The organism is Streptosporangium saharense, from assembly GCF_014203715.1.
In the GTDB taxonomy this organism is placed as follows: Bacteria; Actinomycetota; Actinomycetes; order Streptosporangiales; family Streptosporangiaceae; genus Streptosporangium; species Streptosporangium saharense.
The window spans coordinates 1-115,343 of sequence record NZ_JACHJP010000003.1 but is presented as its reverse complement, the minus strand read 5'-3'; the positions used below and the strand labels follow the sequence as shown (position 1 = coordinate 115,343).

General features: G+C 70.3%; 101 protein-coding genes, 3 tRNA genes and 2 rRNA genes (1 of these 106 running past the window's edge). 28 read left to right on the top strand and 78 right to left on the bottom strand.

The genetic code is table 11. From position 1 onward, the window contains the following. The 3 genes in view from FHS44_RS16545 to FHS44_RS16535 are tightly spaced (at most 58 nt apart) and all read right to left on the bottom strand, a layout consistent with a single transcriptional unit that may run on beyond the window. Positions 1-88, bottom strand: partial view of a metallothionein gene (locus FHS44_RS16545; protein ID WP_184715567.1) — the 5' portion only. Its footprint begins 170 nt before the window's first position; the window shows 88 of its 258 coding nt (coding positions 1-88); its start codon is at positions 86-88; its stop codon lies beyond the left edge, outside the window. 58 nt (positions 89-146) lie between these two features. Further along, positions 147-1,562: a serine/threonine-protein kinase gene (locus tag FHS44_RS16540; RefSeq protein WP_184715565.1), complete on the bottom strand. Its 1,416-nt coding sequence runs from the start codon at positions 1,560-1,562 to the stop codon at positions 147-149. A 44-nt stretch (positions 1,563-1,606) separates the two neighbouring features. Next, on the bottom strand, positions 1,607-5,170 hold the full coding sequence (locus FHS44_RS16535) for a serine/threonine-protein kinase (RefSeq protein ID WP_184715563.1): 3,564 nt from the start codon (positions 5,168-5,170) through the stop codon (positions 1,607-1,609). 385 nt (positions 5,171-5,555) lie between these two features. Between FHS44_RS16535 and FHS44_RS16530 the strand changes: the two genes are divergently transcribed. Next, entirely contained in the window at positions 5,556-5,729 is a 174-nt protein-coding gene (locus FHS44_RS16530) for a hypothetical protein (protein ID WP_184715561.1), read from the top strand. Between the two features lie 105 nt (positions 5,730-5,834). Continuing rightward, positions 5,835-6,413, top strand: coding sequence for a TetR/AcrR family transcriptional regulator (locus FHS44_RS16525; protein ID WP_184715559.1), 579 nt, complete (start codon positions 5,835-5,837; stop codon positions 6,411-6,413). On the opposite strand, the gene FHS44_RS42360 is transcribed toward FHS44_RS16525, so the two are convergent. From FHS44_RS42360 to FHS44_RS16505, 4 genes are all read right to left on the bottom strand, one after another. After that, complete coding sequence (locus FHS44_RS42360) at positions 6,343-8,061, bottom strand: alpha/beta fold hydrolase (RefSeq protein ID WP_184715557.1); 1,719 nt, start codon at positions 8,059-8,061, stop codon at positions 6,343-6,345. The two genes, FHS44_RS16525 and FHS44_RS42360, sit on opposite strands and share 71 nt — an antisense overlap. 70 nt (positions 8,062-8,131) lie before the next feature. After that, positions 8,132-8,698: a TetR/AcrR family transcriptional regulator gene (locus FHS44_RS16515; protein ID WP_184715555.1), complete on the bottom strand. Its 567-nt coding sequence runs from the start codon at positions 8,696-8,698 to the stop codon at positions 8,132-8,134. Positions 8,699-8,723: 25 nt separating this feature from the next. After that, complete coding sequence (locus FHS44_RS16510; RefSeq protein ID WP_312863681.1) at positions 8,724-9,590, bottom strand: RNA polymerase sigma-70 factor; 867 nt, start codon at positions 9,588-9,590, stop codon at positions 8,724-8,726. 34 nt (positions 9,591-9,624) lie between these two features. Beyond that, positions 9,625-10,605, bottom strand: coding sequence for a helix-turn-helix domain-containing protein (locus tag FHS44_RS16505; protein ID WP_184715553.1), 981 nt, complete (start codon positions 10,603-10,605; stop codon positions 9,625-9,627). Positions 10,606-10,700: 95 nt separating this feature from the next. On the opposite strand from FHS44_RS16505, the gene FHS44_RS16500 reads away from it, so the two are divergent. Continuing rightward, a complete protein-coding gene (locus tag FHS44_RS16500) occupies positions 10,701-11,171 on the top strand; it encodes a rhodanese-like domain-containing protein (protein ID WP_184715551.1) in 471 nt (156 codons plus the stop codon). Positions 11,172-11,174: 3 nt separating this feature from the next. Here the strand turns inward: FHS44_RS16500 and FHS44_RS16495 are convergent, their stop codons facing one another. The 5 genes from FHS44_RS16495 to FHS44_RS16475 form a co-directional block, all read right to left on the bottom strand. Next, on the bottom strand, positions 11,175-11,567 hold the full coding sequence (locus FHS44_RS16495; RefSeq protein WP_184715549.1) for a VOC family protein: 393 nt from the start codon (positions 11,565-11,567) through the stop codon (positions 11,175-11,177). Between the two features lie 70 nt (positions 11,568-11,637). After that, on the bottom strand, positions 11,638-12,555 hold the full coding sequence (locus FHS44_RS16490; protein WP_184715547.1) for a helix-turn-helix domain-containing protein: 918 nt from the start codon (positions 12,553-12,555) through the stop codon (positions 11,638-11,640). 119 nt (positions 12,556-12,674) lie between these two features. Further along, positions 12,675-15,515: a vitamin B12-dependent ribonucleotide reductase gene (locus tag FHS44_RS16485; RefSeq protein ID WP_184715545.1), complete on the bottom strand. Its 2,841-nt coding sequence runs from the start codon at positions 15,513-15,515 to the stop codon at positions 12,675-12,677. A gap of 85 nt (positions 15,516-15,600) precedes the next feature. After that, on the bottom strand, positions 15,601-16,062 hold the full coding sequence (gene nrdR, locus FHS44_RS16480; RefSeq protein ID WP_184715543.1) for a transcriptional regulator NrdR: 462 nt from the start codon (positions 16,060-16,062) through the stop codon (positions 15,601-15,603). A 354-nt stretch (positions 16,063-16,416) separates the two neighbouring features. Next, on the bottom strand, positions 16,417-16,836 hold the full coding sequence (locus tag FHS44_RS16475; protein ID WP_221460911.1) for a hypothetical protein: 420 nt from the start codon (positions 16,834-16,836) through the stop codon (positions 16,417-16,419). Positions 16,837-16,984: 148 nt separating this feature from the next. Here FHS44_RS16475 and lexA point away from each other — a divergent pair, with 148 nt between their 5' ends. Continuing rightward, a complete protein-coding gene (gene lexA, locus FHS44_RS16470; protein WP_221460910.1) occupies positions 16,985-17,695 on the top strand; it encodes a transcriptional repressor LexA in 711 nt (236 codons plus the stop codon). Between the two features lie 72 nt (positions 17,696-17,767). Here the strand turns inward: lexA and leuS are convergent, their stop codons facing one another. After that, complete coding sequence (leuS, locus tag FHS44_RS16465) at positions 17,768-20,254, bottom strand: leucine--tRNA ligase (protein ID WP_184715539.1); 2,487 nt, start codon at positions 20,252-20,254, stop codon at positions 17,768-17,770. A 540-nt stretch (positions 20,255-20,794) separates the two neighbouring features. Here leuS and FHS44_RS16460 point away from each other — a divergent pair. Beyond that, entirely contained in the window at positions 20,795-23,062 is a 2,268-nt protein-coding gene (locus FHS44_RS16460; RefSeq protein ID WP_184715537.1) for a hypothetical protein, read from the top strand. A gap of 4 nt (positions 23,063-23,066) precedes the next feature. Here FHS44_RS16460 and FHS44_RS16455 read toward each other — a convergent pair whose 3' ends face one another. Together FHS44_RS16455 and FHS44_RS16450 are read right to left on the bottom strand one after the other, a co-directional pair. Continuing rightward, on the bottom strand, positions 23,067-24,242 hold the full coding sequence (locus FHS44_RS16455) for a cytochrome P450 (RefSeq protein WP_184716569.1): 1,176 nt from the start codon (positions 24,240-24,242) through the stop codon (positions 23,067-23,069). Positions 24,243-24,544: 302 nt separating this feature from the next. Further along, positions 24,545-26,119 (bottom strand): GMC family oxidoreductase, encoded by a 1,575-nt coding sequence (locus FHS44_RS16450; protein ID WP_184715535.1) that lies wholly within the window; start codon positions 26,117-26,119, stop codon positions 24,545-24,547. 175 nt (positions 26,120-26,294) lie between these two features. On the opposite strand from FHS44_RS16450, the gene FHS44_RS16445 reads away from it, so the two are divergent. Beyond that, on the top strand, positions 26,295-27,830 hold the full coding sequence (locus FHS44_RS16445) for a long-chain-fatty-acid--CoA ligase (RefSeq protein ID WP_184715533.1): 1,536 nt from the start codon (positions 26,295-26,297) through the stop codon (positions 27,828-27,830). Positions 27,831-27,944: 114 nt separating this feature from the next. Here FHS44_RS16445 and FHS44_RS16440 read toward each other — a convergent pair whose 3' ends face one another. From FHS44_RS16440 to FHS44_RS16430, 3 genes are all read right to left on the bottom strand, one after another. After that, positions 27,945-29,204: an SAM-dependent methyltransferase gene (locus FHS44_RS16440; protein ID WP_184715531.1), complete on the bottom strand. Its 1,260-nt coding sequence runs from the start codon at positions 29,202-29,204 to the stop codon at positions 27,945-27,947. A gap of 12 nt (positions 29,205-29,216) precedes the next feature. Next, positions 29,217-30,575 carry an FAD-binding oxidoreductase gene (locus FHS44_RS16435; protein WP_184716567.1) on the bottom strand — a complete coding sequence of 453 codons (1,359 nt, stop codon included), beginning with the start codon at positions 30,573-30,575 and terminating at the stop codon, positions 29,217-29,219. A 160-nt stretch (positions 30,576-30,735) separates the two neighbouring features. Beyond that, a complete protein-coding gene (locus FHS44_RS16430) occupies positions 30,736-32,340 on the bottom strand; it encodes a serine/threonine-protein kinase (RefSeq protein WP_184715529.1) in 1,605 nt (534 codons plus the stop codon). Positions 32,341-32,530: 190 nt separating this feature from the next. Here FHS44_RS16430 and FHS44_RS16425 point away from each other — a divergent pair, with 190 nt between their 5' ends. Further along, positions 32,531-33,655 carry a CaiB/BaiF CoA transferase family protein gene (locus tag FHS44_RS16425; protein WP_221460909.1) on the top strand — a complete coding sequence of 375 codons (1,125 nt, stop codon included), beginning with the start codon at positions 32,531-32,533 and terminating at the stop codon, positions 33,653-33,655. On the opposite strand, the gene FHS44_RS16420 is transcribed toward FHS44_RS16425, so the two are convergent. After that, on the bottom strand, positions 33,652-34,128 hold the full coding sequence (locus FHS44_RS16420; protein WP_184715527.1) for a GyrI-like domain-containing protein: 477 nt from the start codon (positions 34,126-34,128) through the stop codon (positions 33,652-33,654). The genes FHS44_RS16425 and FHS44_RS16420 overlap by 4 nt on opposite strands. 162 nt (positions 34,129-34,290) lie before the next feature. On the opposite strand from FHS44_RS16420, the gene FHS44_RS16415 reads away from it, so the two are divergent. Then, positions 34,291-35,730, top strand: a complete 1,440-nt coding sequence (locus FHS44_RS16415; protein ID WP_184715525.1) for a GuaB1 family IMP dehydrogenase-related protein — start codon at positions 34,291-34,293, stop codon at positions 35,728-35,730. 70 nt (positions 35,731-35,800) lie between these two features. On the opposite strand, the gene FHS44_RS16410 is transcribed toward FHS44_RS16415, so the two are convergent. Beyond that, entirely contained in the window at positions 35,801-35,944 is a 144-nt protein-coding gene (locus FHS44_RS16410) for a hypothetical protein (protein WP_184715523.1), read from the bottom strand. A 252-nt stretch (positions 35,945-36,196) separates the two neighbouring features. On the opposite strand from FHS44_RS16410, the gene FHS44_RS16405 reads away from it, so the two are divergent. Then, entirely contained in the window at positions 36,197-36,793 is a 597-nt protein-coding gene (locus tag FHS44_RS16405) for a YflT domain-containing protein (protein WP_184715521.1), read from the top strand. Here the strand turns inward: FHS44_RS16405 and FHS44_RS16400 are convergent, their stop codons facing one another. Next, positions 36,794-37,789 (bottom strand): LacI family DNA-binding transcriptional regulator, encoded by a 996-nt coding sequence (locus FHS44_RS16400; protein WP_184715519.1) that lies wholly within the window; start codon positions 37,787-37,789, stop codon positions 36,794-36,796. A gap of 345 nt (positions 37,790-38,134) precedes the next feature. Between FHS44_RS16400 and FHS44_RS16395 the strand changes: the two genes are divergently transcribed. The 3 genes from FHS44_RS16395 to FHS44_RS41780 all read left to right on the top strand — a co-directional run bounded on the left by FHS44_RS16395 (position 38,135) and on the right by FHS44_RS41780 (position 42,061). Further along, on the top strand, positions 38,135-38,509 hold the full coding sequence (locus tag FHS44_RS16395) for an FKBP-type peptidyl-prolyl cis-trans isomerase (protein WP_184715517.1): 375 nt from the start codon (positions 38,135-38,137) through the stop codon (positions 38,507-38,509). Positions 38,510-39,045: 536 nt separating this feature from the next. Continuing rightward, positions 39,046-40,572: an ATP-dependent DNA ligase gene (locus FHS44_RS16390; RefSeq protein ID WP_184715515.1), complete on the top strand. Its 1,527-nt coding sequence runs from the start codon at positions 39,046-39,048 to the stop codon at positions 40,570-40,572. Positions 40,573-41,278: 706 nt separating this feature from the next. Continuing rightward, positions 41,279-42,061 carry a septal ring lytic transglycosylase RlpA family protein gene (locus tag FHS44_RS41780; RefSeq protein WP_281401473.1) on the top strand — a complete coding sequence of 261 codons (783 nt, stop codon included), beginning with the start codon at positions 41,279-41,281 and terminating at the stop codon, positions 42,059-42,061. Positions 42,062-42,079: 18 nt separating this feature from the next. On the opposite strand, the gene FHS44_RS16380 is transcribed toward FHS44_RS41780, so the two are convergent. Beyond that, positions 42,080-42,709 (bottom strand): DUF1707 and DUF4870 domain-containing protein, encoded by a 630-nt coding sequence (locus FHS44_RS16380; RefSeq protein ID WP_184715513.1) that lies wholly within the window; start codon positions 42,707-42,709, stop codon positions 42,080-42,082. Positions 42,710-42,856: 147 nt separating this feature from the next. On the opposite strand from FHS44_RS16380, the gene FHS44_RS16375 reads away from it, so the two are divergent. Continuing rightward, positions 42,857-43,195 carry a hypothetical protein gene (locus FHS44_RS16375; protein ID WP_184715511.1) on the top strand — a complete coding sequence of 113 codons (339 nt, stop codon included), beginning with the start codon at positions 42,857-42,859 and terminating at the stop codon, positions 43,193-43,195. 5 nt (positions 43,196-43,200) lie between these two features. Here the strand turns inward: FHS44_RS16375 and FHS44_RS16370 are convergent, their stop codons facing one another. From FHS44_RS16370 to FHS44_RS16355, 4 genes are all read right to left on the bottom strand, one after another. Further along, positions 43,201-44,340, bottom strand: coding sequence for a DUF4192 domain-containing protein (locus FHS44_RS16370; protein ID WP_184715509.1), 1,140 nt, complete (start codon positions 44,338-44,340; stop codon positions 43,201-43,203). A 143-nt stretch (positions 44,341-44,483) separates the two neighbouring features. After that, positions 44,484-45,263 carry an EI24 domain-containing protein gene (locus FHS44_RS16365; protein ID WP_184715508.1) on the bottom strand — a complete coding sequence of 260 codons (780 nt, stop codon included), beginning with the start codon at positions 45,261-45,263 and terminating at the stop codon, positions 44,484-44,486. A gap of 56 nt (positions 45,264-45,319) precedes the next feature. After that, the gene (locus FHS44_RS16360; protein WP_312863680.1) at positions 45,320-45,910 is read right to left on the bottom strand and encodes a Maf family protein; all 591 of its coding nucleotides are present in this window, start codon (positions 45,908-45,910) and stop codon (positions 45,320-45,322) included. 45 nt (positions 45,911-45,955) lie between these two features. Beyond that, positions 45,956-46,885, bottom strand: coding sequence for a hypothetical protein (locus tag FHS44_RS16355; protein ID WP_184715506.1), 930 nt, complete (start codon positions 46,883-46,885; stop codon positions 45,956-45,958). A gap of 184 nt (positions 46,886-47,069) precedes the next feature. Here FHS44_RS16355 and FHS44_RS16350 point away from each other — a divergent pair, with 184 nt between their 5' ends. Next, positions 47,070-48,077, top strand: coding sequence for a DUF3616 domain-containing protein (locus FHS44_RS16350; RefSeq protein ID WP_184715504.1), 1,008 nt, complete (start codon positions 47,070-47,072; stop codon positions 48,075-48,077). Here FHS44_RS16350 and FHS44_RS16345 read toward each other — a convergent pair. Then, positions 48,064-48,777, bottom strand: a complete 714-nt coding sequence (locus FHS44_RS16345; RefSeq protein WP_312863679.1) for a peptidyl-tRNA hydrolase — start codon at positions 48,775-48,777, stop codon at positions 48,064-48,066. The two genes, FHS44_RS16350 and FHS44_RS16345, sit on opposite strands and share 14 nt — an antisense overlap. Positions 48,778-48,802: 25 nt before the next feature. Next, a complete protein-coding gene (locus tag FHS44_RS16340) occupies positions 48,803-50,092 on the bottom strand; it encodes an MFS transporter (RefSeq protein WP_246435604.1) in 1,290 nt (429 codons plus the stop codon). Positions 50,093-50,306: 214 nt separating this feature from the next. Between FHS44_RS16340 and FHS44_RS16335 the strand changes: the two genes are divergently transcribed. The 3 genes from FHS44_RS16335 (at position 50,307) to FHS44_RS16325 (ending at position 53,441) form a co-directional block, all read left to right on the top strand. Beyond that, positions 50,307-52,034 (top strand): ABC transporter family substrate-binding protein, encoded by a 1,728-nt coding sequence (locus FHS44_RS16335; RefSeq protein WP_184715499.1) that lies wholly within the window; start codon positions 50,307-50,309, stop codon positions 52,032-52,034. 102 nt (positions 52,035-52,136) lie between these two features. Beyond that, on the top strand, positions 52,137-52,529 hold the full coding sequence (locus FHS44_RS16330) for a DUF3224 domain-containing protein (RefSeq protein ID WP_184715497.1): 393 nt from the start codon (positions 52,137-52,139) through the stop codon (positions 52,527-52,529). Positions 52,530-52,610: 81 nt separating this feature from the next. Next, positions 52,611-53,441, top strand: coding sequence for an NAD(P)H-binding protein (locus FHS44_RS16325; protein ID WP_184715495.1), 831 nt, complete (start codon positions 52,611-52,613; stop codon positions 53,439-53,441). Positions 53,442-53,445: 4 nt separating this feature from the next. Here FHS44_RS16325 and FHS44_RS16320 read toward each other — a convergent pair whose 3' ends face one another. Then, positions 53,446-54,393: an AraC family transcriptional regulator gene (locus FHS44_RS16320; RefSeq protein WP_184715493.1), complete on the bottom strand. Its 948-nt coding sequence runs from the start codon at positions 54,391-54,393 to the stop codon at positions 53,446-53,448. A 266-nt stretch (positions 54,394-54,659) separates the two neighbouring features. Between FHS44_RS16320 and rpoB the strand changes: the two genes are divergently transcribed. Together rpoB and FHS44_RS16310 are read left to right on the top strand one after the other, a co-directional pair. Continuing rightward, positions 54,660-58,112, top strand: a complete 3,453-nt coding sequence (gene rpoB, locus FHS44_RS16315; protein WP_184715491.1) for a DNA-directed RNA polymerase subunit beta — start codon at positions 54,660-54,662, stop codon at positions 58,110-58,112. 73 nt (positions 58,113-58,185) lie between these two features. After that, the gene (locus tag FHS44_RS16310; protein WP_184715489.1) at positions 58,186-58,668 is read left to right on the top strand and encodes a hypothetical protein; all 483 of its coding nucleotides are present in this window, start codon (positions 58,186-58,188) and stop codon (positions 58,666-58,668) included. Here FHS44_RS16310 and FHS44_RS16305 read toward each other — a convergent pair whose 3' ends face one another. Next, positions 58,669-59,082, bottom strand: a complete 414-nt coding sequence (locus FHS44_RS16305) for a VOC family protein (RefSeq protein WP_184715487.1) — start codon at positions 59,080-59,082, stop codon at positions 58,669-58,671. It lies immediately after the preceding gene. Positions 59,083-59,173: 91 nt separating this feature from the next. Between FHS44_RS16305 and FHS44_RS16300 the strand changes: the two genes are divergently transcribed. Further along, the gene (locus tag FHS44_RS16300) at positions 59,174-59,752 is read left to right on the top strand and encodes a TetR/AcrR family transcriptional regulator (protein WP_184715486.1); all 579 of its coding nucleotides are present in this window, start codon (positions 59,174-59,176) and stop codon (positions 59,750-59,752) included. 12 nt (positions 59,753-59,764) lie between these two features. Here the strand turns inward: FHS44_RS16300 and FHS44_RS16295 are convergent, their stop codons facing one another. The 5 genes from FHS44_RS16295 to FHS44_RS16275 all read right to left on the bottom strand — a co-directional run bounded on the left by FHS44_RS16295 (position 59,765) and on the right by FHS44_RS16275 (position 63,198). Then, entirely contained in the window at positions 59,765-60,544 is a 780-nt protein-coding gene (locus FHS44_RS16295; RefSeq protein WP_184716558.1) for a nucleotidyltransferase domain-containing protein, read from the bottom strand. Positions 60,545-60,555: 11 nt separating this feature from the next. After that, positions 60,556-60,960 (bottom strand): phosphatase domain-containing protein, encoded by a 405-nt coding sequence (locus tag FHS44_RS16290; RefSeq protein WP_221460906.1) that lies wholly within the window; start codon positions 60,958-60,960, stop codon positions 60,556-60,558. Positions 60,961-61,036: 76 nt separating this feature from the next. Further along, positions 61,037-61,330, bottom strand: a complete 294-nt coding sequence (locus FHS44_RS16285; protein ID WP_184715482.1) for a hypothetical protein — start codon at positions 61,328-61,330, stop codon at positions 61,037-61,039. A gap of 195 nt (positions 61,331-61,525) precedes the next feature. Continuing rightward, positions 61,526-61,598 (bottom strand) — tRNA-Ala (locus FHS44_RS16280). Positions 61,599-61,725: 127 nt separating this feature from the next. After that, on the bottom strand, positions 61,726-63,198 hold the full coding sequence (locus FHS44_RS16275) for a vWA domain-containing protein (RefSeq protein WP_184715479.1): 1,473 nt from the start codon (positions 63,196-63,198) through the stop codon (positions 61,726-61,728). Between the two features lie 238 nt (positions 63,199-63,436). On the opposite strand from FHS44_RS16275, the gene FHS44_RS16270 reads away from it, so the two are divergent. The 4 genes from FHS44_RS16270 (at position 63,437) to FHS44_RS16255 (ending at position 68,213) form a co-directional block, all read left to right on the top strand. Then, complete coding sequence (locus FHS44_RS16270) at positions 63,437-65,206, top strand: asparagine synthase-related protein (RefSeq protein ID WP_184715477.1); 1,770 nt, start codon at positions 63,437-63,439, stop codon at positions 65,204-65,206. A 93-nt stretch (positions 65,207-65,299) separates the two neighbouring features. Beyond that, a complete protein-coding gene (locus FHS44_RS16265; protein WP_184715475.1) occupies positions 65,300-66,688 on the top strand; it encodes a selenium-binding protein SBP56-related protein in 1,389 nt (462 codons plus the stop codon). Positions 66,689-66,722: 34 nt separating this feature from the next. Further along, positions 66,723-67,343, top strand: a complete 621-nt coding sequence (locus FHS44_RS16260) for a hypothetical protein (protein ID WP_246435603.1) — start codon at positions 66,723-66,725, stop codon at positions 67,341-67,343. Positions 67,344-67,394: 51 nt separating this feature from the next. After that, positions 67,395-68,213: a MerR family transcriptional regulator gene (locus tag FHS44_RS16255; protein WP_184715473.1), complete on the top strand. Its 819-nt coding sequence runs from the start codon at positions 67,395-67,397 to the stop codon at positions 68,211-68,213. Positions 68,214-68,222: 9 nt separating this feature from the next. On the opposite strand, the gene FHS44_RS16250 is transcribed toward FHS44_RS16255, so the two are convergent. The 13 genes from FHS44_RS16250 to FHS44_RS16190 all read right to left on the bottom strand — a co-directional run bounded on the left by FHS44_RS16250 (position 68,223) and on the right by FHS44_RS16190 (position 79,746). Continuing rightward, complete coding sequence (locus tag FHS44_RS16250) at positions 68,223-69,116, bottom strand: diacylglycerol/lipid kinase family protein (protein ID WP_184715470.1); 894 nt, start codon at positions 69,114-69,116, stop codon at positions 68,223-68,225. A 72-nt stretch (positions 69,117-69,188) separates the two neighbouring features. Then, the gene (locus FHS44_RS16245) at positions 69,189-70,526 is read right to left on the bottom strand and encodes an MBL fold metallo-hydrolase (RefSeq protein ID WP_184715468.1); all 1,338 of its coding nucleotides are present in this window, start codon (positions 70,524-70,526) and stop codon (positions 69,189-69,191) included. Between the two features lie 75 nt (positions 70,527-70,601). Further along, positions 70,602-70,871: a metal-sensitive transcriptional regulator gene (locus tag FHS44_RS16240; RefSeq protein ID WP_184715466.1), complete on the bottom strand. Its 270-nt coding sequence runs from the start codon at positions 70,869-70,871 to the stop codon at positions 70,602-70,604. Positions 70,872-70,924: 53 nt separating this feature from the next. Then, positions 70,925-71,812, bottom strand: coding sequence for a hypothetical protein (locus FHS44_RS16235; RefSeq protein WP_184715464.1), 888 nt, complete (start codon positions 71,810-71,812; stop codon positions 70,925-70,927). 65 nt (positions 71,813-71,877) lie between these two features. After that, the gene (locus FHS44_RS42355) at positions 71,878-72,699 is read right to left on the bottom strand and encodes a nitroreductase/quinone reductase family protein (RefSeq protein WP_184715462.1); all 822 of its coding nucleotides are present in this window, start codon (positions 72,697-72,699) and stop codon (positions 71,878-71,880) included. A gap of 255 nt (positions 72,700-72,954) precedes the next feature. Continuing rightward, a complete protein-coding gene (locus tag FHS44_RS16225; protein WP_184715460.1) occupies positions 72,955-73,956 on the bottom strand; it encodes a hypothetical protein in 1,002 nt (333 codons plus the stop codon). A gap of 272 nt (positions 73,957-74,228) precedes the next feature. Next, positions 74,229-74,301: transfer RNA gene (locus tag FHS44_RS16220), tRNA-Ala, on the bottom strand. Between the two features lie 19 nt (positions 74,302-74,320). Beyond that, positions 74,321-75,751: an MFS transporter gene (locus FHS44_RS16215; protein ID WP_184715458.1), complete on the bottom strand. Its 1,431-nt coding sequence runs from the start codon at positions 75,749-75,751 to the stop codon at positions 74,321-74,323. Between the two features lie 157 nt (positions 75,752-75,908). Further along, complete coding sequence (locus FHS44_RS16210) at positions 75,909-76,751, bottom strand: alanyl-tRNA editing protein (protein ID WP_184715456.1); 843 nt, start codon at positions 76,749-76,751, stop codon at positions 75,909-75,911. 104 nt (positions 76,752-76,855) lie between these two features. Further along, positions 76,856-78,016, bottom strand: coding sequence for a CynX/NimT family MFS transporter (locus FHS44_RS16205; protein ID WP_312863678.1), 1,161 nt, complete (start codon positions 78,014-78,016; stop codon positions 76,856-76,858). Positions 78,017-78,274: 258 nt separating this feature from the next. Next, a complete protein-coding gene (locus FHS44_RS16200; RefSeq protein WP_184715452.1) occupies positions 78,275-78,946 on the bottom strand; it encodes an SRPBCC family protein in 672 nt (223 codons plus the stop codon). A gap of 60 nt (positions 78,947-79,006) precedes the next feature. Continuing rightward, positions 79,007-79,387, bottom strand: a complete 381-nt coding sequence (locus FHS44_RS16195) for a hypothetical protein (protein WP_184715450.1) — start codon at positions 79,385-79,387, stop codon at positions 79,007-79,009. After that, positions 79,384-79,746: a hypothetical protein gene (locus tag FHS44_RS16190; RefSeq protein ID WP_184715448.1), complete on the bottom strand. Its 363-nt coding sequence runs from the start codon at positions 79,744-79,746 to the stop codon at positions 79,384-79,386. Before FHS44_RS16190 ends, FHS44_RS16195 begins: the two co-directional genes overlap by 4 nt. Before the next feature lie 99 nt (positions 79,747-79,845). Between FHS44_RS16190 and FHS44_RS16185 the strand changes: the two genes are divergently transcribed. After that, complete coding sequence (locus FHS44_RS16185) at positions 79,846-80,343, top strand: 2-thiouracil desulfurase family protein (RefSeq protein WP_184715446.1); 498 nt, start codon at positions 79,846-79,848, stop codon at positions 80,341-80,343. Positions 80,344-80,351: 8 nt separating this feature from the next. Here FHS44_RS16185 and FHS44_RS16180 read toward each other — a convergent pair whose 3' ends face one another. Then, entirely contained in the window at positions 80,352-81,065 is a 714-nt protein-coding gene (locus FHS44_RS16180; RefSeq protein ID WP_184715444.1) for a hypothetical protein, read from the bottom strand. 50 nt (positions 81,066-81,115) lie between these two features. Here FHS44_RS16180 and FHS44_RS16175 point away from each other — a divergent pair, with 50 nt between their 5' ends. Both FHS44_RS16175 and FHS44_RS16170 read left to right on the top strand, forming a co-directional pair. Then, positions 81,116-81,793, top strand: a complete 678-nt coding sequence (locus tag FHS44_RS16175; protein ID WP_184715442.1) for a response regulator transcription factor — start codon at positions 81,116-81,118, stop codon at positions 81,791-81,793. Continuing rightward, positions 81,790-83,139 (top strand): ATP-binding protein, encoded by a 1,350-nt coding sequence (locus FHS44_RS16170; RefSeq protein WP_184715440.1) that lies wholly within the window; start codon positions 81,790-81,792, stop codon positions 83,137-83,139. Before FHS44_RS16175 ends, FHS44_RS16170 begins: the two co-directional genes overlap by 4 nt. Before the next feature lie 13 nt (positions 83,140-83,152). Here FHS44_RS16170 and FHS44_RS16165 read toward each other — a convergent pair whose 3' ends face one another. The 5 genes from FHS44_RS16165 to nadD form a co-directional block, all read right to left on the bottom strand. Beyond that, positions 83,153-86,305 carry an AfsR/SARP family transcriptional regulator gene (locus tag FHS44_RS16165; RefSeq protein ID WP_184715438.1) on the bottom strand — a complete coding sequence of 1,051 codons (3,153 nt, stop codon included), beginning with the start codon at positions 86,303-86,305 and terminating at the stop codon, positions 83,153-83,155. Between the two features lie 202 nt (positions 86,306-86,507). Further along, positions 86,508-86,580, bottom strand: a tRNA-Ala gene (locus FHS44_RS16160). Positions 86,581-86,703: 123 nt separating this feature from the next. Continuing rightward, a complete protein-coding gene (locus FHS44_RS16155) occupies positions 86,704-87,336 on the bottom strand; it encodes a histidine phosphatase family protein (RefSeq protein ID WP_184715436.1) in 633 nt (210 codons plus the stop codon). Continuing rightward, on the bottom strand, positions 87,333-87,740 hold the full coding sequence (gene rsfS / locus FHS44_RS16150; protein WP_184715435.1) for a ribosome silencing factor: 408 nt from the start codon (positions 87,738-87,740) through the stop codon (positions 87,333-87,335). Before rsfS ends, FHS44_RS16155 begins: the two co-directional genes overlap by 4 nt. Positions 87,741-87,830: 90 nt before the next feature. After that, the gene (gene nadD, locus FHS44_RS16145) at positions 87,831-88,499 is read right to left on the bottom strand and encodes a nicotinate-nucleotide adenylyltransferase (protein ID WP_221460904.1); all 669 of its coding nucleotides are present in this window, start codon (positions 88,497-88,499) and stop codon (positions 87,831-87,833) included. A 74-nt stretch (positions 88,500-88,573) separates the two neighbouring features. Between nadD and FHS44_RS16140 the strand changes: the two genes are divergently transcribed. Continuing rightward, positions 88,574-89,599, top strand: coding sequence for a M48 family metallopeptidase (locus tag FHS44_RS16140; RefSeq protein WP_184715434.1), 1,026 nt, complete (start codon positions 88,574-88,576; stop codon positions 89,597-89,599). Between the two features lie 60 nt (positions 89,600-89,659). Here FHS44_RS16140 and FHS44_RS16135 read toward each other — a convergent pair whose 3' ends face one another. The 24 genes from FHS44_RS16135 to FHS44_RS16020 form a co-directional block, all read right to left on the bottom strand. After that, positions 89,660-91,225, bottom strand: a complete 1,566-nt coding sequence (locus FHS44_RS16135; protein ID WP_184715433.1) for a serine/threonine-protein kinase — start codon at positions 91,223-91,225, stop codon at positions 89,660-89,662. A gap of 164 nt (positions 91,226-91,389) precedes the next feature. After that, positions 91,390-91,566: a hypothetical protein gene (locus FHS44_RS16130; protein ID WP_184715432.1), complete on the bottom strand. Its 177-nt coding sequence runs from the start codon at positions 91,564-91,566 to the stop codon at positions 91,390-91,392. A gap of 49 nt (positions 91,567-91,615) precedes the next feature. Beyond that, on the bottom strand, positions 91,616-92,899 hold the full coding sequence (locus FHS44_RS16125; RefSeq protein ID WP_184715431.1) for a glutamate-5-semialdehyde dehydrogenase: 1,284 nt from the start codon (positions 92,897-92,899) through the stop codon (positions 91,616-91,618). 17 nt (positions 92,900-92,916) lie between these two features. Next, positions 92,917-94,041, bottom strand: a complete 1,125-nt coding sequence (gene proB / locus FHS44_RS16120; RefSeq protein WP_312863677.1) for a glutamate 5-kinase — start codon at positions 94,039-94,041, stop codon at positions 92,917-92,919. A gap of 47 nt (positions 94,042-94,088) precedes the next feature. Further along, a complete protein-coding gene (obgE, locus tag FHS44_RS16115; protein WP_184715430.1) occupies positions 94,089-95,441 on the bottom strand; it encodes a GTPase ObgE in 1,353 nt (450 codons plus the stop codon). Between the two features lie 104 nt (positions 95,442-95,545). Further along, positions 95,546-95,803: a 50S ribosomal protein L27 gene (gene rpmA / locus FHS44_RS16110; RefSeq protein WP_184715428.1), complete on the bottom strand. Its 258-nt coding sequence runs from the start codon at positions 95,801-95,803 to the stop codon at positions 95,546-95,548. Between the two features lie 19 nt (positions 95,804-95,822). Beyond that, entirely contained in the window at positions 95,823-96,125 is a 303-nt protein-coding gene (rplU, locus tag FHS44_RS16105) for a 50S ribosomal protein L21 (protein WP_184544206.1), read from the bottom strand. Between the two features lie 379 nt (positions 96,126-96,504). Further along, the gene (locus tag FHS44_RS16100; protein WP_184715426.1) at positions 96,505-99,174 is read right to left on the bottom strand and encodes an Rne/Rng family ribonuclease; all 2,670 of its coding nucleotides are present in this window, start codon (positions 99,172-99,174) and stop codon (positions 96,505-96,507) included. A 95-nt stretch (positions 99,175-99,269) separates the two neighbouring features. Then, positions 99,270-100,154, bottom strand: coding sequence for a TIGR03936 family radical SAM-associated protein (locus tag FHS44_RS16095; RefSeq protein ID WP_376771598.1), 885 nt, complete (start codon positions 100,152-100,154; stop codon positions 99,270-99,272). Then, entirely contained in the window at positions 100,091-102,073 is a 1,983-nt protein-coding gene (locus FHS44_RS16090; RefSeq protein ID WP_246435602.1) for a TIGR03960 family B12-binding radical SAM protein, read from the bottom strand. Before FHS44_RS16090 ends, FHS44_RS16095 begins: the two co-directional genes overlap by 64 nt. An 18-nt stretch (positions 102,074-102,091) precedes the next feature. Next, positions 102,092-102,988 (bottom strand): phosphotransferase family protein, encoded by an 897-nt coding sequence (locus FHS44_RS16085; RefSeq protein ID WP_184715424.1) that lies wholly within the window; start codon positions 102,986-102,988, stop codon positions 102,092-102,094. Further along, positions 102,985-104,412 (bottom strand): NsdA family TPR-like regulatory protein, encoded by a 1,428-nt coding sequence (locus tag FHS44_RS16080; protein WP_184715422.1) that lies wholly within the window; start codon positions 104,410-104,412, stop codon positions 102,985-102,987. The genes FHS44_RS16085 and FHS44_RS16080 overlap by 4 nt, the downstream gene beginning before the upstream one ends. Before the next feature lie 104 nt (positions 104,413-104,516). Further along, positions 104,517-104,741: a hypothetical protein gene (locus FHS44_RS16075; RefSeq protein ID WP_184715420.1), complete on the bottom strand. Its 225-nt coding sequence runs from the start codon at positions 104,739-104,741 to the stop codon at positions 104,517-104,519. Between the two features lie 114 nt (positions 104,742-104,855). Next, positions 104,856-106,007: a rod shape-determining protein RodA gene (rodA, locus tag FHS44_RS16070; protein WP_184716548.1), complete on the bottom strand. Its 1,152-nt coding sequence runs from the start codon at positions 106,005-106,007 to the stop codon at positions 104,856-104,858. Positions 106,008-106,015: 8 nt separating this feature from the next. Further along, the gene (gene mrdA, locus FHS44_RS16065; RefSeq protein WP_184715417.1) at positions 106,016-108,094 is read right to left on the bottom strand and encodes a penicillin-binding protein 2; all 2,079 of its coding nucleotides are present in this window, start codon (positions 108,092-108,094) and stop codon (positions 106,016-106,018) included. A 52-nt stretch (positions 108,095-108,146) separates the two neighbouring features. After that, positions 108,147-108,674 carry a rod shape-determining protein MreD gene (mreD, locus tag FHS44_RS16060; protein WP_184715415.1) on the bottom strand — a complete coding sequence of 176 codons (528 nt, stop codon included), beginning with the start codon at positions 108,672-108,674 and terminating at the stop codon, positions 108,147-108,149. Continuing rightward, the gene (gene mreC, locus FHS44_RS16055) at positions 108,664-109,605 is read right to left on the bottom strand and encodes a rod shape-determining protein MreC (protein ID WP_184715413.1); all 942 of its coding nucleotides are present in this window, start codon (positions 109,603-109,605) and stop codon (positions 108,664-108,666) included. The genes mreD and mreC overlap by 11 nt, the downstream gene beginning before the upstream one ends. Beyond that, positions 109,605-110,636: a rod shape-determining protein gene (locus FHS44_RS16050; protein WP_184715411.1), complete on the bottom strand. Its 1,032-nt coding sequence runs from the start codon at positions 110,634-110,636 to the stop codon at positions 109,605-109,607. Before FHS44_RS16050 ends, mreC begins: the two co-directional genes overlap by 1 nt. Before the next feature lie 184 nt (positions 110,637-110,820). After that, positions 110,821-111,231: a nucleoside-diphosphate kinase gene (gene ndk, locus FHS44_RS16045; protein WP_184715409.1), complete on the bottom strand. Its 411-nt coding sequence runs from the start codon at positions 111,229-111,231 to the stop codon at positions 110,821-110,823. Positions 111,232-111,322: 91 nt separating this feature from the next. After that, complete coding sequence (locus FHS44_RS16040; protein WP_184715407.1) at positions 111,323-113,035, bottom strand: hypothetical protein; 1,713 nt, start codon at positions 113,033-113,035, stop codon at positions 111,323-111,325. An 11-nt stretch (positions 113,036-113,046) separates the two neighbouring features. Further along, complete coding sequence (locus FHS44_RS16035) at positions 113,047-113,415, bottom strand: DUF4233 domain-containing protein (protein ID WP_312863675.1); 369 nt, start codon at positions 113,413-113,415, stop codon at positions 113,047-113,049. Then, complete coding sequence (locus tag FHS44_RS16030) at positions 113,412-114,704, bottom strand: bifunctional folylpolyglutamate synthase/dihydrofolate synthase (RefSeq protein WP_184716544.1); 1,293 nt, start codon at positions 114,702-114,704, stop codon at positions 113,412-113,414. Before FHS44_RS16030 ends, FHS44_RS16035 begins: the two co-directional genes overlap by 4 nt. A gap of 342 nt (positions 114,705-115,046) precedes the next feature. After that, positions 115,047-115,163: ribosomal RNA gene (rrf, locus tag FHS44_RS16025) — 5S ribosomal RNA — on the bottom strand. Between the two features lie 91 nt (positions 115,164-115,254). Then, positions 115,255-115,343: ribosomal RNA gene (locus tag FHS44_RS16020) — 23S ribosomal RNA — on the bottom strand; the annotation flags it as partial.

Here is a 115,343-nt window from a genome sequence, read left to right as displayed (position 1 = left end):
CGAAACTGTCGAAGACGTGCACGACCCCCTGCGCGTGCACCTCGAAACACATGTCGTAGTCGTTGCCGCAGACCTCACATCGCGCCATGTCTTCCCCCCGAAACTCACGGCGTTCTCCCGGCTATGCCTACCCGGCGAGGCCGTGCTCAGACAGGTCCTCCCCGGGTCGCCAGGGCCACGACCAGGGCGAGGGTCAGCAGGGTCGTCAGGGCCAGCCAGAACAGGCGGTCGCGGGCCAGGCGGGCGCGCGCGTCACGGTCCGCCTCGATCCACCCGGCCAGCCTTGGCCAGGCGTACGGCAGCGCGGGATCGGCGAGCCGGGCCAGGTCCCCGGCACGGACGACCAGCGGCCCGAACGCCTCGGCGATCCGCTCCTCGGTCCCCCGGGTGCCGCGCGGGCCGCCCCGACCGTCGGCCAGCCTGAGGAACATCGCCGGGGCGAACGGGCGGTCGGCCGGATCGAGTGTGACGTAGGCGTCCTCGGCGACCGTGCCGAGCCCCGGGTCGTCGCACGGGGTCCGCAGCCTGGCCGCCATGGCGCCACCGGCCGCCAGCAGGAAGTCCAGGGTGAGCGGCGCGCGGGCGACCAGCAGGGCGTCGGCGAGGCAGACCCGCCTGCCGAGCACCTCCTCCGCGGTGAGCCGCTCCGCCGTCCACTCCTGTGCCCACCTCGGGGCCTCGCCGCCGGAGGGCGCGAGACAGGCGGCGGGCAGACAGGCCGCGGGCGAGGCGTGCGTGAGGCAGTCGGGCGCGAGGCAGGGCGCCCCGAGCCGGACCGTCGCGTCCGCGTGGACCAGGTCCCGCAGCAGGTCACGGGCCGTCGGCCTGCGCTCGGGGTCCTTGGCCAGGGCGTCGGCGACCAGGGCGCGCAGCGGCTGCGGGATCGGCCCCAGGTCGGGATCTACCGACAGCACACGGTGCATGACCGTCCCCAGGCTGGAGCCCTCGAACGCCTCCCGCCCCGTCGCGGCGTGGAACACGACGGCGCCCCAGGCGAAGACGTCGGCGGCGGGGCCGTACTCCCGGCCGGTGAACGCCTCCGGCGCGGTGTAGGCCGGGGCGCTCATCGCCAGCCTGGGCCAGGTCAGCGTCGTCTCGGTCGGGGAGACAGGCCCGAACCCGACGACCCTGGGGCCGTCAGGACCCAGCAGTACGTTGTCCGGGGTGAGGTCGCGGTGGACGATCCCGGCCTCGTGGAGGGCGGTCAGCGCGGTCGCCAGGGCGGCGGCCAGGTGGAGCAGGTCGGGACCGGCCAGGGTCCGCCCCGCCCCGCGCAGGCTCGGCCCCGCCACGTACTCGCTGACGACGTACGGCCGCGCCCCCGCGCAGTCGGCGTCGATCACCCTGGCCGTGCAGTACGGCGCGGCGGCCCTGATCGCGGCCACCTCCCCGGCCAGGGGCCGCCACAGCTCGGAATCCCCGTGCGGCACCTTCACCGCGACCCGCCGCCCCCCGGAGTCGTAGGCCTCGTAGACCACGCCCCGGCGGCCCGCCCCGAGACGGCCCGCCAGCCGGTAGTCCCCCAGCCGCTGCGGATCCCCCTCGATCAGCTTCGCCGCCACTCTCATACGGTGTTGGATGCGATCTCAGCGCGGAAAGTTCTGGGTCATCGGGGGCATACGTCGCGATACGGCGTCTCTCCCAGGTAGGTCCGCCACTCCTGCGTCGAGAGCGTACGGCCCGCCCGCGCGCAGACCGCGTCCGCCACGGCCTCGGGCTCGACCTGGTGCTCGGCCAGGACCCCCGAGGAGTCGGCGACGACCAGCCCCTTCCCGCCCTGGGTGAAGGCCAGCGCCGTGGGCTGCCCGGGACCCGTCACGATCGGCTCGCCGAGGCGGATCCCGGTCCCGACGTCCCACAGCGCCACGGAGCCGTCACCCGCCCTGGCGGCGACCACGTCGCCGCGCGGCGAGTAGGTCAGCAGTTGGGCCTCGCCGACCCCGGTCCTGACCGTCCCGCCGACCCGCTTCCTCGTCGAGGTCTCCCAGACCGACAGCCGTCCCGCCTGGTCGGCGATGGCGAAGCGGGAGCCGTCCCCGCCGAAGGCGAGCGAGACGACGGGGACGTCCACGGTCGGCGAGCCGTACGAGGGGCCGAAGGGTTTGCCGGTGCGGGTGTCGAGCATGCGCTGCTCGCCGCCCGCGACCGCCAGGGACCGGCCGTCCGGGGAGAAGCGCAGGCCGTCGGGGTAGCCCTGCTTCCTGGCCCAGCGGTGCAGGCCGTCCGGCACGTCCCACAGGTGGATCTCCCCGTCGTCCCCGCTCGCGGAGTCGGGGTAGGCGACATGCCCGGCGAGGGCGGTGCCGTCGGCGTTCATCGCGATGGCTGTCAGGTTGCCCTGTCTCGGCGCGGTGACGGTCATGATCTTCTTGAACGTCCCGGTGTCCCAGACCTGCGCCTCGCCCGCCATGTCGCCGGTGACGACCGCCAGCCGCCTGCCGTCGCCGCTGAAGGCCATCTCGAAGTAGCCGCCGGGGTCCTGCGAGCCGACGTCGAGGGCCGCCAGGGACCTGCGGTGGCGCACGTCCCAAAGTTTGACCTTCCCGGCCCCCGGCCCCTTCGAGGCGAGCAGACGGCCGTCCTGGCTGAACGCCGCGCGGGCGAAGTCGGCCTTCCCGAGCGGGTCGGGAGTTGTCGCGAAGGCGATGTCGAGGCTGGTCACCGAGTCCTCTGACAGGTAGCGCAGGGTGTGCCCCTCCGGGTCGAAGGCCATGACCGGCCGGAACGCGGTGACGGCGTGGGTGAACAGCAGGCCGCCGTCCGCGACGCGCCAGAGCCTGATGTTCGACTCGCTCATCGACACCAGGAAGCGCCCGTCGGGGCTGAAGCCCAGCGTGTCCACGCCGCTCTCGTCGTGGAAGCCCTGCACGTCGGCCCCGGCGAACGAGCGTTGGAGATCGGCGCCGGTCGCGGCGTCGTGGAGCCGGACGAGCGCGCCGCTGCGGACCGCGACGATCCTGCCGTCCGGGCTGTAGGCGACGCGCCGCCCGCAGGTGCACTGCTGCCCGAGCGGCACCCTGCGCCCGTCCGCGAGGGTCACGACCGCCGTGTTCCCCCCGAGGTCGGCGACGACGACCGCGCCGCCGTCCGGTGAGCTGTCGAACCCCATCCCCGCGGTGAGCTGGGCGGCCTCGACGCCCGTCCTGCGGTTCCAGACCGTCAGCAGTTCCTCCCTGCTGATCAGGACCAGGTCCTCCGAGCGGCCGAAGGCCACCTGGGAGACGCCGTCCACGCCCTTGCCGGGAACGGTGAAGGTGGAACCGGTCGGCTTGCCGGTCGTCATGTCCCAGATCTTGAGCTTCGTCCCGTTGACCACGGCGAGCAGCCTGCCGCTCGGGCTCAGCGCGATCCCCGTCACCTCGTCGCCGAGACCGTCGAACCCGTCCACGCGCCCGCCGGTCCGCACGTCCCAGACGCGTGCCTCGCCGTCGCTCACACTGACGAGCGTGTGCCCGTCGCGGCTCAGTGCCCGCAGCGTGCGCACCTCGGCCGCCGGGTCGTGGAAGGCGGCCGCCTCGCGCTGGGCCAGCGAGCCGGTCAGGCTGGCCCGCGCCTCGACCACCGGGTTCAGCCGCCAGGCGGCCACGCTGAGCAGCATGGCCCTGACCGGCTCGGAGACCCGCAGCGCGTCGGCGGTCGCGGCGAGCTGGCGGGCCTGCGCCTGGTCGCGCTGGTTCGCGATGGTGACGCTGCGCGCCTCGGCGACCCTGCCCTGCTGTACGGCCAGCACGCCCGCGGCCAGCGCGACCGCCAGCAGCGCGGCCAGCGTCACGGAGAGCAGCCTGCTCCTGCGGGCGCGGCGCCTGGCCAGGGCGGCCCCGGCCTCCAGGAAGTCGCGTTCGACCGGGCTCAGCGTGATGTTGCGCCGTCCCGTCGCCGCCCAGCTCATGGCGCTCTCCAGGTTGCTTCCCTGGAACAGGTCGCCGTCCCTGCGGCCCTGGCTCTGCCAGCGCCAGGCCGCGGTGAGGATCTGCCGGTGCACGACCAGGCCGTCGCGGTTGGCCCTGACCCACTGGCGCAGCCGGGGCCAGGCCTGGGTCAGCGCGGGCCGTGAGAGCCACAGCATGTGCTCGTCGTGGCCGACCAGGTAGGCGAAGGCGGCGAGCACTCGGCGGACGGCGGCCGTCTCCTCCTCGCCCCTGCCGTGCAGGAGCTCGGCCAGCTGCGCGCGCCGTACGGCCAGCTCGCCGTCGTCGGTCACGGTGACCAGCCGCAGGAACACCTCGGGGGCCAGGTCCCGCTCGGTCTGCCCGAGAGCGCCGTAGGCCTCCTCGGCGAGGGAGCCGAGCGCGGGGTCGTGCGAGCCGGTGTGCATCCGGCCGCCCGCCTCGCTGCCCGCCGTGAGCAACCGGTGGGTGTCGAGCGAGCCGTCCCCGCTGACCAGGGCGAGCAGTAGCTCCCTGGCGGTCGGCCTGGCGGTCGGGTCCTTGGCCAGGGAGGCGGCGATCAGCGGGCGGAGCCGTTCCGGCAGCATGTCCAGCTGGGGCTGCACGGACAGGACGCGGTGCATGACGCCGCCCAGGCTCTCGGCCCTGAACGGGTCGGACCCCGTGGCGGCGAAGACCATGATCCCGCCCCAGGCGAAGACGTCCACGGCCTCGGTCGCGCGCTCGCCCATGAAGATCTCTGGGGCCATGTAGGTGGGGGTTCCCGCGACCATCCCGGTCGCGGTCAGTGACATGTCGGCCGTACGGGCGATGCCGAAGTCGATCACCCGGGGACCGTCGGGGCCGAGCAGCACGTTGTCCGGCTTGAGGTCGCGGTGGACGACCCCGGCGTCGTGGATCGCGGTCAGCGCGGTGGCGACGGCGGTCGCGAGCCGGTGCAGGTCGCCCCCGGTGAAACGGCGCCCGTCAAGCACGGCCCTGCGCAGGCTCGGCCCCTCGACGTACTCGGAGACGATGTACGGCCTGGGCCCCTCAAGGTCGGCGTCGACCACGGCCGCCGTGCAGAAGGAGGCGATCCGCCTGGCGGAGGCCGCCTCGCGGCCGAACCGCTCGCGCAGCTCGGGATCGGCCGCCGCGTCGCCGTGCAGCACCTTGACCGCGACCCGCTCACCCCGCGCGTCGTAGGCCTCGTAGACCACTCCCTGCCCACCCGCGCCCAACCGGCCCGCCAGCCAGTACCCCCCGAGCCGTTGCGGATCTCCGTCGACCAGTCCGGTGCTCATTCCCGCCTCCGTTCAACGGCTTGTTGGACGCGCCGGTGGACACCATAGTTCGGCCGATGTCACACACTCAGGAGTTCCTCAGGTCAGCGGTGACGACCTCCGGCGATCAATTCGGTTGATAGGGCTCGTCAGGGCGAACTAGGTTGGCAGTCATGGGCGGTCACAGCACCCCCGGCAGGCGAGCCCGAGGAGAGGAGGTACGAGCCATGCGTCGCGCGAAGGTCACCCGTTCGCAGCACCGGCGCCGCCGTACCCGCGCCTTCGATCTGGATCTTCGCACCCCGTCAGGTCGCAGGCTTCCCTACTGACGATCAGATCTTTACGACGGTTTTACGGGGTGATCTGTAGACATTTCGTATAACGAAAGCGTCACGCGGGGGGCTCAATGAAGAGACTTGTGGTTGTGCCGCCGTCCGTCGCGCGGCTCAAGATCAGGGACATCCGGTCCGTGAGGCGTCATGGGGGCGCGCCGGACACCAAGGTCGTCGATCTGCGCGCCTACACGGGGCGGAACGTCCTGCGGTTCCCGGTCGCGAGCGGTCCCACTCCCGCGGCCTGAACGGCGGCCCCGCCAGACGAGAAGACCCGCGACCCGCGGGTCTTCTCGCGTTTCCGGTCACCCCCGGCGCTATCCGGACACAGTGTCCACATATACCCTGGGGGCATGGAGAGAGCAGACGCCGCGCGTAACCGGGCGCGCATCCTGGAGGCCGCGGGGAGGCTTTTCGCCGCCAAAGGGGCGCCCAACGTCACCATGGAGGACATCGCCAAGGCGGCCGGGGTCGGCCGGGGCACCCTGTACCGGCGCTATCCCGACCGGGCCGCGATCGCGACCGCGATGCTCGACGAGCACGAGAAGGCGCTGCAGCGTGAGCTGATCGGGGGCGAGCCGCCCCTCGGCCCCGGGGCGTCGCCCGCGCTGCGGCTCGCCGCCTTCTACGCCGCGATGGTCGAGCTGCTCGAATCCCACGCGCACCTGGTGCTGGGCGCGGAGACGGGCCGCTCACGCTTCGCCACGGGCGCCTACGGCTTCTGGCGGGTGCACGTGCGCTCGCTGCTGGTCGCCGCGGGCGTGCCCGACCCGGACGCGCTCGTCGAGGTCGTGCTCGCCCCGCTCGCCCCCGAGGTCTACACCTTCCAGCGCGAGGGACGCGGACTCGATCCCGAGCGGATCACCAACGCCCTCGGGGAGCTCGCGCGACGGCTTCTCGCAGAACACGCGCCACCTGCCGGGGATGGGTGAGCTGGGGGTAGTGCCCCGCGCCCTCGATCACGACGTCGGCTTCGCCCGTGACGAGCGGATCTGCCGATCCCGTGACGACCGTCACCGGCACCCCGATCCGGTCGAGCGCCTTCCGCAGCTCCTGTCCGGCGGCGTGGCCCGCGCGCATCGCCTCGATCACCCGCCTGGCGGCCCCGGGACGGCGCAGGTCAGCGAGGGCGTCCACCGGCACGCCGAGCCTGCCGGCCAGCCGCGCCGGGGAGGTCCCGAGCAGTACGGCGGCGCCGACGGCCGAGCGGGTCAGCCATCCAGAAGGGGCCTGCAGGAAGGCCGGGGCCAGGAGCACGACCCCGGAGACCCGCTCGGGGTGGGCGAGCGCGTGGCGCAGGACGGGGCCGCAGCCGAAGGAGTGGCCGACCAGCACCGGGCGTGTCCCGACGGGTTCGAGCAGGTCCCGCGTCCACTCCTCCAGCTCCTCCGGCTCCTCCGCCGAGCGGGCGGGTGCGGATCGGCCGAGTCCCGGCAGGTCGGCGGCCAGGACGGGCCCGTCGAGCTCCCCGGCGACCCGCGCCCAGGAGTCCGCGTCCAGCGGCAGCCCGTGCAGCAGCACATATTGGGGGCTCTCCCGCTCCCCGGTCACCCAGGTACGGCTGCCCGCCACGTCCTGGAACCCGGCCTTCTCCCCGAACCGCGCTCTCTCCCCGAAACCGGTGGCGACCAGGCCGTCCGCCCAGGTCCTGAGCACCGTGCCGACCGGCGGCATGCGCAACCCGGCCCTTTCGGCGAAGGCGAGGGCCGGGGCGGTCTCGTAGCGGTCGCCGGACAAAAACGACAGCGTCTCCGGGTCGGCCCCGGTCAGGGCGCGGGGCAGCCGCCGTACGAGAGAGACCGGGACCGCCGCACGCGGGGCGCGGACGCCCAGGTGCGCGGCCAGGAGCCCGACCAGCTCGGGCAGGTTCGGCGTCGCGTCGTCGAGCACCCAGTAGGCCTCGCCCGCCGTCTCCTCGTGGCCGGGCACCTCGGCCATGAAGCGGGCCAGGTAGCCGACGTCCACGACCGGCAGGAAGGTCTCCCGGTCTCCGGGCAGCAGGGGCAGCCGTCCGCGCCACAGGTCGCGCACCAGCGAGGCCAGGCCGATGAACTGGTCCTCCCCGACGACCGTGCTGGGGTTGACGACGGTCAGCGGGACGCCGAGTTCACGGGCACGGGCGCGCACCGCCGCGTCGCCCTCCCGTTTCGAGGCCTCGTAGGCCCCGTCGCGCCGGTAGTCGGCGGGGCCACCGCTGACGCGGTAGCCGCTGACGTGCACCAGGCGCCGCAGGCTCCCCCGGGCGGCGGCCCAGTCGGCCACGTTGACGGCCCCGGTGACGTTGACCGCCCTCGCCTGTGCGGCCTCCAGCCCGAAGGCGAAGCGCGCGGCGGAGTTGTAGACGTCGCGGACCTCCCCGAGATCCGGCGCGGCGCCGAGCCCGAGGCCGGGGACGGCGATGTCGGCGGACACGACGGTCAGCCGCGCGGTGTCCACCCCCTGCCCGGCGAGCCAGCCGGTCAGCCGGTCCGCGGGTCCGCGCAGGGCCGCGGCGACCGTACGGTCCCGGCGCAGCAGCTCGGCGACCAGGGAACGGCCGATGAGTCCGGCGCCGCCGAAGACGATGGAGTCGGGGGTCACACGATCACCTCATAATAGATCGGTCTACATATTCCATGGGCACGCGAAGGGACATCGGCGTTATGGCCGGTTACGGCCTCAGCAACGCGACGACTCCGCGCGCGACCCGGTCGAGCGGCTCCCGGCTGCGGTGCGCCCTGGCCAGCAGCAACGCCCCCTCGACGAGGGCCAGGACGGTGACGGCCGTGTCGGCGGGCTCCGGGTGGCCGTCGACGGCGAGCCGGTGGCGCAGCGCCTCCTCCCACGAGCCGTAGACCTCGGAGCAGACCTCCTGCAGCGGGTCGCTGACGGCCGCCATCTCCAGCGCGACCGTGGCCACCGGGCAGCCCCTGCGCCACCCCGAGGCCTCAAGCCGGTCTCCCAGCAGCGTGAGCACCCCGGTGACCAGGGCCGTGGCGTCGGGGGCGGACTCGGCCAGCTCCCGCATGACCAGGCCGACCTCGTGGCCCGCCCGCCGTACGGACTCGCCGACGAGTTGGTCCTTGCCGCCGGGGAAGTGGAAGTAGAGCGAGCCGCGCGGCGCTCCGCTGGCCGCGACCACCTGGTTCAGCCCGGCCCCGAAGTAGCCGCCGCTCTCGATCAGCTCCCGCGTCGCGTCGAGCAGCCGCGACCTGGTCTCCTCGCCCTTGCGTCCCATACCTGTGAAAAATAGACCGGTCTGCTTATTTCTGGCAACCCGGGGCTGCGAACCGCGCGATTTTGTCCGGGTTCAGTACGGCCTGCACCCCCGCGACGCGTCCCTCGGCCACCTCGATCACGAAGACCGCGATGACCGTGTCCTCGTACCGCACCACGAGGCCCTCCTGGCCGTTGATCTCGGTGTGGGTGAATTCGCCCCCGGCCCCGAACTTGGCGGCGAGGCCGACCAGGAAGCGGGTGACCTTGTCCCTGCCGACGACGGGACGCAGCGCGGCGCCGACCCGGCCACCGCCGTCCGACCAGGCGACCACGTCGACGGCGAGCACCCTCTCAAGCTCGGCGAGGTCGCCACCGCGGGCGGCGTCGAGGAACCGTTCGACGATCCTGTGCCGCTGCTCGCCGGGCACGTCGAACCTGCGGGTCTCACCCACCCGCTTCCGCGCCCTGAGCAGGAGCTGACGGCAGTTGGTCTCGGACAGGTCGAGCACCTCGGCGATCTCGCGGTAGCCGTACGAGAAGGCCTCGCGCAGCACGAAGACGGCGCGTTCCGGTGGGGTGAGGCGCTCCAGCAGCACCAGGAAGGCCACGGAGACCGAGTCACGCCGCTCGGCGGTCTCCAGCGGGTCGAGCGCCGCCGACTCGACGGGCTCGGGGAGCCAGGGGCCGACGTAGCTCTCGCGGGTGGCGCGGGCGGCGGTCAGCCGGTTGAGACAGAGGTTGGTGACCACCTTGGCCAGCCACGCCCCCGGGACCTCCACGTTCCGCCTGTCGGCGGTGTGCCAGCGCAGGTAGGCGTCCTGGACGACGTCCTCCGCCTCCGCTGCGGAGCCGAGCATCCGGTAGGCCAGGCCGAACATCCGCCGCCGCAGTTCCTCGAACTCATCGACCACCCGTCCAGGGTGGCAGAGCTCACGGGCGCCAGGCTCACGGGGACCGTCTGAAGGCCCTGCGGTAGGCGGAGGGCGAGGTGCGCATCGTCCTGGCGAAGTGGTGCCTGAAGGTCACGGCGCTGTCGAAGCCGACCGCCGCCGCGACCTCCTCGACCGGGGCGGAGCCCGAGGCGAGCGGTTCCAGGCTGGCCGCGATCCGCTGGGAGATCACCCAGCGCAGCGGGCTGGTCCCGGTCTGGCGGGCGAAGTGCCGCAGGAAGGTGCGCTGCGACATGTGGGCGGCCCCGGCCATCCCGGCGACCGTGATCGGCTCCGCCAGGCGGTCGAGCGCCCAGGCCATCGCGGCGGCGACCGCGTCGTCCCCCTCCACCGGCGGTACCGGGGCCTGGACGAACTGGGCCTGCCCGCCCTCCCGGTGCGGCGGGATGACCAGCCTGCGCGCGACCGAGTTGGCCACGGCCGGGCCGTGGTCGGTGCGGACCAGGTGGAGCAGCAGGTCGAGGCCCGCGGCGCTGCCCGCGCTGGTCAGCACGTCGCCGCCGTCCACGTACAGGACGTCGGGGTTGACCCTGACCAGCGGGAACCTCTCCCGCAGCAGCCCCGCGTACCTCCAGTGGGTGGTGGCCTCGCGCCCGTCGAGCAGCCCGGCCGCGGCCAGCGCGAAGGCCCCCGAGCAGATCGACACGATCCTGGCCCCGCGCTCGTGCGCCGTCCGCAGCGTCGCGACCAGCTCCGCCGACACCTCCCCGCGCACGTCCGCGACCGCGGGCACGACCACCGTGTCCGCCCACGCCACCGCGTCGAGCCCGTACCCGGCCCGCATGGTGAACCCTCCGACGATCCGCAGGTCGCCCGGGGTCTCGGCGCAGACCGTCAGGTCGTACCAGGGGACCTCAAGCTCGGGCCTGGGGATGCCGAAGACCTCCACCACGCAGCCGAGTTCGAAAGGAGCCATGCCGTCGAAGGCGACGGCGGCCACGGTGCGTGCCCGCCGTACCGGGAAGGGAAGCGACATGGCGGGATATTAGCGATAAGCGGCGTTTACGACACTTTTCGGAGGGGTGTCCTGAGCGGGAGCATGGCTGGACCGTTCTCCGAGAAAGGCTGGAAATGCCCCTCCTCTCCTCCCCCGTCACCGTGGTCCCCGCCGCGGAGAGCGCCGTGGCGGTCGCCCACTTCGCCGCCCGTCTCGCCTTCGAGACCGACGTCTCCGACGTGGCCGCGGCCCTGGCGACCGGAGCCCCGGACGTCGTCGTGGTCGACACACGCGGCGTCCAGGGCTGGTCGCAGGGCCACGTCGCGGGAGCCGTACATCTGCCGACCGGTGAGATCGCCGCCCGCGCGGCCGAGGTGGTCCCCGAGGGGGCGACCGTGGTGACCTACTGCTGGGGGCCGGGCTGCAACGGCGCCATCCGGGCCGCCCTGGAGTTCGCCAGGCTCGGTCACCCGGTCAAGGAGATGCTCGGCGGCTTCGAGTACTGGGCGCGGGAGGGCCTGCCCGTGGAGACCTCGGAGGGGATCTCCCGGCGCGTGCCCGACCCGCTGACCGTCCCCGTCTCCGGGGTCTCCTGCGCCTGCTGACGCTCAGCCGTTCTGGGCGAACAGGTCGACGCCGTTGCCGTCGGGGTCGTGGACGATGGCGTAGCGCTGCCCCCAGAACGCGTCCCACGGCTCCTTGTGCCCCTCGTAGCCCAGGGAGACGAGCTCGTCGTAGGCGGCGTCCACCTCGGCGGGGGTGCCGAACTCGAAGGCGATCGCCACCCGGGCGCCTCCCACGGGCGGCTGCCAGTGGGGATCGAAGCTGTGGAGCGTCTCGACCGTGTCCCAGACGAGCTTCAGCCCCCCGGGCAGCTCCGCCTCGACGTGCGGCTCCTTGTCCGCCTCGGGCGGCAGGTCGAAACCGAGCCGACGGTAGAACGCCAGCGACCTGGCCATGTCCTTGACGACGATTCCCACGAAGCTCAGACGAGCCTGCATATCAGTGTCTTTCCGGTTGAGGTGTCGTGTTCGGTCCAACCTAACCGGAGGTCACGTCCATGGTCTTGGCTCACGCCCTCGCGGACGCCCTGAGCGCGGCGGCCAGCCAGAGGAAGGCGGCCACGGCCGGAGGGAACGGCGGGCGCCCGTTGATGACACCCATAAGCTGCCAGTACCGCTCGACCCGCAGGTCGCTGAACGTCTCCACCTGCTCCGCCAGCCGTACCCTCTCCTCCGCCGTGGTCTCCGGCGCGACGATCAGGTCGAGTACGGCCCGGCCCTCCGCGGAGTCCGGCGCCACGCCCTCCGCCTCGGCCCGGCCCGCGTGCTCGATGACGGCCTGGTGGTCCGGCTGATGGGCGGGGGTGTCCGCGCTCTGCCCCACGACCACCATCTGCCTGACCCGGTGCTGGAAGTCCTCGTCCTCGACGAGGTCGGCCAGCTCCATCCAGGCGTCCACCTGCTCCGGGCTCGGGTCGTCGGGCAGCTCGGCGTTCACCTGCCGCATGCCGTTCGCGATGCCCACCGCCGGGCCCTCCTGGGGGTCGACCCCGGTGAGGACGCGGTCCACGAAGTCGTCGATGATCTGCTGCCGCTCCCGCGCGGACAGCCTGGCCAGTCTGTGCATCAGTGACGCCTCCTCGATCGTGCTGCCACGCCTGGCCACCGTGCTCAGCACGGCGCGGCGCAGCCGCAGGGTACGGATCTCCGCCTCAAGCGCCGCGACGTGCGTCTCGGCGACCTGGGCGACTGTCGTGGCCCGGCACAGGATCTCCTCGACCGCCTCAAGACCGAACCCGAGTTCGCGCAGGGTCCTGACGAGGTCGAGCCGGGCGAGCGCCCGCGCGTCGTAGAGACGGTAGCCGCCCGCCGACCGCCCGGTCGGCGGCACCAGACCGCTGTCCGACCAGAACCGGATCGTCCGCACCGCCAGTCCCGTACGACGGGCAAGCTGCCCGATCGTGAAAAGCTCCGTGCCTTCGCTCACGCCACCACTGTGCCGTCTCCACTCACTGGAGACTCAACTCCCTTTCCTCATGATCGTGAAAAGCAGGAAGCCGGTGAGCCATGAGGCTCACCGGCTCCCTTACCGGGCGTTTCGCCGCGTCAGCTGCAGCCGCTGGTCGAGCCGCAGCCCTCGCAGACGTAGCAGCTGCCCGCGGGGCGCATCTTGGTGCCGCAGGTCATGCAGAGCGGCGCGTCGGCGGTGCGGCCCTGGTGCGACTCCAGGGAGCCCGCCGCCCGCTCGGGGGCCGCCACCGCGACGGTCTGGACGCGGGGCTCGGAGCGGGGCTGGGGCCGCTCGATGGGCGCGGAGGTGGCCAGCTCGGCGATGACCTCGTCCGTGGTGATCGGGGCCGGGTCCTCACCCCGCTGCTGGGCGGCGCGCTCGGAGGCCGAGAAGATGCCCAGGGCGGCCCGCTCGTCGTAGGGCAGGTGGTCCAGCGCCAGGCGGCGGAAGATGTAGTCCATCACCGAGGCGGCCATGCGGATGTCCGGGTCGTCGGTCATGCCCGCCGGGTCGAAGCGCATGTTGACGAACTTGCCGACGTAGGTCTCCAGCGGCACGCCGTACTGCAGGCCGATGGAGATGGCGACGGAGAAGGCGTCCATGACGCCCGCGAGGGTGGAACCCTGCTTGGACATCTTCAGGAAGACCTCGCCGAGACCGTCGTCGGGATAGGACGAGGCCGTCATGTAGCCCTTTGCGCCGCCCACGGTGAAGCGGGTGGTGGTGCTGGGCCGCTGGTTCGGCATCCGGCGCCGGGTCGGGCGGCTGACCTCGACGACCTGGACCTCGGGCTCGGCGGCCTCGGTCTTCTCCTCGGTCTTCTTGCCCGCGGCGGACAGCGGCTGGCCGACCTTGCAGTTGTCGCGGTAGACGGCCAGGGCCTTCAGGCCGAGCTTCCAGCCCTCCAGGTAGACCTGCTCGATGTCCTCGACCGTCGCGGACTCGGGCAGGTTGACGGTCTTGGAGATCGCGCCGGACAGGAACGGCTGGGCCGCGGCCATCATCCGCACGTGGCCCATGGGCGCGATGGCCCGCTCGCCCATGGCGCAGTCGAACACCTCGTAGTGCTCGGGCCGCAGGCCGGGGGCGTCCACGACGTGGCCGTGCGCGGCGATGTACTCGACGATCGCCTCGATCTGCTCCTGCTGGTAGCCGAGCTGGCGCAGCGCGCGGGGGATCGTCTGGTTGACGATCTGCATGGAGCCGCCGCCGACGAGCTTCTTGAACTTGACCAGCGCGAGGTCGGGCTCGATGCCGGTGGTGTCGCAGTCCATCATCAGGCCGATGGTGCCGGTCGGCGCCAGCAGCGAGGCCTGGGCGTTGCGGTAGCCGTTCTTCTCGCCGAGCTTGAGGCAGTCGGACCACTGCCGGGAGGCCTCGGTGTGGATGACGCGGTCCATCCCGCCCAGGGTGCGCAGGTCGTCGTTGGCCGCGGCGTGCTTGCGCATGACGCGCTTGTGCGCCTCGGCGTTGCGAGCGTAGCCCTCGTATGGCCCGACGACCGCGGCCAGCTCGGCGCTGCGGCGGTAGGAGACGCCGGTCATCAGCGAGGTGATGGCCCCGGCGACGGCCCGGCCGCCGTCGGAGTCGTAGGCGTGGCCGGTGGCCATGAGCAGCGCGCCCAGGTTGGCGTAGCCGATGCCGAGCTGCCGGTAGGCCCGGGTGGTCCGGTCGATCTTCTCGGTCGGGAAGTCGGCGAAGGTGATGGAGGCGTCCATCGCGGTGATGATCAGCTCGGTGAGCTTCACGAAGCTCGCGACGTCGAAGGTGTCGTCGTCCCTGAGGAACTTCAGCAGGTTGATGCTGGCCAGGTTGCAGGAGGAGTTGTCCAGGTGGAGGTACTCCGAGCAGGGGTTGCTCGCCGTGATGCGGCCGGTCTCCGGGCTGGTGTGCCAGTCGTTGATCGTGTCGTCGTACTGGACGCCGGGGTCGGCGCACTCCCAGGCGGCCTTGGCCATCTTCCTGAACAGGTCCTTGGCGTCGACCTTCTCGATCACCTCGCCGGTGAGGCGGGCGCGCAGCCCGAAGTCACCGCCGTTCTCCACGGCCCGCATGAACTCGTCGGAGACGCGCACGGAGTTGTTGGCGTTCTGGTACTGGACGGAGACGATGTCCCTGCCGCCCAGGTCCATGTCGAACCCGGCGTCGCGCAGCGCGCGGATCTTGTCCTCCTCGCGCGCCTTGGTCTCGATGAACTCCTCGATGTCGGGGTGGTCGACGTCGAGGACGACCATCTTGGCCGCGCGGCGGGTGGCGCCACCGGACTTGATGGTGCCCGCAGAGGCGTCCGCGCCGCGCATGAAGGAGACGGGGCCGCTGGCCGTACCGCCGCTGGAGAGCAGTTCCTTCGAGGAGCGGATCCGGGAGAGGTTCACGCCGGAGCCCGAACCGCCCTTGAAGATCACACCCTCTTCCTTGTACCAGTCGAGGATGGACTCCATCTGGTCGTCGACGGCCAGGATGAAGCAGGCGCTGACCTGCTGCGGCGAGGCTGTGCCGACATTGAACCAGACCGGTGAGTTGAAGCTGAAGATCTGGTTGACCAGGGCGTGCTTGAGCTCGTGGTCGAAGATCTCGGCGTCCTCCTCGGTCGCGAAGTAGCCCTCCTCGACCGCGGTCTTCGTGTAGACGCCGACCACCCGGTCGACGAGCTGCTTCAGGCTCCACTCGCGCTGCGGGGTGCCGACGGCCCCCCTGAAGTACTTGGTGGTCACGATGTTGGCGGCGTTGACCGACCACGAGTCGGGGAACTCGACGTCCCGCTGCTCGAAGTTGACCGACCCGTCCCGCCAGTTGGTCATGACGACGTCACGGCGCTCCCAGGTCACCTGGTCGTACGGGTGAACCCCGGGTGTGGTGAAGATGCGCTTCATCTTCAGCCCCTTGCGTGGTCGCTTGCCCCCGCGCGCGACCGCGCCGTTGACCGTCTCCGTCATGACTTCCCCCTTCCGGGACTCCACCGGAGTCCCCAGCCGGACCAGTTCGACGCGCCGCGTGCTCCCCCGGCGCCCGGGGACTGGATCAGTCGCGCCGCGCGGAACGCTCGGCGCGCAGTTGCTCGATCTCCGCCTCGAAGTCGGCCAGGGTCTCGAACCCCCGGTAGACGGAGGCGAAACGCAGGTAGGCGACCTCGTCAAGCTCGCGGAGGGGTCCCAGGATCGCCAGGCCGACCTCGTGCGCCGCGATCTCCGCGGCCCCGGTCGCCCTGATGCTCTCCTCGACCCGCTGCCCGAGCTGGGCAAGTGAGTCCTCGCTCACCGGGCGCCCCTGGCAGGCACGCCGGACCCCGGCGATCACCTTGTCCCTGAAGAACGGCTCGGTCACCCCGCTGCGTTTGCTCACCATGAGCAACACCGTCTCCTGCGTGGTGAACCTGCGCCCGCACTCGGGACAGGTGCGTCTGCGCCGGATGGCGCTGCCGTCCTCGGTCGACCGGCTGTCGATGACCCGCGTGTCAGGATGACGACAGAACGGACAGTGCACGCGCGTCGCCTCCTTGACCTGCCCAGCGGCCCAACTTCCTCATGTTGCTCCGCCTGCTCTGCGGTCTCCGTGCGGAGACGCTCACGCACGCCCTCGAATGGTCGAGATGCGGTAATAGAAACACAATCTATTGTGGAGCGAAATGATGAAGCCACTAGATGTTGTGGTCCAACCGTAGGAGGGTCCGACCATGAACGCAAGTTAGGAAGGCCACGGAGAGCGAAGTCGCTGATCAGCGCACCACAGAGCCCCCGGCCGGGCGTGTCGCCCCTCAGGACGCCGTTTCCGGCGGACGGCCGAGATCCATTATCGGGCGGACGAGAAGCGCGTCGTCACGCTCCGTCGTCAGCCCCCTCACGACGCCCGCGGGTCGCACACCCCCGAGGCGAAGGCCGCGTCGACGAGGGCTCCGGCCCAGAAGGCCACCAGGATGAGCAGCGCGAGCGTCAGGACCACCACGACCCGCCCCCTGCGGGTGAGCCTGACCGGCGCGCGGCCCACCTTCCCCACGGCGGGCCTGACCGGCCGCGCCCCACCTCTCGGCCCCACCGGGCCTCCCGAGCCTCCCGAGACCGTACGGCCCGCGCCACGGGGGCGTGGAACAGGCCGCACGCCCGCGGGCGCCGTACGGCCCGCACCCCTGGCGGCCGTCTCCCCTGTGCCCCTGACCAGCGTCAGCCTGGGCCTGGTTGTCCTCGCGGTCGCCTTCACGGTGCCCCCCATCTCCTCGACCTGGCCGAACACATGTCGAAGAAAGATCGGCGAATCGAACACGATGTCGATCGAACTCCCGTACGATGTTGTACACCACGCCGCCACCGATTTCGAGGACCATTCGAACAATTGTTTGAGTATGATCTTCGGCGGAGGTACGGTCGCTGTGTGCGACACAACCAATACAGACCGGGAGCGAGGAGACCATATGAGTGAGCGCGACGAGAACGGATCGGCCGTCAGCGACCTGGCGGTCCGCAGGCGTGACTCTCTTGGCCTCACCCCGAGACAGCGCAAGATCCTTGAGGTGATCCGCGACTCGGTGCAGCAGCGCGGCTATCCGCCGTCGATGCGGGAGATCGGCGAGGCGGTGCAGCTGACCAGCACCTCCAGCGTGTCGCACCAGCTGACGGCCCTGCAGCGCAAGGGTTACCTGCGCCGCGACCCGCACCGCCCGCGTGCCCTTGAGGTGCGCCTGCCCGGCGAGCCGGTGCTGTGGGTCGATCCCGACGCCAACTCCGAGGAGACGCCGGTCAGCCGCCCGACCGCGGCCTACGTGCCGCTCGTCGGACGGATCGCCGCCGGTGGCCCGATCCTCGCCGAAGAGAGCGTGGAGGACGTCTTCGCCCTGCCCAAGCAGCTCGTGGGCGAGGGGACCCTCTTCCTGCTCCAGGTGACGGGCGACTCCATGATCGAGGCCGCGATCGCCAACGGTGACTGGGTCGTCGTCCGCCAGCAGCCGGTCGCCGACAACGGCGACGTGGTCGCCGCGATGATCGACGGCGAGGCAACGGTCAAGACCTTCAAGCGCAAGGACGGCCACGTCTGGCTTGTCCCGCACAACGCGAACTACGACCCGATCCCCGGCGACGAGGCCACCGTCCTGGGCAAGGTCGTGGCGGTGCTGCGCAAGCTCTGAGGCGCGCCTCTCCAGGAAGACACCGGGAGTGACCCTCCATCAAGGGTCACTCCTTCACGCGTCTCCGGGTGGTCAGGGGACGACGTTGACCAGCTTGGGGGCGCGGACGATGACCTTGCGGGGGGCACCGGACAGGAAGGTCTTCACCTTCTCCGACGCCAGCGCCAGCGCCTCCAGGTCGGCCTCGGAGATCTCCGGGGAGACCTCCAGGCGGTCACGGACCTTGCCCGCGACCTGAACGACACAGGTGACGGTCTCCTGGACCAGCAGCGCCGCGTCCGCGACCGGCCACCCCGCGGTGGCGACGGAGGCGGGGTGTCCCAGCCGCTCCCAGCCCTCCTCCGCCGCGTACGGCGCGACCAGGGACAGCATGACCGCCAGGGTCTCCGCGGCCTCGCGCACCGCGGGGTCGGCGGCGCCAGGGCCGGAGTCGATGGCCCTCCTGGCGGCGGTCGTCAGCTCCATCATCCTGGCGATCGCGACGTTGAAGCGGTGCGAGTCCAGCAGCCTGGTGACCTCGTCGACGGTCCTGTGGACGACCTTGCGCAGCTCCAGGTCACCGGTGGAGAAGTCGACGCCGGGCGCGGAGGCCGCACCCGCCTCGGCCATGACGCGGAAGGCCCGGGACAGGAACTTCTGCGACGCGGCCGGGGAGACGTCGGCCCAGTCGATATCGTCCTCCGGCGGACCGGCGAACAGCACGGTCAGCCGCACCGCGTCGACGCCGTAGCTGTCGATCTGCTGGCCCAGGTCGACCCCGTTGCCCAGCGACTTCGACATCGCCTTGCCCTGGTTGATCACCTGCCCCTGGTTCAGCAGGCTGACGAAGGGCTCGGTGAAGTCCAGCATGCCCATGTCGTGCAGGACCTTGGTGAAGAACCGCGAGTACAGCAGGTGCAGCACCGCGTGCTCGACACCACCGACGTACTGGTCGATCGGCCCCCACTTACGGACCTTCTCCACGTCGAAGGGACCGCCCTCGTAGGTCGGGTCCACGTAACGCAGGTAGTACCACGAGGAGTCGACGAAGGTGTCCATCGTGTCGGTGTCACGCCTGGCCGCTCCCCCACACTTGGGGCAGGAGACGTTGACCCACTCCTCGGCCGAGGCCAGCGGGGAGACCCCCTTGGGAGCCAGGGCCTCACCGCGCAGGTCGGGCAGCGTGACGGGCAACTGGTCATCGGGGACCGGGACCTCGCCGCAGTCGGCGCAGTGGATGATCGGGATCGGGCAACCCCAGAACCGCTGCCGGGACAGCAGCCAGTCACGCAGGCGGAAGTTGACCGTCGCCCTGCCGGTCCCGCGCTCGGCCAGCACCTCGATGATCCTGCGGATGCCCTCGGCCTTGGACAGGCCGTCCAGCGGCCCGGAGTTGACCAGGGTGCCCTCACCCGCGGTGGCGACGCCGGTCTCCCCCGGGTCGGCCAGGCCGGTGTGGACGACGACCCGGACCGGCAGGTCGAAGGCGCGGGCGAAGTCGAGGTCGCGCTGGTCGTGGGCGGGAACCGCCATGATCGCGCCGTGGCCGTAGTCGGACAGCACGTAGTCGGCCGCCCAGACCGGCATGCGCTCGCCGTTGACCGGGTTGACCGCGTAGCGGCCCAGGAAGACGCCGGTCTTCTCCTTCTCGGTGGACAGCCGGTCGATGTCGGACAGCTTGGCGACCTCGGCGCGGTAGGCCTCGAAGGCCGCACGCTGCTCGTCGGAGACGATCTCCTCGGCCAGCGGGGCGTCCGGGGCGACCACGAAGAAGGTCGCGCCGTACAGCGTGTCGGGCCGGGTGGTGTAGACCGTGACCGGCTCGTCACGGCCCTCGATCACGAAGTTGACGTCCGCGCCCTCTGACCTGCCGATCCAGTTACGCTGCATGGTCAGCACGCGCTCCGGCCACTGGCCCTCCAGCTGCTTCATGTCGTCCAGCAGCCGGTCGGCGTAGTCAGTGATCTTGAAGTACCACTGGGTCAGCTCCCTGCGGACGACCTCGGCACCGCAGCGCTCGCACTTACCGTCCTTGACCTGCTCGTTGGCCAGCACGGTCTGGTCGTTGGGGCACCAGTTGACCAGGCCACCCTTGCGGTAGGCCAGCCCACGCTCGAAGAAGCGGACGAACAGCCACTGCGTCCACCGGTAGTAGTCGACGTCGCTGGTGTGCAGGCGCCGCGACCAGTCGAAGGAGACCGCGTAGCGCTTGAAGGAGGCCGCCTGGGTCTCGATGTTGGCGTAGGTCCACTCGGCCGGGTGCGCGTCGCGCTTGATGGCGGCGTTCTCCGCGGGCAGGCCGAAGGAGTCCCAGCCGATCGGGTGCAGCACGTTGTAGCCGCGCTGGAACAGGTAGCGCGAGACGATGTCGCCGATGGCGAAGGCCTCGGCGTGCCCCATGTGCAGGTCGCCCGAGGGGTAGGGGAACATGTCGAGCACGTAGCGACGCTCGCGCGGGTCGGCGGGGTCGTCGGAGGCGTGGAACGGGTCCAGTTCCTCCCACCGCCGCTGCCACTTGACCTGCAGTGTCTGCGGGTCGTAGTGCTGCTCGTCGCTCTGTATGTCGGCTCGCTCGCTCACGTCAATCTTCCCTCGGTATACGTCTGCTGCGTTGATCTGACATGTCCGGACCAATAGAAAAACCCCCCGCTCACGCGGAGGGCAGCCGCACCGGCGGGGCGTCTAACGCCGAGAAGGCCGATGCGGCCTGGTAAGCAGCAGGGTCGCGGCACGCATATGACAAGACTATCGCAGTCCGCAAGTCCTATTCGTGGCCTGGGGAAACAAACTGGATCACGGTAAACGGAGGACGCCCGCCCGGTGATCCAGCACAATGAGAGAAATCACGTGTCTGGAGCGGGCCGAGACCTGATGGGGACACATCCGTTGTGACCTCGCATGTCCCGTCAGTTTACTCTTCTCACCGTGGCACACTCAGTCGAGCCGGGGCAGGGCCCGGATCCCTTGGAGGCCGGCCTGCCGATGCAGGACCCACCGACCGACCCCACAGGACTCCAGTTCAGGGGGGCGTTCTCCGGTTTCCCTGCGAACACCCCTGCCTCCCGTGAGACCATGCCGAATACTCATAATTCGGGCACCCGTGCGGAAGGTAAGGAAGCCATGGCCCCGGAGCAGTCCAGCCAGCCCCACCTGCCTCCGGCATGGCCGGAGACGGCGGAGACGACGTCCGGCTGGGCGAACGACTCCTTCGGCACCTCGCCACGGCTCCCCCTCCCCCAGGACGCGCCGGGCTCCCCAGCCGCGCCCGGCGACCGCCAGGGCCAGCCGGGCGCGCCCCTCGCGGGGACCGGCTGGGAGCAGGCGGGGGCGAACCCGCTGGAGTACGGCTGGAGCCAGGCGACGCCCTCCCAGGTCTCCGACGGCCCCGGAACCCTCGGCGGCGGCTGGGACCAGGCACTCGCCTCCCCCGACGACATCCAGACCCCCCGCCAGGGTGTCCCCGCCCAGCCCACGGACCCGGCCGCGGGCTGGAACCAGCCTCCCGTCGGCGGCGGCTGGGACCAGCCATCCCGTACGGCTCCCGCCGACCCCCTGGAGCGTCCCGCCTCCAACGCCACGACGAGCTGGAGTGACGCGTTCACCCCGCAGCCGAAGGACAACCTCAGGCCGGACTCCGACGCGCCCGGCCCCTACGGGAGCCCCATAGAGACCGGTGGCCAGGCGGCGCCCAACGGCACCGAGCCCTGGCGGGACCCGCAGCCCCTGCCCGGGGGTCCGGTGGCGCCGACCGACAGCCCGGTGTGGCCGCCCGCGACGGCGGAGAACAACGGATGGCCTCCGGCCTCCCCCCAGGACAACGCCGTATGGCCGCCCACGGCCGCGGCGAACCCCTCCTGGCCGTCCGCGACCCCGCAGGACAACGCCGTGTGGCCGCCCTCGGCCCCGGCGAACGGCACCGCCTGGCCCTCGGCCTCCACGGAGAACACCGGGTGGCCACCGGCCACCCCGGCCCCCGAGGCTCCCCTCGGATTCCCGGCGCCGGGGGCGACCGCGTGGCCGTCCGCCGTACCGGGAGACAACCCCGTGTGGCCGCCCGCCGCGGCCGAGACGACGGCGCGGGATCCGCTGTCGCACACGTGGTCGAGCTCTCCCCAGGAGGAGCCGGGCCGCGACGGCGCGCCCCTCGACGAGAACGCCGCCCGGGGCAGCTTCGGCGTGCCGAACAACCCCGCGCTCTGGGCCATGGCCGCGACGAGCGCGCCCGAGTCCGCCCCCCGTATCGACCCACTCACGGATCCGCTCACCGGACCACGCGTTGACCCGCTCACGGATCCGCTCACCGGCCCGCTGGCCGATCCGCTGGGTGGCCCCCTGACGGCTCCCGCCACCACCGCTCCCCCCGGCGACGCGCCCGTGATGCGGCCTCCGGCCGACCTCCCGCACCCGCCGCAGGCCCACCAGCCCTTCGGCCAGCCGGTACCATACGGCCAGCACCCGCAACACGGACAACCCGCCCAGCACGGACAGAACGGGCAGGCTGGTCATCACCTGAGCCAGGATCCGTCCGACCCCAACAGGCGGTTCGTCACCGCCGGTCAGATCAGTGGCCCGAAGACCCCTCCGCCCGAGCGCCAGCAGGAGCTGTGGGACACGGTCTTCGGCGACAACTACCAGGCCATGGGCGACGATGACGACCTCGACGGGAACGGCAGGCCGGTCTGGGTCTTCGCGCTGGTCGGCTCCGTGGTGATCGCGCTGGTCGGCGCACTGCTGTGGGCGTTCATGGCCGGGCCGCTCGCCGCGACCGACGAGGCGGACCCCAGCCCCAGCGCCAAGCCCTCCGTCACGTCCAAGAAGCCGGCGAAGTCCCAGTCGATCGGCCGTCTGCCACGGTTCCCCGGCAAGGCGTCCCCGGTCGCGGGCACCCTGCCCGACCAGGCGGCGGCGATCAGCGTGGCGCGGCTCGGCGGGGAGTGGCGGGAGGACCAGCGCAGGACCGTGCCCACGGTCTACGGCTTCACCACCCGGCAGTACGTCGCCGCGGGCACCGACACGGCCGGCAGGGCCCAGTTCGCCCAGCTGATGTCAGGGGTGCTCTCGCCCCGGCTGAAGGACAGGTACACCTCGCCGGAGAACCTCGCCCCGGTGACCAACGCGGTCGCCGCCGCGGCGCGCAAGAAGTTCTTCCCCGAGGGCAACACCGCCCGCAAGACCGCCCAGCAGACCCTGACCGTCAACGGCCTGCCCGGCCAGCTCGCCGCCTACGAGATCACCACGGGCGACACGAAGACCACCGTGGTCGTGGCGGCCGTGAGCACCGGCGCCGATCTTCCCTCGATCGTCTACATGTCGGTGCCCGACAACAAGAAGGACCTGATGCCGGACATCAACACCGTCTTCACCTCGATCAAGGCGCTGTCCTCGTAGGGGCTCAGAAGTCGCACTCCAGGTGCTTGATGCCGTTGACGAAGCTGGAGCGCAGCCGTACGGGCTCGCCGACGGAGCGGATGTGCGGAAGCCGGGTGAACAGCTCGCGGAACATCACGGAGATCTCCCTGCGGGCCAGGTGAGCGCCCAGGCAGAAGTGCGGTCCCGGGCCGCCGAAGGCCACGTGGGGCTCTCCGGAGCGCCGGATGTCGAAGCGCAGTGGGTCGGTGAAGACGGCCTCGTCGCGGTTGGCCGCCCAGTAGTAGAGCAGCACCTTGTCGCCCTCGCGGTAGAGGTGGCCGTTCATCTCGTGGTCGCGGGTGAGGGTGCGGCGCATCCAGGCGACCGGTGAGGCCAGGCGGATGATCTCCTCGATCGCGCCGGGCAGGCGGCCTTCGAGGTCGTCGAGGAGCAGCGCGCGCTGCTCCGGGTGGTCGGTGAACAACTTCAGGCCGTGGGAGATGGCGTTCCTTGTGGTCTCGTTGCCCGCCACGACCAGCAGGATGAAGAACGAGCCCAGCTCACGCAGGGTGAGTTTCTCACCGTCGATGTCGGCGCCGGTCAGGGCGGTGATCAACGGGCCGCCGCCCTCGGCCGCCAGGGAGACGACGAGGTCCTGCAGGCACTTGCCCGCGCTGAGGAGCCGTTCGGCGGTCCGGCTGAGATCTTCGAGGAACTCGGGGTCGTTGCCGGACAGGATGACGTTCGAGGCGTCGAAGACCGTCTGGTAGTGCTCGGCGCCGATGCCCATCATGTCGCAGATGATCTTCAGGGGAAGCCTGGTCGCGACCTCGGTGACGAAGTCGCAGCCGGGTCCCTTGGCGATCAGGTCGTCCACGATCCTGGCGGCCTCCGCGCGCACGTCGGCCTCGACGTTGCCGATCATCCTGGGGGTGAAGGCCCGGGAGACGATCCGGCGGAGCCTGGCGTGCCGGGGGTCGTCCATGTTGATCATCGACCCGAAGTACTCGCCGAACTCGGGGGTCAGGTCGTGGATGGCGGTCGCCCTGCGCGCCGAGGAGAAGATCTCCGGGTTACGGCTGGCCTCGACGATGTCGGCGTGCCTGACCAGCGCGTAGTAGCCCGTGCCCGGCAGGGCGAAGCTGATGTCGGGCTCGGTGAACCTGACCGGGGCGGGCTGGGCGCGCAGCAGCGCGAAGGCCTCCTCCCGCTCGACCATCGGACGCTCCCAGAAGGAGAGGTCGGAGAGGTCGATGTCCGACAGCGAGACGGTCACCCCAGCTCCCCATGGAATCGCATCATGTGACTTTCCGTTCGAACGGTGCGGCCGGGACCGTACAGGGGCCGTGAAGACCTGACGTGTCGATGACGGATCCCGCACGTACGCACACGGGGAGTCACGACCTCGATCCCATGGCGGAACCTAACATCCGTCCCGTGCCGTGGGCCGGGATTCCCCGCAGAATCCCCCGTGGATCGCAAAGCCGCACGTGGCCGAGGGGACGGGAACCTCTCAGGCGTCTACGAACCGCCGCGAAGGGAACTCCCAGCGATCAGGTCGGCGGCCTTCTCGGCGATCATGACCGTGGGGGCGTGGGTGTGACCCCGGTTGATCACCGGCATGACCGAGGCGTCGGCCACCCGCAGCCCCGCGACCCCGCGGACCCGCAGCTCGGGATCGACCACCGCGTCCGCGTCCTCACCCATGCGGCAGGTCCCGACCGGGTGGTAGAGGGTCTCGCTGCGCTCGCGGATCCAGTGGACGAGCTCCTCCTCGGTCTCGGCTCCCCGGTACGGCTCCATGGGCGCCCCGGCGAACGGCAGGAGCGCCGAGGTCGCGAACAGCTCCTTGGCCTTCCGCAGCCCGGCGACCTGCCGCCTGAGGTCGGCCTCCGCGGTGAGGTAGCCGGGGTCGATCGCCACGTCACGCCCCTGGAGGAAGATCCGTCCCCTGCTCTCCGGGCGCAGCAGGATGGAGGCGATGGTCAGACCGTGCGCGGGCGGGCGGGTGAGACCGTGGTCGATGAAGGGCACAGGGGCGAAGATCAACTCGATGTCGGGGGCGGGTTCCTCCGGCGAGGTTCTGATGAAGGCCACCGCCTCGCCCACGTTCGAGGTGAGCATGCCGCTCCTGCCGACCAGGAAGCGCAACAGGTTGCCGACCGACTCGGCCCTGGCGAGGGTGACCGGCTCCGGGCAGTGCAGGATGACCCCGGAGGCCAGGTGGTCCTGGAGGTTGGCGCCGACCTGGGGAAGGTCGAGGAGCGGTTTGATCCCCTGGGCCAGCAGGTCATCCGCGGCGCCGATGCCCGACAGCATCAGCAGGTGCGGCGAGCCGATCGCACCGGCCGACAGGACGACCTCCCTGCGCGCCCGCACGAGCGTGCCGCCGTCGCCGTCCGGGGAGGCGCACTCGACACCCGTCGCCCGTCCCTCCTCGACCAGCACCCTGCGCACGTGCCGGGAGGTGAGCACGGTGAGGTTGGGCCTCCTTGAGGCCGGTCTGAGGTAGGCGTCGGCGGAGCTGCAGCGGCGGCCCCTGTCCTGGGTGACGGGGGTCGGGGAGCAGCCCTCGTTCGAGGGGCCGTTCAGCTCGTCGAGGCGGGTGAGCCCTGCCTCCTCGCAGGCCTTCAGGAAGACCGGGGTCAGCCGGTTGGGGCTGCGCAGCTCCGAGATGCTGATCGGTCCGGCCGTGCCGTACACGCCGCCGTGGTTGGAGCCGACGCGGCGCTCGGCGCGCTGGAAGTACGGCAGGACCTCCTCGTAGGACCAGCCGGGCACGTCCCAGCCGTCGTAGTCGGCCCGGTGGCCGCGCACCCACATCTGGGCGTTCATCGAGGAGGAGCCGCCGAGCATCCGGCCTCGTGGCCAGTAGAGCCGCCTGCCCGACAGACCGGGCTGCTCGACGGTGGTGAAGTCCCAGTCGAGGGCGGTCTTGAAGAGCTTGGCGAACCCGGCGGGCATCCGGACCTCAAGTTTGTCGGCGGGGCCACCCGCCTCGATCAGGGCCACCGTCGTCGCCGGGTCGGCGGACAGCCGGTTCGCCAGCACGCACCCCGCGGATCCCGCCCCCACGATCACATAGTCGTACTCCATTGCCCACTGCCCCTCGTCGCACGAACGGACGGCCCCTTCCCCCCGGTAAGCGGGCTCACATCTGCTTACCGTGGGGTGCTTTACGCGTCAATTCGTAACCATTGTTACCTACCGGTAGGTATCTCCGCCCTGAAAAGATGGCACGGGACAGAGCCCGCCCTGGAGGAGGACGCCCATGCTCAATCTGTCGATCGTCCTGGAGGACAGCGCCCGTCAGCAGCCCGACCGCACCGCGATCGTCTTCGGCGAGCTGCGGCTGCCGTACTCGCTGGTCGACACCATCGCCAACCAGGTCGCCAACCTGCTGGTCTCCAGGGGCGTCGGCAAGGGGGACCGGGTCGCGCTGGCCTGCCCGAACCTGCCCTACTTCCCCTTCGTGTACTACGGCATCCTCAAGACGGGCGCCACGGTCGTGCCGCTCAACGTGCTGCTGCAGCCCAGGGAGATCGCCTACCACCTGCGGGACGCCGAGGCCAAGGCCTTCTTCTGTTTCGAGGGCACCCCGGAGCTGCCGCTCGGCGAGCGGGGCAGGGCGGGCTTCGACGACTCCGAGCTGACCGAGCACTTCTTCGTGCTGCCCGCGACCGCCTTCGCCACCGAGTCCGAGCACGGCGAGACGCTGTGGGCGGCGCTGGACGGCGTGCCCGGCCAGTTCCAGACCGTGCAGACCGCGCCGGACGACACCGCGGTGATCCTCTACACCAGCGGGACCACGGGCCAGCCGAAGGGCGCGGAGCTGAGCCACCAGAACATGCTGCTCAACGCCATGGTCTCCGACGAGATGTTCCCGCGCGCCGAGGAGGGCGACGCCTTCCTGGCCGCGCTGCCGCTGTTCCACTCCTTCGGCCAGACCACGGTGCTGAACCTGGGCTTCCGGCGCCGGGCGACCGTCGTGCTCATGCCGCGCTTCGAGCCGGGCCCCGCGCTCGAACTGATGCGCGCGGAGAACGTCACGCTGTTCGCGGGTGTGCCGACGATGTACTGGGCCATGCTGACCAGGGTCCACGAGGGCGGTGACGAGGTCCCCACCTCGCTGAAGGTCGCGGTCTCCGGCGGCGCCTCGCTGCCCGGGGAGGTGCTCAGGGACTTCGAGGCCACCTTCGGCATCGGCATCCTGGAGGGCTACGGCCTGTCGGAGACCTCGCCGGTGGCCAGCTTCAACCAGCTCGGCAGGCCGACCAAGCCCGGCACGATCGGCACCCCGGTCTGGGGCGTGGAGATGAGGCTGATCGACGGCGACTGGAAGACGGTCGAGGGCGACGGCCCCGGGGAGATCGCCATCCGCGGCCACAACGTGATGAAGGGCTACTACAACCGCCCCGAGGCCACCGCGGAGGTCATGAACGACGGCTGGTTCCGTACCGGCGACATCGCCGTGCGCGACAGTGACGGCTACTACTCGATCATCGACCGGGCCAAGGACATGATCATCCGGGGTGGCTTCAACGTCTACCCACGTGAGGTCGAGGAGGTCCTGATGACCCACCCCGCCGTCTCGCTGGCCGCGGTGGTCGGGGTTCCCCACGACTCGCACGGCGAGGAGGTCAAGGCCTACGTCATCCGCGTCCAGGGAGCGACGCTCACCGAGGAGGAGCTGGCCGCCTGGGCCAAGGAGAACATGGCGGCCTACAAGTATCCGCGGTTCGTGGAGTTCCGGGACGCCCTCCCGATGACCGCCACCGGCAAGATCCTCAAGCGTGAGCTGAGGTAGGCGACCCGATCTTCTCACCACCCCTGCATACCTCCGCGGGGGCCGTCCCAAAACCGGAAGGCCGCGGCCCGCATCCGTCGAGATGCGGGCCGCGGCCCCTGGTGAGAACTCCGGTCAGGGCCAGTCGAGGGAGGGACGCAGCGGCATCCGGGCCTCTCCCCTGTCGTCGAGCTTCACGCCCAGAACCTGGTGGAGCTGGACCTTGTTGCGCTCGAAGCCGACCACGCACCCGGCCATGTAGAGCCGCCACACCCTGGCCGTCCCCTGCCCGACCTCCTCGACCGCCTCATCCCAGTGGTCGTCGAGGTTGGCGCACCAGTGACGCAGGGTCTGCGCGTAGTGCTCGCGCAGGTTCTCCTCGTGGCGGATCTCGAAGCCGGTGTCCTCCATCTGGCGGACCAGGTGGCCGACCGACTCAAGCTCGCCGTCGGGGAAGACGTAGCGGTTGATGAAGCCGCCCGCGTTGATGGTCTTCTCCACGCCGGTCGGCCTGGTGATGCAGTGGTTGAGGATGCGCCCGCCCGGCACCAGCCTGTCGTAGAGGAACTTGAAGTAGAACGGCAGCTGGTCCTTGCCGATGTGCTCGGTCAGGCCGATCGAGCTCACGGCGTCGAAGCCGCTCTCCTTGACGTCGCGGTAGTCCATGTGACGGACCTCGGCCAGCTCACCGAGCCCCGCCTCGGCGATGGCCTTCTGCGCCCACTCGGCCTGCTGGCGCGAGAGGGTGACCCCCAGCGCCTTCACGCCATACTCGCGGGCCGCGTGCATGACCATGCCGCCCCAGCCGCAGCCCACGTCCAGCAGCCGCATCCCCGGCTTCAGGCCGAGCTTCCTGGCCACCAGGTCGAACTTGGCGTACTGCGCCTCCTCAAGTGAGGACTCCTCGGTCGGGTAGACCGCGCAGGTGTAGGCCATGGAGGGACCCAGCACCCAGGAGTAGAACTTGTTGGACACGTCGTAGTGATGGTGGATCGCCTCGGCGTCACGCTGCTTGGCGTGCCTGCTTCCCATCTTCGCGAGCATGCTGCGCCGTACCTCCTGGGGAGGAGGCTGCACCCTCATCATCAGCGGCTTGAGACCGAGCGCGCGGACCGCCGCGATCTTCTGCGCCGTGCTGATGTCGTTGATGGTGAGTGACCACATCCGCGCCAGCAGGGAGTACATGTCTCCCTCGACGTCAATGTGCCCCGAGACATACGCCCTGGCCAGACCCAGCTCACCCGGAGCCTGGGCTAGATAGGCCACAGCGATCGGAGACTTGACCTCGATGCCGATGTCCGCGCTGTCCGGGCCCGCCTTGCTGCCGTCGTACGCCTTGAAACGGATCCCCGCCTCCGAGCCGACGACCATCTCGAAGATCTCTGCGAGCTTCACAGATTCAACCTCCTAACGCCCCCGCACACACTTGTCGTAGAGGTCGAGCAACCGGCCACCCGCGTCGTATGCCCGCTTTACTGGCCAGTAGGCCGTTCCGTTATAGAACTGCCAGAACTCGTCCTCCGAGTAGAACGACGTCGAGTACAGCGACTTGTGCCCCTCCAGCTCGTGCACCCTGCGTTCGATGAGACGGTTGTAGTAGCCGTCGAACTGCCCTCTGGGCAACGGCACCGTACCCCAGAAGCCGAAGTTGACATACAACCGCCCCGGCTCAAGCGGGTAGAGCGGCCACTGTCCCGTCGACCTCAGGGGGCACATCCACACCGGCTCCATGCCGACCTTGTCGTGGAAGAAGTCGAGGAACTCGGCGCCGCGCTCGACGGGCACCTCGATGTCCTGGATGACCGACTCCTGCAGCGGACGGCCACGCCAGCGGTCGACCCTGGCGATCACACCGTACTTACGGTCGAGGCCGACGAGCCTGCGGTAGACGTCGGAGCGCATCCACTTGCGCGGCATCAGCGAGCGCACCAGCGGCTCCTGCACGCCGAAGGCCCGCGAGCACCAGAACCAGTCGGTGTCCCAGCGCCACAGGTAGTCGCGGACGGTCAGCCAGTCACGGGTCCTGGTCTGGATCGACCGGTAGTAGATGCGCATGCCCGTGTAGTCAGACAGGTAAGGCGCCTTCTCCGCCAAGCGCCCGACCGTGACGTACAGCTCGCCGGGGCCGAAGAAGGTGCCGTCCACGAAGTCGACGGGCTCGCCGTCGTGCTCGCCGCGCTCGCAGATCTCCTTCATGGCGATCATGCACTTGTCGGCGTCGGTGAAGGGGATGTGGGTCAGCCGGACGTACGGCTGGACACGCTTGAGCTTGATCCGGATCCGCAGCGCGTAGCCCAGCGTGCCGTAGGAGTTAGGGAAGGCCCGGAACAGGTCACGGTGCTCGTTGTCGTCACGCGCGACGACGACGCGGCCGTCACCCGTGAGGATCTCCAGCTCCTCGACCGACTCGTGCGGCAGCCCGTCGCGGAAGCTGGTCGACTCGATGCCGAGCCCGGTCACCGCGCCACCCAGCGTGATCGTCTTCAGCTGCGGCACGACGTACGGCATGAGCCCGTGCGCGAGCGTGGCGTCCACGAGGTTCTCGTAGGTCGTCATGCCCTGGACCTCGGCGGTCATCGTCACCGGATCGACCTCGATGACCCGGTCGAGGTCGCGGGCCGACAGGCGCGCCGCCTGGGAGCCCTCCCTGAAGCGGAACAGGTTGGTGGTCGCCTTCGCCAGACGCGGCGCGGAGCCGCCGGGAATCGCGGCGTAGGAGTCCCTGATCTGCTCAACGGCACGGCGATGTGCCGACATCTGTGTCATCTGTTCCACAGGTCCTCACCCCCAGGGCTCCCACAGTAAAGATCGCCTCTAGCACGTTATATCTCTGATGTCCCGGGAGCCATGCGGGACACGTTAAACGCGTGGAAACTCTACGGGGGTTCCGTCACCGGCGTATCTCCGGCCACCGCCGACTCCGTCGTCACTCACCTCCGCGAGGGTGAAAACTGCCCATGACCTGGTTCATCAGGCCGATTCCTTCCTTCCACTCGGAGGCCGCGGTGGTCCAGCTCAGCACCATGACCGTGTCGCCGACCGCGACGAACCGGCTGATCTCGTGATAGGTCGTCCCCGGGGTCGCCCACGGCACACCGCCGACGTCCCTGGCCTTCCAGGTGAACTCCCACTGCAGGCCGGCGCCGTACGCCAGGGGGACGCGCGTGGTGCGGTCTGAGCCGATGTCGCTCCACTGCGCCGTGTTCTCCTTGACGGTCCGCTGGACCGTCTCCAGGCTGCCCAGCGGTCCGGGGAGCACCTCGACCGCCATGTGGGCCTTGCCGTCGGGACGCAGCCACTGCGTGTAGCCGGTCTCCGCGGCGTAGTCGCCCTTCCAGCTCGCCGGGTAGCCGATGGACCAGTTCTCCGGGGACCTGGCCCGCCAGGTGCGCAGCCGGGAGGACGGGGCGGCGGTCCTGGTCTTCGTGGGGGTCGGGGTGGGGGTCGCGGACGGTGTGGCCGTCTCGGTGCTCGCCTCGGCGACGGGTGAGGGGATGGCGGAGTCGATCGGCTCGGGGGGCGGCTTGACCTGAGAGACCACGACGGTGTCCGAACCCGTCATCGCCACCGCCGCAGCGCCGCCACCGATGACGAGGACCACCGCGGCGGCGATCAGCGCGACCTTGCCGCCGCCCATGCCGGCCTGCCGTCTGCGCCGCCGCCTGGCGGGCATCGTGGCGGTCGCGGACTGTCCCATGGGGCGCGGCGCGGTCCCCGAGGGGTCGTCGGCCGCCGCAGCCAGCAGCATGTCGGCCTGCGCGGGGTTCAGCCTGCGCGCCGGGTCGCGCTGGAGCAGCCCGGTGAGCACCTCGCGCATCGCGGGAGGCACCCTGCCGAGGTCGGGCTCCTCGGTGAGGAGCGCGCCGAGGGTGGCGATGGCGTCACGGCGTTCGAAGGGGCCGTGACCGAGCAGCGCCGCGTAGAGGGTCGCGCCCAGCGCCCACAGGTCCGACCAGGGCCCGGTGTCGCCGTTGGTCGCGCGTTCCGGCGGCAGGAAGCTGGGCGAACCGGTCACCATGCCGGTCTGGGTGAGGGAGGTGTCGCCCTCGACAGTCGCGATCCCGAAGTCGGTGAGCACGGCCCTGCCCTCGGCGTCCAGCAGGATGTTGCTCGGCTTGACGTCGCGGTGCAGGATGCCCGCCTCGTGGGCCGCCCTGAGGGCCGACAGCACCTGGCGGCCGATCTCGGCGACCTGCCTGACCGGCAGGATGCCCACCTCGTCGAGCCCCCGTGCTCGGACGAGTTCCATCACGATCCAGGGACGCCCGTCCTGCTCGGCCACGTCGTAGACCGCCACGATGTTGCGGTGGTTGAGCCTGGCCGCGGTCCTGGCCTCGCGGGAGGTGCGGGCGAGCTGGCGTTCGTGCTCCGCGGGGGCGAGGTTCGGCGGGAGGAGGACCTCCTTGACCGCGACCGGACGGTCGAGAAGGATGTCGTGCCCCTCCCACACCACCCCCATGCCCCCGCGGCCGAGCTCTCGCAACAGCCGATAGCGCCCAGCGACCACCCGTTCACTGTGCGGATATGTCATCGCACGACCCCTAGTCCCATCCAGATAGGGCGCAAGTTTCCCATATCACTCGGGCACCCCGTGGGTCGCCGAGAGATGTCTTGCCACGGAAAGCCGAACGTTGTTCTACTTGCCGGAAGGAGACCCCGCGACCTTACCAAGGGATCGTCCGCCGGGTCCCCGTCGTTCGTGGAGTGAGTCTGGGGGGATCTTGACCAGGAGTGGGCCGCTGGCCGGAGTGCGCGTGCTGGAGCTTGCGGGCCTGGCGCCGGGGCCGTTCGCCGGGATGATGCTGGCCGACCACGGCGCCCAGGTGCTGCGGATCGAGCGCGTCGCCGTCGTCACCGCCGAGGGAGACACCCCACGGCACCAGGTCATGGACCGGGGCAAGCGGACGGTCGGGCTCGACCTGAAGTCCCCCGAGGGCGTGGCCGCCTTCAAACGGCTGGCCGAGAACGCGGACGTGGTCATCGAGATCTACCGGCCCGGCGTCGCCGAACGGCTCGGCATCGGCCCCGACGACCTGCACGCGGTCAACCCGCGTCTCGTCTACGGGCGGCTGACCGGCTGGGGCCAGGAGGGGCCGCTGGCGCGGACCGCCGGGCACGACATCGACTATCTGGCGGCCTCCGGCGTGCTCTCCGCGCTGGGCCGCGAGGGCGAGCGTCCCCTGCCGCCGGTCAACCTGCTCGGCGACTTCGCGGGCGGGGGCCTCATGCTCGCCTACGGCGTGCTGCTCGCGCTCCTGGAACGCGAGCGCACTGGGCGGGGCCGGGTGATCGACGCCGCCATGGTGGACGGGGCCGCGACGCTGTTCGCGATGTTCTACCACCTGCTCCAGGACGGCTCGTGGGGGCCGCGCGGTACCAACCTGCTCGACACCGGGGCCCCCATGTACGACACCTACGAGACCGCGGACGGCGGGTTCGTCGCGGTCGGCGCGCTCGAACCGCAGTTCTGGGCGGAGCTGGTCTCCCTGATGGGCCTGACCGACCTGCCGGACCGGAACGACCGGGCGAACTGGCCCGAGCTGCGGCGCAGACTGACCGAGGCGTTCGGGTCCAGGACGCGGGCACAGTGGCAGGAGGTGTTCGAGGGCTCCGACGCGTGCGTCTTCCCGGTGCTCGACACGGCCGAGGCGGCCCGGCACCCGCACAACGTGGCACGCGGCACCTTCGTCGAGGCCGGAGGCGTCCACCAGCCCGCTCCCGCGCCGCGCCTGCTCGGTGTCCCCGGCCAGGACCTCTCCCCCGCCACCCGGCTCACGGACCTGTCAGCCTGGGGCCTGTCCCCGCAGGAGCAGGCGAAACTGCGCGAGGCGGGGGTGCTCGCCTAGACCGCCGGGCGCAGCGAGGGGAAGACCGCGACGTAGAGGTCGGCGCCCTCGGCGTGGTGGATCTCCAGGTCGGTGGTGAAGGCGCGGGCGGGCGAGCCGCCCGACTCGGTGTGCTTCCACACCTGCTGCCAGGCCTCGACGATCGCCCCCGGCATGGGTCCGCGCGCCTCGACCTTCAGCGCCTGGACACCGGGCACCCGTACCGCGACCATGCCCTCGGGCAGCGCGGCCGCGCTGCGCACGGCGACCCCGACGATCTGCGTGTAGGAGCCGTGGTGGTCGCTCTCGTAGTCGGTCAGCACGGCGTAGAGGTTCTCGTCGATCCGTCCCGGCACGTGCGCGAAGGCGCCGGGGACACTCGCCCGCGCCCACAGCGGGCCGAGCCGCCCCCGCCCCTGCTCCATCTCCTCCGCGTTGGAGGTCCGTACGGCATGGCCGACGACAAGCAATTCGGACCGATCGACAACGATCACAGCGCCTCCCCTACGACCTTCCCGTGAACTCCACGCAAACCGGATCCTAGTGCTCTCCCAGAGTGCTGGCTCCTCTTTGAGATCTTCAAAAGCGGGAAGGCCTATTCGTAGCCATTCATCGGACTATTCACCGGATCATTCACCGGAACAGGATGGAAGAACGTGAGATTTCTCAACGAGATGGTTCCTGCCCACGAGCTGACCTACAGCGACGTGTTCATGGTTCCGTCACGCTCCTCCGTCGGCTCCCGGCTGGCCGTCGACCTGTCCACCCGGGACGGTACGGGAACGACGATCCCGGTCGTGGTGGCCAACATGACGGCCGTCGCGGGACGCAGGATGGCCGAGACCGTCGCCAGGCGCGGCGGGATCACGGTGATCCCCCAGGACATTCCCAGCGAGGTCGTCGCCGAGGTGGTCGACTGGGTCAAGAAGCGCGACCTGGTGCACGACACCCCGCTCACCCTCACCCCGCACGACACCGTCGGCAAGGCCCTCAGCCTGCTGCCCAAACGGGCGCACGGCGCGGTCATCATCGTCAACTGGGACAACCGTCCCGTCGGCGTGGTCACCGAGGGCGACTGCGCCGGTGCCGACATGTACACGCAGCTGTCCCAGGTGATGTCGGACCACCTGCTCACCCTGCCCGCGGGCCTCGACCCGCGCGAGGCCTTCGACCGCCTGCACGAGGGACGGCACAGGCTCGCCCCGATCGTGGACGGCGAGGGCCGCCTGGTCGGCATCCTGACCAGGACCGGCGCACTGCGGGCGACGCTGTACCGGCCCGCGACCGACGACTCGGGCAGGCTGCGCGTCGCCGCCGCGGTCGGCGTCAACGGGGACGTGGCGGCCAAGGCCAAGGAGTTGCTTGAGGCCGGGATCGACTGCCTGGTCGTGGACACCGCCCACGGCCACCAGGAGAAGATGATCGGCGCCCTGCGGGCGGTCCGCTCGCTCGGCCCCGGCGTACCGGTCGCCGCGGGCAACGTCGTCACCACGGAGGGGGTGCGCGACCTGGTCGAGGCCGGGGCGGACATCCTCAAGGTCGGGGTGGGACCGGGGGCGATGTGCACGACCCGGATGATGACCGGGGTCGGGCGCCCGCAGTTCTCCGCCGTGCTCGAATGCGCCGCCGAGGCCCGCCGTCTCGGCCGTCACGTCTGGGCGGACGGCGGGGTCAGGCACCCCAGGGACGTGGCCCTGGCGCTGGCGGCGGGGGCGGCGAACGTGATGATCGGCTCCTGGTTCGCGGGGACCTACGAGTCTCCCGGCGACGCCAGGACCGACGCGGAGGGACGCAAGTACAAGGAGAACTTCGGCATGGCCTCCGCCCGCGCCGTGAAGCTGCGGACCGCGGAGGACTCTCCGTTCGAGCGGGCCCGCAAGGCGCTGTTCGAGGAAGGGATCTCCACTTCCCGGATGTATCTCGATCCGGCCAGTCCGAGCGTTGAGGACCAGATCGACGCGATCGTGGCAGGGTTGCGATCTTCGTGCACCTACGCGGGGGCCTCCACCTTGGAGGAGTTCCACGAGCGCGCGGTGGTGGGGGTTCAGAGTTCGTCGGGTTACACCGAGGGAATGCCCCTGCACCAGAGCTGGTGACCCGGTCACCGTGCGCTCACTGTGCGCCGCTTTCGCGCCGGGGCGTTGCCCGCCCCGGCGCGAAAGTGCGTCACCTGCGGTAACGCGTCTGCAACACGTGCTCTGCGCGGTCCTCCAGCTGCATGCGCCTGCCCTGGTAGCGAGTGAGCCTGCACAGTGCCATCAGCCCCGCCAGGGCGAGCACTGCCTCGATCATCATGATGAATGCGATCATTTCGGGTTCCTTCGCGGACCTGGCGCCGACGATCCCTGCCCACCCGTCGTCCGCGCCACTCGTAAGAACCTTAACAGTGAATCGGGGCTTTTGTCCCCCGATGTCCACTTTCGTGGGAAAAGTTTTCACTTGGAAGCTTTCTCGCAGACTACCAGGGGTGCGCAAGCCATGACCAGGACGAATGCATGTCCCCCTTCCCACGGGGTAGCCGACGGCCCGGATCCCCGACCACACAAGGGAAGGCGAACGGATATGGCGCAGTTAACGACCACCCCGGGCACCCCCGTCGTCGTCGACCGCAGGGTCCTCGTCGGCTACGACAACTACCCCGCGGCCCAGCGGGCCGTGGACGGACTCTCCGACGCCGGGTTCCCCGTCGAGCACGTGACGATCGTCGGCAGCGACCTCCGTCTTGAGGAGACCGTCACTGGCAGGGTGACCAACGGCAGGGCCGCGCTCACCGGGGCGGGAAGCGGCGCGATCTTCGGCGCCGTCGTGGGGATGTTCCTCGGGGTGTTCACCTCGACCACGATGTCGTTCCTGGTCCTGGTGCTCTGGGCGGCACTCTGGGGCGCGGTGACGGGGGCGGCGTTCGGCTTCATCAACCACTTCTTCACCGGCGGCAAGAGGGACTTCGCCTCACGCAGCGCGATCGTGGCGGGCCGCTACGACGTGCTGGTCGCCGCCTCCCACCTCGACCACGCCCGCGCCGTCCTCGACGGCGGCCCGAGGCCCGCGGACACGGTGATCGTCGATCCCGCGCCCTCGGCCGGGCCGTACGACCCCGCCGCCGCGGGATCGACGAGCCCCGACCTGCCCCACCCCGAGGGCCCCGCGCCGCGCCCCTGACTACGAGGATGACCTCACGACGAGCCTCGTCGGCATGACCAGCGGCTCGGCCGGGTCCCCCTGGATCAGGCCGAGCAGCAGCCGTACCATGGCGGCCGCCTGCTCCGCGTGCGGGCTGTGGACGCTCGTCAGCGGCGGATCGGTGTAGCGGGCCGCCTCGACGTCGTCGTAGCCGACGACCGCGACGTCGTCGGGGACGCTCCGCCCCGCCTCACGCAGGGCCCGCATCGCGCCGATGGCCATCAGGTCGTTGGCGGCGAACACCGCGTCCAGGAGCGGGTCGTCGGCCAGCAACTGGCGCATGGCGACCGCGCCCGACTCCCTGCTGAAGTCGCCGACCGCGATGATCGAACGACGGTCGGAGTCGCGCAGCACCTCGCGGTACCCGGTGAGCCGGTCCTGACCCGCGGTCATGTCCAGTGGCCCCGCGATGGTCGCGATCCGCCGCCTGCCCCGTTCGAGCAGGTGCCCGACCGCCAGCTTCGCGCCGCCCACGTTGTCCCCGTCCACGTACGGCACGGCCACCGACGCGGCGGGCCTGCCGTACGAGACGACGGGGACGCGCAGGCGGGTGAGCGCGCCGGGCAGCGGGTCGGACCCGTGACCGGACACGAGCATGACCCCGTCCACGTGGCCGCCCGCGACGTACTTCTCCACCCTGGCCTGGCTCTCCTGCGATCCGGCGGGCAGCAGCACGACCTGCTTGCCCACGGCCTCAAGCTCCAGGCTCGCGGCGCGGATGATCGTGGAGAACATCGGGTCGTCGGAGAAGGCCCGGTCCGGCTGCTCGGAGACGACCAGCGCGACGGAGTTGGTCCGCTGGGTGACGAGGTTCCTGGCAGCGCCGTTCGGGACGTACCCCAGCTCGTCGACCGCCCGCATCACCACGTCACGGATGTCGGGGGTGACGGTCGGCTGGCCGTTGACCACACGGGAGACGGTCGAACGGGACACCCCGGCACGGGCGGCGACCGCCTCCAGGGTGGGTCTTCTCATCTGTTTCCCCCGCATCCTCGACACCATGGCGTAATGCCCTCGGGTGGCGAGTCCGGCGCGCGAGGTCGCGGGTCCGCGCCGGTCTCCCGGCCTGCTCGGCATTATCCGGCATTATGCGTCAGCGGCCTGAACGGACGGTCCGGAGCGCCTGCCCCCACGCCGATCGCGGCGCGCTCGGCACACCGTTGGCCGTCGTGGCACCTCCCGCCGAGGTCACGGCGACAGGTCACGGGACGCGCGTCCCCCCGCATCTCATGTGTCGGCCGAACCCCGTAGAGTCGTTCGGCCGACCGGAAAGCGGCCGGCGCCCCTCAACCCGACGTGCACCCAACCAAGGAGACCAACGTGGCACTGGAGAAGCCTGAGATCGACTTCCCGGAGGGCGAGCCGCCCGCGGAACTGCAGATCGTCGACATCGTCGAAGGAGACGGTCCTGAGGCCAAGCCGGGCCACCAGGTCAGCGTGCACTACGTCGGCGTCGCCTTCTCCACCGGCGAGGAGTTCGACGCCTCCTGGAACCGTGGCGAAGCCTTCCAGTTCCCGCTCGGCGGCGGCCGGGTCATCGCCGGATGGGACCAGGGCGTCGCGGGCATGAAGGTCGGCGGTCGCCGCCGCCTCACCATCCCGCCGCACCTCGGCTACGGCAACCGCGGCGCGGGCGCCCGCATCAAGCCGGGCGAGACGCTCATCTTCGTCGTGGACCTGCTCGGCGTCAGCTGACACCCACACGAACCCACGGACGGGCCGTCCTTCCTTACGGGGGCGGCCCGTTCGTGGTTCTCGGGGGCGGGTCGCCTGTGGTCGCGGGGCGAGTCGCTTCTTCTCGGATTGAGCCGTGTCGGAGCAGACTCAAGGGCCAGCCGCTCTCCGCCAGGGGCGAATCGCTTCGGATCAGGCTTCCGGGTGGGCGCTTTTCTCGGTTCGGGCCTCGTCGGGAGCAGGCTCGGGGGCCGATCGCCTCTTCGGCGGGAGCGGATCGCTCCAAACGAAGGCTCGGGGTTGGGCTGCGTTTCGTGGTTCGGGCCACGTCGGGAGTGGATCACTCTGGAGCAAGGCTTCGGGGTCGGGCCGCTTTCCACGGCTCAGGATTGGCCGTTTCCTCGGCTTCGGCTTCGGAGGGCCAGGGGCTTCCTCGCGGGACCAAGGCTTGTTTTTCGGGCGTAGGCCACTTCGGAACGGGCTCCGGAGGCCGGGTCACGCGGAAAAGGGCGGACCCGCCTCGGCGAAATGTCACCGGCTGCTCATAGGCTGAGCCCGTGCTGCTGATCGACCTTGTCCGCACCTCCGCGGCGGTGACCGCCGACCCCGCCCGGCTGGTGAAGATCCGTCATCTGGCGGAGCTCCTCGGCAGGGTCGATCCCGGCGAGGCGGAGATCGCCATCTCCTACCTCTCGGGAGAGCTGCCCCAGCGCAACGTCGGCGTCGGCTGGGCGAGCCTGCAGGATCCGCCCGAGCCGCGTCTGGCGGCGACCGCGACCCTGCGTCAGGTGGACGACTTTCTCGACCGCATCAAGGCCCAGGCGGGTCCCGGCTCCCAGGCGGCGCGCAAGACCCTGGTCACCGAGCTGTTCGGGGCGCTCACCCGCCAGGAGCAGGCCTTCCTGTCGCGGCTGCTCCGCGGTGAGCTGCGGCAGGGCGCGCTCGACGGTGTGATGATCGAGGCGATCGCGAAGGCGGCCGAGGTCCCGGCCACGGAGGTCAGGCGGGCGCTGACGCTGCGCGGCTGGCTGCCCGCCGTCGGCGCCGCCGCCCTCGGTGGTGGGGTCGAGGCGCTGCGCGCCTTCCGCCTTGAGGTCGGCCGCCCGGTCTCGCCGATGCTGGCGCAGAGCGCGGCCTCGGTGGCCGTCGCCCTCGGCAAGATCGGCGGTCTCGCCGCCGTCGAGTGGAAACTGGACGGCGTGCGGATCCAGGCCCATCGTTCCGGCGACACGGTCTCCGTCTTCACCAGGACGCTCGACGACATCACCGCCCAGGTTCCCGAGGTCGCCGAGGCGGTCGGCGCCCTGCCCTCCCAGGATCTGGTGCTGGACGGCGAGGTCATCGCGCTGCGCCCCGACGGCCGCCCCGAGCCCTTCCAGATCACCTCGGGCCGTGTCTCCAGCCGCACCGACGTCGCCACGGTGCGCGGCAAGACCCCGTTGAGCGTGTTCTTCTTCGACGCGCTACGGGTCGACGGCGCCGACCTGCTCGACCAGCCGGGTCAAATCAGGCACGCGGCCCTGGCCGAGGCCGTCCCCGCGGAGCTGGTGACCCCCCGCCTGGTCACCGAGAACGTCGAGAGCGCCGAGGAGTTCTACCGGGACGTGATCAGGGGCGGCCACGAGGGAGTGGTGGTCAAGTCCCTGCTGGCGCCGTACGCGGCGGGCAGGCGTGGGGCGGGCTGGGTCAAGGTGAAGCCCCGGCACACGCTCGACCTGGTCGTCCTGGCCGCTGAGTGGGGGCACGGCCGCCGCGAGGGCCGCCTCTCCAACCTGCACCTGGGGGCCCTCGACCCTCTGACGGGCGGGTTCGTCATGCTCGGCAAGACCTTCAAGGGGCTGACCGACGAACTGCTCGCCTGGCAGACCGAACGTCTCCTCGCCCTCGCCGACGGCCCGTCGGACGCCTGGGTGGTCCCGGTCCGTCCCGAACTGGTGGTCGAGATCGCCTTCGACGGCGTCCAGCGGTCCACCCGCTACCCCGGGGGCATGGCGCTGCGCTTCGCCCGTGTCCTGCGCTACCGCCCTGACAAGGGCGCCGCCCAGGCCGACACGGTGGAGACCGTACGCACCCTCATGCTCTGAACCTGCTCCTGTGTGTCTGAGATGTCCTGAGGTGCGCTCCAGCAGGTCCCAAGCGTTCCGATGATCGAGGGATCCAGCCGCCGGATGCCCTGTCGGCACCGTCACGCCTCGCGCCCGGCGAACGCGGCTCATCTCAGCTTCCGATTCCGCTCATCGTTTCCGGTGCCGTTTTCCGTCTTTCAACCTGTGAAGCCTTGATCGGTATGGCGTTCGCCAGCCGGGTCACCTCGCCGAATCCGGGGCGGCGGAGATTCCTGTGACACCGGAAAGCCTTTGTTACCCATGGGACCGATGAAACAGCGGAGTTTTCCGTGATTTCCAAGCCCATGCTTCCCGTACGGCCCCGCACGCCCCTGACCAGGGACGACCGGTGATCAAATCGCCCTTTCCCGGAGCCAGGAAGGTCATTCACATGGCCACGAATCCCCGCATCCACCGGGGGTCACGACTCCACACCCCCGCCCACTCCACGCCACCAAAAACAACGATCTTCATCACTTTCATCATCATTTAGACATGAAAGTGACATAAATCACTTTATGTCCCATTAACGTGGCTTTGCCCGCTCTTTGTCGCATATGGTCGGCCCACGTCACGGCGGGAAGCACCCCCGCACCCCGCCGACGGGACCGGCCGGTGCGCACCCCCCGCCCCCTCCGCTCCGTACGGTCCCTGTCCTGCCCCCTATCTTGGACCGTGGTTCACCTTGGGCCTGCACACCCACACCCCCTCCCCCACTCCCCCGAAGAGCCCCTCCCCGAGAAAGCGGCGGATCATCGCCCTGGCGGCGGGCGCCACCGTGGTCGCCGTGATCTCCGCGACCGCATGGGCGATCTCCAACGACGACGCCCACCTGGCGACGACCGTCGCCCTCACCGGAGCCCGGCAGAGCACCAACGCCCCTCAGCCCCAGGACACCCCGCTTCCTGGAACCCAGCCCCCTGGAGCCGCTCCCGGCGGTGCCGTCCCCTCCCCCGCCCCTCCCTCCCCCACCGGTTCTCTTCCGGCTCCCCTTCCGGTGTCGCCCTCCGGCACGGCCGCTGCGTCCCCCTCCGACACAGCGACCATCCCGCAGGGCTCGCCCTCCCCCGGGTCCCCCACCCAGGGAACGGCCACCCCCTCCCCCACCGCCGTCCCCGAGGCCAGTGACACCCCGAAGCCCGAGAAGACGCGGAAGGCCGCGAAACCCAAGCCGCGCGTGATCTCAAGCGGGACCTGTGGCGCGTCCTACTACGCGGAAGGGCAGATGACCGCCAGCGGTGAGCGGTTCAACCCGAACGCGATGACCGCGGCGCACAAGACCCTCCCCATGGGCAGCAGGGTCCGGGTGACCAACCCCGCCAACGGCGAGTCGGTTACGGTCAGGATCAACGACCGGGGTCCCTACATCGGCGGACGCTGCCTCGACCTGTCGAGGGCGGCCTTCTCCGCGATCGGCAGCATCAACGCCGGGGTCATGCACGTCAGATACGAGGTACTGGCCAGGTAGTCCCTCCTTTCCGGCCTCCTACTTCACCGGCCGCATCGTGAACGGGTAGTTGAACCGGCCCTCGCCCAGCGCCGCCAGGCCACCGACCACCGAGAGCGCCATGCCTCCGAGCCAGAGCACGGGCATCAGGACCGTGCCCACGACCGTGATGGCCAGCAGCACGGTCGCGCCGAGCAGGGTCAGCTGGAAGTTGAGCGCCTCGACCGCGTGCCTGCGGACGTAGGGCGAGGTCTTGCCCGCGGTGAGCATCATGATCAACGGACCGATCGCGAGCAGGCCGGTCAGCGGGAGCAGGTGCGCGGCCGCGGCCCCCACCCGGTCTCCCCCTGTGAGCGCCTGTGCCCCGTGGTAGGCGGGAGCCGCCCCCGTGGTGAACGGGTACGGCGCGGGCACGGGCGGGCGGGAGCCGTACAGCTCGTGCATGATCGGCATGAGGTCGGCGTGGACGCGGGCCGTCATCGCCCGCTCGACCCTGTCGTCGAACTCGATCTTGTCAAGTCGTCCCTCGGTGTAGGCGGCCTTGATGTGCTCGACCACCTGTTCCCGGTCCTGGTTGCTCACCCGGAGCCTGGCGTGCTCGAATCCGGGGTCGGAAAGTGCCGCGCCGCCGCGCCATGCGCCCGCCGCCGGTGTCGCTGTGCCTGTCATAGAACCGACATACCTTTCGTTTCCGCCGTCGATCTCAATATTCAGCGACAACTTTTGACCGGTCTATCCGGGTGAACCCTTGGATGTCCCTTAGAGTCCACCCTGGGCTTTCACCATGAAACGACCAGGGGATGTATACAAGGAGACATGAGATGGCGTGATCGCTATGGATTAAGGCGTCTGCGCGGGCCGAAGATCGCCAGGTTCGACCGAGAGGCGACCGACTCCGACGTCGAGGCGCTCATCGCCTTCGCGAAGTCACGCCAGGGCGTTGAGTTCTACGTCGAGCCTGAGACCTTCGCGACCGACACCACCGCGATGGCGATCGCGGACGACGGCGAGTGGACACGCCGCCGGGTCGGCTCGCCCGCGGTGATCAGAAAGGTGGCTCGCGACCTCGCCCTTCCGGTCTACGACGTGCAGCTGACTGGCTACCCCGCCCGGATGCGGGCCTACAACGAGCGGCGCAAGCGCGCCGAGGGCTGAGCCGGTCACTCCGCGTGGTCCTCAGGCTCCCCAAGTAACGCGATCATCGGCAGCAGCCACGCCATCCGGGGAGCCCCCATCTCCCTGTCGAGCTCCTGCGAGGTGGGCATCCTGTCTCTGAGCACCCGTGGTGGGAGCAGGTGCCGCAACGCGCACATGAGCAGATTGGCCATCGAGTAGCCCGGGTCGATGTCGCACGCGCGGGAGAGCGCGATGCCCGCCAGGGCGGAGTCACCCCGGCACCAGGCCGCGGCGCCGAGCAGGGAGGCGGCCGGGGGCACGAACCTCGGCTCCAGTCTGCGGGTGAGGTCACGCCACAGCCCGAGACAGGCATCGGCCGAAACCGCGTCGCCGGTCGGGGCGCGGTCGGCGGTCAGCGCCCACGCCTCGTCACGGATCCTGACCACCGCGAGGGCGAACCCCAGCCTGACCGCCTCCTCGTCGGACAGCCGCCCTCCCGAGGCGTGCAGGGCGATCGCCGAGCGCACCCGTGCCATCCCGTCGGCGACGAACTCCGCGGCGAGCCCTCCGGGGGCGTCGCTCTCGGCGAGCCCGGCTCTCAGCTCCCGGGTGACACGCGCGGTCGCCCGGCGCATGGCCAGGCGCTCCGCCCCGCCGACGGGATCGAGGGAACGCTCCAGGGTCCGCCTGTCGGGCAGCGCGACCAGGCCGTGCACGGTCGCCTTGGCGGCGACGACACCCGTCTCACGGTCGTAGGGCGTGCCGTCGGCGGGACAGCAGTCGGCGCGGGAGCACGTGTAGGACCAGTAGCGGCCGTCCTCGGCCCGTAGCGCGTCGACCACCGTGACGCCCGACTGGCGGAACAGCGTCACGGTCAGGTCCATGGCCGGGGTCACCAGCGCGCCGGGGCCGTATCCCACGACGATGACCTGGGTGATGCCCTCCTCGGCGAGCAGCGGCAGGAGCTTGCCGGGGCCGGGAGGGGCGAGCGGTAGGTCCCAGCGGACGGTGAGGTGCAGCCGGCAGCGGGGTGGTCTGCCCCGCAGCCCGATGACGACCAGGCTGTCCGAGGGGTGGAAGCCCACGAGGTAGGGCACCGCGCCGAGGATGTCCTGCGTGGAGGCGAGCAGGAGGGCGGGCGAGGAGGCGGAGGGGATGGGCGGAGCGGGAACGTCGGTTGTCATGGGCGAAGCATCGCCTGGTTGCCGTTCTCGCCGTGCGACCGAACGCCGTTCTGTGGACAACTTTCCGGGGAGCGGCCGGTTGTCCACAGGCTCCGCCGTACAAAGCCGCACAAAGCCGTACAAAACGGGAACAACCGAGGGACTCAGGCCCTCTCGCGGATCTCCGGGGCGGCACCGGGTACGGCCAGCCGCGTCCTGACCAGGATGGCCGCGCCCGCGACCGCCGCGGGCATCGTCACGACGGCGGCCAGCGGAACGAGGAAGATCAGGAAGATCAGCACGCCGAACCCGAGGGCACGCGCCTTGTTCCGGCGCAGGACGGCGAAGCGCTCCTTACGCGCCAGCCCCCTGCGTTCCATGGCTAGCGCGGTCAGCTCGACGGTCAGGAAGAAGCCCGAGACCAGGGCGCCGAGCACCGGGACGACCGTCTGCCCGATCACCGGGACGAAGCCGAGGAAGAACAGCGGGACGGTGAACAGCAGCACGTACCACAGGGTGATGAGGCTGTCCCTGATCGACCTGGGGATCGCCTTCCACATCGGGAGATCGTGCCCGACCGGCAGGTCACCGTGGGACAGCTCGACCTGCTCGGAGAGCTTCTCGTAGAAGGGCTCACCGACGATCAGCGTCACCGCGGCGAAGGTCACCACGAACAGGACCAGCCCGGCGCCGAAGACCGCCAGCCCGACCAGGCCCCGCAGGGCTGTCTGCGCCGCGTGCGCCCATCCCGAGGCGAACGGCGTCACCCATTCGGCGATGTCGGTCGCGTGGGTGCCGAGCCAGTAGAGCCCCACCGCGTAGAGGATGAAGACGATCAGAGCGGGGATCAGCCCGAACAGCCACCAACGGGGGTTCTTCGCGACCCAGCTCAGTCCCTGGAAGAAGAACCCGGCACCTTCCACGAAGGAGCGGAAATGACCCATGCCGGAAGATTAGCGGCATCGGCGAATCGCCGCGCGACGCTTCCAATCAGGAAGGGTCAGGACTGCCAGAGGGTGGGGACGGAGACGCCGAGTTCGCCGAAGAGGCGGCGCAGCAGCGGCAGGGAGATGCCCAGGACGTTGCCGTGGTCGCCGTCGATGCCCTCGACGAACCAGCCGCCGGGACCGTCCAGCGTGAAGGCGCCCGCGACCCGCAGGGGTTCGCCGGTGGCCACGTAGGCGGCGATCTCCTCGTCGCCGGGCGTCCCGAAGCGCACGACGGTCGCCCCGACCTCCGACACCTGCCTGCCGTCCGAGGCGTCGATCACGCAGTGGCCGGTGAGCAGCCGTCCCTGACGCCCGCGCATGGACTTCCAGCGGGCGACGGCCTCCTGTGGCGAGGACGGCTTGCCGTACGCCTGGCCGTCCAGTTCGAGCACCGAGTCGCAGCCGATGACGAGGCCCGAGGTGAGGTCACGCGCGACGACCGACGCTTTGGCGTTGGCCAGGGCCAGGCAGAGGTCCGCCGGGGTCTGCGCGGTGACGGCCTCCTCGTCCACCCCGCTGACGATCACCTTGGGGTCGAGTCCGGCGCTGCGGAGCAGGGCGAGGCGGGCGGGGGAGGCGGAGGCGAGCACGATCCGGGTCACGCCGACCGAGCCTAGCGCCCCCGAAGCACTCCCCCGGAAAGGCGACTACTTCGGCTTGATGGAGGAGACGACGGTGTTGACGTCGCGCCAGTAGGGGCGCTGGACGTCGGGGATCGTCACGAAGACCATGGCGGGCCGCGAGGCGGAGCTGCTCGTCACGGCGACGGCGGCCACGGAGAAGCGCGCCTTGCCCTTGACCTTGTACTTCACCTTGTAGGTGAGCAGCCAGCCCTTCTTGATCGGCTGCGAGGCGAGCCAGGAGATCCTGGAGTCCTCGGGGTGGTGGTTGAGCGTCCAGCGGGCGGCCAGCAGCGCGGTGTCCTTGGCGTGGCGCTGCGCCTGGATCGGCACCGGGCAGCTGACGACCATGGCCCTGACGGGCGCTCCCTTCACCTTCGGCAGGACCTGCTTGGTCGAGAACGGCGAGGCCCCGAAGATCTTCCACGGCTTGCTCAGCCTGGCGAGCCAGACGCCCGACCTGCGGTCCTTCAGCACGCGCTTGCCCTTGTGGTGGGCCTTGCCGTACAGCCGGGCGAGTTTCTTGTCGCGCGGCAGTTCGGGGACGCGGGGGTCGGCGAAGGCGGCCACGACCGCGCTCCGGTCGCGCGCGACCCCCTCCAGGGTGGACGGCGAGGGCGAGGCTGACGCCTCAGGAGTCGTGGAAGCCGAAACGGAAGCCGAAGCAGAGGGAGAGACGGAAGGGGAGGCGGACACGGGGCTGGAACCGGGCGAGGGTGTCGCGGCAGGTGGCGCGGCGACCTGCCCCGACGACACCTCGCCCGGTCGATCGGAGGTGCCGGAGAAGACAAGGGCGGCCACGACGGCGGCAGCGGCGACGACCAGCACCACGGCCACGGCCAGCACCCGGTAGACGACGCGCATCGACAGGTCGCCGATGCGGGAGCGCTTCGGCGGCTTCGGTGGGCGGGGGACGGAGGTCCTCCGCGGGTCGGACGGGTCCGCCTCGGCGGTCACACGCGTCGTTACGGCACCCGGTTCCCGGGTCCCCTGAGTCCCACCCACCCCATCGAGCACGATCGGGAGCGTACGACAAATCCGGTTTTCCCGTGCGGGATCCCCATCACACTTAGGGAACGAGTGCCCTCCCGTCTTCTGGTCCGGTATGCCCCTTCTTGCACCTTCCTGCCATGATGCCACCGTGCTTGCAGAACGCCGGGTAGAGCTCCGCTTCCACGTCACCTCCCGTGACGCGAGGACCCACACGAACCTGTCCGCCGTCCGCTCCGACGGCGCGGGCCTCTGGCTCGCGGGTGACGAGACCGCGACCGTGGAGTATCTGACCCTCCACGAGGGCCGCTACGACGACCAGCGCACCTACGCCCTGGCGGACTTCGTCGACCTGCCCGCAGGTCCCGAGGACGAGGCCGACATCGAGGGACTGGCCAGGGCCGACGGCTGGCTGTGGGCGATCGGCTCGCACAGTCTCAAGCGCAAGCGGGTCAGGAGGGACCACCCCGTCGGCAAGTCCCTGCGCAGGCTCGGCAGTCTCGTGCGCGAGGAGAACCGCTACGTCCTGCTGCGGCTGCCGCTGGTCGGCTCCCAGCCGGTCCGCGCGGACGGCTCCCGCACCGCGGCGATCCTGTCGGGGCGCGGCAGGAACCTGGCCGACCTGATGGCCGACGACCCCTACCTCGCCCCCTTCCTGAAGATCCCCGGCAAGGACAACGGCCTGGACGTCGAGGGCATCGCGGTGCTCGGCGAACGCGTCTTCGTCGGCCTTCGCGGACCCGTGCTGCGTGGCTGGGCCGTACTGCTGGAGATCCGGCCCGAGAGTGACCCGCGCCGTCCCGAGCGGCTGGTGCTGGCGCCGATCGACGGCGAGCCGTACCGGATGCACTTCCTGAACCTCGGCGGGCTCGGCATCCGGGACCTGTGCCCGCACCAGGGGGACCTGATGATCCTGGCGGGGCCGACCATGGATCTCGACGGTCCGGTACGGCTGCTGCGCTGGAGCCCGGGGGCGACGCCGTCCGTCGAGCACGACCCGAGGCTCGTGATGGACCTGCCCCACGGCGACGGCGACGACCACGCAGAGGGGATGAGCATGCTCGACGACGAGCACCTGCTGGTGGTCTACGACAGCCCGGCCGCCTGGCGGCTGACGCCCGAGGGCGGGGTGCTCGCCGACGTCGTCAGGCTGACCTGAGCGGTCCCGAGGTGGCCGGGCGGAAGCCTTCGCCGCGCAGCCACGGCGCGTCCGCGACAAGCGTGCACGAGCCGGGCGCGATCTCGGTGAACCCGGCGTCCCTGACCGTGGGCAGGCCGGAGTCGGCCAGCCCTGCCCAGCGTCCGGTCTCGGCGGTGCGGACCGCGCAGGTCAGGCCCCGCTCCCGCCAGGCACGCCTGGCCTCCTCGCCGCTGCCCCACCAGGCGAGCTGGGCGGCGTGTCCCGCCTGGGCCATGGTCTTGCCCGCCGACATCTCCAGGGTGGGGTTGACCCAGAGCACGACGCCGCCGTCCGGCGCGGGGCCCGGCTCCTCGGGGTCGGTCAGGTCGGTGCCGGAGACCTGGAGCCTGGACAGGTCCCTCGGCCAGTCGTCGAGCGGCACCGGAGGGTGGACGCGGACCTCGGCGGTGCCCGAGGTGACGGTGATGCCGGGCAGGTCAAGCACCCTGCGCCACTCGGCGCCGCGGGCGCGCCGTACGACCTTCCTGATTCCGAGGGTCTCCCACGCCCTGACCGGCTCGGCCCACTCGCCGTCCTCGGCGGCGCGGGGGTCGTCCAGCAGGGTGAGTACGGCGAGCACGGCCGCCTCCAGGGCGTCGGTGCGCGTCGGTGGGGCCGTCCGCTCGATCCGCACCACCAGCGGGAGCACCCTCTGACCGTTCACTTCCGTCTCACTCACCCTCCAAGGATGCCCCCTCCCCCGCTCAGGCGGGGACGGCGTTCTTCCTGGCGGCCGTGACGGAGACCGACATGAGGGCCGCGACCAGGCACAGGGCTCCCGCGGCGTACCAGGCGAGGTCGTAGGCGCCGGACAGGTCGCGGGTCAGGCCCGCGCCGACCGCGGCGATGGCCGCGCCCACCTGGTGGGAGGCGAAGACCCAGCCGAAGACCACCGGGGCATCGGCGCCGTAGACCTGGCGGCACAGGGCGACCGTCGGCGGCACGGTCGCGACCCAGTCGAGGCCGTAGAAGATGATGAAGACGAGCATGCTGGGCTCGGTCGTCGCCGAGAACAGGCTGGGCAGCACCATCAGCGACAGTCCGCGCAGCGCGTAGTAGACGCCGAGCAGGACCCGGGAGTCCACCCGGTCGCTCAGCCAGCCGGAGGCGATCGTCCCCACGACGTCGAAGATCCCGATGACCGCGAGCAGCCCGGCCGCGACCGGCTCCGACATGCCGTGGTCGTGGGCCGCGGGGATGAAGTGGGTGCCGACCAGGCCGTTCGTGCTCATCCCGCAGATCGCGAACCCTCCGGCGAGCAGCCAGAAGGACCGGGTCCTGGCCGCCCGTCCGAGTACGGCGAGCGCCCGTGCGGCGGCTCCTCCCCTCCCGGCCCTGGGGGCGGGTATGGATACCAGTTGGCCGGGGTCGGCGCCCAGGGCGGTCGTGCCCACCTCCGCGGGGTGGTCGCGCAGCAGGAACCACACCAGGGGGACGACCACCAGGGCCGCCCCGGCGACCGTGGCCGAGGCCGTACGCCATCCCGAGGTCTGGGCCAGGGAGGCCAGGACGGGCAGGAAGACGAGCTGACCGGTCGCGCCGCCCGCGGTGAGGACGCCGGTGACGAGGCCCCGGTGCCGGACGAACCAGCGGTCGGTGAGGGTCGCGGCGAAGACCAGGGCCATCGAGCCGGTGCCCAGCCCGACCAGCACGCCCCAGCACAGGACGAGCTGCCAGGAGGCGTTCATGAGGATGGTGAACCCGCTGCCCGCGGCGACGAGCAGCAGCGCGCACGAGACGACCCTGCGCATGCCGAAGCGGTCCATGAGGGCGGCCGCGAAGGGGGCGGTCAGGCCGTACAGCATGAGGTTGACCGAGACGGCCAGTGAGATCGTGCCGCGTGACCAGCCGAACTCCTCCTGCAGGGGGGTGATCAGCACGCCCGGGGTCGCCCGGAACCCGGCGGCGCCGAGGATCGCCACGAAGGCGACCCCGGCCACGATCCAGGCGCGATGCACCCCAGACCTGCGCGTGCGAAGAGGGGTGGTTGTCATGTGGCCCATCATGGAGGTGGCTCTCCGGACCCACGAGTGGCCCGAGCGCCAATATCCGTAAGAATCAGGCCATAAGAGAGATGTGCCAAGACCGGCCCATCTCAGATGTACAACACCCGGCTCGTCCCACTTGTCGGAAATAGGGGATGATGTTCAGCTTTGCTCGACCGGGGCCGGTGAGCGAGCGAGCGCCGGGCTACTAAGGAGTTCTACCGTGTTCCATGCGCGGAGGTCCGGCAGGTTCCTGCCGGCGCTGTTGGGGGGCGCGCTCGTGCTGAGCGGCTGCGGGATCGGCGACGCCGGGTCCGCCGCCTCGAAGCCGGTCTCTTCGGGGGCCAGGAGCATCACCTACGCCTACGAGCAGGAGTTCCACTCCTACAACAACAACACCGCCGCGGAGAACGCCACGCGCAACGCCGGGCCGCTGCAGCGGGTCCTGACCGGTTTCTGGTTCTACGGGGAGAACGGCGAGATCACCGCCGACCGGGACTTCGGCCGCTACGTCAAGACCTCGGACGACCCGCTGACTGTCGAGTACACGATCAGCCCGAAGGCCGTCTGGTCCGACGGCACCCCGATCGACTGCGACGACGTGCTGCTGTGGTGGGGGTTCAAGTCCGGGAAGATCAAGGGCTTCTCCACCTCCGGCACGACCGGCGTCGAGGACACCGAACTGCCCGCCTGCGAGAAGGGCGACAGGAGCTTCTCCCTCGTCTACGACAAGCCCTTCGCCGACTGGATCGCGGGCGGGCCCGGCGCGACCGAGCTGCTGCCCGCCCACGTGGTGGCGAAGCAGGGCGGCCTCTCCGAGGACGAGTTCATCGCGGCGGTCAAGGCACGTGACGCGAAGAGGCTCGAAAGGTCCATCAAGTTCTTCAACGACGGCTGGGTCTCCGAGGTCTCGCTGCCCCCGGCCGAGCTGATCCCGTCCTCGGGCCCCTACAAGCTCTCCAAGATGGACACGGGACAGTCGCTGACCTTCGTCGCCAACGACAGGTGGTGGGGCACCCCGGCGGCGACCCCGACCATCATCGAGCGCTTCATCACCCTCGACGAGCAGGCCCAGGCGCTGCACAACCGGGAGGTCCAGATCATCGAGCCGCAGCCGGGACCCGGCGTGCTCAAGGATCTGGAGAGGATAGAGGGTGTCAAGGTCAACGTCGCCGACCAGTACACCTACGAGCACCTGGACTTCAACGTCGATTCGAGTCCCTTCAGGGACAAACGGCTGCGCCAGGCCTTCGCCAAGTGCGTGCCCAGGCAGCTCATCGTCGACAGCCTGATCAAACCGGTGATCCCGGACGCCAAGCCCCTGGAGATCCGCAACGTGGCGCCGTTCCAGGCCAACGCGGCGGCGGTCATCGCCGCCTCCGGCGGCGCGGGCGTCTACGCGAAGCAGGACATCGAGGGCGCCAGGGCCCTGGTGGCCAAGGCGGGCAAGACCGGCGTCCAGGTCAAGATCGGCTACCAGACCCCCAACCCGCGCCGGACCGTCGAGGTGCAGCTGATCATCGACGCCTGCAACAAGGCGGGCTTCGAGGTCGTGGACAAGGGCTCCGACGACTTCTTCGGCACCGTGATGCCCGCCAACGGCTACGACGTCGCACTGTTCGCCTGGTCGGCGTCGTCCCTGGTCAGCGGCTGGGCCTCCACCTACACCACGCCCAAGAAGTGCGACAGCGAGAACAAGGGCAACAACAACGGCTGCTACTCGAGCGCGAGGGTGGACCGGCTCATCAGGAAGCTGAACGCGACAGTCGAGCTGGACGCGCAGATCCCCATCATCGGGGCGATCGAGAAGCAACTGTGGGCGGACGTGGCGACCATCCCGCTCTTCCAGCACTCGACCCTCAGCGCGTGGGACGAGTCGATCCGCAACGTCGTGCCGAACCCCGCGCAGTCCACCATCACCTGGAACATGGACCGGTGGAGCCTGGGCTGAGATCGAGGTCATAGCTGACAGCAGGTGACAGGTATGGGCGGCACGATGGGGACCGCACCTCGAACGAAGAACGAAGAACGAAGAACGAACAAGGAGATCCCCATGCCCCGCGCGACCGGCACCTTCACCCTGGACAGTTGGGAACCGGAGACCTACGACGAGGCGGAGGGCGCGACGCTCTCCCTCGTCCACGTGACCAAGACCTTCGCCGGTGACCTCGCGGGCACCAGCACCACCGACATCATCACCGCGACGTCCCAGGTCGAGGACTCGGCGGCCTACGCGGGCTTCGAACGCTTCACCGGGACCCTGCACGGCAGGAAGGGCACCTTCGTGCTGCACCACAACGCCACGGCGTACGCGGGAGAGTCGGCCCTGACCTGGGACGTCCTGCCCGACTCCGGCACCGGGGAGCTGACGGGCGTCCGCGGCTCCGGCGGCATCGTCAACGACAACGGCGCCCACTCCTACCACCTGGACTACGAACTCGGCTGAGAGCCGTCGATGAGACGAATTCACATGCGTGCGAGCCGTACGACCATGTGATCGTCTCGTCGGTGGCGGTGTGATGGGGGTATGAGCCAAGCACCGATTCTTGTCCTTGGCGGCCGTGGCAAGACCGGCCGCCGCGTGGTCGCCCGCCTGCGCGACCTGGAGGTCCCCGTCCGCGTCGCCTCCCGTTCGACCGGCACCCTGTTCGACTACGGCGACCCGGAGACCTGGGGACCCGCCCTTGAGGGGGTCAGGGCCGTCTATCTCGTCCCGATGGCCGAGGCCGTCGATCCCTCGACCGTCGCCGCCTTCGTCGCCCGCGCGGCCGAGGCGGGCGTCCGGCGGATCGTCCTGCTGTCGGCGCGCGGGGAGGACGGCCAGGGGCACCCGTCGCAGGATCCGTTCGAGAAGCCGGTCCGCGACGCCGTGCCCGAGTGGACGATCCTGCGGGCGGGCTGGTTCGCGCAGAACTTCAGCGAGGACTTCCTGCTCGAACCTGTCATGTCCGGGGAGCTGGCACTGCCCGCGGGTGAGGGACGGGAGGCGTTCGTCGACGTGGCCGACATCGCCGACGTGGCCGTGGCCGCGCTCACCGGCGACGGGCACGCGGGCCAGACCTACGAGGTGACCGGCCCGGAGGCGATCTCCTTCGGTGACGTCGCCGCCGTCATCTCCCGCGTCTCCGGGCACCGGGTCCGCTACGTCCCCGTCGACCGGGAGACCTACGGCGCCGCCCTGTCCGGGCAGGGCTACCCGCAGGAGGTCGTCGAGGCCGTCGCCGACCTGATGGAGGAGCTGGCCCGCGGGGTGGGCGACCGGGTCGGCGACGGCGTACGGCGCGCCCTGGGACGCGAGCCGCGTTCCTTCGCCGCGTTCGCCGAGGAGGCCGCCGCGGCGGGAGCGTGGAAGTCCTGACCGCTCAGGAACGGCGCGCCTCGGCCAGCAGGGCGCCGGGTGAGCGGCCACGCACGCGCTTGAAGGCGTTGCTGAACGCGAACCCGTCGGAGTAGCCGATCCTGCGGGCGACCGACGCCACGCTCGCGCCCTTCTCGCGCAGCAGGTCGGCGGCCAGGGTCATCCGCCACTCGGTCACGTAGGTCATGGGCGGCGTCCCGACCAGTTCGGTGAACACCCGGGAGAACGCCGCCCGCGACAACCCGGCCTCCCCCGCCATGCTCGCGACCGTCCAGGGGCGGCCCGGGTCGTCGCGCAGGGCGCGCAGCACGCGTCCCACCCGCGGATCGGCCAGCGCCCGGTATCCGGCGGGAGGCTCGGAGTCCGGGTGGGCGAACCAGCAGCGCAGCGCCTTGACCAGCAGCGTGTCGAGCAGCCGGTCCAGGACGATCTGCTGGCCGGGCTCCTCGCTGAGGATCTCCACGGCCAGCAGACCGAGCAGCGGCGCCAGGTCCCGCTCGCCCCGGACGATCGCCAGGTCCGGCAGGGAGCGCAGCAGCCGGTCGCCGACGTCGCCCCGGATCGGGTATCCGGCGACCACGAACGTGCCGGTCGCCTCGGCGTTGAGGCCGCAGGTCCTGGGCCCGAGAACGAGGTCGTCGGCGTCCAGCATGGGCCCGTCGCCGACCGTGTGGCAGGTGGTCTCGTCCTCGATGACGATCTGGGGCGGGGTGGCCGGGTCGTCGGCGACGGAGAACGGCCTGCCGCCCCGGACCAGCGCGACCTCCCCCCTGCGCAGCGGCTCGGGGGCCGAGCCGTCCATGAGGATCCAGGCGTCCCCGGTGAGCACGGTGACCAGGCCGAGCGGCACCGGGCCGGTGAAGCGGACGTTCCACGGCGGTTCGACGACCGAGCGGCAGAACACCGCGCCCCGCGCCCGCACACCCCCGAGATAGTCGTCAAGAAAGTCCATGACGAGACGATCCCACATGCCAACCGGCCGTTCAACCGCGAGCCGTCTTTTTCAGAGGTACGGCGCGCCGGGAAGTTGACGGGGTCATTGCCCCTGTGACATCCTGACGGTGGCACCGAGGTTGACGCTTATAGTATTTGTGGCTTTTCGTTTGCCAATTGCGCTATGCTGCTGCCCTCGCGCCGTCTGTCGACGCCCCCGGGTCTTTCCGGGGCGTTTGGCGTGCGCGCAGTCGATTCCATCCGTGATCTCCGGAAGGACATCTGTTGGCAGCCTCGCGCAACGCCTCCGCCGTACCCGCTGGTCCCCGTCGCGTGTCTTTCGCGCGTATTCAGGAGCCGCTCGAAGTTCCTGACCTTCTCGCTTTGCAGACCGAGTCGTTTGACTGGTTGCTGGGCAACGAGAAGTGGAAGGGGCGGGTCGAGGCGGCTCGCCAGGCCGGGCGCAAGGACGTTCCGGCCCAGTCGGGTCTCGAAGAGATCTTCGAGGAGATCAGTCCCATCGAGGACTTCTCCGGGACTATGTCCCTGTCGTTTCGGGACCATCGGTTCGAGCCGCCCAAGTACTCCGTTGATGAGTGCAAAGACAAGGACATGACCTACTCCGCCCCGATGTTCGTGACGGCGGAGTTCATCAATAACACCACCGGTGAGATCAAGAGCCAGACCGTGTTCATGGGCGATTTCCCGCTCATGACGGGTAAGGGGACGTTCATCATCAACGGCACCGAGCGTGTCGTGGTCTCTCAGCTGGTGCGCTCTCCGGGGGTCTATTTCGATCGGAGTGTCGACAAGACCTCGGACAAGGATCTGTTCGGCTGCAAGGTGATCCCGTCGCGGGGTGCCTGGCTGGAGTTCGAGATCGACAAGCGTGACAGTGTCGGGGTCCGGATCGATCGTAAGCGTAAGCAGGCCGTGACGGTGCTGTTGAAGGCGCTGGGCTGGACCAGTGAGCAGATCCTGGAGCGGTTCGGGCGTTACGAGTCGATGCGGGCGACCCTGGAGAAGGATCACACGGCCGGCCAGGATGACGCTCTGCTGGACATCTACCGCAAGTTGCGGCCGGGTGAGCCGCCGACCAAGGAGTCGGCGCAGACGTTGCTGGAGAATCTGTATTTCAACTCCAAGCGGTATGACCTGGCCAAGGTCGGCCGCTACAAGATCAACAAGAAGCTCGGCGTCGACGCCGACATCACCCAGGGAACCCTCACCGAGGACGACATCGTCGCGATGGTCGAATACCTGGTGCGGCTGCACGCCGGTGAGGAGTCCACGGACCTGCCCCTTGAGGCCGACGACATCGACCACTTCGGCAACCGGCGGATCCGCAACGTCGGCGAGCTGATCCAGAACCAGATCCGTCTCGGTCTGGCGAGGATGGAGCGTGTCGTTCGTGAGCGGATGACGACGCAGGACGTCGAGGCGATCACGCCGCAGACCCTGATCAACATCCGTCCCGTCGTGGCGGCGTTGAAGGAGTTCTTCGGGACCTCCCAGTTGTCGCAGTTCATGGACCAGACCAACCCCCTGTCCGGGTTGACGCACAAGCGCCGCCTGAACGCCCTCGGTCCCGGTGGTCTGTCGCGGGAGCGGGCCGGGTTCGAGGTCCGTGACGTGCACCCGTCCCACTACGGCCGCATGTGCCCGATCGAGACGCCCGAGGGACCCAACATCGGCCTCATCGGGTATCTCGCCTGTTTCGCCAGGCTCAACGCCTTCGGGTTCGTCGAGACGCCGTACCGCAAGGTCGTCGACGGGAAGATCACCGACCGGATCGACTACCTGACCGCCGACGAGGAGGACCGCTACGTCAAGGCGCAGGCCAACACGGCCTTCAACGCCGACGGCTCGTTCGCCGAGGCCCGCGTCCTGGTCCGCACCAAGGGCGGGGAGACCGAGCTGGCCCGCGCCGAGGAGGTCGACTACATCGACGTGTCCCCGCGTCAGATGGTGTCCGTGGCGACGGCGATGATCCCGTTCCTGGAGCACGACGACGCCAACCGGGCCCTCATGGGCGCGAACATGATGCGTCAGTCGGTGCCTCTGCTCAAGAGTGAGGCGCCGCTGGTCGGGACCGGGATGGAGTACCGGGCGGCGACGGACGCGGGGGATGTGATCACCGCGGACAAGGCGGGGGTGGTCGAGGAGGTCTCGGCCGACTACGTCACCGTGATGAACGACGACGGCACCCGCACCACCTACCGGGTGGCGAAGTTCAAGCGCTCCAACCAGGGCACCTGCTTCAACCAGAAGCCCATCGTGGCCGAGGGCGACCGGATCGAGGTCAACCAGGTCATCGCCGACGGCCCCTGCACCGACGACGGGGAGATGGCACTCGGTAAGAACCTGCTGGTGGCGTTCATGCCGTGGGAGGGCCACAACTACGAAGACGCCATCATCCTGTCCCAGCGCCTGGTCCAGGACGACGTACTCTCTTCGATTCACATCGAGGAGCACGAGGTCGACGCCCGGGATACGAAGCTGGGGCCCGAGGAGATCACCCGGGACATCCCCAACGTCTCCGAAGAGGTGCTGGCCGACCTCGACGAGCGGGGCATCATCCGCATCGGCGCCGAGGTCGTCCCCGGCGACATCCTGGTCGGCAAGGTCACCCCGAAGGGCGAGACCGAGCTGACCCCCGAGGAGCGGCTGCTGCGGGCCATCTTCGGCGAGAAGGCCCGCGAGGTGCGCGACACCTCCCTGAAGGTGCCCCACGGCGAGCAGGGCAAGGTCATCGGCGTACGCGTCTTCTCCCGCGAGGAGAGCGACGAACTGCCGCCGGGCGTCAACGAACTGGTGCGCGTCTACGTCGCCCAGAAGCGCAAGATCACCGACGGCGACAAGCTCGCCGGCCGACACGGCAACAAGGGCGTCATCTCCAAGATCCTCCCCGTGGAGGACATGCCGTTCCTGGAGGACGGCACCCCGGTCGACATCATCCTCAACCCGCTCGGCGTGCCGGGCCGGATGAACGTCGGCCAGGTGCTGGAGACCCACCTGGGCTGGATCGCCGCCCGAGGCTGGGACATCACCGGCGTGCGGGAGGCCTGGGCCGAACGGCTGCGCGACAAGGGTTTCGCCGAGGTCGACCCCCGCACCAACATGGCCACCCCGGTGTTCGACGGCGCCAACGAGGAAGAGATCGTCGGGCTGCTGGGCAACACGGTCCCCAACCGTGACGGGGAGCGTCTCGTGCAGCGCGGCGGCAAGGCCTGTCTGTTCGACGGGCGGTCCGGGGAGCCGTTCCCGCATCCGATCTCGGTGGGCTACATCTACATCCTGAAGCTGCTGCACCTGGTGGATGACAAGATCCACGCCCGGTCGACGGGTCCGTACTCGATGATCACGCAGCAGCCGCTGGGTGGTAAGGCGCAGTTCGGCGGTCAGCGTTTCGGCGAGATGGAGGTGTGGGCGCTGGAGGCCTACGGTGCCGCCTACGCCCTGCAGGAGCAGTTGACGATCAAGTCCGACGACGTGCTGGGCCGGGTGAAGGTCTATGAGGCGATCGTCAAGGGCGAGAACATTCCCGAGCCGGGCATCCCGGAGTCCTTCAAGGTTCTGATCAAGGAAATGCAGTCGCTGTGCCTGAACGTCGAGGTGCTCTCCAGCGACGGCATGTCCATCGAGATGCGTGACACCGACGAGGACGTCTTCCGCGCCGCCGAAGAGCTCGGCATCGACCTGTCCCGGCGCGAGCCGAGCAGCGTCGAAGAGGTCTGACAGCGCGCGGCCCGCGCCGGGGCCTCCCCGGCGCGGGCCCTCGTGAGTTCCCTCGTGAGTTCCGGAGGACACGATGAACGCCGAGACGGTCACCCTGCTCTTCGACGTGGTCGAGCGTCTCCAGCGAAGCATCGTCGCCCGTCACTGCCCGGCGGTCGTCGCCATCGAGGGCGAGCGGCGGCTCGTGCTCAGCGACTACGACTATCTCCGTGACCCGCGTTCGGCCACCTTGTTCGAGGAGCGGGCGGCCGTCAGGGCGCAGGAGATCCGGGCGACGCGGTGGGTCTTCGCCGTCCCCCTGGTGTGGGTCACCACGCCCGACGCGGTCTACAGCCGGGCCGTGTCCAACCACCCGCTGCGCGAGGGGGAGCAGGAGACGATCACCTGGATGAGTTTCCACGAGGGCGACGGCGTGGACTACGGGCGGGTCCCCTACGCGCGCCGCCCCAGCGGGGAGCCGGTGTTCGACACCCCGGAGATGTTCGCCGTCGGGGTACGGCCCGCCCGGGCGATGCCGGGTCACACGCTCCTCAACGAGCTGTTCCCCGACGGCTGATCACGCCGTGAACCGCTCCGCGTACTCGGCGGACGGCTCGATCGGCGTGATCACGTCGATCAGCACCCCGTTCGGGTCGGCGACGATGAAGTGCCGCTGCCCGAAGTCCTCGCTGCGCAGTTCCAGCTCGGGCCGCAGGCCGTGCCGTACGACCAGGCGCTCCCACTCGGCGTCGGCGTCCTCGACCTCGAAGTTGAGCAGCAGCCCCCGCACCGGCGCGCGGTACGGCTCGGGCAGCGTCGGGTGGCGGTGGTCGAGCAGGGCCAGCTCGTACGGCGGCGCCCCCGGGCGCCGCAGGCTCACGTACCAGTCCGCCTCGAAGGTCGGCTCGAAGCCGAACAGCTCGACGTAGAAGTCCCGGCTCTCGGCCAGGCGCTCGGTGCAGACGACCGGATAGAAGCTGGTCAGGATCATGGCGAACCCCTTTCACATACCGTCGGTATGTGAAAGCTAGTTGGCGTACCATCGGTATGTCAAAAGGCCGTCGGCGTCCCGGAGGAACGGCATGAGCAGGGCCGAGCAGCGCGAACAGACCAGGCGCGCACTGCTGCGGGAGGGCAGACGGCTGTTCGCGGCCGAGGGCTACGGGGCTGTCGGCCTGTCCCAGATCGTCACCGCCGCGGGCGTCACCAAGGGCGCCCTCTACCACCACTTCGACGGCAAGGCGGCGCTGTTCCGCGCCGTCCTCGCGCAGGTGCAGAAGGAGGTCGGCCGACGCGTGGCCGCGACCGCCGACGCCGAAACCGACCCCTGGGACCAGCTCGTCGCCGGGTGCCACGCCTTCCTCGCCGCGAGCACCGACCCGGACGTCCGGCGGATCATGCTGATCGACGGCCCCGCCGTACTCGGCTGGCAGGAGTGGCGCGCGCTCGACGAGGCGGCCTCGGCCCGTCACCTCGCCGAGGCGCTGACCGGCCTGGTCGAGGCGGGCGTCATCGCCGAGCAGCCGGTCGCCCCCCTGACCCACCTGCTCTCCGGCGCCATGAACGAGGCCGCCCTATGGCTCGCCGACTCACCCGACCCCCAAAACCTCCCCGACACCCTGGCCGCCCTCACCAGGATGCTGGAGTCCCTGCGCGCCTGAGGAGTCAGGCTCTCACGCCTCCGTGGACCAGGTCTGGGTGTAGGCGTTGATCAACCATTGGTCGGAGCGGTCCCGGTCGGGGGTCTCGGGCAGCGGGGAGGTAGACAGCAGTTTCTCAAGGCGTGCTTCGAGGTCGGCGGCGATGGCGAGGGTCTCCTCCCTGGTGTGCTCGCCCTTCCTGATGCCGGTGATCAGGGAGCGCCACGGTTCGGGCATGGGGAGGGTGATCGTGCCGTGCTCCATGAGCTCGACGCCCTGTGCTCCGAGGCGGACCATGTGGCCCGCGAACTTCGTGTCGTATCCGTGCAGGGCGATCAGTTCGGGGCGGTTGGTGCGTTTCCCGTTGGGGTGCTCCACCATGCGCTCCCGCTGGGACCGGAGATAGCCGAGGAAGCGGTGGCCCGCCTGACGGGACAGGATGAAACCGGGCCCCTCGGTGAGGAGGTCACGGCCGAGGTCGGTGATGGAGACGATCTCGGCCTCGGGCACGAAGAGCCCCAGCAGGACCGTGGGGTTGCCGTCCAGGGCCAGCCGCATCCACTTGCGGAGGCTGTAGACGGTCAGGTCGAGATCGCCGTGACCGGAGCGGACACCCTCGGGCTGGGTGCGGTAGACGTACTGGTCGAACCTGCGCAGTCCCACGACGTAGGAGGCGGGTTCGACGCAGATGCCCATCTCGTCGCGGTCGTCGGTGCCCGCGATGGCCGTGCCGTGCAGCCCGGAGCCGACCTGGAAGCGGAAGATCGTGTGCCTGTCGGCGATCTCCTGGAAATCGGGGCCGCCGTGCTTCATCCAACCGGTCATCAGTAGTTCCCTTCGGCGACCTGGAGGACGGTCAGGCCCAGCGAGCGCCACATGGCGGTGACGGAGGCGCGGTCGTCGATGACTCCGGCGACGGGGCGGTGGGCGAAGTGCCTGGTGTAGATCTCGCGCTTCACGATCGTGTCGGGCCGGTTGTCGCCGTCACGACGCATCCACACCTCGGTGTCGTCGAGGCTGGTGACATGGGTGGCGAGCCACATCTCGGTCTGGCGGCGGCACTGCTCCTTGCGCCCCGAGACGAACGCGACGGGGTGTCCGGCGAGGAGAAGGGCCTGGACGACGGCGACCACGGGAGGGTTGGGAGTGTCCTCCCCCACCCGGTTCCAGTCGTAGGGGCGCCGGTCTCCGCGCAGGGCGAGGGTGCCGTCGATGTCCACGATCCACACGGGGCTCACTGGACATCGAACCCTTCAACCCCGAAGACCGGCATCTCGCTCATCCTTCTTCCTCCATGGAGAACCGCTATCTCCCTTGCGGGAGCGACATCCCGAGGCTGATGACCCCGGCCAGGAGCGGGAAGACCGCCGTGACGCCCCATCGCCACTCCCCCACCCAGATCCAGGCGAGCAGCATCGCCACGGCCACGGCGAACAGGACGAGCGCCACCCACATGGCCGGACCCGACGGACTCGCCTCGTTCTGGGTCCTGACGCTCCACTGGCGGGGCGGCAGCCCGGCGTCACGGAGCGCCTGCACGACGGCGCTGTACTGGTCGTCGGTCGCGTCGGTGACCGTGATCCGCAGGGTGGTCGTCATGGGCTCCCCCACCCCTCACGGGCGGCCGGGTCGTCAGGCACCTCTGCTCCTCCTGGGCTCGGTGACGCGCGTCGTCCGAGGCTGAGCGTAGTGGTGCTCCAGATGGGGGCATATGCCCGGCTTCCCGTTTTCGTACGGCCCGGCAGGAAAGACGACGAGGTCCCGTCCGGTTCGGACGGGACCTCGTGTTCGCTGTGGAGCTATGGGGATTCGAACCCCAGACCTCCTCCATGCCATGGAGGCGCGCTACCAGCTGCGCCATAGCCCCTTGCGTTTCGCGCCGCTCGGCGGCACCACGCCAGTGTATAGGACATCTCGCCCTGCTCCGTAACCGTCGTGGCCGCCGGAGAAAAGCCGGGGAAAAAGGGGAAAGCGGCTCCCCGGCGGCCGTACGGCTAGCGGAAGGACAGGGCGCGGGTGATCAGGGTGGCGAGTTCGGCCACCGCGGGGTCCTCCGTCGAGGCCGCCAGACGGCCCGCGTGCTCGGCGAGCTGTTCCGTCTCGATCCCCGCGGTCGGCTTACCGGTGCGGAGATACTCGGCGAAGGCCGCGGCGACCACGTCCACCTGGAACCTCGGCGACGGCTTCTCCCACAGGGAGGAGGCCAGGTCTGCCCGCCCGATGGAGCCGCTGGCCTCCCCCGGGTCACGGGTGTCGGGGTCCTGCCAGCGCACGGTCGCCGTGGCGAGCTGCCCGGAGGCGCCCTCGCGCAGCCGTACCTCGTACAGGGCCGTCACCGTGTGGCCGGGGCCGATCTCGCCGCCGTCCTTGCTGTCGTCGCGGAAGTCCTCGGCCGCGATCCGCCTGTTCTCGTAGCCGATCAGGTGGTAGGACTCGACAGTCGCGGGGTTGAACACGACCTGCGCCTTGGCGTCGCGGGCCCGCAGGTCGAGGTTGGCGGCGAGCTGCTCGACGAACACCTTGCGCGCGTCGTCGACCGAGCTGACGTAGACGGCGGCGCCGTCCCCGTTGTCGGCGAGCTGCTCCATGAGCTGGTCGCCGTAGTCGCGGCCGACGCCGACGCACAGCAGGGTGATCTGGCGGCCCGCGTACTCCTCGACCCGGTCCAGGATGCCCTGCCAGCTCGTGTCGCCGTTGTTGGCCAGGCCGTCGGAGAGCAGGATGACCCGGTTGGTCGCCACCGGCCTGAAGGCCTTGGCCGCCTCCTGGTATCCACTGGTCAGCCCCGCCTCAAGATTCGTCGAGTCCTGTACGGCAAGCCGCTCGACGGCCGCGTCCAGCTCCCGCCGCTCGGTCGCCGGGGTCATGGACAGCACGACCTCGGCCTCGTCGCTGAAGGCCACGATGGAGATCCGGTCGCCGGGGCCGAGCTGGCCGATGAGCTGGTGCAGCGCCTCGCGGACCAGGTCGAGCCTGCCGGGTTCGCCCATCGAGCCGGAGACGTCGACCACGAACGTCAGGTTCGCCGGGCGCCGCTCCTGCGCCTGCGCCTGGCGGGTGCGCAGGCCGACCCTGAGCAGCGCCGTACCGTTGCCCGGCATCCGCGCGCCGTCCATCCGCACGGAGAAGCCGTCGTCGTCGGGTTCCCGGTAGTCCTGGCGGAAGGAGTTGACAAACTCCTCCGGCCTGACCCTGTCGCGTTCCGGCAGTCTTCCCTCCCCGATGACGCGTCTGGCGTAGTCGTAGGAGGCCGTGTCCACGTCGAGGGCGAAGGTCGAGATCTGGTCGACGGTGGTGTCGTTCGTGTCCTCGGCGCCGTCCTCACGTTCCTGGGGCGCCTGCGCCGTTCCACCGCTTCTCGGCTGGGTGTTGTTCGCGCTGTCCGCCGTGGGCGCCGACGACCCGCAGGCGGCTGTGAACCACAGGGCGAGGACGGCCAGGAAGATGGCGAGCGTGCGTTGTTTCATGTTCGCCTCCACAGGGAGCCACGAGGAATTCACCGGGATTTACAGGGTTTTACGGGGATTCGTATGCCACCCCCTACGACGACCCCTTCGCGGCTCGCGCCGGGGGCTTGACCCAAGCGAGCGCAAACCGTGCCCGGCGCGTGACCGGCCTCTCCCCTGCCCGGACGCCCTCGGTGCCACATGATTTCCTTATTAATCCCGCTTCATGCCGAAAAAAGGAGACATATGATTCGGGGCCATGCGCGTGTATCTCGGACTGGCCGCCAAACGTCCAGAAGCCGGAGTTCCCGAGGCGATGCTGCACACCGTGCGCGCCTCGATCGAGACCGCCTTCCCCGTCCCGCCCGAGGTCATCAGGTCCCGTGAGTGGCACAGGCCGGGCATCAGCCTGTTCGCCTGGACCAACGAGCCCGACGACTCCCGGATGCCCCCGCTGCTGGCCGTCGGCCACGACCGGGTGACCGGGGTCAACGGCAACCTGGCCGTGCCCAACGAGGTCGACTACCTCGCGGGCGCCCCGGAGCTGAGCGCGGAGGCCGTCGGCGGCTGCTTCTCGGTGTTCCGCGCGACCGGCACCGAGCTGGCCGCGGCGACCGCGATCCACCGGGTCTGCCCGGTCTACTACGCCGAGAACCAGGATGTGCACGTGATCGGCAGCAGGGCGCTGCTGGTCAGCCTGGCCACCTTCGGCGATCGGGTCGAGTGGGACGTGCTCGCGCTGCAGTCGATGATCAGGCAGGGCTACTTCCTGTCCGACGAGACGCCCTACCGGGGGGTCAGCGCGCTGCCGCCCTCCGCGACCGTCAGCGTCAGGGGCGGCAGCCGTACGGTCGCCGAGGCACCGTTGCCTGTCGCGGTCGCCGCGCCGTCGTCGTCGAGGCGGCGCAGGGCCCTCATCGGGGGGCTGGCCGACGCGCTGCTGACCTCGGTCGAGCCGCTGCGCGCGGCGGGCGAGCCGGTCAACCTCGCCCTCACCGGCGGCCGGGACAGCAGGCTCGCCGCGGCGGTGCTGCACGCGGCCGGGATCCCGCTGCGCGCGACCACCAACGGCCTCGACAGCCACCCCGACGTGATCCTCGCCGGGCGGATCGCCGGGGCGCTCGGCGTCGAGCACACGGTCATCCCCCCGGCCCGCACCGAGCGCAGGGACGCCGTCCTGGTCGAGCACCCGCTGGCCAGGACCTACGAGACGCTGCGGACCTGCGAGGGGATGACCTCGGCCTACGAGTCGATCGTCGGCTACCTGCCGTACAACGCCAGGCCGACCATGTCGGGGCAGAGCGGGGAGGTGCTGCGCGCGGGCAGCTTCCTGCTGCTCCAGAGCGACCTGAGCCCCAAGGCCCTGCGGCGCAGGATCGACACCACGTTCCTGCGGGACCAGGCCCTCTTCAGCGCCGAGGCCAACGAGCACGCCCGTGAGCTGGCCCGTCCCTGGCAGGAGCGCGAGGGGATCGAGGCGCTCGACCAGATGTACGTCTTCTACCGGATCGGCCGCTGGCAGGCCGGGTCGAGGGCGGGATCACAGCGCCGAGGCGACCCGGTCTGGCCGTTCCTCGACAACCGGGTGGTGCGCGCGGCCCTGGGACTCGACCAGGCGTGGCGGCTGTCGGAGGAGGTCGTCCACGAGCTCATCACCACCCTCGCCCCGAAGCTTCGCCACATCCCCATCGAGGGCAAGCCGTGGCGCTTCACCGCCGAGCGGCGCTACTACCCCTGGCAGCGCAGGCCGGGATTCCTGACGGCGCCGAAGACCGGGGGCGGCTGGAGCTGGCGCACCAGCCCGGGCGAGGCGCTGAGCGGCGTGCTGCGCGAACACGTCCTGGGCCACCTCGACCTGCTGGCCCCGATCGTCTCCCCCGACGAGGTCCGCAAGCTGTTCGCCACGCCCGCGGTCACCAAGCCCGCCCAGGCCTGGCACCTCTACACGGTGGCCACGATGCTGTCGGGCGCCTATCCGGGCAAGGTTCCCGAGGGACTTGAGGAGATCCGCGTCCCGGTCCCCGCATGACCCGTACCGGAGCGACTACGTAAAATCACCCCTAGACAGCAGAGAGTTTTCCTACAAGATTAGTGGGATATTGATCTCGGCCTAGGAGTTCCCGTGGCACTCATCCAGCCCGATCCCACCTTCTATCCGTCGGCCCGCGACGCCATGCGGGCCCCGAAGGAGGAGCTCGCCTACGTCGCCCTGCTCGACGCGGAAGGGCAGGGCCGTCCCGACGGGCTCGCCACGATCGACCTGTCGAACGGGTCGATCGTCAGCGTCGCCGACATGCCCAACGCGGGTGACGAGCTCCACCACTTCGGGTGGAACGTCTGCAGCGCCGCCCTGTGCCCGTATGCCCCGCACCCGCACGTCGAGCGGCGCTACCTGGTCCTGCCGGGGCTGCGGTCGAGCAGGATCTACGTCTTCGACGTCAAGGACGACCCTCGGCGGCCCAGGCTCGTCAAGACGATCGAGCCGGAGACCGTCTTCGAGAAGACCGGCTACAGCCGTCCGCACACCGTCCACTGCGGCACCGACGCGATCTACGTCAGCGCGCTCGGCAACGTGGACGGCGACGCGCCCGGCGGCGTCTTCACCCTCGACCACGACACCTTCGAGCCAAAGGGCCGCTGGGAGGCCGACCGGGGCCCGCAGGAGCTGCACTACGACTTCTGGTGGCACCTCGGCAACGACACCATGATCACCAGCGAGTGGGGCACCCCCAACCAGATCGAGGCGGGCCCCTCGCTCGACCTGCTGGTCGGCAGGCAGTACGGCCACAGGCTGCACGTCTGGGACCTGACCAAGCGCAGGCACCTGCAGGAGATCGACCTCGGCGACCAGCACCAGATGGCCCTCGAACTGCGTCCCGCGCACGACCCGTCCAAGACCCACGGGTTCGTCAACACGGTCATCAGCGTCGAGGACCTGTCGGCGAACATCTTCACGTGGTACCAGGAGAACGGCGTCTGGAAGGCGAAGAAGATCATCACCATCCCCGCCGAGCCCGCCGACGCCGACCTGCTGCCCGAGCCGCTCAAGCAGTTCGGGGCGGTTCCGCCGCTGGTGACCGACATCTCGCTGACCCTCGACGACCGCATCCTGCTGGTCTCCTGCTGGGGAACGGGCGAGCTGAAGGCCTACGACGTCTCAGAGCCGTTCTCCCCGCGTGAGACCGGCTCGGTGCGCGTCGGCGGCATCGTCGGCCGCGCCGCGCACCCCGCGCACCCGGAGCGGGCGCTGAACGGCGGTCCGCAGATGGTCGAGGCCAGCAGGGACGGGCGGCGGGTCTACTTCTCCAACTCGCTCTACCGCTCCTGGGACGACGTCTTCTACCCCGACGGCGTCTCCAGTTGGATCGCCAAGGTGGACATCGGCGACGACGGTTCGCTCACCCTCGACGAGGACTTCTTCGTCGACTTCGCCTCGGACGGCCGCCGCGCCCACCAGATCAGGCTCCAGGGAGGCGACTCCTCCTCCGACTCCTACTGCTTCCCGTCCTGATTCGTCCGATCGCGGAAAGGGGTCGGCCTCCTTCATGAACGCTCCTGCGGGCCTCATGGACCTGACGTCCGTGCTGGTCCTGGCCGGTCTCGGTGCCTTCCACGGCCTGAACCCGGCCATGGGCTGGCTGTTCGCCGTCGCCCTCGGCCTGCAGGAGCGCTCACGCGCCGCGGTGCTGCGGGCCCTGCCGCCCATCGTGCTGGGCCACGCGGGCTCGGTGCTGGTCACGCTCGCGCTGGTGTCCCTCGCGCGGCTGGCCGTTCCCCCCAAGGCCGTCTCGTACGGCGTCGCCGCCGTGGTGTGCGGCTTCGGGATCTGGCGGATCGTACGGCGCCGCCACCCCCGCTGGGTCGGCATGCGGGTGACCCGGTGGCAGCTTGCCGGGTGGTCGTTCCTGATGGCCACCGCGCACGGGGCGGGTCTGATGGTGCTCCCGATCACCCTGCGCGGTGGCCACGGCGCCGCCGTACTCGCCTCGCAGAGCCTGCTGGCGACGGCGGTCCACACCGTGGCGATGCTCTCGACGGTCACGGCGATCGCCCTGCTGGTCTACGAGAAACTGGGGGTGGCGGTGCTGCGCAAGGCGTGGTTCAACCTCGACCTCGCCTGGGCCGTGGCCCTCGTCGGCGCCGGAGCCTTCGCGGCCCTCACCTGAGAACGGCCGTTTGACCCTGACACCGTGTGAGTCCGTATACCTGGAACCATCATGTTCAGCATCGGAGACTTCGCCCAGCTCGGCCGTGTTTCGGTACGGATGCTGCGCCACTACGACGCGCTCGGGCTGCTGCGGCCCGCCCACGTCGATCCGGCCAGCGGCTACCGCTTCTACCGCGCCGAACAGCTCTCGCGCCTCAACCGCGTCCTCGCGTTGAAGGATCTCGGCCTCACCCTGCAGCAGGTGCGCGCGATCCTCGACGAGAAGGTGACCGTGACGGAACTCCACGGCATGGTACGGCTGCGCCGCGCCGAGCTTGAGGAGCGCATCGCCGCGGACACCGCGCGGCTGCTGCGGATCGAGGCGAGGCTCCGGACGATGGAGAGGGAGGGCCACATGGCCGTCGAAGAGGTCGTCGTCAAGCGCGTCCCGCCGGTGCGGGTCGCGGAGGTCAGCGCCGTGGCGGCGAGCTACGACAGCGAGGAGATCGGTCCCGTCATCCAGCCCCTGTACGAGGAGCTGTTCCAGCGCCTCGGAAGGGCGGGGGTCGCGCCCTCGGGGTACGGCATCTCCTGCTACGAGCCCGCCGAGGACGGCTCGGTCGTCGTGCACGCCGGGGTCGAGGTGGCGGCCCAGCCGTCCCCAGAGCACGACTTCGCGATCGTGGACCTGCCCGAGGTCGAGAAGGCCGCGACCATCATCCACCGGGGGCCGATGGAGCAGGTCGACGCGACCTACCAGATCCTGGCCCACTGGGTCGAGGAGCACGGCTACCGCAGCCTGGGCCTGGCCAGGGAGGTCAGCCTCGAATGCCCGGACGACCACGAGGGGTGGGTCACCGAGATCCAGCTCGCCGTGACGACCGGATAGTCCACGGGGTCAGGGGACGCGGACGGTGATCCCGCCGGGCACGACCTTCGCCTTGAGCCGGGTGACGGTTCCCTTGGCGCCGCCGTCCAGCTCGTAGGTCATGGGGGCGCCGAGCCTGACGGTCACCTTGCGCGCCCGGGTCATCCTGACAAATGGGGACTCGTCCGAACGGCCCGCGCTCATCCTTCCGAGCACCCGGGCCCACTGGACGGGTCCCTTCGCCGTGGTGACGCCGACCTCCAGCCAGCCGTCGTCCGGTCGCGCGTCGTCGAAGGCCTCGATGCCCCCGGTGATGGTCCCGACGTTGCCGAACAGCAGGCAGCTCGCCTCCCCCTCGAACCACGGGACACCGTCGATCTTCACGGTCATCGAGACGAGGTCCCCCCGGATGTGCCGCAGTCCAGTCCACAGGTAGGCGACCCTGCCCAGCCTGTCCTTCAGCCCCCGGTCCGCGTCCTTGATCATCTCGGCGTCGAAGCCGACCCCGGCCATGACGGCGAAGTGCTCGCCGTTGACCCTGCCCAGGTCGAGCTTCCTCTCCTTGCCGCCGAAGGCGATCCGCACGGCCTTGGGAAGGTCCTCGGGGACGCCGAGGTTCTGGGCGAAGAGGTTGGCCGTCCCCGCGGGGATGATCCCGACGGGCACCCCGGAACCGGCGAGCGCGTCGACGCACCGCTGCACCATGCCGTCCCCACCCCACACCAGGACCAGCTCGGCGCCCTCCTTGAGCGCTTTGCGCACCTGTTTCGGCGCCTTCTTGCTCTTCGGCACCTCGTACCACAGCAGCTTGTCCACGCCCTCGTCCGCGACGAGCCTGCGCAGCTCGTCCAGACCGCCGCCGAGTGTCTTCCGCCGGTGGGCGATCACCGCGACCGTGCCCGCTCCGCCCGCCTGCCGCAGCATGGATCCTCCTGTGGGGCCGCCATGGGTCTACCCGCCTGCGGCTGCCCCGGAGACGCGTCCGCAAACGCCCGGTCAGCGGACCCCTTCGCGCGTGGCCAGGGCCGCCGCCACCTGTGCCGCCCCGGCGCCGTCCAGCACAACAGGATGCAGGCCGTGGCGGGTGAGGATCGTCGCGGCGATAGCGGCGCGGCGCCCGGAGCCGCAGACCACCGGCACCTGCCGCTCACCCCGGAGCCGCCCGGGAAGGCCCTGGGAGACCAGGTCCGGCAGGAAGCGCTCGACCGCGCCGGGCAGCGGATCGGCCCGCCACTCGCTGGGCATGCGCACATCCAGCACCCGGGCCCCGGGCATCCGCCCGAGGAAGGCCGTCAGGTCGAGCAGTTCGAAGCGCGCACTCGCGTACCGGCCGAGATCACGCACGACGCCCCGCACGTCGTCGATGCCGACCCTGGCCAGCTGGGTGAGGGCCTCGGAGACGTCCTGCCCAGGCTCGGCCACCAGCACGATCGCCTCGCCGTACGGCACCAGCCAACCCACCCAGCTACCGAAGTCGTCGCCGATCGCGACGCCGGTCGAGCCTGGCAGGAAACCTGCGGCCTGTACGGCACGCGGCCGGATGTCCACGACACGCGCGTCGCGGGGGATCTCCTCGACCGGGATCTCCGGGGGCCGTCCGTCCGGCATGGCGGGTGCCCCGAGGAGGTTGGCCGGTCCCACGTGGGCGTAGAAGGCCGGGATCGGCATGGGTTCGGTCAGCAGTTCGTCGGCGAAGGTATCGGCGTCGGGCAGCGCGAGCAGCGGGTTGTCCCGGTGTTCGTCGGCGATCGTGGAGGTGTGGCGGCCCACTCCGGCCGTGCCGCAGAAGGACCCCTCGCCGTGGGTCGGGAACAGGTCCACCTCGCCGGGCAGCGCGGCCAGCCGGTGCAGCGAGCCGTACTGCAGTCTGGCCAGGGTGCGGGCGCGCTCGGGTCCGAGCAGGTCGGGCCGTCCCGCGGCGGAGACCAGCAGGCTGCCGCCGGAGAAGACCGCAGCCGGTTCGCCGTCGACCAGCACCAGGTAGCTGGTGTGCTCCGGGGTGTGGCCCGGCGTGTGCAGCGGGCGGATGGTCAGGCCGCCTTCACCGGGGATGTCCTCAAGGTGGAAGGCCGGGGTGTACGGGTAGGCCGTCGCGGCCGCGACGGGAAGCACCAGCTCGGCGCCGGTGCGCGACGCCGCCTGAGCGCCGCCGGAGACGTAGTCGTTGTGCAGGTGGGTCTCCAGCACGAGGCGCAGCTCGACGTCGCGCTCGGCGGCCACGTCGAGGAAGCGGCCGACGTCGCGCTGGGGATCGACGAGAACACCGCGTCCCTCGTGGACGAGCAGGTAGCTCTGGTCCCCGAGACCGGGTGTGCGGAACGAGATGACCTCCATCGTGGGCCTTCCTTCCATAGATACTCCGGGGGGTATGTGTGGGACACATGGCGAGCGGGCACCCCGCCGCCCGGTTCAGGCCAGGGACAGGAAGAGCTTCTCCAGTTCCTCCAGCCTCATCGGAGCCTGCTCCCCACGGGCCTCGGCGTCCTGGCAGTGCTTCAGACCGCTGGCCACGATCTTGAACCCCGCCCGGTCGAGCGCCTTGGACACCGCCGCGAGCTGGGTCAGGACCTTCACGCAGTCCTCCCCCGCCTCGATCATCGAGATCACCCCGGCGAGTTGCCCATGTGCCCGGCGCAGCCGCGTCACGGCGTCGCCCACCATCGATTCCGTCAGCTCCATACCCCCCAGGGTATTCACGGCCCTCCATACCGACAAATCGACCTGCCACCGGGTCACGAGCGGCGCGGGTCGTAGTTCTTGAACCGACCCAGGTGGACGTCGCTCTCCGGAAGCACGGGCAACCCGCTGCCGGAGTCCAGCACCACCCGGCGCCCCAGGGGCTCCCGCAGTGTCACCTCGGCAACGTCCGTCCTGCCCATCGCGACGCAGACCCTCACGTCGTCGTCCCGGACATCGACGTCGACGACCACCGCCTCCGGTGTCTCGTGGACGCGTGCGCCGTACGTCGTGTCGCAGACGCCGTGCTCGTAGCTCAGCCTGAGCCTGGTCGGCGCGTGCACCTCGTAGGTGCTCACCTCCTGGATCCCGTCGTCGAGCGGCCGGGGCGGCCCGCCCATCGCGGCCGGATCGACCGCCACCCGCCGGAACGGCCGTGGCACCCCCTCAACGGTGAAGTCCCACGTCGGAACCCGAACCTCCCCCCGGCTGCTGGGCACCGTGGCCTCACCCCGCGCCACCGCGACCACGCGCAGCGGCCGGCAGCCCCCGGCCGGGCACTTCTCGTCGACGAAGGACTTGGGCTTGCTCAGCCCGGCGTAGGCGGCCGCGGCCGTCAGGACCGGCACGCTCAGCGTGCCCCCGTCGACCCAGCGCAGCGTGGCCGGGGCGGGCGCCTCGACCGGGAGGTCGGTCTCCAGCCTCCAGGCGCTGTTGATCTCGCTCCGTCCGACCCAGCGAGGCGTGCTTTTCCAGTCGGGCTCCAGGGTGAGATTCCGCAGCGGGACGAACCCCGCGACCCATGGCTCCCGCTCCGCCGAGTCCCGCCAGTGGCCGGCGACCTCACGGGCACGGTCGGCGAACTCCTCGGCGGTGACGGGCGCGCGGCCGGAACCGCAGGCCGTCGCGAGCACGAGGAGCACGATGATCGAAAACCATCTCATGTCGGATAGACGCGTCACCCGGCCCATCCGATCCCCGTGCCGCGCGACGAGGTCCCGCCCGGGGTTCAGGCGAGGTCGAGGATCGGGATCAGTTGCTCCTCCTCGTACGTCAGGTGCGCTTCGAGCTCGTCGGTGAGCCGTTCGACCTCGGCCCGCACCTGCTGCGGATCCTCACCGGACAGGGCCCGCTTCAACTCCTCCACGAGTACGGCGACGCGCCCGTGCTCCCTTGTCAGCCGCTCCAGGGCGGGGGCGAGCGAGGGATGCCGTTCGGCGAGGGCGGGGAACATCATGGTGTCCTCGCCCGTGTGGTGATGGTGCAGTCCCTGGCAGACGGTCAGGCAGTTGATCCGCAGCTGAACGCCCAGGCCGGGCCGTCCCGACTCCGACAGCTCCTTGCGGATCAGCGCGAGTTCGCGGCGGAAGCCGTCGTGCACCAGCCTGAGGTAGGCGCCGCCGGACGGCGCGTTGCTCCGGGGCGGACCGGTCACGCGGAGCGCGACGACCGGGATGACGCGTGTGGTCTTGGCCTGGTAGTCGGCCCAGCCGGGGTCGCCCTCGACCGCGCGGGCGAACGCCGCGTCCCGCTCCGCGCCCTCCAGGATCTCCGCCTCGACGTCGAAGTCGAGGACGCCGGTCTCCACGGTGGCGCGTGGGTTGGCCCTCAGGTTGTGGTACCACGCCGGGTTGGTCGGCGCTCCCCCCGCGGAGGCGATGACCAGCATGCGGTCGCCGCCGTCCGGCAGGTAGCCGAGCGGGGTCGTGTGCGGCCTGCCCGAACGGGCGCCGACGGTGGTGAGCAGGAGCAGTCTCGCTCCCTCGAAATAGCCGCCGACCTGGCCGTTGTTGGCCCGGAACTCGTCGATGATCTGCTTGTTGAAATCCACTCTTCTCCATTGGTGGTCGCATTACTGCTTTGCCGTACTGAATGGAGAAGAATGCGGCGGGCCACGTGCCCGCCCGGCGATCAAACGTCAGCCGGGCTGCTCTCTGGTGCGTGGCCCAAGGCCGACCCGGCAGTCACGTGCGCAACGCTACTTCACCAAGACATTTCCCGCAAAAGCGGGACACCCACCTCGGTAGGAACAACGAGGTCCCGCCCGAGCCGGACGGGACCTTCGAAGATCACTTCCCAGGACGCACTAGTTGTCGTAGCGGTGGGTCACCACGAACGTCGTCCCCTCAAGTGCCTCTCCGACGGGAGTCGCCGCCCAGTCAGCCAGTTGCCGGGCTCGCTTCCCGCCAAGGTTCAGCACCTCTATGAGCTCGGAGGCGGTAGGTGGGGTCGCTCGAACACAGCGAAGAACTGGCTCTCCGGTCGCGGAACCGTCATCGTCCTCCGGGTCATCGGGTATCCATTGCACGATCTCCAGATTCCAGGCGTCGTCGTCATCGACGGGCATGGGGGCGAGAATGCTGAGAAAGTAGCGACCCGACTCGTCCAAGGGTTCGTACTCGATGGAGAGAGATCTATCTATGACGAAATTCACTTCATCGTTGTCACACCGAACGTAGACGTCGTAGAGAAGCCGCAGGTCATCAACCGCCCGTTCAAGGCGCTCGGGGAAAGCGCCGTTTTCGAGACGGTCAAAGCGGGAGTGTTCTCCTTCCAGACAGTGAGGATCGCCGAGGTAGATATTCCCTCGGTGACTGTCGAAGGTGACGAACGGATTTTTAATCTCGCACAGGCGCGTGTCTTCCGTCTCCTCGACGTCGGAGTCCTCTGAGGAGACGGCCAAGGCGCCCGCCTCCGTTTCGAGCTCGGCTTTGACCGCTGCCCGGACGGGGGCGGGCAGCGAAGACGTCGCGGCGTCCAGCTCGATCAGGGCCTGGTTGAGCAGCAGTTTCACGTACGCGTACCAGAGGCTGTGCGCCCCCTTCAGCAGATCCTCTCGCGCCTTCTCGTCAACGAGCGCGGCGAGGTGGTCGGCGGGATATCCCTTCACGCCCCTTCCGCGCTCGTCCCACACGGCGACGGGCACGGTCGCATAAGCGGAGACTCTGTTGAGCGCATTCACCAGGGGTGTGGCAAGCGCGGCGTTCTCCACGCTCGTCACGGTCACCGACCGAACGGCGTCCGGCGCACGATAGGTGGCCAGAATCTGTACTTTTCCACGATTCGCATGCTGGGAGTAAATGGCCATGGGGATGCGTCCTTTCAGCCGAAAGGACGCATCAGGTCCAGTCGACTCGAGGAGAGAAGGATGCGGTGCCAGGTCATAAACAACGAGACCAGGCACCTGAAAGCGTGTCGGCGGTGGTTCAGACCCAATTCCGAACTCCGTGCCTGCTCGAAAGATACGTGTCTTTGAGCACAAGGGCAACCCGATGGCGTTTCCCGATCCCCGGCCCACCGTGGCCGCATCGGAAAAACAACGAAGTCCCGTCCGGATCGGACGGGACCTCGTGTTCGCTGTGGAGCTATGGGGATTCGAACCCCAGACCTCCTCCATGCCATGGAGGCGCGCTACCAGCTGCGCCATAGCCCCTTGTGGTGCAGGAGAAATCTTAGCCGACTTCCGGGACCCCTCGTGCCATCGCGACGGCGGCGAGGGCGACCAGGGCGGAGGCCACGGCGCTCACCGCGACGATCGTGAAGGACAGCACGTAGGCGCCACGCGCGGGGACGGCGCTGTTCCCGATGGTGATCGAGGTCAGCAGCGCGGCGGTCACCGCTCCCGAGGCGCTGCCCCCGATGGAGCGGACCAGGGAGTTGACCCCGCTGGCGATGCCGCTCTGGTCCATCGGCACATGCTGTACGGCCAGCGTCCCCAGGGCCGCGTAGGCGATCCCGAAGCCGAGTCCCTGCAGCGTGTTGGCGCCGATCAGGTCCAGCACCGAGGTGTTGAAGATCGCGAACCAGCCGAAGGCGGCCGCCGTGATGCCCGCGCCGACGGCCAGGGAGCGGGCGGCGCCGAGGCGGCCGGAGATCCGTCCCGCCATGAAGGACGACAGCAGCATGGTCACGGTGCTCGGCAGGGCGTAGAGGCCGACGTCAAGGACCGATCCGCCGAAGCCGTACCCGGCCGAGGGCGGGGTCTGCACGAAGCTGGAGACCAGCGTGAAGGAGCCGAACATCGCGAAGCCGAGCAGCAGCGCGGCCAGGTTGGCGGGCAGCGACCTGCGGCCGACGAGCAGGTCGAGCCGGACCATCGGCGCCCTGAGCCTGAGCTGGCTGAACACCCACACCGCGCAGATGGCCGCGGTGGCGGCGAACAGGGCGGTCACCCGGGGGGAGCTCCAGCCCCAGTCGTTGCCCTTGGAGACCGCGAGCAGCAGGCAGACCAGCCAGGCCGACAGCAGCAGCGCGCCGACGAAGTCGAGACGGCCCCCGGCGCGGATCCCGGTGTCGTGGGCGCTCAGGGCGATGAGGACGACCGCGACCACGCCGAGCCCGGCGGTGATCCAGAAGACCGGGTGGTGGCTGGGCGTCCTGTCGGCGATGAGACCGGTGACGATCATGCCGATGTTGCCGCCGACGCCCATGGTCGCGCTGACCACGCCGATCGCGGTCATCACCCGGTGGGCAGGGAAGCTGTCCCTGATCATGCCGATGGCCAGGGGGATCAGCGCGGCGGAGGCCCCCTGGAGGGCGCGGCCCACGATCAGCACAGGCAGGGTGAGCGAGACGGCGCAGATCACGGAGCCCAGGACGAGCAGGCCGACGGTGAACAGAATCATCCGCTTTTTTCCGTACATGTCCCCCAGGCGGGACAGCAACGGCGTGGCGACCGCGCCCACCAGCAGGGAGGCGGTGAAGACCCAGGCGACCTCGTCGACCGAGACGCCGAAGGTGACCATCATCCTCGGCAGCAGCGGGATGACCACGGTCTGCTGGACGGAGACGACCATCCCGGCCATGGAGAGGGCGAAGAGGGTGAGCCAGAGCTGTCTGCTCTGGCGGGCGGCACCGAGTTCGGCGACGGCCACTCCTGCCATGATCCCCCTCTTTTCTCATCAACTTGCGCAATGAGATGGTAAATGCTCGTCAGAAAACGTCATCTACTGGGTCATGTCACGTCACGGGTAGCGAGATACGTCCCAGACGTTATGGTCACGGGCTTCTCGGAGAGCATCTCCGCAGGCGGGAACGGCGTCAGCCCGCGGTGGTGCGCATGGTCAGTTCGGTGCCGTCCCCGGACAGTTCGAGGGCGACGGCGACGGCGCCGAGCCGGGCGGTGCTCGCCAGGTGGGTGCCGCCGCACGGGATGGCCGCCTCCCCCTCCGGCAGACCGCACCGCCAGGTACGGCGCGCGGTCAGCTCACGTCCCGGGCTCTCGATCGTGACCGGGGCGTCGGCCGCGACCCACTCCTTCAGCGTGTCGCCGACCCGCCGAGTGATCTCCGGGAGGCTCTCCCCGAGCCCTTCCACGGCGAAGCCCTTCCGCCGCAGCGATCTGCCCAGCCGGTAGACGTCGAGGCTGCCGCCCGGCAGGATTCGCGAGGAGGCGATGGCCGTCTGGTCGAAGTCGGGGTGCCCCAGGCCGTCGGCGGGGACCTCCTTGCGCCACCGGTCGGCCAGCGCCGCGTTGAGCGCGAGCGCGGCGAGGTGGCAGGCGGTGTGTCCCGTGGAGAGCGCGTGACGGTGCTCGGCGTCCACCACGAGATCGACCTCCCCGTCGGGCACCGGCTCCGGCGTGACGTGGACGACCAGCCAGCTCCAGCCGGGGCTGCCGCGCCGTACCGGAATGTTCTCGCCCAGGTGGACCTGCCGCTCGCCGTCGGCCACCGCGCCGGTCATGCAGTCGGTGACCGGGATCCCGGCGACGGTCCCCCGGTCGGCGGGCTGGTCGGGCCAGGTGTGGTCGAGCGGATGGAAGGGGGTCTCGGCGACGACCGTCCCGTGCCGCTCCCCCACGGGCACCCGCGCCACGACCGTGGAGCGCCCTGTGACCTCCCCCGACGGATAGCCGACGAGCGTCGATCCCTCGATCACCATTCTTCCCCCCTGTCCCCTTTCCGCCCCTCCATCATGTCAGCCACATGAGTACGGCCCGCGCCGCCCCCGAGGAGGCACGGGCCGTACCGCGAAAGACCGGGTGTTCAGGGGGTCAGGGCGGCCTCGTCCTCCAGGTAGCGCGCCCGGCCGGCGTACCAGCCGGTGGCCAGCTGCACCCCGACGACCACGAGCAGCAGCAGGAAGGCCAGGGACCAGCCTCCGCTCGCCTCGTGCATCACGCCGACGACCAGGGGACCGGCACCCGCGATGAGGTATCCGGCGCTCTGCCCGAAGGCGGACAGCGCGGCGGTCGCCTCAGGAGTGCGGGTGCGCAGGGCCAGCATGGTCAGCGCCAGCGGGAACGATCCCATCCCGATTCCGACGAGTACGGCGAACAGCCAGGCGGGAACGGCGGGGACGAGCCACAGACCGAGGAACCCGACCGTGTAGAAGGCCACGAAGGCCGCGACGACGGGCCGCTGGTCGGCGAACTTCGAGGCGATCCACGGCACCACCATGGAGACCGGGATGCCGATCGCGGTGAAGACGCCCAGCGTCAGCCCGGCCTGGCCCGCGGTGTAGCCGCCGTCGATGAGCATCTTCGGCAGGAAGCCGAACATGATGTAGGCGACCATGCTCTGCGTGCCGAAGTAGGCGGCGACCGCCCAGGCCAGCTTGCTCCTGACCAGGCTCCGGGGACCGAAGTCGGTGCTGCCCGTGTCCCGCTCCGGCTCACTGCGCGACAGCGCAAGCCACGGAATGGCGGCGACAGCGGCCAACGCCGCCCACACCCCGAGGGCAACGTGCCAGTTGCCGTCGGCGGCCCGTTCGATCGGAACGGTCGCGGCGGCGGCGAGCATCGTGCCGGCCGCGAGGGCAGTGGTGTAGACGGTGGTCATGGTCCCGGCCCGGCCGGGGAAGTGGCGCTTGATCAGGGTGGGGATGAGCACGTTGCCCACGGCGCCGCCGGACAGCGCGAGCGCGCTGCTGAACAGGAAGACCTCGGCGGAGTCGACCATGGCGCGGACGAGCAGTCCGGCGCCCAGGGCGACCAGGGCGCTCAGCAGCAGCCGGTGCTCGCCGATCTTCCTGGCCAGGGCCGGTGTCACGGCACCGACCGAGGCGAAGATGAGAACGGGTAGTGTGGTGAGGAGCCCTACTCCGACGCCCGACATGCCGAGGCCGGAGGAGATGCGGTCGAGCACCGGCCCCACGCTGGTGACCGCGGTGCGCAGGTTCAGTGCGGCGAGGACGATTCCCAGCACGAGCAACCAGGCGAAAGACCCTGTCGTTCCACCGGTGCGGCCCCGAGTCTGATGGGTTAGCACGCTCATGCGGGGTTCAGTCCTCCTCAGTCGAATTCACCCAATCGTAGGATGATTGGCTGACTCCAACTGTAACAGGACCTAAAAGTTGGTTTGTTCCTGGCAATGCGCAAGCTTGCCAAAGCCCTGACACAGTGAAAGCCGGGTCACGCTCTCCCTTACAGAGCGTGACCCGGCTCTCCTCACCTCAGAGAGACCTCAGATGCGCGGTCCCGGTGCGGCGGGCGGCTCCTCGCCGGGGCGCCTTCCCGCCCCGGGCAGCGGGCCGCTGCCGGGAGGGGCCAGCGGGGAGGACGGCGGGTAGTCCTGGCCGACCGTGCGCGGCGGAACCGGCTCGTCGTAGCCGTAGCCGCCGTCCCCGGGCCTGTCGGTGACGGTCACGCCGCCACCACCGAAGCCCGAGCCTCCACGGTCGTGGGGACCGGGGACCTCACCGCGCCAGGCGCCGCTCTCGTTGCCACGCGACTCGATGAACGTCTTGAAACGCTCCAGGTCGCCGCGGACGCGGAGACGGACGATCTGCAGCCAGTCACCCGCGGTCTCGACGAAGCCCTCGGGCTCGTACTCCATCTGGAGCGTGACACGGGTGGTCTCGGGGGACAGGTGGTGGAAGGTCACCACCCCCGCCTGGTGCGGCTGACCGAGGGACTTCCACGCCACCCGCTCGTCCGGGTGCTGCTCGGTGATCTCGGCCTCGAACTCACGGTGGACGCCCGCGATCTCCACGGCCCACGCGGTCCGGGTGTCACCCAGCTGCTTGACCGACTCGACGCCCTCCATGAACTCGGGAAAGCTCTCGAACTGGGTCCACTGGTTGTAGGCCGTCCTGATCGGGACGTTCACATCGACGGACTGTTCGATCGTGCTCACAGGTCTGCCTCCCTCTCGTGGGTTCGAAAGGCGCACCTGCCCGACGATCCGGGGACGTAACTACCCGCGCCGCAAAAGCCAGTAAAGGCCCAGCACCGGCAGCACAAGAGGGATGAAGACGTAACCGCTGCCGTAGCCCGACCAGACCGTCGCGTGCGGGAAGGCCGCGGGGTCGGCCAGGCTCAGCGTGCCGACAATCAGCACCCCCGCCAGCTCGACGCCGCAGGCGGCCAGGGCCAGGCGCCGCTCCCCCCTGACCAGCGCCACGGCCAGCACGAGGTAGACCAGCGCGGCGAACGCCGACAGCGAGTAGGCCAGCGGCGCCTCGCCGAAGCGGGTCGCGATCTGCACCCCGGCCCGTGCCCCCGCGGCCAGCGCGAAGATCCCGTAGACCGCGACCAGCGCGCGTCCCGGCCCCGAGCCGATCGCCGGTTCGCTCATGCCGTCCCCTGCCAGAGCTGCAGCAGCCGTCCCACCATGACGCAGACCGCGAAGGCGCCGACCGCGACCACCGCGGAGCCCCAGCGCGAACGCTCGGCGAGCCCGAGGAAGACCGCCCCCGGCGGGATCAACAGCGCCCCCACGAGGTAGCCGACGAAGGTCGCCGTCTCCTCCAGCTCCCTGCCCCCGACCACCCCGGCGACCGCGAAGCCCGCCTGGACGAGCAGGCCGAGTTCGAGCAGCGCGAGCATGACGAGCAGCACGGTGCCCATCGGCCGGTTACGGCCCGCGGCCACGACGGCGGCCAGCACGATGACCAGCGCCAGGATGATCAGGGCGGTCGCGAGCGGGCCGATCATCGGGACATCACCGTGACGGCCACCGTGGCAGGAGGCATGGGCAGTAGGGTACTGCCCGCCGTCGCCGCCCCATTCTCCGCTTCGGCATACGCTGGTTCCGTGGAGAGAATCCTGGTCAGCGCCTGCCTCATGGGACGGCGGGTCCGCTTCGACGGGGCCGCGAAGACCAGCGGTGACGCGCTGCTGGCCGCCTGGCGGGCCGAGGGACGGCTGGTGCCGTTCTGCCCCGAGGTCGAGGGCGGCCTTCCCGTTCCCCGGCCGCCCGCCGAGATCGAGGGTGGCGCGGGCGGCGGGGCCGTACTGTCCGGGACGGCCAGGGTGCTCACGGCGGACGGGACCGACGTGACGGCGGCCTTCCTCGCCGGGGCGCGGGCGGCGCTCGACGCGGCGCTCTCCTGCGGCGCGCGGGTGGCGATCCTGAAGGAGGGCAGCCCCTCCTGCGGGAGCCTGACCGTCCACGACGGCACCTTCGGCGGCGGCCGCCTGCCCGGCGCCGGGGTCACCACCGCCCTGCTCGAACGGCACGGCGTCTCGGTGTTCGGCGAGGACAGGATCCCCGCCGCCGCCGTACGGCTGCGCGAGCTGTCCGGAGCCTGAAGGGCTTTTCAGTACTCCCAGACGTCGGTGCGGCTCTCCCCGCCGACGCAGTAGACCGCGGAGCCGTGCTGCCCCTGCACCAGGTCCACCCTGACCCACCCCTCCGCCTGGGTCACCTGGGCCTCGAAGCCCGGGTTGGGGTTGGCGGAGACCACCTTGCACACGCCCGCCGTGATGCTGAAGGAGACGGAGCCGTTCTTGGCGCTCACCGTCTTCGCCCCGTTGTCGGCCGCGAGCTGGGCGGTCGGGCTGGGGGTCGTGGGGGCGGCCTTCTCCGGCTCCGGCGCGCTCGTCGGCGCCTTGGCCGGGGCCTTGGTCGGCGTCCTGGTGGGCGTCCCGGTCGGCTTGGGCGGGGCCTCGGTCGTGCGCGAGTGGCCGGAGATCCGCCTGGGCCTGACGAGTCCCCCGGCGTCGTCCCTCGCCTGGCCGCTGGCCCGGGGGTTGGAGGTGCTACGGCGTCCGTAGGGGGAGCTGTAGGGGCCGGGGGTGCGCCTGCCCTGTGGGGAGGCGCTCGGCGGGCCCGAGACGGTGGCCGTACCGGTCGGTGGCCGTGAGGGCAGCGCGATGGCCCCGATCCGGGACAGCTCCGAGTCCAGGGACTCGACCCTCACGTCGTCGAAGACCTGGCTGCTCAGCACGTCACGGACGCCGAACCAGGTGATCGAGGCGGCCAGGACCGTGGCACTACACCACACCACAATGAATCCCACGGTTTGCCTCATGCGGTGAATTATTACCTCATGTGCTTCTTTGTTCACTACGGTTACGTTGTATGGCGACGGTTCTCGTGGTGGAAGACGACGAGTACGTGCGTTCCGCGATGATCCAGGAGCTGGGCAGGCGCCAACACGCCGTGCGCAGCGCGGGACGGGCGCTCGACGCGTTGCGGGAGATCACCCAGAATCCCCCCGACGCGGTGATCCTTGATCTCGGCCTGCCCGATCTGGACGGGTCGGAAGCACTGAAGATGGTCCGCAGCGTCTCCAGCGTCCCGGTCATCGTGGCCACCGCGAGGGACGACGAGGCGGAGATCGTCCGTCTGCTTGAGGCGGGCGCGGACGACTACCTGGTCAAGCCGTTCTCCGGCGACCACCTCAACGCCCGGCTCGACGCGGTGCTGCGCAGGGCGCGGGCGGCGGGACCGCCCCCGGTGCTGCGCGTCGGCGCGCTCGCGGTCGATCTCAACCGGCGCGAGGCCTCCCTCGGCGGCGAGCCGCTCGCGCTGACCCGGCGGGAGTTCGACCTGCTCGCCTACCTCGCGGCCCGCGCCGACCGGGTGGTCCCCCGCAAGGAGCTGCTCACCGAGGTGTGGCAGCAGTCCTACGGCGACGACCAGACCATCGACGTCCACCTGTCGTGGCTGCGCCGCAAGCTCGGCGAGAGCGCCTCGGCCCCCCGCTACCTGCACACCGTGCGCGGTGTCGGCGTCATGCTGATCACACCGACGTGAGACGCACCCTGGCCCTGCTCGCCGTCGCGGGAGCCTCGATGATCGCCCTGGCCTTCCTGGTACCGCTGGGGGTCATCGTCAAGGAGATCGCGCACGAACGGGCGATCTCCGAGGCGGAACGGCAGGCGTCGGCACTGGTCCCGGTGCTTGCCATCACCACTGCCCCGGACCGGTTGACCCGGGCGGTCGCCAGCACGGGCATGCCGGAGCGCGTCGCGCTCCACCTGCCCGACGGAAGGAAGATAGGGGCTCCCAGGGCCCCGGCGCGGACCGTCGCCTCGGCCGCCCGCGTCAGCCGGGCGGTGTTCGAGGGCATGGGCGGCGACTACCTGGTGCTGCGTCCCGTCACCCTGGAGAACGGCAGAACCGCGGTCATCGAGATCTTCGTGCCCGCCGAGGACCTCACCAGGGGGGTCGCCGCGTCCTGGGCGGTGCTGACCGGGGTCGCGCTGGTGCTGATGGTCGTCTCCGTCCTGGTCGCCGACCGGCTCGGGGCCCGGGTGGTACGCGCCTCCCGGCGGCTCGGCCACGCGGCGACCTCCCTGGGGGCGGGCGACCTCAGCGTCAGGATCGACCCCGAGGGACCCGCGGAGCTGGTCGCGGCCGGGGAGGCGTTCAACGCCATGGCCGACCGGGTGATCCAGCTACTCGCCGCGGAGCGGGAGATGGCCGCCGACCTCTCGCACCGGCTGCGCACGCCGCTGACCGCGCTGCGCCTGAGCCTGGACCACCTGGGTCCCGAGGCCGAGCAGAGCCGCCGCGCCCTGGGCCGTCTCGAAGCCGAGGTCGACGAGATCATCGCGGCGGCGAGGCAGCCGTCACGGGCGCCCGCGCTCGTCCACTGCGACGCCGCCCACGTGCTGCGCGAACGGCTGACCTTCTGGTCGGCGCTGGCCGACGACCAGCAACGGCCCTGGCAGCTGATCGGCGCCACCGGGCAGGTCAGGATCCCGGTCGCGGCCACCGAGCTGAGCGCGGTCGTCGACGCGCTGCTCGGCAACGTCTTCCGGCACACCCCCCAGGGCACCGCGTTCACGGTGACGCTGCACCAGGGGTCGGACGCGGTCGGCATCCTGATCGCCGACGCGGGCCCGGGGATCGCCGACCCGGAGGCGGCGCTGCGGCGCGGGACCAGCGGCGCGGGCTCGACCGGTCTCGGCCTGGACATCGCCCGCAGGCTCGCGGAGAGCTCGGGCGGCGCGCTGCGGATCGACTCCTCGATCCTCGGCGGCGCCCAGGTCCAGCTGTGGCTGCGCACCGACCAGCACGAGACCCCTTCCCGTACGGCCAGGCGCTGGGCCCGTAGGAAGGACGCCACGCAGGACCTCCAGGACGAGCCCCACTGACCCGGCGAACCCGTCAGAAGGCCCCGGTCACCGCCCGCGCCTGCTCAGCCGTCATCCGCGCGCCCCTGCCGTACGCCTCCCCGTAGGCCCGATCGCCCAGCGCCCGCCTGGCGGCCTCGGCGAGCCGGACCACGTCGGCGTCACCGGCCAGCGCGGTCCCCCGCACCGCCGTACCCGCGCCGAGCAGCAGGGCGGCCCTGGCCGGGTCCCCCTCAAGCAGCGCGACCCCGGACATCAGCTCGGTGACCAGGGCCGTCATCGCCACGTTGCGCAGCCCCTCGGCGGAGACCAGCACCCGGTGATACCACCCGAGCGCCTCCCCTGCCCTGCCCTCGGTCTCGGCGATCAGCCCGAGGCCGGTCATGATCACGGCCCTGGTCTCCTCTCCCCCGAACCACCCGGAGGGGCATCCGGCGAGCGCCTCCTCGGCCAGGCTCCTGGCCCGCGCCGTCTCACCCCGCGCCCTGGCGACGGTGCTCAGCACGTGGCGGGCGAGCGCGAGCATCTCCGAGGCGCCCGTACGGCGCGCCAGCGCGGCGGCCCGTTCCGCGTCCTCCTCCGCCCCCCTGAGGTCTCCCGTCCGCAGCCGCACACCGGCCCGCTGGCCCAGCATCCCGGCGACGTCCTCGTCCGCGCCGAGTTCGCGGGCCAGCCGCAGGGCCTCGTCGCACAGCTCCCACGCCCGCGCGGCCTCTCCCCGCCAGGCGGCCAGCTTGGCGAGGTCGGACAGCGTGACCGACATCCCCCACCGCTCCCCGAGGGCGCGGAACCCGGTGAGCGCGACGGTCATGGCCTCCTCTGCGTCGTCGATCCGCCCGTCGTAGGCGGCCGTGATCCCCTCGCCGAACCGGCTGAGCGCCCGGCTCCACGGGTCGGCGCCGACCAGCGCGTACCACCTGTCGTCCAGGTTCGCGGTGCGCGCCTCGGGGATGCCCATGGCCATGCCGAGCAGCATGGTCATGAAGGGCTGGCGGGGCGGACGGCCCCCGGCCAGCATCACCGCGACGGCGTTGTCCAGGTGGGCGTCGAACGTGCCGCGCGACCCGCCGGAGGCGATGCTCAGGACGCCCACGGTGTACTCCTCCTCCAGCCCCTCGGGAGGGTACGGGCCGATCCCGCGCAGGAGCTCCTCGGCGCGCGCCGCCCCCTGGCTGCGCAGCCCCCGCAGCCACCAGTAGGTCGTCAGCCGCGCCAGCAGCCGCAGCGCCGTACCCCTGGCCGCCTCGCCCTCCTCGGTGGCCCAGCCGAGCGCGGCGTGCAGGTTGTCACGCTCGGCGTCCAGCGCGGCCAGGCACTCAAGCTGGTCCGCGGTGATCAGGCGCGGCTCGACCTCGGCCGCCATCGCGAGGAAGTACTCCGCGTGCGCGCGCCGCGTCTCCCCCGCGTCCGCGAGCCGTTCCGCGCAGAACGCCCTGATCGTGTTGAGCATGCGGTAGCGGCCCCCGGAGACCTCGACGAGCGACTTGTCCACCAGGCCCGTCAGCGCCTCGACCGTGTCACCGTCCGGCAGCCCGCACACCGCCCGGATCGCCTCAAGCGTCGCGCCTCCCCCGAAGACGGTCAGCCGCCCCGCCAGCGTCCTCTCGTCCTCCGCCAGCAGGTCCCAGCTCCACTCGACCACCGCCCTGAGCGTGCGGTGCCTCGGCTGCGCGGTACGGCTGCCGCGCGACAGCAGTCCGAACAGGTCGTCCAGCCTGGCGGCGACCTCGCCGACCGGCAGGGAGCGCAACCTGGCCGCGGCCAGCTCGATCGCCAGGGGCTGCCCGTCGAGGGCCCGGCAGATCCGTCCCACGGCCTCGGCGTTGTCCTCCCCGACGGCGAAGCCGGGCAGCACGGCCGCCGCCCGGTCGGCGAACAGCTCGACGGCCGGATAGCCGGACATGTCCCGCGCCGGGGTTCCCGGTGGCGGTACGGCGAGCGTGGGAAGCGGGCACAGGCTCTCGCCGGTGATGCCGAGCGCCTCCCGGCTCGTGGCGAGGATCCGCAGCCGGGGGCAGGCCCCGAGCAGCCGTCCCACGAGCGTCGCGACGGCCTCGACGAGGTGTTCGCAGTTGTCGAAGACGAGCAGGACGCTCCGCTCGGCGAGCGCGGCGACCATCCGCTCGACGGCGTCGCCTCCCGGCCTGCCGAGCCCGGGGGTGAGCCACGCCTCCCGCAGCCCGAGGACGTCGAAGACCGCCTGGGGCACCTCGGCGTCCCGGCTCAGCGGCGCGAGATCGACGAATCGGACCTCGCCCGGGTACCGGGAGGCCGCCTCGACCGCCAGCCGGGTCTTGCCCGCCCCTCCGGGCCCGGTGACGGTGACCAGGCGTGCCCGCCCGAGCAGCGCGCCGACCCGTTCGAGCTCGCGACGCCTGCCGACGAAGCTGGTGAGCTGGGCCGTGAGCGCGTGCCGTACGGGCTCATGAGGGGCGGGGGGAACGGTGAGGGAGGGGTCTGCCCTGAGGACGGCCAGGTGGGTGGCGGCCAGCTCAGCCGTCGGCTCGGCGCCGAGTTCCTCGGCCAGCAGCCGCCTGGTCTCCTCGTAGACGGCCAGGGCCTCCGCCTGCCTGCCCGTGCCGTACAACGCCCGCATCAGCTGCCCCCGCAGCCGCTCGCGCAACGGGTGGGCGGCCACCAGGTCGGTCAGCTCGGCCACCAGGGCCCGGTGCCCGCCCGTGGCGAGCTCCGCCTCGACCCGCTCCTCGACGGCCGACAGGCGCAGTTCCCCAAGCCGTACGGCCTGCCCCCGGGCGAAGGGCGCCTCGCCCACGTCGGCCAGCGCGGGTCCCCGCCACAGGGCGAGCGCCTCGCGCAGGAGAGCGGCCGCGTGCGGGGCGTCCCCCGACTCCAGCTCCCGCCGTCCCCGGGCGGCCAGCGTCTCGAACCGGTGGACGTCCACCTCCTGTGGGCTCACGGCGAGCCGGTAACCGGCGGGGGTGAACTCGACGGTCGCGGCCCGCCCGAGCAGCTGCCTGAGCCGGGAGACCTGGGCCTGCAGCGCGTTGGCGACGTTTCCGCGCGCCTGGTGACCGTAGAGGCCGTCGATCAGCCGCTCGACGGTCACCACCCGCCCGGCGTCGAGCGCCAGCATCGCCAGCAGGGCGCGCGTCCTCGGCCCGCCGACGGGGAGCGGGCCACCCTCGGCGTCCCTGATCTCCGTCGCGCCCAGCAAGCCGAACCACATGGGTCGATTATCGTGCGCCCCACGATCCGGTCAGTCCGGGTTCGGCCTTCCCCGCCGACCGGCCCTCACGGGCGCCGGGACCTGTGCCGGGGTCAGGGCGTCAGGGCCGCCGAAACGCTCTCCTCACCCGGTCCCCGGCGTACAGACGACGAGATCCCGCCCGATCGGGTGATCGGACGGGATCTCGTCGAGACGCTCGCTGTGGAGCTATGGGGATTCGAACCCCAGACCTCCTCCATGCCATGGAGGCGCGCTACCAGCTGCGCCATAGCCCCTGGTCACCGCTCCGAGTCCTCTCGTTGCGGCGCTTGGGAAGCATACAAGGACACCCGTGGGTTCACCTAATCGACGACCGTACGGCTCTCGCCCTTCACCCGGGGCGCGAGCCGTACGAGAGGTCAGCTCTGTGTCACCTCGGGACTGTCGTCGCTCTGGACGGGTTCGGGGAGGGTTCCGGCGTTGTGCTCCATCAGGCGCCAACCCCTGCGTCCCTCCTCCAGCACCGACCAGGAGCAGTTGCCCAGGCCGCCGAGGGCCGACCAGAGGTCCTCCGGCAGGCCCAGCAGATGGGCGATGCCGAGCCGGATCGCCGCCCCGTGGGAGGCGACGACCAGCAGGCCGTCGTCATCGAGCCGCGCTGCCCACCTGAGGATGGACGCCGAGACACGCGCGGCGACGTCGGTGACCTCCTCACCGCCAGGGGCCTCCCAGGCGACGTACTGCTCGGGCCACCGGGCGGAGATCTCCTCGCGGGTGAGCCCCTCCCACTCGCCGCCGCCCCGCTCACGAAGGTCCTTGTCGACGGACACGTTCAGGCCGACGAGGTCGCCGAGAGCCGAGGCGGTGTCGTAGGCCCGCTGGAGGTCCGAGGAGACGATCATGGTGGGGCGGAGCGCGGCGAGCAGCGAGGCGGCCCTGGTCGCCTGGGCCATGCCGGTCTCGTCGAGCGGGATGTCGCTGTGGCCCTGGAAGCGGTGCTCGACGTTCCACAGCGTCTGGCCGTGTCTCAGGCAGACGACGCGGCGGCTCACTCAGTTACCGCCTGGCGGGCGCGCTGGGCGGCGACCTGCGTGACGCTGTCGGGCAGGGCGATGGAGGGACAGTCCTTCCACAGCCGCTCCAGGGCGTAGAAGGTGCGGTCCTCCTCATGCTGGACGTGCACGACGATGTCGATGTAGTCGAGGAGAACCCAGCGGCCCTCACGCTCTCCCTCACGGCGGACGGGCTTGGCGTGGGCCTCGACGCGCAGCCGCTCCTCGATCTCGTCGACGATGGCGCGGACCTGGCGGTCGTTGGTGGCGGAGCAGAGCAGGAAGGCGTCGGTGATGACGAGCTGGTCGCTCACGTCATAGGCGAGAATGTCGTCGGCCAGCTTGTCCGCCGCGGCCTCGGCGGCGATTCTGATGAGCTGGACGGATCTGTCAGTTGCGGTCACGGTTGCGGTTAGTCCTCCAGTAGTCGGCGCTGTCACCTATCAGGGTGCCTGATCGAACGCTTGTCGAAGAGCCGCCTTCAGGTACAACGCCTATCGTGTGCCACCCGATTCCACGCCGCAAACGGATTGACGGTCCGGCGAAGAGCGCACATGGCGGTAAAGACCGCGTTTATTGATGTACTGCACGATACCGTCCGGAACCAGATACCAGATGGGTTGTCCCGAGGAGACACGCTCCCTGCACTCGGAGGACGAGATGGCCAGCGCGGGGATCTCCAGCAGGCTGACCTTGCCCTCGGGCAGCCCGGGGTCACGCAGGACGTGGCCGGGACGGGTGGCCCCGACGAAGTGCGCGATGGTGAACAGCTCGTCGGCGTCGCGCCAGCTCAGGATCTGGGACAGCGCGTCGGCCCCGGTGATGAAGTACAGCTCGACGTCGGGCCCCCCGGCCGCGGCGATCTCCCTGAGGGTGTCGATGGTGTAGGTGGGGCCGGGGCGGTCGATGTCCACGCGGCTGACCGAGAAACTCGGGTTCGAGGCTGTCGCGATGACCGTCATCAGATAGCGGTCCTCGGCGGCCGAGACGGTCCTGTCGGCCTTCTGCCAAGGCCGTCCCGTCGGGACGAAGACCACCTCGTCGAGGTGGAAGTGATGCGCGACCTCACTGGCGGCGACGAGGTGCCCGTGGTGGATGGGGTCGAAGGTGCCACCCATGACTCCCAGGCGTCGCTTCCCCGTGCCGTTGGCCGCTTTCATCATGAAACGGACCATACGCGTAAGCCGTACACGCCTTTTAATCACCCCCCGCGCATGCCAGGCGGGCCCGACGTAGCATGCCGGACATGACCACCACCCCGGATCGCAATCGCGTGCAGCTTCCCGGCGTAAGCTCACGTGCCTACGAACATCCCGCCGACCGGTCCGCGCTGGTAGCCCTGCGCTCGCTCAGCGGGTTCGACACGGTTCTCAAGCAGATGTCCGGCCTGATCAGCGAGCGCCGTCTGCGCCTGATCTACCTCGCCTCCGCGGTGCGCACCGGCGAGACCCAGTTCCGCACGCTGCACGACATGGGGCGCGACGCCGCCTACACCCTGGACCTGCACCGCATCCCCGAGGTGTACGTCCAGCAGAGCCCGCAGGTGCAGGCCATGGCGATCGGCTTCGACGACCCGTTCATCGTCGTCACCACCGGCCTGCTCGACCTCATGGACGACGAGGAGCTTCGCTTCGTCGTCGGCCACGAGACCGCCCACATCCTGTCCGGCCACGCGGTCTACCGCACCATGCTGGACATCCTGACCCGGCTGGCCACCCGCGTCGCCTGGATCCCGCTCGGCTACATCGGGCTGCGCGCGATCGTCGCGGGCCTTGAGGAGTGGCACCGCAAGTCGGAGCTCTCCGCCGACCGCGGCGGTCTGCTCTGCGGCCAGGACCCGGAGGCCGCGCTGCGCGCGCTGATGAAGCTCGCCGGTGGCTCCCGCCTGCACGAGATGAACATCGAGGCCTTCCTCGACCAGGCCCGCGAGTACGACACGGCCGGTGACGTCCGCGACGGTCTGCTCAAGGTCCTCAACCTGCTCGGCACTACCCACCCGTTCGCCGTCTCCCGGGTGGCCGAGCTGGACAAGTGGCGCCGCAGCGGCGAGTACGAGACGATCCTCTCCGGCGACTACCCCCGCCGGGCCGACGACGCCAACGCCAAGATCTCCGAAGAGGTCAGGGCCGCCGCCCGTTCCTACCGCGAGTCCTGGTCGCAGTCCCAGGACCCGTTCATCGGCGTCCTGCGCGACGTGGCCGAGGGGGCCGTCAACGCCGGTGAGCGCATCTTCAACCGGTTCGCCCGTCGCGACGGCAACTGAGCATGGCTCCCTGAAAAGGTCTGGAAGGCCGCCTTCCGGGCCTTTTCCGCAACAAACGCGCTAGATCAGCAGCGCGATCGCCCGCACCGCGGCCGCGCACAGGGCGACGAACCCGCCCAGCAGCGTGAGCATGCGCAGCCCCTCCTTGTGGAGGTCGGGGAACCTCGCGCCGACCCGCTCCACCTCACGGCTGACGATCATGCCGCAGACGGCGCCGGACACCACACCGGCGAGGATGACCGGGGCGGGCTGCAACCACCAGTCGGGGGGCAGCGATCCCCCGCAGGCCAGCCACACCGTCACCCAGGCCACCGCGGCCGCGGGAATCCCCGGCCAGGCCAGCACGGTCAGCAGCGAGACCGCGAAGACGGGCAGGAAGGTCACGGTCCGCAGGACGGCCCGCGACCTGACGGTCCTTCGTCTGCGCGCCAGCCGGTGCCCGGCCCAGACCGCGCGGGCCAGCGCCGCGCAGGCCCCCGTCACCGCGAAGGTGGCCACCGGCCAGATCACGGTCGCCACGACACACGGCACGGCCAGTACGGCCAGCAGCAGCACCAGCGCCGCGCTGCCCTTCTGCTCCTCCCCTGCGCCCTCAGCCCGCGTCCTCCTGACCATCCGCCGGACGGGCCTGTCCCTGTCCCTTGGCGGCTCACCGGTCACGGCCTGACGCACGGGCCCCTCGTGCCCCTGGACGGGCCGTCCCGCGCGCGGCGGCTCCTCCGTCCTGGTGCCTCCGGACCGGACACGTGCCTCCGCCCTGCGCGCCGTACCCGCCGTGGCCGCCGCGGGGACCTGCCGCACCGCGCCGCGCGGATCGGGCTCCGCGACGGCGGCCCTGGCCAGGCGGCTGAGCCGGGCGGTGAGCAGGGCCGCGGTCGGACGCTTGGCCGCCTCGCGGTGCAGGGCGGCGCGCACCAGCGGAAGCAGAGCGGCCGGGACACCCGCGAGGTCGGCCTGGCCGTTGAGGATGGCGTACATCTGCGCCTCGGCGGGACCCCTGCCGAAGGTGGGGCGCCCGGTCGCGGCGAAGGCGACGGTGGCCGCCCAGGCGTGCACGTCCGCGGGCTCACCGACGGGCTCGTCGGCGAACACCTCGGGAGCGGCGTAGCTGGGGGTGCCCAGGAAGGTCCCGGTCAGGGTGAGCCGGGTGGCGTCCAGCACCTGGGCGATGCCGAAGTCGATCAGGACCGGGTCGTCCTCCACGTTGACCAGGACGTTGGCGGGCTTGAGGTCGCGGTGGACGATCCCGGCGGCGTGGGTGATCGACAGGGCGGTCGCCAGGCCGTGGGCCAGGTTGATCAGGGTCGTCCCCCTGAGCGGGCCGCCGCGCCGTACGCGGTCGAGGAGGGTGTCGCCCTCGATGTACTCCATGACGAGGTAGGGACGCTCACCGGCGAGGTCGGCGTCGAGAACCCGGGCGACATAGGGGCTCTCCACCCGGCGCAGCGCGCGCACCTCGCGTTCGAGGCGCACCCGCGCCTCCGCGTCGGCGTCCACGGCGTCGTGGAGCATCTTGAGGGCGACGCTGTCACCACGCTTGTTGGTCGCCCGGTAGACCTCACCCATGCCGCCCCGGCCTAAGCGCTCAACCAACGTGTAGGAGCCGACGCGCCCGAGACGACCCACGTGACCTCCTGCGTCGGCCACATGGCCCTGGGGGGGACCGCTGTGCCTACCGGGTCGCACGTCCGCCCGCGCTCCCCTGCTCTCCAGCCATAGGAGTCCTCACCATAGCGGGCGAATATGACGATTTTCCGGAGGCGCGCCGTACGAGGGGAAAGATCCATGGGTCAGGGGTGGCGGGATTCCTCCAGGAGGCTGTCCAGTTCCGCCGTCGGCGCGGCCGAGAGATCCCGTCGTCCGGTACGGCGCCAGCGCACGTGGCCCCTTGCCTCAAGCCACAGCATCAGACGGTCGAGACAGACCAGTACGGCGACGACGAACAGCAACGCGATCACGGTCTCCATGGGGCCCAGTCAAACCACCCTGGACCCCGATCACCTGGAGCGACACACCCTAGCTCGCCGGGGAGGCGATGACCGTGCCCTCCCCGGTGCGCAGGTGCCCCTCCCCGATGTAGACCCACTTGGTCGAGGTCAGCTCGGGCAGGCCCATCGGGCCACGCGCGTGCAGCTTCTGGGTGGAGATGCCGATCTCGGCGCCGAAGCCGAACTCGCCCCCGTCGGTGAAGCGGGTCGAGGCGTTGACCGCGACCGCCGCCGAGTCGACCAGGGCGACGAACCTCCGGGAGGCCGTGACGGAGCGGGTGACGATGGCGTCGGTGTGGCCCGAGCCGTACCTCCTGATGTGCGCGACCGCCTCCTCCAGGGAGTCGACGACGGCGGCGGCGATGTCCAGCGAGAGATACTCGGCCAGGTAGTCCTCCTCCCCGGCGGGCACCACGCCGTCACCGTGGGCGGCGATCCTGGCGTCGCCGTGGACTGTCACCCCCGCCTCGGCCAGGGCGGCGAGCGCGCGCGGCACGAAGGCGTCGGCGACATCGGCGTGCACGAGGAACGTCTCGGCGGCGTTGCACACCGAGGGACGCTGCGCCTTGGCGTTGACCAGGATCTCCACGGCGAGGTCGAGGTCGGCCTCCGCGTCCACGTAGACGTGGCAGTTGCCGACGCCGGTCTCGATGACCGGGACCGTCGACTCCTCGACCACCGAGTTGATCAGCGAGGCCCCGCCGCGCGGGATCAGCACGTCGACCAGCCCGCGGGCCCGCATGAGCTCCTTGACCGACTCCCGGGTCTGCCCGGGCACCAGCTGCACGGCCCCCGCCGGGACCTCGGTGCCCGCCAGCGCCTCCTGCATGATCCGCACCAGGACCGTGTTCGACTCGTAGGCGCTTGAGGAACCGCGCAGCAGGGTCGCGTTGCCGCTCTTCAGGCAGAGCGCGGCGGCGTCCACGGTCACGTTGGGACGGCCCTCGTAGATGATGCCGATCACGCCGAGCGGCACCCTGAGCTGACGCAGTTCGAGCCCGTTGGGCAGCGTGCTTCCCCTGACGACCTCACCGACCGGGTCGGGCAGGTCGGCGACCTGCCGCACGGCCTCGGCGATGGCGACGACCCGCCCCTCGTCGAGCCTGAGCCTGTCGATCATGTACGGCTGGACGCCGCCCTGCTCAGCCCGCTCGACGTCGAGCGCGTTGGCCGCGACGATCTCGGCGGACCTGGCGACCAGGGCGTCGGCGATCGCACGGAGCGCGGCGTCCTTGGGGGCCCGCGGCAGCGGGGCCAGCTCGGCGGCGGCCTCCTTAGCCGCCAGGGCTACCTTCAGGAAGTCCTCGGACATCTCGCGCTCCAAAAGAACTAGTGGTGGGACTCCAGTATGACGATGTCGTCACGGTGGATGAGTTCACGTTCATATTCCGGACCGAGGCTGAGGCCCAGCTCGCGTGTCGAGCGTCCCAGCAGGTCAGGGATCTCACCCGCGTCGAAGTTGACCAGCCCCCTGGCGACCACCCCGCCGAGCGGCCCGCACAGATCGACCGGGTCACCCGCGGCGAAGTCCCCCTCGACCGCGGTGACCCCCGCCGGCAGCAGCGACTTGCGGCGCCCGACCACGGCGTCGACAGCCCCCGAGTCCAGGTGGAGCCTGCCCCGCCCGGTGGTCGCGTGCGCCAGCCAGAGCAGCCGGGTGCCGGGGTGACGGCCGTCGGGATGGAAACAGGTGCCGATGTCGGCGCCCGCGAGGGCCTGTGCCGCGTGCGCGGCTGCGGTCAGCACCACGGGCACGCCCGCGCCGGTGGCGATCCTGGCGGCCTGCACCTTGGTGACCATCCCGCCGGTGCCGACCGCGCCGCCCTTGCCCAGCTCGACCCCGACCAGGTCCTGGGGGCCGCGCACCTCCTGCAGCCTCAGGGCACCGGGACGGCGCGGATCGCCGTCGTAGAGGGCGTCCACGTCGGACAGCAGCACCAGGGCGTCGGCGCGCGTCAGGTGGGCGACCAAGGCTGCGAGCCTGTCGTTGTCGCCGAAGCGGATCTCGTCGGTGGCCACGGTGTCGTTCTCGTTGACCACCGGGACGATGCCCAGTTCGAGCAGCCTGCTCAGCGTGCGCTGGGCGTTGACGTGGTGCGAACGGCGCATCATGTCGTCGGCGGTCAGCAGCACCTGGCCGACCCGCAGGCCGTAGCGGGCGAAGGAGGAGGTGTAGCGGGCGACCAGCACGCCCTGCCCGACCGAGGCCGCGGCCTGCTGGGTGGCCAGGTCACGCGGCCTGGCCGACAGCCCGAGCGGGCCGAGCCCGGCCGCGATCGCCCCGGAGGAGACCAGCACGATCTGCGTCCCTGCCGTACGGCGGGCGGCGAGCACGTCGACCAGGGCGTCGACCCGGTCGACGTCGATCGTCCCCTGCGAGGTCGTGAGCGACGACGAACCCACCTTCACGACGAGACGCGAGGCCGTACGGATCCGATCGCGCACAGAGTCCACGAAACGCTCACCTTTCCCAGATCGAAGATCACCGCTCGGACAGCAGGCTATCCGAGCCTGTTGTCCGAGCCGCGCGGCCCCTGGTGCACGGCCTCGGCGTTGAGGGTCGGCTGCCAGTCGAAGATGTAGCCGTTCTCCATGGAGCCGATGATCACCTCGGCGCCCGCCTTCGCTCCCGCCTTGGTCAGCTCCTCCTCGACCCCCAGCCGTTCGAGACGGTCGGCCAGGTAGCCGACGGCCTCGTCGTTGGTGAAGTCGGTCTGGCGGATCCACCGCTCCGGCTTGGCCCCGGTGACCTGGAAGGTGTTGTCGTTGACCCGGCGCACCGCGAAGCCCGTGTCGCCGAGCTGCTTGGGCTTGATGACCAGGCGGGTCGGCTCGGCCACCGGCGCGGCCTTCCTCGCGGCGGCGACCATCTCGCCCATCGCGTAGGTCAGCTCCTTGAGGCCCTCGTGGGTGGCCGCGGAGATCGCGAAGACCCTCAGGCCACGCTCCTCAAGCATCGGCCTGACGATCTCGGCCAGCTCCCGGGCGTCGGGGACGTCGGCCTTGTTGAGCACGGCCAGCCTCGGCCGGTCCTCCAGCCTGCCGTACGCCTTCAGCTCGGCCTCGATGGCCTCGTAGTCGCTGATCGGGTCGCGGCCAGGCTCCATGGTCGCGCAGTCGATCACGTGCACGAGGGTGTTGCAGCGCTCGACGTGCCGCAGGAACTCGTGGCCGAGACCCTTGCCCTCGGAGGCGCCGGGGATCAGGCCGGGCACGTCGGCGACGGTGAAGATCGTGTCGCCCGCGGTGACCACGCCGAGGTTGGGGATCAGCGTGGTGAACGGGTAGTCGGCGATCTTGGGGCGGGCGGCCGAGAGCGCGGCGATGAGCGAGGACTTGCCCGCGCTGGGGAAGCCGACGAGGGCGACGTCGGCGACGCTCTTCATCTCCAGCATCACGTCGAGCTCGTCGCCGGGCTCGCCGAGCAGCGCGAAACCGGGGGCCTTGCGCTTGGCCGAGGCCAGGGCTGCGTTGCCGAGCCCGCCGTGCCCGCCCTCGGCGATCACGTAGCGGGTGCCCGCGCCGATCATGTCGACCAGGATCTCGCCGGTCTCCGCGTCCTTGACGACGGTGCCGTCGGGGACGGGCAGCACGACGTCGGCGCCGTTGGCCCCGTCACGGTTGGATCCCTGGCCCTGTTTGCCGTTGTCCGCCCTGCGGTGCGGGCGGCGGTGGTAGTCCAGCAGCGTCGCAGTGTTGGCGTCGACCTCAAGGATCACGTCGCCGCCGCGGCCTCCGTTGCCCCCGTCGGGGCCGCCCAGGGGCTTGAACTTCTCCCGATGGACAGAGGCGCAGCCATGTCCCCCGTCACCGGCCTTGATGTGCAGGACCACTTGGTCCACAAAGTCCGGCATGCCTGCTCCCTACCCCCATCTGCGGAAATACCCGGTTTAAAACACGAACAGGGGTGGACCGCCTATGCGATCCACCCCTGCCGTTGACGTCTGTCGGTGCGGATCTACTCCGCGACCGGGATGATGCTCACCGCGCGGCGACCGCGCTTGACGCCGAACTGCACGTGGCCAGCGGCCAGCGCGAACAGCGTGTCGTCTCCACCGCGGCCGACGTTGTCGCCGGGGTGGAAGTGGGTGCCACGCTGGCGGACGATGATCTCACCGGCGTTGACCAGCTGGCCGCCGAAGCGCTTCACACCGAGCCGCTGGGCGTTGGAGTCACGGCCGTTCCGAGTGGACGACGCGCCCTTCTTGTGTGCCATCTCGCAAAACTCCCGAAACTCAGGCCTGGTTGATGCCGGTGATCTTCACCTGCGTGTAACGCTGGCGGTGACCCTGGCGCTTCTTGTAGCCGGTCTTGTTCTTGTACTTGAGGATCCGGATCTTCGGACCCTTGGTCTCGCCGAGGATCTCGGCGGCGACGGTGAACTTGCCCGCCTCGGTGGTCACATCGCCATCGTTGACGACGAGCACCGTCGGCAGCGAAACCGTGGAACCGACCTCGCCGGCGACCTTGTCCACCTCAAGGACGTCACCGACGGAGACCTTCTGCTGCCTGCCGCCGCAACGAACGATCGCGTACACCGCGGAACCCTTCTTCTGACTGTTTGCTCGCTGGATGCTGCGCCCCGCATCCGGCCGTGGTCATTGATTGTGACCGACGAACCAGGTAGGCGCGCGAACAGGGCACGCCATGAGCGCACCGGTTCACCAGGGTACCGGATTACCGGTCTCCTGGTCGAACCGGGCGGAACGTCGGTGGGCCGGGCCAGGCCCGTCCCTCGTACGAAATCCTGCGGGGTGACCCCAGGATCGTTGTGTGAATCTTTACACCCGTCGCGGTCGTCCAGGTGGCGTCCCGCTTCGCTGCCGTCGTCGCCCATAACCCTGTTATGAGCTCCTCCGCCTCGCGGTGCATCCACCTGGACGATCCTCGCAACGGCGAAGATCCACAAAACAGACCCTAGTCGGCCGCCCTGGCCTTACGGGAGCGTCGCCGCCCCCGGCCCGAAGCCTGTACGGCTTGCGCGTCCTCACCTCGGACGTCATCAAGCGCATCGGTCACCGTATCACGGCCGGACACCTCGCTCGCCGCGACGGCGTGACCGTCCTTGGCGAGCTTCTCCGCCACGGACTTCTCCACGGCCATCTTGCCCTGGGTGCCGCGCGGCTCTGGCTTGCTCTCCACCGGCTCGGTCGAGACGTGCAGGCCACGGCCGTTGCAGCAGTCGCAGACGGTCGAGAAGGCCTCAAGGAGGCCCTGCCCGACCCGCTTGCGGGTCATCTGGACCAGACCGAGCGAGGTGACCTCGGCCACCTGGTGCTTGGTCCGGTCACGGGCCAGGCATTCGAGCAGCCGCCGCAGCACCAGGTCCCGGTTGTTCTCCAGGACCATGTCGATGAAGTCGATGACGATGATGCCGCCGATGTCGCGCAGCCTGAGCTGGCGGACGATCTCCTCGGCCGCCTCCAGGTTGTTGCGGGTGACGGTCTCCTCAAGGTTGCCGCCCTGGCCGGTGAACTTGCCGGTGTTGACGTCCACGACCGTCATGGCCTCGGTCCTGTCGATCACCAGCGAGCCGCCGCTGGGCAGCCAGACCTTGCGCTCCATCGCCTTGGCGATCTGCTCGTCGATCCGGTAGGCCGCGAAGACGTCGCCCTGCTCCTGCCACCTGACGAGCCGGTCGGCCAGGTGCGGCGCCACGTAGCGGACGTACTCGTCGACCGTCTCCCACACGTCACCCGCGACGACCAGCGAGGTGAAGTCCTCGTTGAACACGTCACGGACCACCCTGACCGTCAGGTCGGGTTCCGACGACAGCAGTTCGGGCGCGCTGGCCGACTTGGCCTTGCGCTGGATGTTCTCCCACTGGGCCGACAGCCTGGCCACGTCGCGGGCGAGCTCCTCCTCGGAGGCCCCCTCTGCGGCGGTGCGGACGATGACGCCGGCGTTCTCCGGCATCACCTTCTTCAGGATGCCCTTGAGGCGGGTGCGCTCCTTGTCGGGGAGCTTGCGGCTGATGCCGGTCATCGAGCCGTCGGGCACGTAGACCAGGTACCGGCCGGGAAGGCTGATCTGCGAGGTGAGCCGCGCGCCCTTGTGCCCGATGGGGTCCTTGGTGACCTGCACCAGCACCGACTGGCCGGACTTCAGCGCCACCTCGATGCGCTTGGGCTGGCCTTCCAGGCCCACGGTGTCGAAGTTGACCTCACCGGCGTACAGCACCGCGTTGCGGCCCTTGCCGATGTCGACGAAGGCCGCCTCCATGCTGGGCAGGACGTTCTGCACCTTGCCGAGGTAGACGTTGCCCACGTAGGACTGGCTCGCCTCACGGTTGACGTAGTGCTCGACCAGCACGCCGTCCTCAAGGACCGCGATCTGGGTGCGGCCACCGGTGCGGCGCACGACCATGACGCGCTCGACCGACTCCCTGCGGGCCAGGAACTCCGACTCGGTGATGATCGGCGGACGCCGCCTGCCGAGCTCCCTGCCCTCCCTGCGGCGCTGCTTCTTGGCCTCAAGGCGGGTCGAGCCGCGCACGCTCTGCACCTCGTCTGCGGAGGTGCTGCGCCCGGCGCGGGGCGCGCGGATGCGCACGACCGTGTTCGGCGGGTCGTCGTGCGGCTCGCCCGCGTCGTCGGCGCCCCTGCGGCGGCGACGGCGGCGACGGCGGGAGGTGCCGCTCTCCTGCTCCTCGTCCTGGGAGGTCTCCGCGGAGGTCTCCTCCTCCTGCGGCTGCCCGGAGGAGTCCTCCTCCTCGGCCTCGTCGAGCTCACGCGTCTTGCCCCGGCCCCGGCCGCCCCTGCGGCGGCGACGGCGGCGGCTGCCCTCGAACTCGTCGCCCTCGGAGTCGTCGTCCTCCTGCTCCTCGGTCTCCTCGGCCTCGTCCTCGACGGGCTCGGGCTCCGGCTGCGGAGGCTCGGGCGGCTGCGGCGCGGCGGGACGGGCGGGCGGCTCCGCGCGGAAGGGGTCCGGCGCCTGGAACAGCGGCTGGAACACCGCGGCGGGCGCCTGGAAGGTGACGGCGGGCGCCTCGAAGCGCTCCTGCGCCGCCAGGCCGAACGGGTCGGCGAACAGGCCGGGACGCTCCTCGACGACGTCCTCACCGGCGGGCTCGTCGTCCAGCGGCTCGTCCACGGGCATCGCGACCACCAGCGCCGCCGCGACGTCCTCGGTCTCGGCGGGCGTCTCGGGAAGCGTCTCCTCCTGGACTGCCTTCTTGCGCGTACGGCTGCGCCTGGCGGGCGCGGGGGCCTCCTGCGCGCTCTCCTCGGCGGGCGTGTCGGCTTCCTCAGCCGTCTTCCGCGTACGGCTCCGCCGCGTGGCCGTGCCCGTCGCCGTGCCCGTCGCGGCGCTCGTCCTGCGCCGGGCGGCGCGCTTGGGCGCCTCCTCGGCCTCCTCAGGCTCCTCGTCCGGTACGGCGGGCGCCGCGGAGACCGGCTCCGCCTCCCGGGCGGGCTCGGGCTCCGGTTCGGTCCTGGTGACCACGACCGCCGGTGGGGCGGTCTCCGGCTCCTCCGGCGGAGGACCCGCCGGTCTGCTGGCGGCCCGCCTGCGCGGGGCCTGCTTCGGCTGTTCGTCTGTATCCCCGCCAGGGCCTGTGGCCCCGGTAGCGGGCTCGTTGTCGAGCATGCGGGCGTTCTCCCGTCAGCTCCCGGGCGCGTCTCCGCGCCGCGCGGGAGCTCTCGTCTCTCGCTGTACGCCGGGCCACGGCCCGGCGCCAAGTCCTATAGGTCGCCGCCGACGTGCCCGCCCACCGGTTCCGTTTCGCCGCCGCGCGTGATGTCGCGGTCCAGGCCGAAGGGGTCGGCGGGCCCACCGGTCGTCACGTCGAGCGGTCCCTGCGCCAGCCTGGTTACCTCGGGGGGCACCGGCGGCGCGAAGCCAGCCACAAGACGTAGTCCGGTGAGAACGTCGTCGGGTCGAACGGCAGGAGTAGCGTGCCGTACAACCATGCGAAGTATGACACATGGCTGACTGGACCCCTGACCTGCTGTTGTCTCAGTTCCCTCAGTGGCCCCACGGGCCTCCAGGCCCAGCACCGCCTCCCTGGCGTCGAAGCGGCGCAGCCCCTTCTTCGTCAGGCGCTCGACCTCGACGCGCTCGGCGGCCTTGAACGCCTCGACCGCGACCGCCGCGAGAGCGGGGTCCGCCTGCGGCAGCCGTACCTCCCACGCGGAGCATTCGAGCCGGTCGGCCAGGCTCTCCCCGGCCGCCTCGACGACCGCCAGCACGTCGAGGCCCGGCGGGAGCGAGTCGTCCAGCGCGGCGCGCAGCAGGTCGGGGTCGCACCACCGGGTCACGGCGATCTCGAGGTATTCGGCCTCGCTGGCGACTCCGGTCGGCGCGGCCGCGCCCACGTAGGAGATCCTTGGGTGGGGTGAGAAGCCCGCGCTGAACGCCACCGGAACGTCGGCGCGACGGATCGCGCGTTCCACGGCCCGGGAGATGTCACGGTGGCTGGTGAAGCGCAGGCGGCCGCGTTTGGCGTACTGGACACGCAGACGCTGTGCGACCGGCGCGGGCGCTGGCCCATCGGGAACGGGTTTCAGAGTGGTTTCGTCCTTCCCAAGTCGTGATGGCCGTCTTTCTGACGGGCCGTGCTCACGCACGGCCTATCTCGGACAACCGTCAGTGGCAGCAGCTTCTTCCCCGTGGGCCCGATCTGGATCTCGGTGCCCATGGTCGGGCACACGCCGCAGTCGTAACACGGCGTCCAGCGGCAGTCCTCGACCTCGACGTCGTTGACGGCGTCCTGCCAGTCCTGCCAGAGCCATTCGCGGTCGAGACCGGCGTCGAGGTGGTCCCAGGGGAGCACCTCGTTCTCCTCGCGCTCGCGCGTGGTGTACCAGTCGACGTCGATGCCCACCTTGGCGGCGGCGTCCATCCAGCGCTGGTAGGAGAAGTGCTCGCTCCAGCCGTCGAACCTGCCGCCGTCCTGCCACACGGCGCGGATGACCTCACCGACCCTGCGGTCACCCCGGGAGAGCAGTCCCTCGACGATCGAGGGCTTGCCGTCGTGGTAGCGCATGCCGATGGCCCTGCCGTACTCCTTGTCGCCGCGCAGGATGTCCTTCAACGCCTTGAGCCTGTGGTCGACGACCTCGTGGGAGGCCTGGGCCGCCCACTGGAAGGGAGTGTGCGGCTTGGGGACGAACCCGCCGATGGAGACCGTGCAGCGCACGTCCCGGGAGCCGGTGGCCTCGCGACCGGCCTTGATGACCTTCCTGGCCAGGTCGGCGATGCCCAGGACGTCGGCGTCCTCCTCGGTCGGCAGGCCGCACATGAAGTAGAGCTTCACCTGCCGCCAGCCCTGGCTGTAGGCCGTGCTGACGGTCCTGATCAGGTCTTCCTCGGTGACCATCTTGTTGATCACCTTGCGCATCCGCTCTGAGCCGCCCTCCGGGGCGAACGTCAGACCGGAGCGGCGGCCGTTGCGGGAGAACTCGTTGGCCAGGTCGATGTTGAAGGCGTCGACCCGGGTCGAGGGCAGCGAGAGCGAGGTGTTCGTGCCCTCGTAGCGGTCGGCGAGCCCCTTGGCTACCTCGCCGATCTCGGAGTGGTCCGCCGACGACAGCGACAGCAGGCCGACCTCGTTGAATCCCGAGGCCTTGACCCCGGCCTCGACCATGTCGCCGATCGTGGTGATCGAACGCTCCCTGACCGGACGGGTGATCATGCCCGCCTGGCAGAAACGGCAGCCGCGCGTGCAGCCGCGGAAGATCTCGACACTGAACCGCTCGTGCACGGTCTCGGCCAGCGGGACCAGCGGTTTCTTCGGGTAGGGCCACTCGTCGAGGTCCATGACCGTGTGCTTGTGGACGCGCCACGGCACGCCGGAGCGGTTCGGCGCCACCCGGCGGATCCTGCCGTCGGGGTGGTACTCGACGTCGTAGAAGCGGGGCACGTAGACCCCACCGGACTCGGCCAGGCGCATCAGCAGCTCGTCGCGCCCGCCGGGCGAGCCCTCGGCCTTCCACTCGCGGATCACCTCGGTGATCGCGATGGCGACCTGCTCGCCGTCCCCGAGCACCGCGGCGTCGAGGAAGTCGGCGACCGGCTCGGGGTTGAAGGCCGCGTGACCTCCGGCGAGGACGATCGGGTCGTCGTCGCCCCGGTCCGCGGCCTCCAGCGGGATGCCGGCCAGGTCGAGCGCGGTGAGCATGTTGGTGTAGCCGAGCTCGGTGGAGAAGGAGATCCCGAACACGTCGAACGCCCGCACCGGCCGGTGCGCGTCAACGGTGAACTGGGGCACTCCCTCGGCCCTCATGAGCGCCTCAAGGTCGGGCCAGACCGCGTAGGTCCGCTCGGCCAGGGTCTCCGGCATCTCGTTGAGGATCTCGTAGAGGATCTGCACGCCCTGGTTGGGCAGGCCCACCTCGTAGGCGTCCGGATACATCAGAGCCCAGCGGACCGTCGCCTCGTCCCAGCTTTTGACGGTCGAGTTGAGCTCACCTCCGACGTACTGGATCGGCTTCTGCACCTTGGGCAGGAGCGCTTCCAGGCGGGGAAACAACGACTCGACAGGCATAAGGCCAAGACTATCCGCCTAGAAAGGGTGCCACTGGCGATCGTCACCCGCCCTCAGCGAGTCGAGGCGGTGGCGAAGTTCGGCGAACGCGGCCTCGTCGCGGTGCGCGTTGCGCAGCACGGCGGTGAGGGTCTGCAGCTCGCGCATGTCGCGCAGCACCGGGTACCCCTCCCACCTCGTGGCGTCGTAGCCGTAGGCCTGGCTGAAGTTGCTCCGCTGACGCTCGGTCAGCCCGAAGCGCACGCCCGCGAGCGTCGGGATCAGGTCGATCTCCCTCGGCCCCGCGCACACCCCGTCCCAGTCGCACAGCAGGAACCCGTCACGGGTGCGGATCATGTTCCCCCGGTGCGCGTCCCCGTGCACCAGCCCGTACGGCAGCGCGAAGTCGAGCCGCTCGTAGTAGGTCTCCGCCAGCGCCTCGCAACGTTCCAGGAGCCAGGCGCGGTCGGCCTCGTCGAGGGCCAGACCTGCCTGGATCGACCTGCGCACGGTCCCGAACGGGTCGTGGGTCGGCAGCTCGAACGGCACCGGCGGGAGATCGTGCAGTCGCCGCAGCAGCGGCCCGAGCTGCGCCGGGTCCGGCGGGGGGCCGATGTGCTCCTCGTGGTGCCAGAAGGTGGCCAGGAACCCCTCGGCGACGACCGGTTGCTTGACGTCGAGCGGTCTGATCGTGGGAAATCCCTGTTCGACCAGCCAGCGCGTGACCTTCACCGACGTTCCCAGACGGTCGAACTTGCCGGGGGTGTTCGCCTGCGCCAGCCGTACGACGACGCGCTCGGCAGGCAGGTGGTAGACGGTGTTGGCGAAGTCACGCAGCAACGTGACCCCGTCCGCGTCCAGGTCGGCCTTCCGGCATGCCTCGTTGAGTGCCACGGCTGCCCTGGTGAGGAGCGAGCCCTCGGCGGCAATCGTCATCGTCCGCTCCTGTCTGAGATGGCGTTGCGGGCCCGCTGGGGCAGGCCGACCGCGCAGAAACTCTCGATCTGCCTGGCGAGCTGCTGCCCGCCGGGCCGGGAGGCCAGCAGCTCGCGACCCGTGCTGAGGGTCGCGCCCAGGCTGCTGATGCGTCTGTCCGGCGCGAGCGCGAGGATCGGGGCCATCGCCTGCTCGGCCCCGGAGGCGTCGCCCTCCATGATGTGGGCGACCGTCAGGTGCGCGCTGGCCATGGACTCGCACCCGTAGGAGCGGTTCTCCGGCTCCCCCGCGGCGTACAGCGCCAGCGCCTCGCGGGCCGCCTCGATGGCCGAGGCCGGCTCGTCGAGGTGCAGGTGGGTGACCGCCGCGTAGTAGCGCTCCTTGGCCGGGCGGAAGGCGAACTCGCCGCCGATCTCGTCGTGCAGCTCGTCGGAGCCGCCGCCCCTGACGTCCTCGGCCCTGCGCAGCTGTTCCGCGGCCTCACCCCTGCGGCCGAGCATGGCGTAGGAGCGGGCGCACAGCATGTGCAGGCGGGCCGCGCCCGAGCCGGTGCGCAGGTAGGTCAGCCCTTCTTCGGCGTATCTGGCGGCGTCGCCGTAGCGTCTGTCCCACAGCGCGACGGACGACTGCATGCCGCGGGCCCAGCCCATGAGCGCGATGTGCCCGGCCACCTTGCCGTAGGTCCACGCGGCCCGCGCGAGGGTGTCGGCGGGGATGCGGCGGTCCATGTCCATGCTGACGTTGGCCATCAGCCCGCACAGGGCGCCGGTGAGGAAGTACAGCTCCCTGGCCTGGCCGGGGTGGATGCGCTTGTCCAGCGCCTTCCTGGTGCGCTCCTGCAACTCCCGCATCTCGACGAACAGCGGCAGCGGCGCCTCGGCGACGTAGCGCTTGCCGACCCAGATGACCTGCGTGCGCAGCCGTTCGAGCGCCCCCGCGCCCAGCTCGCTCGCCTCGGCCTCCTCCGCGTGCGCGCCCGCCTCGTCGGCCGCGACCGTGATCATGTCAAAGGCCGGCGGCGCGGACGGTACGGCCCGCAGCCCCTCGGGCGTGTAGTCGTTGGCGAAGCCGAGCTGGACGGGGCCGGTCTCGAAGAGCCTGCACAGCAGGTCGGTGTAGTCACGGTCGGGCCTGGCGCCCGCCTCCCACTCCCGCCACGAACGCTCGGTCAGGCCACGTCGCTTGACGCCCGCCCTGTCGCACAGGGCGTGGAAGTGCTCGATGGCCTCTTCGACGGTCCACCCGTGGGCGAGCCTGCGGCACTTGAACAGGCTCTGCTGCGGGCAGCAACTGTGGATCTCCTCGACCATCTGCTGGATGACGGCCGCGGACGGCGGTCCCGGCAGGGTGGCGAGCGTGCGGTTGCGGATGATGGTCGCGCAGGCGAGGGCGGCGCGGTCTCCGCCCCTCGAACTCTGGGTCATAGGCTTTTTCGGCCCTTTCCCGATGGGGTCAGCCCCCACGCTAGTGGTCTGATTGACACCGGGTGGACCTGAGAGCATTTCGCCGGTTCGGGAGAGTTTCTCCCTCATGAACCGTTACCGCCGAAGGGAACCACCGTCCCGCCGTTGCGCAGCTGAGCCTGGAACAGTTGCCCGCACAGGCTGCTCGGAGTTTCGGCGAACCACACGGCAGGCGGATTCCCGGCCGAAACAGCGGCCCAACGACCCTTGCTGAACACGATCCGATAGTCCGGGAACGCGGTACGTAGCAGTTCCAGTGCCCGTTGCCGCTCGGCGAGCTCCGATGTCACGGCCCCTCCGTCATCGCGAGTTCCGTCATCGTTCCCAGAATGTTCGCTTGACGCACAGAAATCCAGTGAGAATCCAGGGGTACGAACATGCGGACGGCTCTCATGTTCGCCGATTCAGAATGGTTGCTCGCGAATGTGTATGGCCTGGAGCAAGCCTATGGCGATCATATTGGCGAAGGTCGCAGTACCACCATACGAGACAAAAGGCAGCGGAAGACCTGTAATCGGCATGATTCCAATCGTCATCCCGATGTTGACGAAGGACTGGAACGCCAGCCAGCAGACGATCACCCCCGCCACCAGCGTCCCGAACCTGTCGTCGCACAACCGCGCGATCCGCATGCCACGCAGCAGGATCACCCCCATCAACGCGACAACGGCGACCGATCCCAGGAATCCGAACTCCTCTCCCGCGACCGTGAAGATGAAGTCGGTGTGCTGTTCCGGTACGAACCGCCCCGTCGTCTGACCCCCCTCGAACAACCCCTTGCCGAAGAGCCCCCCCGAGCCGATCGCGATGAGCGACTGAGTGCTGTTGTAACCGACGCCCCGCGGATCGCTCGCCGGGTTCAGAAAGGCGGTGAACCGCGCGATCTGGTACGGCTCAAGCACGTCGAGCAGCCAGACCGCCACCACCCCGCAGACCACGAGCAACGCCAGCCCGAGAATCCAGCGCTTCCTGACGCCCCCGATCACCAGCGCCCCCGCAGTGATCACCCCCAGGACCATCGTGGTGCCCAGGTCGGGCTGGAGCATCACCAGCCCCATGGTGAACCCGGCAACCCCCAGCGAGAGCCCAATGTCCAGCGTGCGGGGCCGGTCGGTGCCCCTGACCGGTCTGGCCAGCAGCATGGCCAGCATCAGCACCAGCCCGAGCTTGGCGAACTCCGAAGGCTGGAAGGCGAACCCCCCGCCCAGCATGATCCACGAATGGGCGCCGTTCACCGTCGAGCCCAGCGGCGTGATGACCAGCACCAGCCCGATCAGGCTCACGACGTAGACCAGGGGCGCGTAGACCCGCAGCGACCTGTGGTTGACCATCACCGCCGCGCTGGTCAGCGCGATCCCGATGGCCACGTTGAGGATGTGCTTCTTGACGAGGCCGGTCGAGCCCGGCGCCCAGGTCCTGGTCGAGGACCAGACCAGCAGCGTCCCGATCACCGTCAGCGCGGCGACCGCGACCAGCAGCACCCCGTCCATCCTGCGCACCGCCGAGGAGGCCGCGACCGCCCTGCGCGCGAAGGAACCACCGGCCGGCATGGCCATCGAGCGGCTCACCGGGCCACGGTCCCGTCCCGCTTGATCATCGGCAGCTGGGTCGCGGGCCGGTGGTCCGGCAGTGCCGCGCGCACCGGCTTGCCCTTGTCCTGGCCGTCCTGCGGCGCGATGCCGTAGATGCCCTCGTAGATCTTCCGTGCCGCCGGGGCCGCGGTCTGACCGCCCATCCCACCCTGGGAGACCATCACGACGACCACGAAACGCGGTCTCTCCGCCGGGGCGAACGAGGCGAACCACGAGGTGTCGGTCTTGCCGTACACCTCGGCGGTTCCTGTCTTGCCACCGACCCTGACCTTGTCCATGGGGAAGCCGGAGAAGGCCCCGGCGGCCGTGCCGTCTGAGGCGACCTCGCTGAGCGCCCCCCTGATGTAGGTCCGCTCCGCCTGGGAGAGGGGCAGTTTGCCGACGACCGGGACCTTGATCTCCTTGACCATGGTTCCGTCGGGCCGTACCAGCGCCCAGCCGATCCGGGGGCTGCGCAGTTTGCCGTCCCCGACGAGCGCCGCGTAGGCCGCGGCGAGCTGCAACGGGGTCACCAGCACGTCACCCTGCCCGATGGAGAAGTTGGCCGCGTCGCCGGGCCGCCACTGGTAGCCCTCCAGACAGTTCTCGTACGCCAACTGCTTGAGGAAGGCCGCCCGCGACGGACTCGACCTGGCGACCTCCGGATACCCGGACTTGGCCCGCCTGCAGTTCTCCGTCTTGGTCACGTCCCACAGCTGCTTCTTCCACTCGCGGTCGGGGATGCGCCCCGCCGACTCCCCGGGCAGGTCGATCCCCGTCGCCCTGCCGAATCCGAAGGCCCGCGCCATCGCCGCCATCGGCTCCTTGGTCTTGCCCCTGGGCCGCAGCCCCCCGTCACGCAGCCACTGCTCGTACGCCGCCCGGTAGAAGATCGTGTCGCAGGACTTCACCAGTGCCGTGTGCAGCGTCAGCGTGCCCATCCCGATGCCGTGGAAGTTGTTGAACGGCCTGCTGCCGACCATGAACGACCCCGGGCAGTCGTAGTGACCGTGCAGCGGATAGCCGTCCCTGAGCATCGCGGAGACCGAGGAGATCTTGAACGTCGAGCCCGGCGCGAACTCCCCCTTGATCGCCCGCGAGACCAGCGGCTTGCCCGCCTTGCCGGAGAGCAGGCGTTGGTACTCGGGCTCGGAGATCCCGCCCGTCCACACCGCCGGGTTGTAGGTCGGCGCGCTGGCCAGCGCGAGCACCCTGCCGGTTCGCACGTCGAGCACGACCCCCGCCGCGCCGTCCGCGGTCGGCGCCGACTTCATCGCCTCCGCCAGCGCCCGCTCCGTGATCGCCTGCACCTTGGAGTCGATGCTGGTGATGAGCGTGTCCCCCGGGGTCGGCTGCACCTGCCGCTCAACCCCGATCACCTTGCCGAGCCGGTCGACCTGCACCCGCCGCAGCCCCGGAATCCCCCGAAGCTCCTTGTCGTAGACCGCCTCAAGACCGTCACGGCCCACGAGATCGACCCCGGAGAAGACCGCCTTGAACCCGTCGCGCCTCTCCAGCTCCTCCTGAGTGATCGGCTGCAGATATCCCAGCACCTGCGCGCCCGCGGAACTGCCGGGATACTCCCTGACCGCCTGCACCTCCGCGGTGACCCCGGGAAACTCCTCCTGCCGCTCCAGGATCTGCAGCGCCTCCCGGGTCGTGACGTCGTCATCGATCGGAATCGGCTGGTACGGCGAGCCCGGCCAGCACGGCCTGGTGACCCCGGGGCCGCACGCCCTGATGCGCATGCGCAGCTCGGACGGCTTACGGTTCAGCACCGTCGCCAGCCGCTGCAGCACCTCCCTGCCGTTGCCCTCCATCCGGTTGAGGCTCGTCCGGTCGACGGAGACCACGAGCCTGGTCCGGTTGCGCACCAGCGGCCGTCCCGCCGCGTCGAGGATCTGCCCCCGTACCGCGGGAACGACAACGTCACGGGTGCGCGTCTCGGTCGCCGCCTCGACGAACTCGGCCCCGCGCACCACCTGCACCTGCCACAGCCGTACGGCCAGCAACGCCAGCATCGAGGCCACCAGAACCTGGATCACGACCAGCCTGGTCCGCGTCCTGATCATGCCTGCCTCCCGCGGGCCGGGACCGGTGTCCCTCCCCCGTCACGCCGTACGCTCATCTACGTCCCCGAACCAGATGTGTGACCGGCCGCAACTCCCGCTCGCGCGGCCCCCTGACGATCCTCATCACCAGCCACACCACCGGAGGCGCGGCCAGCAGGTTGTAGCCGATCGCCCAGGGCAGCGGGGAGGCGAGCACGTCCCCGCCGACCGCGGGGTCGCCGAGCAGCGCGCTGATCGCCACGACGGCGGGCGGCCCGGCGGCGGCGCAGGCAAGCGCGACGGGCAGCTTCGCCTCCGGACGGCTCTCCCCCGCCCTGCCCGCGGCGAACCCGATCAGGCACAGCACCAGCGCGTACTGCCCGAGCACGTGCGCGGCGGGCGGCAGCACGTCACCGGCGAACCCCGCGGCGAACCCCATCACCGCCCCCCCGGTCGCGCCACGGACCAGGGCGTAGCCCACGACCGTGAGCAACACCAGGTCGGGCGCGGCCCCACCGGGCAGCGGAAGCCTGTTCACGAACGTCACCTGGACGAGAAGGGCCAGCAGGAGCACCACGACGGCCCCCAGGTCACGGCTCACCCTCCGCCTCCCCCGACGCCTCCGCGCGCTCCCGCGAGGCGTCCTCACGCGGCGTCTTCCCGCGCGGCACGATCGGCAGCACGGCGTCCCGAGGGTTGCGCCGAGGTGCCTGCACCACGACCCCGACCACGTCCAGCGCGGTCAGGTCGGCGTACGGCCGCGCGTAGGCGATCCTGGTCAGCTCACCCGGCGTCGCCTCCACATGCTCGACCACCCCGATCGGCACCCCCGCCACGTACGGCGCGCCCCGCTGGGAGCCGAAGCTCACGATGCGGCGTCCCGGCACGATCTGCGCCGAGGAGTCGAGCAGCCGGAAACGGAGCAGGCGACCGTTCTGCCCGATCCCGTGCACCAGCCCGATCTCGTTGCTCCCCTCAAGACGCGCCCCCGCCGCGGAGGCCGGGTCACTGAGCAGCACCACCGTCGAGGTCGAGGTGCCCACCTGCACCACCCTGCCGACCAGGCCGTCGCCGTTCAGCACCGTCATCTCCGAGCGCACCCCGTCGGCGCTGCCCACGTCGAGCTGCACGGCCTCCTCGAACCCGGGGGTGCCACGCCGGGCGATCACCTGGGCGGTCACCAGCCGGTATCCGGCGACCCCCGCGACGTTGAGCAGCCGTTTCAGCTCCACCGAGTGCTCACGGTCGAGCGCCTGGGCCGTCAGATCCCGCCTGAGCCGCTGGTTCTCCGCGCGCAGCACGTCGATGCGGCGCTGCGCGTCCGGCGCGGCCGCCATCGTCTCGAAGAAGTGCCCCACCGGCCTGACGAGCCCCGACCCGAAGTTCTCTGCGGCGCCGAACAACTCGGCACCGGCCCCCCTGAGCGGGCTGAGCGGGGAGTTGGCCCCCGCCCGGTGATCGACGGTCATGAGCACGAGCGCCGCGGCCAGCAGCATCCCCAGACTCATCCGTGCCCGGCGCGTGTCCCTCATCAGTGACGCGGTTCCGACACCAGGACCTGCTGCAGCGCCTCGAAGTCCTCGACGCACTTGCCGGAACCGAGCGCGACGGAGTCGAGCGCGTTGTCCACCAGGTGGATCGGCATGCCCGTCTCGTCCTTGAGCCGCTCGTCCATGCCCTTGAGCAGCGCGCCACCCCCGGTGAGCGCGATCCCACGGTCCATCAGGTCCCCGGAGAGCTCGGGCGGGCACTTGTCCAGCGTCGTCTTGACCGCGTCGACGATCACGTTCACCGGCTCCTCGGTGGCCCTGCGGATCTCGGCCGCGGAGACGACGATCGTCTTCGGCAGACCGGTGACCAGGTCACGGCCACGGATCTCGGCGTGCCCCTCTTCGGGAAGCGGGCAGGCGGAGCCGATGGCCATCTTGATCTCCTCGGCGGTCCGCTCGCCGAGCATGAGCGAGTGCTCCTTCTTGGCGAAGGTGATGATCGCCTGGTCGAGCTCGTCACCGCCGATCCTGATCGACTGGCTGGTCACGACCCCGCCCATCGAGATGATCGCCACCTCGGTCGTCCCGCCGCCGATGTCGACCACCATGTTCCCGGTCGGCTCGTGCACGGGCAGCCCGGCCCCGATCGCGGCGGCCATCGGCTCCTCGATGATGTAGACCCCGCGGGCCCCCGCCTGGTAACCGGCTTCCTTGACCGCCCGCTGCTCGACGCCGGTGATCCCGCTCGGCACCGCGATGATGATGCGCGGCTTGGCGAACTGGCGGCGCCGGTGCACCCGCTGGATGAAGTAGCGGAGCATGCGCTCGGTGACGTCGAAGTCGGCGATCACGCCGTCCTTGAGGGGCCGGATCGCCATGATGTTCCCGGGCGTCCTGCCGATCATGCGCTTGGCCTCGATGCCGATGGCCACGATCTTTCCCGTGGTCGTGTTTATCGCGACGACGGAGGGTTCGTTGAGAACCACTCCGCGGCCCCTCACGTAGACGAGGGTGTTGGCGGTGCCGAGATCGACCGCCATGTCGCGGCCGAGGAATGCAAGCTTGCTGCTCATGAGGAAGGCGGCCCTCCTTCCGTCAGGTCGTCGGCGAAAACTACAGAACGCACTCGAATCGTAACGTGACGTACCCACCACTGAGCGCAATGAGCCCCCCAGCTCCGGGAAAATCTTAAGGCGTCTGAAAACACGTCGAGCCCCGTCACCCTCTCGGGCGACGGGGCTCGATGAGACCGGAACCCTAGAAACGGTCCGGGAAGAAGAGCTTGATCTCGCGGGCGGCGGACTCGGCGGAGTCGGAGCCGTGCACGACGTTCTCACCGATCTCCAGGGCGTGGTCGCCACGGATGGTGCCGGGGGCCGACTTCACCGGGTCGGTCAGACCCGCCAGGGCGCGGAAGGCCTCGACCGCGCGGGGGCCCTCGGCTACCAGCGCCACCAGCGGGCCGGAGGTGATGAACTCGACCAGCTCGCCGAAGAACGGCCGCTCCGAGTGCTCGGCGTAGTGGGCCTTGGCGGTGTCGACGTCCAGGGTGCGCAGCTCGAGCGCCGCGACCTTCAGGCCCTTGCGCTCGATCCGGGCGATCACGTCGCCGACGAGACCACGCGCGACACCGTCGGGCTTGATCAGGACAAGAGTGCGCTCGGACACTGAGGTTCTCCTTTGAACAGGGATGACTCGCGGACTGCGAGGAACGCGCGAAGTTTATCGCCCTCGGCCCGTTTCCCCGTGGTCGGCGATGTCATGGGCGATCCGCCCCATCTCCCAGCGCCCCCTCCGGGGACGGGGTCGGCGGCGGCACCACCGGCAGCGCCCCCGGCTCGGGCACGTCGACCGCCCCCGGGTCCCGCCGAGGACCGGTCTCGGGACCGGGACACGCCTCGGGCTCGGCCCGCTCAGGCCCGTCCTCCTCCGGCTTCTCCCCCACCGAGAGGCTCACCTCCGTGGACGCCACCGTGGACACCACCATGGACGACGCGGGATCAACCGGGAGCGCGGGCGCGGGAACCGAGATCCTCCGCTCGCTCTCTTCAGGCTCAGCACTCGCATGGGCCACCGTCGTACGGCGGGCCAGCACGGCACCGAGCACGATCGCGACCACCACAAGACCGCCACCGACCAGCGCCCACAGGTGCAGCGCCCCGACGAAGGCGTCCACCATCGCCTGCGGGGTCCCCGCCTGCTTCAGCAGGGTGAGCTGCACACCGGTCCCCAGCAGGAACCCGGACAGCACGCCGGGCAGGAACAGCGAGAGCGCGAACAACGCGGCCCCCGCGCCAACGGGACGCAGCACCGCGGTCAGGGCGACCGCCGCCCCCGCGGTGAGCAGCGCGAACGGAAGAACGAGTGAGGGACCCTCGGCGGCGGGCAGCAGTGCCCTGACCGCGCACAGCCCGGCGACCATGACCGCCAGGCCACCCGCGGCGCACAGGGGAGCGGCGGTGCCGCCGAGCCTGCTCACCCCGACGGCCGCGACCAGGCCCACGACCCCGGCGATCACGAACGCCGGCCACAGCCCGTTCAGCCCGGGACCGCTCAAACCGCCCAGCTCGACGTTGGTGACCTGCGCCGCGGTCGGCAGGACCACAACCCCGACCACCAGTGTCGTGTAGGCGGCGGCCCGGCCCGAACCTTCCTCTCCCCCACACGCGGAGGCCAGGGAGGCCAGAAGGAACAACCCGAGGATCGACAACGCCGCGGCCAGAATGAGCAGGCCTGGCGGCCAGTCGAACGTCGTGCCCAGCGCCAGCGTCGCCACCGCCACGGCCGATCCCGCCGCGACCGGCAGCCGCCCGCCCCGCATACCCCCGGGGGTCGCGAAACCGTCGCCGTTCCTTATCCAGAGCACGAGATAGACGGCGGCGATTACCAGGGCGACCCCGGTCAGCATGGGGTACGGCTGGAGCGTGACCTTCCAGGAGCTGACCTCGTCGAGCGGCCACAGGGCCAGGGCCTGCGCGGCCGTGAGGCTCACCGCCAGCATGCCCGCCCAGACGGCCCGCAGGACGACGGACCGCTCCCAGACCGCCACGAGACTGGCGGGCAGCAGCAGCCCGGCACCGACGCCGTGCAGCGCCCGCAACACCCCAACCAGTGACGCCGAGGCGGCGTAGCCCCCGGCGGCGTCGGCGAGCGCCAGCAGCGCGAGCCCGGCCACCAGCACCGGAACCGCCCGTATCCGGCGTAAGAACAGCGCGGCGAGCGGCACGGTCAGCACCATCGCGGGCAGCGCGAGCCCGTGCGCCCTGACCATCTCGATCTGCGAGATCTCAGGCGGGAGCAGCGCCGCGACCACCGAGATGGTGTTGGGCACGGCGACGATCGCCAGCGGAAGCGTCACCGCGACGAGCAGTCCGAGGATGACGTCGAGCATCAGCGAGGCACGGAGAGGACGCGCCAGGTCAGCGGACCCGGCGGCCACCCCCCGGGCCGGCTGCATGGGAGGGACGGCCATGTTGGCCGACTTTAGCGGGAAGTCACGCCCTCGACACGGCGAGCGACGAATATCGCCGTGATCCACAGCGCCGCGAAGATCACTCCGAGGAAGAACATGGTCGGGACCAGGAAGCCCGAGGCGATGGCCAGGACCTGGACCGCGCTTCCCACGATGTAGGCGAAGGGGCGCTTCAGCATGCCGATCACCAGGACGCAGAGGACCGCGAGGCCAAGCCCGACCGTCACCGCGAAGGCGGGCGCGACCCCCTGTACGTTGATCGCCACCGGGGTGAGGAGACCGACGACGATCGCCTCCATGCCCAGCACGCTGGCGCACAGCCGCCGCATCCCCGGCGTGACGGTGAACAACCCCCGCCTCTCCTGCTGTTGCCCGCTCACGTGGCCTCCCCCGCCTTCAGCAGCAGCCGCGCGTCCCCGGCCGTGACCACGGAACCGATGATCAGCACCCCGGCGCCGCTGTGCTCCCCCTCCTCGTCGGCCAGGCCGATCCCCACGTCGATGGCCTCGTCGAGCCGTTCTGCCAGGCGGACCCTGTCGGGCCCGAAGATCTCCCCGGCCAGCGCCGCGAGCCTGTCCGGCTCCATGGACCTCGGCGAGGAGTTCCTCGTCACCACGATCTCGTCCATCATGGGCTCCATCAGCTCAAGAATGCCCTGGACGTCCTTGTCCGCGAACATCGCCACCACGCCGATGAGCTTGCCGAAGCCGAAGGACTCGTGGACGGCCTCCAGGGTCGCCTGCACCCCTCCCGGGTTGTGCGCGGCGTCCACGAGCACCGTCGGGCCCCGCCGTACGACCTCCAGCCTGCCCGGCGAGGTGACGTTCAGGAAGGCTTGCCGTACCAGATCGATGCCGAGGGGCTCCTCCCCCGCCGTCAGCGCCTCGACGGCGGCCAGCGCGCAGGCGGCGTTGCCGGCCTGGTGCGCGCCGTACAGGGGAAGCAGGACCTCCTCGTAGACCCCCTTGAGCCCCTTGAGGCTCAGCAGCTGCCCACCGACCGCGAGCTCCCTGCTGAGCACGCCGAACTCCAGACCCTCCCTGGCCACCGTCGCCCCGGTCTCCACGGCCCTGCGCACCAGCACCTCCGCGGCGGGAAGCTGCTGCTGTGCCAGTACGGCTGTCGCCCCCGGCTTGATGATCCCGGCCTTCTCCCCGGCGATCGTCGCGACGTCGGGACCGAGGTAGTCCATGTGGTCCAAAGAGATCGGGGTGATGACGGCGACCGTGCCGTCGGCGACATTGGTCGCGTCGAAGCTGCCGCCCATCCCCGTCTCGATGACCGCGACGTCCACCGGCGCGTCGGCGAAGGCGGCGAAGGCCATCGCGGTGAGCGTCTCGAAGAAGGAGAGCCTGCGTCCCTGGTCGTCGATCATCTTGAGGTAGGGCTCGATGTCCAGGTAGACCTCGGTGAAACGCTCCTCGCTCAGCGGGACGCCGTCGATGGAGATGCGCTCGCGCATGGACACCAGATGCGGGCTGGTGAAACGGCCGACACGCAGATTGCGCTCACGCAGGAGCGTCTCGATCATGCGCGTCGTGCTCGACTTACCGTTGGTGCCCGCCACGTGCACGATCGGATAGGCGTCCTGCGGAGAACCGAGCACGTCCATGAGCGCGGCGATCCTGTCGAGCGTGGGCTCGAAGTTCCACTCGACGCCGCGTTCCATGATTGCCTGTTCGACCGCTCGATATTCCACGCCTCAAGCCTACTGACCCCGCCGCCGCCCTCCCCCCAACCCCACACCCTCCGACCTGGCCACCGTACGGCCCGCCGCTCCGAGGCCGGCGTTTCACCGACGATCCGTGGCCCGGGCGTCTTTCCCTCGAACAGCCAAACGACGCATCACTCATGACCAGCGGATTGCCCAGAACAGGCATGTCCCACAGTCCAGGGAACGGCCCTGTTTTTGGGCACAAAAAAAGGGGGGCCGCAGCCCCCCACACACTGTCCACACGCAAAAACAAAGGAAGGGCCACCCGTCAATGGGTGACCCTCCCCTCAAAAGATTGTCCGGCGGCGACCTACTCTCCCACACCGTCCCCGGTGCAGTACCATCGGCGCTGAAGAGCTTAACTTCCGGGTTCGGAATGTAACCGGGTGTTTCCCCTCCGCCATAACCGCCGTAACCCTGCGAAACAACCAACCGTGACACACGGTGCTTGTTGCCTCAGAATTGCCTAGTGGACGCGAGCAAACAAGAAAACATACTTAGCTTTGTGGTCAAGTCCTCGGCCTATTAGTACCGGTCAGCTCCACACGTTACCGCGCTTCCACACCCGGCCTATCAACCCAATCATCCATTGGG

Bases quoted from the DNA above. Each gene is read 5' to 3' on its own strand.
- FHS44_RS16320 (WP_184715493.1), bottom strand. From the start codon at position 54,393: ATGGACTTTCTTGACGACTATCTCGGGGGTGTGCGGGCGCGGGGCGCG.
- FHS44_RS16240 (WP_184715466.1), bottom strand. From the start codon at position 70,871: ATGGAGCTGACGGAATCGATGGTGGGCGACGCCGTGACGCGGCTGCGC.
- FHS44_RS16165 (WP_184715438.1), bottom strand. From the start codon at position 86,305: ATGTGGTTCGGCTTGCTGGGCGCGACGGAGATCAGGGACGCCGAGGGT.
- FHS44_RS16535 (WP_184715563.1), bottom strand. From the start codon at position 5,170: ATGAGCACCGGACTGGTCGACGGAGATCCGCAACGGCTCGGGGGGTAC.
- FHS44_RS16090 (WP_246435602.1), bottom strand. From the start codon at position 102,073: ATGCCTGTCGAGTCGTTGTTTCCCCGCCTGGAAGCGCTCCTGCCCAAG.
- rpmA (WP_184715428.1), bottom strand. From the start codon at position 95,803: ATGGCACACAAGAAGGGCGCGTCGTCCACTCGGAACGGCCGTGACTCC.
- FHS44_RS16080 (WP_184715422.1), bottom strand. From the start codon at position 104,412: ATGACCCAGAGTTCGAGGGGCGGAGACCGCGCCGCCCTCGCCTGCGCG.
- FHS44_RS16190 (WP_184715448.1), bottom strand. From the start codon at position 79,746: ATGATCGGCCCGCTCGCGACCGCCCTGATCATCCTGGCGCTGGTCATC.
- FHS44_RS16380 (WP_184715513.1), bottom strand. From the start codon at position 42,709: ATGACAGGCACAGCGACACCGGCGGCGGGCGCATGGCGCGGCGGCGCG.
- FHS44_RS16405 (WP_184715521.1), top strand. From the start codon at position 36,197: ATGGCGCAGTTAACGACCACCCCGGGCACCCCCGTCGTCGTCGACCGC.
- FHS44_RS16225 (WP_184715460.1), bottom strand. From the start codon at position 73,956: ATGGCCATTTACTCCCAGCATGCGAATCGTGGAAAAGTACAGATTCTG.
- FHS44_RS16515 (WP_184715555.1), bottom strand. From the start codon at position 8,698: ATGGGACGCAAGGGCGAGGAGACCAGGTCGCGGCTGCTCGACGCGACG.
- mreC (WP_184715413.1), bottom strand. From the start codon at position 109,605: ATGAGGGACACGCGCCGGGCACGGATGAGTCTGGGGATGCTGCTGGCC.
- obgE (WP_184715430.1), bottom strand. From the start codon at position 95,441: ATGCCGGACTTTGTGGACCAAGTGGTCCTGCACATCAAGGCCGGTGAC.
- FHS44_RS16215 (WP_184715458.1), bottom strand. From the start codon at position 75,751: ATGGCAGGAGTGGCCGTCGCCGAACTCGGTGCCGCCCGCCAGAGCAGA.
- FHS44_RS16375 (WP_184715511.1), top strand. From the start codon at position 42,857: ATGAGATGGCGTGATCGCTATGGATTAAGGCGTCTGCGCGGGCCGAAG.
- FHS44_RS16525 (WP_184715559.1), top strand. From the start codon at position 5,835: ATGGAGAGAGCAGACGCCGCGCGTAACCGGGCGCGCATCCTGGAGGCC.
- FHS44_RS16325 (WP_184715495.1), top strand. From the start codon at position 52,611: ATGAGCCAAGCACCGATTCTTGTCCTTGGCGGCCGTGGCAAGACCGGC.
- FHS44_RS16285 (WP_184715482.1), bottom strand. From the start codon at position 61,330: ATGACGACCACCCTGCGGATCACGGTCACCGACGCGACCGACGACCAG.
- FHS44_RS16250 (WP_184715470.1), bottom strand. From the start codon at position 69,116: ATGCTGCGGCAGGCGGGCGGAGCGGGCACGGTCGCGGTGATCGCCCAC.
- FHS44_RS16100 (WP_184715426.1), bottom strand. From the start codon at position 99,174: ATGCTCGACAACGAGCCCGCTACCGGGGCCACAGGCCCTGGCGGGGAT.
- lexA (WP_221460910.1), top strand. From the start codon at position 16,985: ATGAGTGAGCGCGACGAGAACGGATCGGCCGTCAGCGACCTGGCGGTC.
- FHS44_RS16050 (WP_184715411.1), bottom strand. From the start codon at position 110,636: ATGAGCAGCAAGCTTGCATTCCTCGGCCGCGACATGGCGGTCGATCTC.
- rodA (WP_184716548.1), bottom strand. From the start codon at position 106,007: ATGGCCATGCCGGCCGGTGGTTCCTTCGCGCGCAGGGCGGTCGCGGCC.
- FHS44_RS16300 (WP_184715486.1), top strand. From the start codon at position 59,174: ATGAGCAGGGCCGAGCAGCGCGAACAGACCAGGCGCGCACTGCTGCGG.
- FHS44_RS16410 (WP_184715523.1), bottom strand. From the start codon at position 35,944: ATGATCGCATTCATCATGATGATCGAGGCAGTGCTCGCCCTGGCGGGG.
- FHS44_RS16505 (WP_184715553.1), bottom strand. From the start codon at position 10,605: ATGTCGCTTCCCTTCCCGGTACGGCGGGCACGCACCGTGGCCGCCGTC.
- FHS44_RS16530 (WP_184715561.1), top strand. From the start codon at position 5,556: ATGAAGAGACTTGTGGTTGTGCCGCCGTCCGTCGCGCGGCTCAAGATC.
- FHS44_RS16085 (WP_184715424.1), bottom strand. From the start codon at position 102,988: ATGACGATTGCCGCCGAGGGCTCGCTCCTCACCAGGGCAGCCGTGGCA.
- FHS44_RS16270 (WP_184715477.1), top strand. From the start codon at position 63,437: ATGCGCGTGTATCTCGGACTGGCCGCCAAACGTCCAGAAGCCGGAGTT.
- FHS44_RS16340 (WP_246435604.1), bottom strand. From the start codon at position 50,092: ATGACAACCACCCCTCTTCGCACGCGCAGGTCTGGGGTGCATCGCGCC.
- FHS44_RS16370 (WP_184715509.1), bottom strand. From the start codon at position 44,340: ATGACAACCGACGTTCCCGCTCCGCCCATCCCCTCCGCCTCCTCGCCC.
- FHS44_RS16460 (WP_184715537.1), top strand. From the start codon at position 20,795: ATGGCCCCGGAGCAGTCCAGCCAGCCCCACCTGCCTCCGGCATGGCCG.
- FHS44_RS16235 (WP_184715464.1), bottom strand. From the start codon at position 71,812: ATGAGATGGTTTTCGATCATCGTGCTCCTCGTGCTCGCGACGGCCTGC.
- FHS44_RS16030 (WP_184716544.1), bottom strand. From the start codon at position 114,704: ATGGAACGCGGCGTCGAGTGGAACTTCGAGCCCACGCTCGACAGGATC.
- FHS44_RS16180 (WP_184715444.1), bottom strand. From the start codon at position 81,065: ATGAGGCAAACCGTGGGATTCATTGTGGTGTGGTGTAGTGCCACGGTC.
- FHS44_RS16400 (WP_184715519.1), bottom strand. From the start codon at position 37,789: ATGAGAAGACCCACCCTGGAGGCGGTCGCCGCCCGTGCCGGGGTGTCC.
- FHS44_RS16260 (WP_246435603.1), top strand. From the start codon at position 66,723: ATGAACGCTCCTGCGGGCCTCATGGACCTGACGTCCGTGCTGGTCCTG.
- FHS44_RS16455 (WP_184716569.1), bottom strand. From the start codon at position 24,242: ATGGTCGAGCGGGAGGAGGCCTTCGCGCTGCTGCGCGCCCAGCCCGCC.
- FHS44_RS16450 (WP_184715535.1), bottom strand. From the start codon at position 26,119: ATGGAGTACGACTATGTGATCGTGGGGGCGGGATCCGCGGGGTGCGTG.
- FHS44_RS16125 (WP_184715431.1), bottom strand. From the start codon at position 92,899: ATGTCCGAGGACTTCCTGAAGGTAGCCCTGGCGGCTAAGGAGGCCGCC.
- FHS44_RS16140 (WP_184715434.1), top strand. From the start codon at position 88,574: ATGCCGGACATGACCACCACCCCGGATCGCAATCGCGTGCAGCTTCCC.
- FHS44_RS16500 (WP_184715551.1), top strand. From the start codon at position 10,701: ATGCCCCTCCTCTCCTCCCCCGTCACCGTGGTCCCCGCCGCGGAGAGC.
- FHS44_RS16040 (WP_184715407.1), bottom strand. From the start codon at position 113,035: ATGGCCGTCCCTCCCATGCAGCCGGCCCGGGGGGTGGCCGCCGGGTCC.
- FHS44_RS16485 (WP_184715545.1), bottom strand. From the start codon at position 15,515: ATGACGGAGACGGTCAACGGCGCGGTCGCGCGCGGGGGCAAGCGACCA.
- FHS44_RS16495 (WP_184715549.1), bottom strand. From the start codon at position 11,567: ATGCAGGCTCGTCTGAGCTTCGTGGGAATCGTCGTCAAGGACATGGCC.
- mrdA (WP_184715417.1), bottom strand. From the start codon at position 108,094: ATGATCAGGACGCGGACCAGGCTGGTCGTGATCCAGGTTCTGGTGGCC.
- FHS44_RS16305 (WP_184715487.1), bottom strand. From the start codon at position 59,082: ATGATCCTGACCAGCTTCTATCCGGTCGTCTGCACCGAGCGCCTGGCC.
- FHS44_RS16255 (WP_184715473.1), top strand. From the start codon at position 67,395: ATGTTCAGCATCGGAGACTTCGCCCAGCTCGGCCGTGTTTCGGTACGG.
- FHS44_RS16295 (WP_184716558.1), bottom strand. From the start codon at position 60,544: ATGAAGCACGGCGGCCCCGATTTCCAGGAGATCGCCGACAGGCACACG.
- FHS44_RS16175 (WP_184715442.1), top strand. From the start codon at position 81,116: ATGGCGACGGTTCTCGTGGTGGAAGACGACGAGTACGTGCGTTCCGCG.
- FHS44_RS16445 (WP_184715533.1), top strand. From the start codon at position 26,295: ATGCTCAATCTGTCGATCGTCCTGGAGGACAGCGCCCGTCAGCAGCCC.
- FHS44_RS16430 (WP_184715529.1), bottom strand. From the start codon at position 32,340: ATGACATATCCGCACAGTGAACGGGTGGTCGCTGGGCGCTATCGGCTG.
- FHS44_RS16195 (WP_184715450.1), bottom strand. From the start codon at position 79,387: ATGAGCGAACCGGCGATCGGCTCGGGGCCGGGACGCGCGCTGGTCGCG.
- FHS44_RS16365 (WP_184715508.1), bottom strand. From the start codon at position 45,263: ATGGGTCATTTCCGCTCCTTCGTGGAAGGTGCCGGGTTCTTCTTCCAG.
- FHS44_RS16310 (WP_184715489.1), top strand. From the start codon at position 58,186: ATGAACGCCGAGACGGTCACCCTGCTCTTCGACGTGGTCGAGCGTCTC.
- FHS44_RS16275 (WP_184715479.1), bottom strand. From the start codon at position 63,198: ATGAAACAACGCACGCTCGCCATCTTCCTGGCCGTCCTCGCCCTGTGG.
- FHS44_RS16210 (WP_184715456.1), bottom strand. From the start codon at position 76,751: ATGGTGATCGAGGGATCGACGCTCGTCGGCTATCCGTCGGGGGAGGTC.
- FHS44_RS16245 (WP_184715468.1), bottom strand. From the start codon at position 70,526: ATGGAGGTCATCTCGTTCCGCACACCCGGTCTCGGGGACCAGAGCTAC.
- FHS44_RS16435 (WP_184716567.1), bottom strand. From the start codon at position 30,575: ATGACACAGATGTCGGCACATCGCCGTGCCGTTGAGCAGATCAGGGAC.
- nadD (WP_221460904.1), bottom strand. From the start codon at position 88,499: ATGATGAAAGCGGCCAACGGCACGGGGAAGCGACGCCTGGGAGTCATG.
- FHS44_RS16130 (WP_184715432.1), bottom strand. From the start codon at position 91,566: ATGGAGACCGTGATCGCGTTGCTGTTCGTCGTCGCCGTACTGGTCTGT.
- FHS44_RS16330 (WP_184715497.1), top strand. From the start codon at position 52,137: ATGCCCCGCGCGACCGGCACCTTCACCCTGGACAGTTGGGAACCGGAG.